The sequence below is a fragment of the Xanthomonas axonopodis pv. maculifoliigardeniae genome, from assembly GCF_041519315.1.
Lineage (GTDB): Bacteria > Pseudomonadota > Gammaproteobacteria > Xanthomonadales > Xanthomonadaceae > Xanthomonas > Xanthomonas euvesicatoria.
In genome coordinates this window covers 1317617-1432959 of record NZ_CP167998.1, presented here as the reverse complement: position 1 = coordinate 1432959, position 115343 = coordinate 1317617, and the positions used below count along the sequence as shown (strand labels likewise).

Sequence of the window (115343 nt, the reverse complement as noted above, 5' to 3'; positions counted from 1 at the left end):
CGCAATTCGGCGTACTCGATAGCTGCGGTTTTCCGAAAGACAACTACTGGTACTACCGCGCGCAGTGGACCAGTGAACCGGTACTGCATCTGTTCCCGCACTGGAACTGGGACGGCTTGCTGCAGCCCGACGACAACGGCCGCATCGCGGTCTGGTGCCACAGCAATCTCGAGGCGGTGGAACTGCTGGTCAACGGCGTCAGCCAGGGCACGCAGCAGGTGCCGGCCTACGGCCATGTCGAATGGCGTGTGCTCTATGCGCCCGGCATGATCGAAGCGCGCGGCTATCGCGGCGGCAAGCTGGTGCTGAGCGAGCGTCGCCAAACCACGGGCAAGCCGGCGGCGATTCGCTTGAGCTGCGATCGCAACACGCTACGTGCCGATGCCGAAGACGTCGCAGTGGTCAAGGTGGAAATCGTCGACGCACAAGGCCGCCTGGTACCGACTGCCGACAACCTGGTGCAGTTCGCGCTGCGCGGACCTGCACGGCTGATTGGGGTCGGCAATGGCGATCCCAGCAGCCACGAAGACGACAAGGCGCCGCGGCGCAAGGCATTCAACGGCCTGTGTGCGGCGCTGCTGCAAACCACGCGCAGCAGCGGCGACATCGTGCTGCAGGCCACCGCGCCTGGCCTGACCGCATCCACGTTGCGCCTGCCTGCCGAGCCCACCCGAGCGCGCGCGTCGGTGGCTTGAAACGCAGTCGCTGCGCACGACAACGGAACGTGCTGCGTTACCTGGGCCAGTGGTGGCCTCGGTAGCGTCGCGATGCCATACGCGAGTCGAAGGCCAGCCATCGGCATGTGTGCTGACGGGGATGGCCGAGCAGGTGATCCCAGGTAGAAGATCGCATGCGGGCGTTGGCCGCGGCCAGAACATCGTCGGCAGTGCTGACCGGTCAGCTCGCGACCGTTCGCGTGATACCGGCAACCTCAGGTCTGCGCACTTCCGGCAGCCGGGTCGCGCGGAAAATAGCGGTTGAGTTTTTCTTCCCACGCGCGGAATTGCTCCAAGGTCTGGGCATCCATCGGACGCGGGTCGTCGGCCAGCGCCTTCTTCTGCGCCACATAGGCGATGCGCTGGGACGACAGTTCATCCCACGCCTTCCTGAGCATGACCGGATCCGGATGCGAGACCAGCATCGCCTCCAGCAGCGTGGCCTGGGCCACGCGCGCGGCCAGCAGATCGCTGAGCGCCTCGGTCACGGCCTGCATCCACTCGTGTTGTTTCTGTTGCATATCCAGCCAGCTCGCTTGCGTAATGCGCCGCGCACCATAGCGCCTGATCTGGAACGGCGGCGTGCAAGGCAGGTTGAAGATTCAGATCACCGCGTGGTGCGACTGCGGCCAGCGCCCTCTCCATCGCTTCGCTTGACGTATTTCGACGCACGAAACTGTCGCCACCCAGCAATCCCCTCCCACGCGACGCACGGCCGCGCGGGAGTGCAGGCTCTCATCGCAAGCGTGAGAACGCGCCGATCCCTGCGATCGCCAGCCGCTCGGCGGGCACGGCCGTCTCCGCGAACGACAGCCGCAGATAGCGGATCTGGCGGACTTCGGGGAAATTCAGCCGCTGGGTCGAGAGCGCATAGGCGATGTTGGATAGCTCGCCCGCGCCGGCCGGCTGCCAGTGCTGGCCATCTTCGCTGGTTTCTGCGCGATAGCCCTTCGGCGGCGCCGCACCGGTCATCACTGCGCGCGAGGGCGTGAGGCTGAACCCGGCAACCTGACGCGAGCCGCCGAGGTCGATGGTTACCTGCACGGGATGGCCCGGCGTCGGTGCGGGCGTGATCCAGATCGTGCTGGCATCGTCGTCGAGCAACGTCTCCGCCCCTGGCGCGCTCGCCTCGACGATGCGCCAGCCGGCGGTGGACAGCACGTCCGGCGCTGTCGCCGTCGGCCGTGCGACCGGCACCGGCGCAACGGCGCGGAACAGGGCAAATTCGCTGATCGCCGGGCAGACCGGCGCCTCGAGCACGACCAGGCGCACCCGGCGTGCGGCGATCGGGCGCTCCAGACGCACGATCCGCTGTGCACCGATGCACTGCGCCTCGGCCAGCCGCCGCCACTGCCCATCGACCTCGGCTTCGACCGCGAAGCGGGTGACGCGCACGCCCAGCGGCAGATACTCCCGCAACCGGATCAGGTCGAAGCTGTGCGCGCTCGACAGTTCCAGCGTCAGCGTCGGCGTGGTGACCTCGTCCGGCGTGGACCAGTAGCTGTCCGGCTGGCGATCGAGTACGCGCGCCGGCTCGAACCCGGCACCGCGCGAGGCGCTGGCGCTGGCCTTGGCGCCCTTGGCCAGGTCGATGGCGAAGCTGGCGCGGATCGCGTCGCCGAAACTCTGCAGCACCGCCACGTCGTGGTCGGGGATGCGGCCGCGTCGGTCGGGCGGCAGATTCAGGTTCATGTTGGTACCGCGCGCCACCGAGGTGTCGAAATAGCGCACCAGATTCTCCGGGCTCCGCACCTTGCCGTCTTCGTCGGCGTGATAGAACCAGCCCGGACGAATCGACGTATTGGTTTCGGCCGGCCACCACAACGCCCCTCCGCGCACGCCGGAATTGCCGTTTTCCTGGGTGTACGGCGCATTGGGCATGGTCGGCCAGGACGGATCGCCGGCAATGCCATCTTCGTTGCCGCCCCACCGGATATCGGCGCCAAGCGGATCGAAGGTACATGCCATAGGCTGATGCCGATGCACCAGCTCGATCATCCGCGGCCAGTTGTAGTACGCAGGCGCATCGATCTTGCGCGATTCGCGCGCCCCACCGTAATAACCATCGCCGCCATTGGCGCCGTCGAACCAGAACTCGAACAGATCCCCGTAGCCTGTGCAGAGTTCGACGATCTGCTTGCGGAAATAGTCCAGATAGCCAGGGCGGCCATATTCGGCGTGGTTGCGATCCCAGGGAGACAAATAGATACCGAAGGCCAGGCCAGCGCGTCGACACGCCGCGGCCATCTCGCCGACGATGTCACCCTTGCCGTCTTTGTAGGGCGAATTGCGGATGCAATGCTCGGTCAGGCGTGTCGGCCACAGACAGAATCCATCGTGATGCTTGGCAGTGAAAATAAGCCCTTTCAGATTGCCGGCCTTCGCAGCAGCGACGATCTGGTCGGCTGAAAAATCGCTGGGATCGAATTTGCGCGGATCCTCGTCGCCGTAGCCCCATTCCTTGTCGGTGAAGGTGTTCATCGCAAAATGCACGAAGGCATATTGCTCCCACCGATGCCAGCGCAGCTGGCGCGGGCTGGGCACCGCACCCCACGGCGCCGGCCCGCTGGCACGCGGCGTCTGCGCGATGCGCGCTGCCGACGCGCCGAAGCTGGCGGCAGCGGCCACCACACCCGTGGCAAGAAAGGTACGACGATCGATCATTGGCGACTTCCGACTTTGCACAAGTTTCGATCTTAGCTTTTCCGACGGCGAAGAGTCCCAAAACAACAGCCGGTGTGTGCAATGCGCCGCGCACACGCAGGCATTTGCGCGACGAGCGCCGAATAACGTGCCAAGCAAGTCGAGCAAGCGCCGTTTGACGACTGATGGCCGCGCCGCACGCTGCGTTGTTGGTGCTCGCATGGCCGCATCTTGCGTACGCGAAGCAAGTTCCGCGAACAGAACGAACAGTGGCTGGCCGACGACAACCAATAAGGACCACACGACAGCGTCGGCGTGCCAACACCTGCCAAGTTTTGTCATCAACATTGACCGTAGAGGTCTGATCTTGACCGGTACTGATTTGCGGGAAGTCCACAGGTTGACCCACCCCCAATAAACCGGGCCACTGTAAAGTAGAGATTTCGCCGCGCTTGGGCTCCCGTGGATGACGAGGATCAGGCGATGAAGTTCTAGCGAAATTGGTTCATGCAAAAAATGAGGGCAGTAAGCCTGCTTATCACGGCCACCCTCAGCTTCTCAAAACGCACATCCCAAACTATTTAAAGAGGCGGCCAATCAATAATTTATGGGGACACCATGGCCTTTGACGGGAATTTAAAAATCGGCAGATCTTTACATTCAACGGACGCTCCAACACTCTTGCAACCCCGAAAATTTTCTACAAACTCCTTCGCAAGAGCCAGGTTTGCATCAGTTACACCCCTGACAATTAAATGTGTTGAGTTTACAGCTCTTGCCTTAGAATATACAGCCTCGACTATCCCGCCCTGAAAATCAATAAATTTACAAACCCCATCATCTTCAGTGCAATCCTCAAATTTTCGGTCAAGAATCTTACTCTGAATGTCAGGATTTCCCCCGGAATAAACTGAGGCACTTAAACCACCAGCCAGCTCGACCTCATATACAAAAAAATCAGAAGCCAAACTAATTTTCACTTTCTCGCCGGACGCCACACCAAAACAGGAGTTATCAGTATAGATATTGCAGTACAAATAATTAATTCTTTTACTCTCAGCTGAAGCGCCCGTAAAGCTCATAAGGACAACCAACCCCAAAGCCAATTTAGGCATGAAATTAAAATTTCCCATAATCAAACTATTTCTCCTCTATATAAATATTCTTTCTACTTGAAAGTATCTCACCCATATTCCTATCGTCAGGAGGATTGCCAAGCTCACCCATGAGGTTCTTATCATATCCAGCTTCAGGAGTGCTCACGCGGTTCCCACTCGCGTCAACAGTAGCCAAATAGTGATCGTCCGCCCTCATCAAATGTCCTGCTTCATGAGCTGCCTCCCCGTACGGCATTCCGCGAGAGGTTATATTCCACTCCCCAGTCTTACCATCCTTGACAAAGGACGCGCCTTGAGACGCTTTGTCTGACGTAGGCCCAGTAGTCAACGTTATTGTATTTTGCACTTTCCTGGGAGTGTCTTTAGTAACAGGAATAACCTGAACACTTACTTGCACGGAACTCCCTTTTACATTATACGCCCTACTCCATCGAGCTGATATATCACCCTTTACTGAGTCTATATTGGCCTGAGTAGCCCCCGGGCCAACAAAATTAATTGGAATGTCTATACTTATTGAACCATCCTTCGCAGTAGTTATAACTGAATTGCGTCCATCCGGGTCGGTGAACCGATACGGATTGTTGTTTGCATACCAGTAGCGATTGAAGTTCGCTGCAAGCACCGAGTCCGCGGCCACCGGGTCAATGCTCAGGAATCGCCCTAAGTCTTGGTCGTAATAGCGCTGCTGCATGTAGGTCGCCCGGTCGCCCCATCCATGGCATGCCCGGTGTAGCCGATGCCATCGACCGTCTTGCCGATAGGGCTGCCGTAGGGCTGATAGTCGGTGCGCTCTACTACCTGCCCCGCCGTGTCCGTCACAGCAATAGGGCTGCCCAAGGCATCGGTGTGCTGGAATTTGATGGTTCCTGAGTTACGGGTGGCAAGCAGGCTCCCCTTGAGATAGATGTATTCCATGTTGCCCTTGCCCGACGCCTCCGTGTAGAACAACTGGCCAGCCTGGGTATAGACCTGAACGGTTCGCGTCGTGGGGCGCCCAGCTATCGTGCGACGCCCGTAGGCATCGTAGGCATAGCTTTCCTTGCCGGTGACATCTCGCAGACGATTTCCATAGTCAAAGGTATAGGCTTGACCGTTCTTGTTCTTGAGGTTGCCCTGCGGGTCGTAGCTCAGCCCAACGGTGGTGGCGCCCGCATTGTTCTGGACATTGGTCAAGCGGTTCTTGGCGTCATACCAGTAATTGTTCTCTCGCACACCTGGAAGCTTGGCCGTGAGGATGTTGTCCAACACGTCATAGGTGTAGCGGTTCCAGTTATCGCCGCCGAACCGCTCCGAGCCCGCCTCCATCAGGCGATCCAGCCCGTCATACCCCATGTAGCGGTTGTAGCCCGTCCCCCGCTGCTGATCGATGATGGCGCCGACGTTTCCATTGGCGTCGTATTGATACTCGAACGAAGCGACGTTGTTGTCCCGCACTGTTCCCTACCCGAAAACTAAATCCGGAGGGAGCCTTGTCGCTTCCGTCTACCAAGCGGTAGGGTTCGCCAGCCTCCTCAGGAGACCTCTCCACCAACTTGACCTTGCCCGCGTTGTCCACCACGGGGATCCGATCCACCGACAGGCTCAGGACTTGGGCGTAGGTCAGCTTAAACTTGAGCGACCCACGCCTCTTTGGCAGGTCTGGCAGCTCCGACGTCTTGCTCATGCATCCTCCATTGCTGTCGTGTAAGTGCCGTTGGCTGCAACCAAAGTCGCAACATCAACGCACGCTTTTCTTACCATGCGAACTCGTCGCAACATGCCAAATTGGGTCTCGCTTTGAATCGTCGCAACACGGTCGCAACGAAAAAAACCGTTACTCCCCGCCACATCCCTTTTTTGACCGTCAGTTCCGTTACAGAGCAAATTCATAAGTGACTGTTTCCTCAGATATTTCCAAGCCTGGCAAGGCCCCTCAAGAACACACGCCTGCCATGAAGCAGTTCTTCGCAGCCAAATCGGATTACCCCGACCTGCTGCTGTTCTTCCGCATGGGCGATTTCTACGAGCTGTTCTACGACGACGCGCGCAAGGCCGCGCGGCTGCTCGACATCACCCTGACCCAGCGCGGTAGCTCCGGCGGTGCGCCGATTCCCATGGCCGGGGTGCCGGTGCATGCGTACGAAGGCTACCTGGCACGCTTGGTGGCACTGGGCGAGTCGGTGGCGATCTGCGAGCAGATCGGCGACCCGGCGCTGGCCAAGGGGCTGGTCGAGCGCAAGGTGGTGCGCATCGTCACGCCAGGCACGGTCACCGACGAGGCGCTGCTGGACGAGCGTCGTGACACCTTGTTGATGGCGATTTCGCGCAGCAAACACGGCTACGGCCTGGCCTGGGCCGATCTGGCCGGCGGGCGCTTCTTGGTCAACGAAGTGGACAGCGCCGATGCGCTGGAAGCGGAAATCGCGCGCCTGGAACCGGCCGAGCTGTTGGTGCCCGACGAAGACAACTGGCCGGACTTCCTGCGCGGGCGCATTGGCGTGCGGCGGCGGCCGCCGTGGTTGTTCGATGCCGACAGCGGCCGGCGTCAGCTGCTGGCGTTCTTCAAGCTGCACGATCTGTCCGGCTTCGGCATCGACGACAAACCCTGCGCCACGGCCGCCGCCGGCGCGCTGCTGGGCTATGTCGAAGAGACCCAGAAACAGCGCCTGCCACATCTGACCTCGATCGCGATGGAAGTGGCCAGCGAGGCCATCTCGATGAACGCGGCCACGCGCCGGCATCTGGAGCTGGATACGCGCGTCGACGGCGATACGCGCAACACCTTGCTCGGCGTGCTGGACAGCACCGTCACGCCGATGGGTGGGCGTCTGCTCCGGCGCTGGCTGCACCGTCCGCTGCGCCTGCGCGATGTGCTGGTGCAGCGCCACCATGCGGTCGGCACGCTGATCGATGCAGGTGCCGATGCCGATCTGCGCGAAGCCTTCCGTGCGCTCGGCGATCTGGAACGCATCCTCACCCGCGTAGCGCTGCGCTCGGCGCGGCCGCGCGATTTTTCCACCTTGCGCGATGGCTTGGCGCTGTTGCCGAAGGTGCGCACGATCCTGGCACCGTTGGATTCGCCGCGCCTGCAGACGCTGCATGCCGAACTCGGCGAGCACGATGCCACCGCGCATCTGTTGATCAGCGCAGTGGCCGAGACGCCGCCGCTCAAGCTCAGCGACGGTGGCGTGATCGCCACCGGCTACGACGCCGAGCTGGATGAGTTGCGCCGCCTGTCCACCAATGCCGATCAATTCCTGATCGACCTGGAACAACGCGAGCGCGCCAGCAGCGGCATCGCCACGCTCAAGGTCGGCTACAACCGCGTGCACGGCTACTACATCGAGATCAGCAAGGGCCAGGCCGAGAAAGCCCCGTTGCATTACAGCCGCCGGCAGACGCTGACCAACGCCGAACGCTACATCACCGAAGAACTCAAGAGTTTCGAAGACAAGGTGCTGTCCGCGCGCGAGCGTTCGCTATCGCGCGAAAAACTGCTGTACGAAGGTCTGCTCGACGCACTCGGCACCGAGCTGGAGGGTCTCAAGCGCTGCGCGGGTGCCTTGAGCGAACTGGATGTCCTGGCCGGCTTTGCCGAACGCGCGCAGGCGCTGGATTGGTCGCAGCCGGAACTCGATCATGCGCCGTGCCTGCGCATCGAACGCGGCCGTCACCCGGTCGTGGAGGCGGTACGCGAGCAACCGTTCGAGCCCAACGATCTGGACCTGCACAGCGATCGCCGCATGCTGGTAATCACCGGCCCGAACATGGGCGGTAAATCGACCTACATGCGGCAGAACGCGCTGATCGTGTTGTTGGCGCATATCGGCAGCTATGTGCCGGCCAGCCGTGCGGTGATCGGGCCGATCGACCGCATTCTCACCCGCATCGGCGCCGGCGACGACCTGGCGCGCGGGCAATCCACCTTCATGGTGGAAATGGCCGAAACCAGCTACATCCTGCATCACGCCACGCCGCAATCGTTGGTGCTGATGGACGAGATCGGCCGCGGCACCTCCACCTACGATGGCCTGGCACTGGCCGATGCCGTCGCGCGCCATCTGGCGCAGACCAACCGCTGCTACACGCTGTTTGCCACGCATTATTTCGAGCTCACTGCGCTGGCCGACGAACCGCATGCCGGTGGCGCCAGCGGCATCGCCAACGTGCATCTGGATGCGGTCGAACATGGCGAGCGTCTGGTGTTCATGCATGCAGTGAAAGATGGCCCGGCCAATCGCAGTTTCGGCCTGCAGGTGGCCGCGCTGGCCGGCTTGCCCAAGGCGGCGGTGACGCAGGCGCGGCGCCGGCTGGTGGAACTGGAACAACGCGGCGGCGAAAGCCACAGCGCGCAGATGGCACCCACCGCGCTGGATGCGCCACAACAGTTCGGGCTGTTCACCGCACCCTCCTCCGCTGCACAGGAAGCCTTGCAGGCGCTGGACCCGGATGAGCTCACTCCCAAGCAGGCGCTGGAGGCGCTGTATCGGTTGAAGGCGTTGCTTTGAGGTGCCGGGATTGGGGAGTCGGGATTTGGGATTCGTAGGAGCGGGGCTGCATGGCTGACGTTTGCTGCGCGTGCGGATGCTTTGCCATGCGGGAATTGGTGATCGGCTTGATGCTGTTTTGCGGAGGTTTGTTAGCAGAATTTGGAAGCCGTCGAGGCATGGTTGCGTGATTGCGATGTCCTGCATCGCGCCGTGCGTAACGCGCGGCGTGTGCTTGCCGCCGGATTGATCTGTCGGCGCGACGGGCGCACCCTGCCGCAACGCTTCGCCAGACAGGAAACCTTCCGATGACCATGTCCGCTTCGTTGACCGATCAACTTGCCGCGCAATTGCAGGGCCCGCAGCTGCAGCAACTCGCCGGCCGCCTGGGCATTGCGCCTGAGCAGGCGCAGTCGGCAGTGCAGGCCGCGCTGCCGTTGCTGATGGGTGCGCTGGGCCGCAATAGCCAGCAGGCCGGTGGCACCGACGCGTTGCTGGGCGCACTGCAACGCGACCATGCCGCCAGCCCGGACCTGGGCAGCTTGCTCGGCTCGTTGTTGGGCGGCTCGGCCACCGGTGCGCAGGGCAACGGTGCCGGCATCGTCGGCCATCTGTTCGGCGACAAGGCGCCGCAGGCCGCTGCCGGCCTGGGCCAGGCCACCGGGCTGGAGACCAGCAAGGCCAGTCAGCTGTTGCAGTTGCTTGCCCCGATCGTGATGGCATATCTGGCCAAGCGCTTTCTGGGCGGCGATGCCACAGCCAGCAGCCAGCTCGGGCCTGCGCTGGCACAGGAACATCAGCAGGTGCGCAGCCATCCCGACGCTGGCGGGTTACTGACCAGCGTGCTGGACCAGGACGGCGACGGGCAGCTGGGCATGGGCGACGTCATGAAGCTGGGCGGCAGCCTGTTCGGCAAACGCTGAGCCAGCAGGCCAACCGGGCGGCGTCCTCTGTTGCAGATGCGGATGACGGCCTGCAACCCCCATGCAATGGGCGTGCGGCACGCCGGTCGGGCACCGGCGTGCTATCCATAGTGGCACGCTATCGATATGGTTGAATAATTCGAATTCACCAAATGATCGATGCTCCTTATCGTGTCCGGACACCACCATGATGAGTCCGCCTGATGCGTGTCCTTGCGATCTCCGTCCGCTCCCGGTCGACCTGTTCCGGGCCTTCCAGGCAGGCGCTAGCATCGACGAACGCAGCGGCCACGTCAGACCGGTATTGCTCGTACCTGCCCGCAGTCCCGATGACCCAGCCTTAAGCCCCGTCCGCCACTTCGACTCCAACAGCACGTGTCTGCAACCTTCGGCACGCAGCTCCCCAAGTGCTCCCGCACACAGGTATTGCCATGACCACCGAAGCAAAGTGTCCGTTCAATCACGCCGTTGTCGGTACCGGAACCACCAATCGCGATTGGTGGCCCAAGCAGCTGCGCGTGGATCTGCTCAGCCAGCATTCGAGCAAATCCAACCCGCTGGGCCAGTCGTTCAACTATGCCGACGCATTCAAGCGCCTGGACCTGCAGGCGCTCAAGCAGGATCTGCATGCGTTGATGACCGATTCGCAGGACTGGTGGCCGGCCGACTTCGGCCATTACGGCCCGCTGTTCGTGCGCATGGCCTGGCATAGCGCCGGCACCTATCGCATCGGCGACGGACGTGGCGGTGGCGGACGTGGGCAGCAACGCTTCGCCCCGCTCAACAGCTGGCCGGACAACGTCAGCCTGGACAAGGCGCGTCGCCTGCTGTGGCCGATCAAGCAGAAGTACGGCCAGGCCATTTCCTGGGCCGACCTGATGATTCTCACCGGCAACGTCGCGCTGGAATCGATGGGCTTGAAGACCTTCGGTTTTGCCGGTGGCCGCGAAGACACCTGGGAGCCGGATCAGGACCTGTACTGGGGTCGCGAAACCAAGTGGCTGGGTGGCGACGACCGCTACTCGCGCGGTTCGCCGGGCGTGGACGAAGCGCACGGGGTGCTGGTGAAGGACGACGACAGCCAGGTGCCGCATACCCGCGACCTGGAAAACCCGCTGGCCGCGGTGCAGATGGGCCTGATCTACGTCAATCCGGAAGGCCCGGACGGCAACCCCGACCCGATCGCCTCCGCGCGCGACATCCGCGACACCTTCGCGCGCATGGCCATGAACGATGAAGAGACCGTGGCGCTGATCGCCGGCGGCCACACCTTCGGCAAGACCCACGGTGCCGGCCCGGCCGACAACGTGGGTGCCGAACCCGAAGCCGGCGAGCTGGAAAGCCAGGGCTTGGGCTGGCACAACCGCTATGGAAGCGGCAAGGGCGCCGACACCATCACCAGCGGCCTGGAAGTCACCTGGACCACCACGCCGGCGCAGTGGAGCAACGATTACTTCGACCATCTGTTCGGTTTCGAGTGGGAGCTGAGCAAGAGCCCGGCCGGCGCGCACCAATGGGTGGCCAAGAACGCCGACGCCATCATTCCCGACGCGCACGACGCCTCCAGGAAGCATCGCCCGACGATGCTGACCACCGATCTGGCGCTGCGCTTCGACCCGGCGTACGCAGCCATCTCGCGGCGTTTCCAGCAGCATCCCGAACAATTCGCCGATGCCTTCGCACGCGCCTGGTTCAAGCTCACCCACCGCGACATGGGCCCGCGCTCGCGCTACCTGGGCGCTGACGTGCCTGCTGAAGAGTTGGTGTGGCAGGACCCGGTGCCGGCAGTCGATCACCCACTGGTCGATGCGCAGGACGCCGCCGCGCTCAAGCAGACCATTCTGGCCTCGGGTCTGAGCGTGGCGCACCTGGTGTCCACTGCGTGGGCGTCGGCCTCCACGTTCCGCGGCTCCGACAAGCGTGGCGGCGCCAACGGTGCGCGCATCCGCCTGGCCCCGCAGAAGGATTGGCAGGCCAATCAGCCCGAGCAACTGGCCAAGGTGCTCGCAACGCTGGAACGCATCCAGGCCGACTTCAACGCTGCGCAATCGGGTGGCAAGAAGATCTCGCTGGCCGACCTGATCGTGCTGGCCGGTAACGCCGCAGTGGAACATGCAGCGCAAGCCGCCGGCCACCAGGTCACCGTGCCGTTCGCACCCGGCCGTACCGATGCGTCGCAGCAACAGACCGATGTGGAATCCTTCGCCGTGCTCGAACCGGTGGCCGATGGCTTCCGTAACTTCGCCAAGCGTCGCTACGCAGTGCCGGCCGAAGCGCTGCTGATCGACAAGGCCCAGCTGCTCACCCTCACCGCGCCGGAGCTGACCGTGCTGGTCGGCGGCCTGCGCGTGCTGGGCGCCAATGTCGGCGACTCGAAGCATGGTGTGTTCACCAGCCGTCCCGGTGTGTTGAGCAATGACTTCTTCGCCAACCTGCTCGACATGCGCACCGAGTGGAAGGCCACCTCGGAGGCGAAGGACGAGTACGAAGGCCGCGACCGCAGCACCGGCGAACTTCGCTGGACCGGCACGCGCGTGGACCTGGTGTTCGGCTCCAACTCCATCCTGCGTGCGGTGGCCGAGGTCTACGCCAGCGCCGATGCGCAGGAGAAGTTCGTGCACGACTTCGTTGCCGCCTGGACCAAGGTAATGCAGCTGGATCGTTTCGATCTGGCCTAAGCGTGCTCACTCTCACGCACCTGCCAACACGCAGGTGCGTGTGCCACCTAATGCAAACGCCCCGAATCGCCGGGGCGTTTGCATTTGCGGGTCGATTGCATGACAGCCTGCGCCGACAGCGCGCTACAACGCGTCGATATCGCCCAATGCCGTGATCAGGCGGCGCGCACGCTTGTCCGGTTTACCCTCGGGCGCACGGTAACCGGTGCGCTCGGCCGCGCGCTGCAGGCGCCATTGCGCGCGGGCCTCGCGCGAACTGTCGGTTTCGATGTAGAGCGCCTGTGCGACCGGGGCCGGGCCGCGCACATCGCTGAGCGCGGCAACGGTGATCTCGAAGATTTCGCCGCCGCGGTCGATACGCAGTCGTTCGCCGCTGCGCAGCGCACGCGACGGCTTGGGACGCTGACCGGCCACGTCGACCTTGCCGGTCTCCACTGCATTCTTGGCCAGGCTACGCGTCTTGAAAAAGCGCGCTGCCCACAGCCAGACATCCAGCCTGACCGTCATCGCCTGTTCCAGCTCTAGATTCATTCGTCTCGCGGTCTCGTGTCGTGCGTTGGCTCGCGCAGCACGCCTTGCATGCGTGCAAGCGCTGCGATCTTGCGCAAACGCCGGCTTGCTTGCCGGCGCCTTCGGCGACGATGGTGTGCGCCACACCCGATGTTTGGGCAACGACTGCGGAACTCAAGCGGGCAGAACCAGGTGCGGCCTGGTCCGCACCGCAGGGCAGCACCGCCAGCGGACCGTCGCCGCCGCTAGGTGTTCGTCGTGTCCACGGTGCGCGGCATGTCCGGGTTCGGATGCGCCGCAATCAACGCATCGTCGGCAGCGTTGGCACGCAGTGCCGCAGGTCGGGCGGCATGCCGTTGCGCGAAGGCAGTAAACGCAGGCCGCGGCTCCAGCATGCCGGTACGCGTGTAGAAACCCACCACCGCCGCCATGTACAGGTCGGCCGCGCTGAAGCACGCGCCGGCCAGGTATTCGCGGCCCGCGATGGCCTGTTCCAGGGTCTGCAGAAGGTCCGCTTCGTGGCCGTAGCCGGCGCTGCGTGCCGGTGCCAGCACGCCGCTTTCCTTCGCGGTCAGCAGCGCCTCCACTGGGCCGGCCAGGAAAAACAGCCAGCGGTAATAATCGGCGCGCGCCGGCGATCCCGGCGGCGGCGCCAGATGCCGCTCCGGCACCAGGTCGGCCAGGTAGGCACAGATCGCCGCGTTTTCGGTGACGACCGTCTCGCCATGGCGCAGCGCCGGCACCTTGCCCATCGGGTTGATCGCCAGATAGTCCGGCGCCTTCATCGTGGTGCCGTAGTCGAGGATGACCGTCTGGTACGGCAGGCCGGTCTCCTCCAGCATCCAGCGGGCGACACGGCCGCGTGACAACGGGTGGGTGTAGAGCACGATCTCGGTGGACATGGGCAGACTTTCCTGGTGGACAGCCTGCAGTCTGGTCCTGCCCTGCTGACAGGTGCTGTCAGCAGTCGGCTCCGTAGCCGGTCGCCGCGCGCCAGCGCTTGATCAGCAGATGCCGGCGCGAGGGATAGCGTTCGCCATCGTCGGCCAGGGCCAGCACCCGGTCGGCGCGGAAATGGCGGAAATCGCCGCGCAGTTCGCACCACGCGGCGATCATGCCGTAGCCGCCAAGAAAGGCCATCGCGAACGGCCAGACCCGCCGTTGCGAGGCAGCGCCTTCGGCATCGGCATAGTCCATCCGCAGCACGTGTTCGAGCCGGATGCCGCGACGCAGGATCGGCAGCCACGGTGCGGGCGGTTGCGCGGCATCGGCCGCAGGCACCAGCAGCCCGCTGGTCTCGATCGATGCGCGCAGATTGCCGGGCAGCGTGGCGGTGATGCGCGCTACCGCACGCTGCGCCGCCTGCGCCAGTTCCGGATCGGCCTGGCGCGCCACCCAGCGCGCGCCCAGGGTCAAGGCCTCCAGTTCGTCCTCGGTGAAATTCAGTGCCGGCAGCAGGAAGCCTGGACGCAACACATAGCCGACGCCGGGATCGCCGAGGATGTCGGCGCCCTGCGCGCGCAAGGTGGCGATATCGCGATACAGCGTACGCAGGCTGACGCCCAGCGCAGTGGCGAGCTGCGCACCGGCCACGGGCCGACGCCGTCCGCGCAGGGCGTCGAGCAGATGCAGCAAACGGGTCGCACGGATCACCATCGCGACAGCATAGTGGGCTTTGCGTCCTCGCTGCCTTGGGCCGCACAGCGATCCTGCATTCGGGTCTTAGACGAACGCGCGCACCAATAGGAATCCAATCGCGATGCAGCGATCGGCCGGCGCATCAGCAGGCCAACTGTCGAACACGTCCGACCTGGCTGCGCCCCAGCCGACGCGCACTCCCCCATCCTCGCCAGGCTGCACCTGCCGCGTTGCCTATGCGGGCGCAAGCCTGCGGCAACTTCGCATGCCGCCGCCAGACAAAATGCGCAGCGTGCTCCACGATCAGCGCGCCCCACGCCGCCTCGCCGCCTCGCCGCAAGTGCGCTGCATCCGGGCTCACCTAGGCAATGCTAGTGTGCGCACCTTCTGCGCGACGATACGACTGCGATGCCCAAATCCGCTGTCCTGACCGAAGGCCCGATCGGCAAGAACCTGCTGTTGTTCGCGCTGCCGATCATGGCCGGCAACATCGCCCAGTCGCTCAACGGCTCGATCAACGCGATCTGGATCGGCCGCTATCTCGGCGAAGAAGCGCTGACCGCGGCGGCCAATGCCAACAGCATCATGTTCTTCCTGATCGGCTCGGTGTTCGGCATCGGCATGGCTTCGACCATCCTGATCGGCCAGGCGATGGGCGCACGCGATATCGCCCAAGCGCGCAAAGTGATGGGCACCAGCGCAAGCTTCTTCGGCGGGCTGTCGGCCGTGATTGCCGTGCTCGGCTGGTACCTGGCGCCGCATCTGCTGACCGCCATGGGCACGCCCGCCGCCTCGCAAACGCTGGCCGAAGACTATCTGCGGGTGATCTTCCTGGCGATGCCCACGCTGTATCTGTTCGCCTTCCTGTCGGCGGCCTTGCGCGGCACCGGCGATGCGCGCACGCCGTTCCGTTTCCTGTTGCTGTCGGTGCTGCTGGATATCGTGTTCAACCCGCTGCTGTTGTTCGGCATCGGCCCGTTTCCGGCATTGGGCATTGCCGGTGCGGCCTGGGCCACGTTGATCGCGCAGGTCGTCGCACTGGCCGGGTTGCTGGTGTATCTGCGCAACAAACGCCATGTCTTGTGGCTGGGCCGGGGCGACTTGCGCCTGTTTCGCATCGACCCAGCCATCCTGCGCGCGTTGATCGTCAAAGGCGTGCCGATGGGCCTGCAGATGGTGATGATCTCGCTGTCGATGATCGCCATGTTGTCGCTGGTCAATGGCTTCGGCACCGAAACCGCTGCGGCATTCGGCGCAGGATTGCAGCTATGGAACTATGTGCAGATGCCGGCCATGGCGGTGGGCGCCGCTTGTTCGTCGATGGCCGCGCAGAATGTGGGCGCCGGCCTGTGGCCACGCGTGGATGCGGTCGCACGTACCGGCATCGCCGCCAATTTCCTGATGACGGGCCTGCTGATCGTGCTGCTGATCCTGTTCGATCGCTGGACCCTGGCCCTGTTCCTGCCCGAAGGCAGCGCCACGCTGGAGGTTGCGCGGCACCTCAACCACATCGCGATCTGGTCGTTCCTGCTGTTCGGTGTCAGCTTCGTGGTCTCGGGCGTGGTACGCGCCACCGGTGCAGTGATTCCGCCGTTGTTGATCCTGGCGTTTTCGCTGTGGGGCGTGCGCGTGCCGTTGGCCAACGCGCTGCTGCCGCATCTGGGCGCCGATGCGGTGTGGTGGAGCTTTCCGATCAGTTCGGCCTGTTCGATGCTGCTGTCGCTGGCGTATTACCGCTGGGGCGGCTGGCGCAAGGCGCGCATGCTGACCGCACCCACGCATCCGTCGGAGCTTGCGGCTGCAGCGGAAGTACCCGCGCATCCGGCCTCACCGGTCGCCGACCCGGCCCCGCTCACCGACGCACCAGGCGGGCAGCAAGTACCGCGGACACCGCAGCGTTAGTTACGTTTGCCGCAGGCGTACCGCCGGCTCCGTAGCCATCCCGGGCGCATGCGCTTGGAACCGTCATGGGATCGGGGTAGCCAGCCTCCGTATCTCGACCACCCGCGATCGAGAACACGGGGTTGCTGAAGAATTCCCGCAAGGCGCAGTGTGCATCATGCGTGGATGCCGCAACCGGACAGGCATTCCCAAAAACCATTCCCACAAACGCAAACAGCCGCCCGAAGGCGGCTGTTTGGCAGTGGCGGGACAGGCCCGCCAATGTGGCTTACTCGGCCTTGGCAGCAGCCTGGCGAGCGGCCTTGGCCTGCGCAGCGGCGGCCAGATCTTCCTTGATGCGGGCAGCCTTGCCTTCCAGACCACGCAGGTAGTACAGCTTACCGGCGCGCACCTTACCGCGACGCTTCACTTCGACCGAGTCGATGATGGCGCTGTGGGTCTGGAACACGCGCTCGACGCCGAAGCCGTGCGAGATCTTGCGCACGGTGAAGGAGGAGTTCAGGCCGGCATTCTTGGTCCCGATCACCACGCCCTCATAGGCCTGCACGCGCTCGCGGTTGCCTTCCTTCACCTTGACGTTCACCACAACGGTGTCGCCCTGGTTGAATTCCGGCAGCTTGCGCTGGATCTGGGCGGCTTCGAAGTCAGCCAGGATGGTCTTGTTGAGTTTGCTCATGGTGGGCACCGCGTGTCTGGTGATATTGGACCGGCAGTCGCCGCACGGCGATTGCTCGAGGTTCGTAAGAGGGCCAGACGCAAGGCTGGCCAGCAAGCCGCATATTGTACCCCAATCAATCTTGCAAGAGCTAGGGGTGAGCCCTTTATTTCTCGTCGTCCGGGGCGAGTTCGCGGCGAAACTCGTCCAGCAGACGGCGATCGTTCTTCTCCAGCCCCGCCTCGTCGAGCAGGTCCGGGCGGCGCAACCAAGTCCGGCCCAGCGATTGCTTCCGCCGCCAGCGCGCAATTGCCGCATGGTTGCCCGAACGCAATACATCGGGCACATCGCCCCATGCATGGGTCGCCGGATGGCTGTAATGGGGGCAATCGAGCAGGCCTTGCGGGCCTTCGAAACTGTCCTGGGCGGCAGATTCGGCATCGTTCAATACGCCGTCCTGCAACCGCGCCACCACGTCCACGACAACCGCTGCACCCAATTCACCGCCGGACAATACGTAATCGCCGATGGAGATTTCCATCTCCACAGCCTGCGCCAGAAAGCGCTCGTCCACGCCTTCATAGCGGCCGCACAACAACACCATGCGCGGCAACTGCGCCAACTCGCGTGCGAGCGCCTGCGTGAGCGGACGCCCCTGCGGGCTGAGGTAGATCACGGGCGCTGGCCGCGTATCTGCGGCCTGCACCGTCTCCAGACAGGCCCGCAACGGCTCGATCAGCATCACCATGCCGGGCCCGCCACCGAACGGACGGTCGTCCACGCGGCGATAGTTGCCCTGCGCGTGCTCGCGCGGATTCCAGCCCTGCAGTTCCAACAAGCCGCGCTCCTGCGCACGCCCGACCACGCCGAACGCCGCGCATTGCGCGATGAACTCGGGGAACAGGCTGATGACGTCGATGCGCACTGGAGAATCGGGAGTCGAATTGGGGAATGGGTAGAGTCAAGCACAGCGCCGAAGCACCGCTTTGATCAGAAATCCGGATCCCAGTCCACCACGATCAGGTTGGCGTCGAAGTCGACCGACTTGACGAAATCCGGGAACACGAACGGAATCATCCGCTCGCGATCGCCACGCACTACCACCACGTCGTTGGAGCCGGTGGAGAACAGGTGCGAGACCGTGCCCAGCTTGACGCCTTCGACGGTTTCCACCTGCAACTCTTCCAGGTCCACCCAGTAATATTCGTCGGGCTTGGGCGGCGGCAACGCACTGCGCGCGACATAGATTTCAGTCCCGTGCATGGCTTCGACCGTGTCACGGTCGGTGACGCCGGGGAACACCGCAATCAGATTCTTGCCCTGATCGCGCCCACGCACGCCGCTGACCACCGACTCCTGTCCGGATGGCGCGCGCACGATCCACGGCTGGTACCGGAAGATAGCGGTTCGTGGCTCGGTCCAGGATTCGAGCTTCAGCTCACCCTTGACACCAAAAGCGCCGACAATCCTGCCTAACAGGATGCGGCGCTCGGTCTGCTTCATCTGCGTCGACTCTGGGCCAGGTGGCAACACCCGGCCCTCAAGATCAGGCCGCAGCGGCCTGAGACTTGGCTTCGCGATACAGGTTACGCACCTTGTCGGTCAGCTGCGCGCCGTTGCCGACCCAATGGTCGACGCGTGCGACGTCCAGCACGATGCGCGGCTCTGCGCCCTGGGCAACCGGGTTGTAGTAACCCAGGCGCTCGATGTTGCGGCCGTCGCGCGCGCTGCGCACGTCGGTCACGATGATGTGGTAGAACGGACGCTTCTTGGCGCCGCCGCGGGTCAGTCGGATCTTGACCATGGTGTTGTTTTCCTGAGTTGCCCAGTCGCCAGAGTGGCGCGGTAAGCCGGCGATTATAGCGGGCTCCGGCGGCGAAGCCAAGTCACCCCTGAACCGCTCAGATCGCTTGCCAGGCTTGGGTTTGCAGGGCCTGCTCCAGAATTGCCAGCTGGGCGGCGGCGTCCGGCCACTGCACAGACCCGACCGCCGCCAACGCCTGTTGCCCACGCGCATTGCAGCTGAAGCCGCCATCGAATCCGTGGAGTTCGTCCAGCGTGACGGGGCGCGTGTCCTGCTCGATGCCAATCGCTTGCAGCCCGGCCTGCAGCAGCCGCTGCCGGGTGCCGGGCAAGGCCGGCCCCCGTGGCCACACGACCCTGCCCTGCTGCCACAGGCCCAGATTCCAGAATGCCCCCTCCACGAGCCGGCCTTGCGGATCGATCAGCAGCGCGTCGTCGAACCCGGCAAGCATTGCCTGACGGCGCAGTTGCAGCAGCGCAAAGGTGCCGACGTGCTTTAACAGCGGCTGCTCGCGCACGTAGCAGGCCGGCTGCGCGCGCACAGCAGTTGCTGGCATCTGCGCAGCGGGCGAGAGCGCGATCAACACATCCAGTGCAACGACGCGCGCTGGATCGCGCAGGTCGAAATCCTGCGAAAACACCGTGATGCGCACGCTCGCATCGGCACTGCCGGCGACCGACAATGCGGCCCGCAACTGCGCGCGAATGGCCTCAATATCGACGGCAGCACCAAACAGGGCTGCGCTGTCGTGCTGCAGCCGTTGCAGATGCAGGTCCAGCCCAAGCGCAGCGTTGTTGCGCACCTGCAGCGTGGTGAAGTGGCCGTAATTGTTCAACGCCGCGGCACTGAGCTGCTGCGCGGTGGCGGCCATGCCATTGCAGAAGATCAACGGCACAACAGCGCCTGCGCCTGTTCCCACCACTGCGTCACGACATGCGCAGCCGGCTGTGCAGGCGCCATCCAGGCGGATTGGCCGGCCCAGGCCTGCATCGCATCCAGACGGTTATCGCGCGCGGCCGCCTGGCGCATCGGCGCGGTGAGCCCGCGCTGCACCGGGTACGGCGCGGGTGGCGGTGCGTCTGCAGCGCTTGCTGCACTGACATACGCTGTGGTCAGCGCGCGCCCCAACCGGCCCGAGAATGCACGGGTTGGCTGGGTGTGCTCCGGCTCTGCCTGAGATAACGCGTCGGCCCAGGCGCTCGGCAATGCAGCTTCGGGCGTGCGTAGCAAGCCGGTGCCGATCTGTACCGCGCTTGCGCCCAAGGTCAGCGCTGCCGCGATGCCGCGCGCATCGGCGATGCCGCCGGCCGCGATGACCGGGACATCGAGACGATCGACCAGACGCGGCAACAGCGCCAACAGCCCGGTCATCTGCTGCGCTGCGCGGCCGGCCTCGAACGCACCGCGATGACCCCCGGCCTCGGCCCCTTGCGCAACCACTGCATCGGCGCCTGCTGCCTGCGCCGCAAGGGCTTCGTCCAAGGTGGTCGCGCAGGCGAACCAGGCGATCCCGGCATTCTTGAGACGTTCCACCTGATCGGGCCGAAAGACACCCATGATCGATGAGGCAACTGCTGGCCGCGCAGCGAGCAAGGCATCCAATTGCGCATCGAAATCGGCAGGTGTCGCATCGCCCGCTGTCTCCGCCACCGGTGGCCCCCACTGCGCAAGAAACGCGCGCAGCCGCGCCTCGGTGGCCGCATCGCGTGCAGGTGCCGGGTCGGGAATCCAAAGATTGATCTGCGCAGGCCCTGCGCTGGCCTCACGGAATGCCGCCATCCACGCCACGATGTCGTGCGGCTGCGATAACACCGCACCCATCGCGCCCATGCCACCGGCGTTGGCAACCGCCGCCGACAACGGCACCGGGCAGGCGCCGGCCATGGGACTGAGCAGGATCGGCAAGCGCAGCCCAAAGCGCTGCTGGAAGGCATCGACGTTGGAAAACCTGGTCATCAATCACTTCGCACACCATGAGATTGCGCATGGTAACCGCGATGGAGAAACGCTGATGCCGGCACGGGCACGGGCACCTGCCGCGCCCGTCTACCTTGAAGTGGTCTGCCACGCCAGCACAAGGGCCAGCGCAAGATGCACGCACTGCGCCTGCGAATGTCTTCGCAGCGCGGCGTACGCAGGTTGCTCAGCGGAACGGCATGCCGCCGCGGCCGCCCATGGCGCCCATCATGCCCTTCATGTTGCGCATCAGGCCCTTCATGCCGCCGCCGGCCAGCTTGCCCATCATCTTTTCCATCTGCTGGTACTGCTTCATCAGCTTGTTGACGTCGGCCGGCTGCATGCCCGAGCCGCGGGCGATGCGGGCGCGGCGCGAGCCGTTGAGCAGCGCGGGGTTGCGGCGCTCTTTCTTGGTCATCGAATTGATGATGGCGATCATGCGCGGCACTTCCTTGCCGGTGACCTGCTGCTTGACGTTGTCCGGGATCTGGCCCATGCCCGGCAGCTTGTCCATCAGCCCATGGATGCCGCCCATGTTCTGCATCTGCTCGAGCTGTTCCTTCATGTCGTTGAGGTCGAACTTCTTGCCCTTGGCGACCTTGGCGGCGAGCTTGGCGGCCTTTTCCTGATCGACGCTGTGCTCGACCTGCTCCACCAGCGACAGCACGTCGCCCATGTCCAGGATGCGGCTGGCAACGCGGTCGGGATGGAACACATCCAGGCCGTCGGTCTTTTCGCCGGTACCGACGAACTTGATCGGCTTGCCGGTGATGTAGCGCACGCTCAGTGCCGCGCCGCCGCGCGCGTCGCCGTCGGTCTTGGTCAGCACCACGCCGGTCAGCGGCAACGCCTCACCGAACGCCTTGGCGGTGTTGGCCGCGTCCTGGCCGGTCATCGCATCGACCACGAACAGGGTTTCGGTGGGGTTGACCGCGGCGTGCAGCGCCTTGATCTCGTCCATCATCGCCTGATCGATCGCCAGGCGGCCGGCGGTATCGACCAGCAACACGTCGACGAACGACTTCTTCGCATCGGAGATGGCCGCGCGCACGATGTCCACCGGCTTCTGCGAGGCGTCGGAGGCGAAGAACAGCACGCCCACCTGTTCGGCCAGGGTCTTGAGCTGCTCGATCGCGGCCGGGCGGTAGACGTCGGCCGAGACCACCATGACCTTCTTCTTGCGCTTTTCCTTCAGGTGCTTGGCGAGCTTGCCGACCGTGGTGGTCTTGCCTGCGCCCTGCAGACCGGCCATCAGCACGATCGCTGGCGCCGGCACGTTGAGATTGAGGTCGGTGGCGGCCGCGCCCATGACGGCGGTGAGTTCGTCGCGCACCACCTTGATCAGCGCCTGGCCCGGGGTCAGCGACTTGAGCACTTCCTGACCGACTGCGCGCACCTTGATGCGCTCGATCAGCGCCTGCACCACCGGCAGCGCCACGTCGGCCTCGAGCAGCGCGATGCGCACTTCGCGGGTGGCTTCGCGGATGTTCTCCTCGGTCAGGCGGCCGCGGCCGCGCAGGCGCTCCATGGTGCCGGAGAGACGTTGGGTAAGGGACTCGAACATGCGCAAGGGACCGCGGAGAGGAAACGGGTGCCGATTATAGCGGCACCGGCTGGCGGCCGGCCCCGGCCGGCCCCAGCCCCGGAAACGTGACCTTTAAGGAACTCTTCGACCGCACTGCGCGGCGGGCAATCCGCCGGGACCGGGACCGCGACGAGCAGAACGGCAGCAAGGCGGTAATAGACGCTCTACTGCGTACCCGGCGCACCCCACTTCATGCGAGGTACCGCCCGCCCCTGCCGGCCAGCAAAACCCCAGCGACCCATTGCCAGGCTTCCCCGATTCCCCAATCCCCACTCCCGATTCCCGATTCCCCAATCCCCAATCCCCAATCCCGGCCCCACCATGCGAAACTTCCACGATGACAATCGTTCTCATCGCGTTCGCCCTGTATCTGCTTGCCACGGCACTGCTCACCCGGGCGGTGTTGCGCGATGGCAACCAATCGCCTGCGCACTGGCTGGCGCCCGCATTGGCTGCAGTGGCCTTGCACGCCGGTTACCACGTGCTGGTGGCCGTGCGCACCGCCGGCGGGCCGGACATGCACTTCTTCGCGGCCTTGTCGTTGTGCGGGCTGGGTATGGCTGCGCTGACGGCGGTGTTCGGCGGCCGCGGGCGGATGGCGGCGGTGGGTGTGGTGGTGTTCCCGCTGTCGGCGATCCTGTTGGCCAGCTACCACGCCTACGGCCATGAGCCCAGTTCGGATCTGGGCTGGCGACTCGAATTGCACGCGTGGCTGGCCTTGCTGGCCTACGCCACGCTGGGCATCGCGGCGCTGCTGGCAATCATGCTGTGGCTGCAGGAACGCGCGTTGCGGCGGCGCGATTTCCATAGCTTGCTACGCGCACTGCCACCGCTGACCGAGCTGGAAACGCTGCTGTTCCGCACGATCACGGTGGGCTTTGTGCTGTTGAGCCTGACCCTGCTGACCGGCCTGTTGTTCGTGCAGGACTTCCTGGCGCAGCGGCTGTTGCAAAAGACCGTGCTGAGCATCCTGTCGTGGATCGTGTTCGGTGCGCTGCTGATCGGCCGCTGGCGCAATGGCTGGCGCGGCACCAAGGCGGTGCACTGGACGCTGACCGCGATGGCGCTGCTGGTGCTGTCGTTCTTCGGCAGCAAGTTCGTCATCGAGCTGGTGCTGGGGCCGCGTTGAGCGTGGTTGGCCTAGCCCAGCGTCTCAGATGTGAAATCGAACACGGCGAAGCGCGATCGCCTGGATTGCACATCCTGGCCGGTGCGCTGGCCGCGCGCATGGATCGAACTTCTGCGGCCTGCTACGGGCAGGCACACCAGAGCATTGGCAACCCAGGCTTGCGGCAACTGAAGGTCTTGCAACTTCAGAGTGGGCACTGCGATCAGCGGTGCCGGGGCGCGCCCGCACGACGCAGCTCAGCCAACCCCCAAGCGCTGAAATCTCTCACGCATCCAGCGCGGCGCGCACGGCGTCCCAGGGCTGGTCCGGCCCCGCCTTGGCAAAGCGATAGCTGATACTGCGGCGGTAGGTCTGACCCGGCCGCAGGATGGTCGAAGGGAAGTTGGGGTGGTTGGGAGCGTCCGGATAGTCCTGCGGCTCCAGGCATACGCCACGGCCCAGTCCGGGATGGTGGGCGTCCAGATGCTGGCCTTCGTACACCTGCACCGCCGGGGCATCGCTGCTGATGCGCAGCGCCACGCCACTGTGCGGGGAGTACAGCTCGGCAACGCAGTCCGCGTCGGCGGCCAGCACCAGACACTGGTCGTAGCCCTTGCCGAGGATGATCTGGGGATGCGCCGGCTGAATGTTGTCGGCCAGCGCAGCAGGCTGGCGGAAATCGAATGGCGTACCGGTCACCGATGCGATCTCGCCCGTGGGGATCGACTCGGCATCCACCGGCAGGTAGCGATCGGCCGGCACGCGCAGCACCTGCGCTGCGGCCCGCAGCTGCGGATCGCCGGACAGATTGAAATACGGGTGGTGGGTAAGGTTCAACGCAGTCGCGGCATCGCAGTGCGCTTGGAAGTTCAGCTGCAGGCTCAGCCCGTGAAGCTGTAGGTGCGCGCGCACATGCAGATTGCCGGGGTAGCCCTCTTCGCCATCGGGTGAGTCGTAGCCCAACAGCACCTGGTCCGGCGCCTGCTCCAGCACGCTCCACACCCGTCGCCCGAAACCGCGCAGCCCGCCGTGCAACTGGTTACGCCCCTCATTGGCGGCCAGCACGTGGGTGACGCCCTCCAGGGTGTAACGCGCACCGGCGATGCGGTTGCCGAAGCGGCCCACCAGAATGTTGAGGCTGTCGCCATCGGCAGCATAGGCGGCTAGATCCGGCAGGTTCAGCACTAGCGGCACGACACCCTGTGCGGTGGTCAACTGCAGCGTATGCAGGATGCCGCCGTAGGTGAGCACCTCCGCCTGCAGACCATCCTGGCTGCGTAGCGTGAGCGCATGGATTTCGACACCGTCTGGCAACTGCCCGAACACTCGCTGCATGGATCGTCCTGCCGATGAGGTAGCCCGCGAGCATAGCCGCATGCGATGGCCGCCGACCATGCCGCCGCGCACATCCTGGCCGGCGAGGCGATTGCAGTGGCGAAGCGACTGCCGCGCTCGCCTGCAGCGGCCGCGCTGCAGCAATACAAAGGGCGGCCACCGGCACTACGCTAGCCGCGCACTTCCCATCGCAGCAGCACCCACCCGACCATCGACCAGCACAGGAGCACCGACCCGATGCAGTGGATTTCCCCCGCGTTGCAGGCATCGCGCAGGCAGCTGTTGAACGCCGTTTTCGTCGCCGCCGCGCTTGCCAGCGTGCCGGCCAGCTTCGCTGCCGAGGTCAAGGTCAGCGGCACCTTGCGCGTGGACCAGCCCGGCGCGCAGGTGTCGCGGCACCTGTTCGGCCAATTCGCCGAGCATCTGGGCACCGGCATCTATGGTGGCGTGTGGGTGGGCGAGGAATCGCCGATCCCCAATACGCGCGGCTATCGCAACGACGTGGTCGCCGCGCTGAAAGCCATTGCCGTGCCCAACATCCGCTGGCCTGGAGGTTGCTTCGCCGACGAATACCACTGGCGCGATGGCGTCGGCACGCCGGGCAAGCGCCCGATCCGGGTCAACACGCACTGGGGCGGTGTGGAAGAGTCCAACCGTTTCGGCACGCACGAGTTCATGGACTTCACCGAATTGCTCGGCACCCAGGCCTACGTCGCCGGGAATGTGGGCGATGCTGCGCCGGAGGAGATTGCGCAGTGGACCGAATACATGACCGCGCCGACACGCTCGAGCCTGGCCAACGAGCGCCGCGCCAATGGCCGCGATGCGCCCTGGCAGGTTCCCTACTTCGGCGTGGGCAACGAGCTGTGGGGCTGCGGCGGCAATATGCGCGTGGAGTACGCAGCCGATGTGTTTCGCCGCTACCAGACTTTCGTCAAGTCGCCGGCCAACCAGAAGATTTTCAAGATCGCGCCCGGCCCAAGCGACGACGACTATCACTGGACCGAGGTGATGATGCGCGAGGCCACCAAGTTCATGGATGGGCTGAGCATGCACTACTACACCATTCCCGGTGGCTGGCCGCCGCGCGCGTCTTCGACCACGTTCGACGAAGCCGCGTGGATCCAGACGTTGTCGCGCACGCTGGTGATGGACGAGCTGATCACCAAGCACAGCGCGATCATGGACAAGTACGACCCGGCCAGGAAAGTATCCCTGATCGTGGACGAATGGGGCACCTGGTATGCGCCATTGCCAGGCACCAATCCCGGCTTCCTGCAGCAGCAAAACAGCCTGCGTGACGCGCTGGTGGCGTCGCTCAACTTCGACATCTTCAGCCAGCATGCCGAGCGTGTGCGCATGGCCAACATCGCGCAGATGGTCAATGTGCTGCAGGCGATGATCCTGACCGATGGCGACAAGATGGTGCTGACGCCGACCTATCACGTGTTTGCGCTTTACAAGCCCTACCAGGACGCCACACACCTGCCGCTGCAATTGCAGACACCTGCGTATCGTCATGGCGACACGCAGGTGCCGGCCGTGCACGGCTCGGCGGTCAAGGCGAAGGACGGCCATGTGTATCTCGCGCTGACCAACCTGGACGCGACTGCGGCAGCGGCTGTGAGCGTGCAGGTGGAAGGGCTGCCGCTGCGTGCGGTGGAGGGACAGATCCTGACCGCACCGGCGATCACCACGTACAACACCTATGCGCGGCCACAGGCCGTTGCGCCGGCTCCATTCAAGGGCGCACGTGTCCAAGGCAAGGCAGTGAACGTGGCACTGCCGGCGCATTCGATCGTGATGCTCAAGTTGCGATGAGCGATCGGATGCAATGCACAGGGCCTGCCCAGGCGCATGACGTGTCGGGCACAGCCAGCCGTGTGGCGCCGCGTTGCCGCGTGCGGGCGCGCCTTCGAACCGGGCGATCGTTGCATCTGATGTGCCTGTGGTCACGTCGCCGTGCCGGCGTGACACTCCGGGTTGAAGGCGCCATCAACAAGGCGCACTAGCAGCGCCGTCGATGCCGCACGCCCAGCCAACGTTTACGCGTTGGCGGCGGTACTCTTGAGCATGTCGATGAGCTGGCGCAGGCGGTAGGGTTTGGGCAGGAAATCGACCTGAGCCGGCAACGGCGGCAACTGCGCCTTGGCAAATCCCGAGGCCAAAATCACGCGTGCCTGCGGCAGCATTTGCGCCACCTGCTCGCTCAGTTCAATGCCCGACATGCCGTTGGGCATGCGGATATCACTGAACACCACATCGTACGGGCCGCTGTCGCGCACCATGCGCAACGCGCTGTGACCATCATCGGCGGTGTCGACACTGATGCCGGCATCGCGCAGCGCTTCGCCGATCAGTTCGCGCAGTTCTTCTTGGTCTTCCACCATCAGCAGGCGAAGGGATTCAGTCATGCTCGGCCTCCTCGACGGCCGGGAGAAACACGGTGACGGTGGTGCCGCGTCCAGGTGCGGTCTCAAGCTCGACGAAGCCACCGGACTGGGATGCGAAGCCATAGACCTGGCTCAAGCCCAGGCCGGAGCCCTTGCCGACATCTTTGGTGGTGAAAAAAGGTTCGCTGGCGCGCTGTGCAACGTGGGCGGACATCCCCGGACCATCGTCGCGTACCGCAAGGGCGACGTACGGGCGAAGGACGCCTTGGTGGCCTGAGGGTTCGGGTCGTTGCGCAGCAGAAGCAAGCAACACGATGCTGCCGCCAGCGGGCATCGCATCGCAACTATTGAAGACCAGGTTGAGCAGCGCCGCCTCCAGCTGGCCAGGGTCGACGCGCACATGCGGCAGTGCGTCGGCGAACTGCAACGCCAAGCTCACACCCGGCGGGCAAGCACGCCGTAACAGTTCCAACGAACGGGTCACGATGTCGTTGACGGGGTGGCGTTCGGGGTTCAGCTGTTGCCCGCGCGCGAAAGCAAGCAGTTGCCGCGTCAACAAGGTGCCGCGATCCACCGCAGTTTGCGCCACTTCAATCAACATGCGGGTGCGCGCATCTTCACCAGCGCGCAGCGCTATCAGGTCCAGGCTGGTCACCATCACCGTGAGCAGGTTGTTGAAATCGTGGGCCATGCCCAGCGTCAACCGGCCCAAGGCTTCGACCTTCTGCGATTGCAGCAACGCCTGCTGCGCCTGTTGCAGCAACTGCTGCGCTTCATGGCGCTCGGTCAGATCGCGGGTGACTTTTGCAAACCCGACCAGCACGCCGAATTCCAGCACCGGTTCGATCACCACGCTGGCCCAGAACCGGCTGCCGTCCTTGCGCAGGCGCCACCCTTCGGCAGCGAAGCGCCCTGCTTGCTTGGCAATTTCCAGATTGCGGCTGGGTTCGTCGCGTTGCGCATCCTCGGGCAGGTAGAATCGCGAGAAATGCGTGCCCAGGACCTCGCTTGCGCTGTAGCCCTTGATGCGTTCGCCGCCGGGGTTCCAGCTGCGAATATGCCCACCGATATCGAGCATATAGATCGCGTAATCGGACACGCTCTGTACCAACAGCTGACACTGCCGGCTGTCGTAAGAAAGCGGCCCTGCGCTGTCGACGGCCGTTTCCGCATCCATCGCGCGATGATTCTCCGGAAAAGCGCGGGACCATATTGATAGCGACGTGAAGGCTGCGTGCAAGCCAACCCGGCAGCAAAAAGCGTCAATTTCCCGGCGATTTGTGCGTGAAAGTTATCGGCTACCATGACCGCCCTTCCAGTTCGGTCCACGCACCTTATGCACACCATCTCGACCACACGCGACCGCTGGGTGTGGGTCATCGCGGGGGCCTTGATGGCTGGAACGCTGGGCATGGAACTGGTGACCCCGCTCGGTTATGCAGTGTGGCTGACCTACTTCGTGGCAGTGGGCGTGACGGTGTTTCAGAACCGCCCGCAGGTGCCACTCATCGTCGGCGTGCTGTCGTGTGTCTTGCTGGCGATCGGTTTTCAGCTCGCGCCACCAAGCACGAATTCGAGCTTTTCCTCGGTCAATCGCAGCATTGGCGGCGTGTCGTTCCTGGCAATGGCGTTGGTGGTGATGCAGGCGATCCGCGCACGCCGCCAGGCCGAATTCGCACTATGGTTGCAGCAGGCAGAAAACACGGTCGAAGCCAGTTTGCGCGGCGATCAGGCACCGCAGGAGCTGGCCGACGCCGCGGTGCGCGCACTGTGCCAGACACTGGATGCGCAGGTCGGCGCGCTGTATCGCATCGAGGGCGACCGTCTGCGACTCACCGGTGGTGCGGCGTTGCCGCCGGATCTGCCGCAGACGCTGCCCACCGCAGCCGGCCAGCTCGGCGAAGTGCTGCAACGTGGCACGGTGCGTCGCATCCGTGGCATGGACGCCGGGCATCTGCAGATTGCCTCCGGGCTGGGCCAGAGCAGCTGCCAGGAGCTGCTGCTGGCGCCGATCACCGCCGACGACCGGGTGATCGGCGTCATCGAGCTCGGGCGCGTGACCGACCCACGCACCGCCGGCTCGCGCGAAGAAGAACTGCTGGCACGCTGCGGCGAGAACATCGGCCTGGCACTGCGCACCGCGTTGCTGCGCGCGCAGCTGGTGGCCTTGCTGGAAGAAACCCAGCGACAGAGCGAGGAACTGCAGACCCAGCAGGAAGAACTGCGCGTGGCCAACGAGGAACTCGAAGAACAGAGCCGTAGCCTGCAGCAGTCGCAAAGCGACCTGGAAGTGCAGCAGGCAGAACTGGAACAGACCAACGTGCAGCTGGAAGAGCGCACGCAGGCGCTTGAGGCGCAAAAGCAGGCCTTGTTGATCGCGCAGAATCAGCTGGTGCGCAATAGCAACGAGTTGTCCACTGCATCGCGCTACAAGTCGGAATTCCTGGCCAACATGTCGCACGAGTTGCGCACGCCGCTCAACAGCGCCTTGATCCTGGCCAAGTTGCTGGCCGACAACAAGGACGGCACGCTCAGCGCCGAGCAGGTGAAATATGCGCAGGCGATCCTGTCGTCCAACAACGACCTGCTGGCGCTGATCAACGACATCCTGGACCTGTCCAAGATCGAAGCCGGACACGTGGAGCTGGCGGACGAAACGGTCGTCACCGATTCGGTGCTGCAACGCCTGCGCGAAACCTTCGAACCGCTGGCGCGACAGAAGGGCCTGGCATTGGAGATCGCGGCAGCTGCCGGCGCGCCGGCACGGTTGGTCGTCGACAACCAGCGCCTGCAGCAGATCCTGAAGAACCTGTTGGCCAACGCCATCAAGTTCACCGAACACGGCAAGGTCAGCTTGACGGTCCAGGCGCATGCGCCCGGCCGTGTGCACTTTGCGGTGACCGATACCGGCATCGGCATCGCGCGCGAACAGAGCGAAGTGATCTTCGAAGCGTTCCGTCAGGCCGACGGCAGCACGCGCCGCCGTTATGGCGGTACCGGGTTGGGTCTGTCGATTTCGCGCGACCTGGCCCAACGCATGGGCGGCAGCATCAGTGTGGACAGCGAGCCCGGGCGCGGCAGCTGCTTTACGCTGGAATTGCCGACCGATGGCGCACCTGCGGAGGTGACCGGCCCTGCCGATACAGCTACGAACGCCGCCGCGGTCGCAGGCCCGGCGTCTGCTGCCCATGTGCAACAACGCAACGGCAGCGCGATGGGTGCGCAATCCGGCGCATCTGGTGGTGCGGTGGCCCACACGGTGCCGGTGCCAATCGCATCGCCCAACGCTGCACCGATCCAACGGGCCGACGACGATCGCGACCAACGCAGCCGCCCCGGCCGGCTGATCCTGGCGGTGGAAGACGACACCCGCTTTGCGCAAGCACTGGTGGAACTGGCCCACGAACTGGATTTCGATTGCGTGGTGGCCCCCAACGCAGAAGAGGCCCTGCGCCTGGCCGCCGAGATGCGCCCGAGCGGCATCCTGCTGGACATCGGCCTGCCGGATGCGTCCGGTCTGAGCGTGCTCGAACGCCTCAAGCGCGATCCGGCCACTCGCCATGTGCCTGTCCACGTGGTGTCCGCGCTGGAACGCAGCCAGATTGCGCTGGAGCTTGGTGCGGTTGGCTACCTGATCAAGCCGGCCACGCGCGAACTGCTGGCCGGTGCGATCCGCCAGCTGGAAGAAACCAATGCACGCGCAGTGCGTCGTTTGTTGATCGTCGAAGACGACAGCGCATTGCGCGCGAACCTACAATTGCTGCTGGCGCGCGACCAGCTGGACATCGTCGCGGTCGGCAGCATTGCCGAGGCGATGGATCAGCTGGCAGGCTCCACCTTCGATTGCATGGTCACCGATCTGGCCTTGCCCGACGGCAGCGGCTACGACCTGCTCGAACGCATGGCCGGCAACGATGCGGTCGCCTTCCCTCCCGTGATCGTCTACACCGGGCGCGCCCTGACCCGCGACGAAGAACAAGGCCTGCGCCGGTATTCCAAGAGCATCATCATCAAGGGCGTGCGCTCGCCGGAACGCCTGCTCGACGAGGTGACGCTGTTCCTGCACAGCGTGGAAGCCTCATTGCCCAGCGATCAGCAGCGCCTGCTGCGCGAAGCACGCCGCCGCGACGCGGTGCTGGACGGCGCCACCGTGTTGCTGGCCGAAGACGATGTGCGCAACATCTTTGCGCTCTCCAGCGTGCTCGAACCGCTGGGCGTCACGCTGCAGATCGCACGCAATGGCCGCGAGGCGCTGGAGCACCTGGCCAAGCACGAGGTGGACCTGGTCCTGATGGACATCATGATGCCGGAGATGGATGGCATCACCGCGATGCGGCAGATCCGTGCGAACCGTCAATGGCAGGATCTGCCCATCATCGCGCTGACCGCCAAGGCCATGGCCGACGACCGCGAACGCTGCCTGGAAGCCGGCGCCAACGACTACATCGCCAAGCCCATCGACGTGGACAAGCTGGTCTCGCTGTGCCGCGTGTGGTGCTCGCGGCAATGAACGCGGTAGAGCTGTTCGACCTGGAACTGCGCGTGCTGCTGGAAGCGGTCTTCCAGCGCTATCACTACGACTTCCGCGACTATGCGGTGTCGTCGTTGCGACGGCGCATGCGCCACGCGATGGCGCGTTTCGACTGCGCGCGCGTGGCCGATCTGCAGCACCGTCTGCTGCACGAGCCGGACACCTTCGCGCAGGCGATGCAGTTCTTCACCGTGCAGGTCTCGGAGATGTTCCGCGACCCGGCATATTTCCGCGTCCTGCGCGAGCATGCGGTGCCGGTCTTGCGTACCTATCCCTCGATCAAGCTCTGGGTGGCAGGCTGCAGTACCGGTGAAGAAGTCTGGTCCCTGGCCATCCTGCTGCACGAAGAAGGCCTGTTGGAAAAGGCGGTGATCTACGCCACCGACATCAACCCCGAAGCGCTGGGCATGGCCGAAGCCGGCGCCTATGGCATCGATCGTATCGCGCAGTTCAGCCGCAATTATCTGGACGCCGGTGGCCGCACCTCGCTGTCGGACTACTACACCACCGCTTACGACGGTGCGGTGTTCGACCGGCGCCTGAAACGCAATATCGTGTTCGCCGATCACAGCCTGGCCACCGACACGGTGTTTTCCGAAGTCCACTTGGTGTCGTGCCGCAACGTGCTGATCTATTTCAACCGCAGCTTGCAGGATCGCGCGGTGGGGCTGTTCTACGACGCATTGGTGCATCGCGGATTTCTCGGATTGGGCAGCAAGGAGTCGCTGCAGTTCGGCGCGCACGCGCAGGCCTTTGAAGCCTGCGCGCGTGAGCAGCGGCTGTATCGGAAGGCCGCATGAGCCGCGCGTCTGCAGCCCAGTGTTTCGATGCGATCGTGATCGGTGCCTCCGCCGGTGGCGTGATGGCCCTGCAGGCGTTGTTGTCCGGGCTGCCGGCGGATTTGCCGATGCCGGTGTTGGTCGTGCTGCATCTGCCGCGCGACCGCCCCAGCCACATCGCCGAGCTGCTGGATGCGCGCTGCGCGTTGCCGGTGCGCGAGGCCGACGACAAGCAACCGCTGCTGCCCGGCACCGTCACCATCGCCCCGCCCGACTACCACCTGCTGGTGGAAACCCGCCACAGCCTGGCGTTGTCGATGGATGCGCCGGTGTTGTTTTCGCGCCCGGCGATCGACCTGCTGTTCGAATCGGCTGCCGATGTCTTCGGCGAACGCCTGCTGGCGATCCTGCTCACCGGTGCCAGCAGCGACGGCAGCGCCGGGGTGGCCGCGGTGCGTGCGGTGGGCGGTACCGCCTGGATCCAGCGCCCCGATGACGCTGCCGCCTCGTTGATGCCCGCCTCCGCTCTCGCCCACGCCGGCGCCGATGCGGTGCTGACCTTGCAAGCCATCTGCACCCGACTGGAAGCTTTTCACGCATGAACCTCACCGCGACCGGCCTGGCTGCAAGCAGCGACGACACCGAATCGACCAAGATCCTGATCGTGGACGATGTGCCGCAGAACCTGGTGGCCATGGAAGCGCTGCTGCAACGCGACGGCATCCGCGTGCTATGCGCCGCCTCCGGTGCGCAGGCGCTGGAACTGCTGCTCGAACACGACGTGGCATTGGCGCTGCTGGACGTGCACATGCCGGAAATGGACGGCTTTTCACTAGCGGAATTGATGCGCGGTTCGCAGCGCACCCGGCATGTGCCGATCATTTTCCTGACCGCCTCGCCAAACGATCCGATGCGCGCTTTCCAGGGTTATGAAACCGGCGCCGTGGATTTTCTGCACAAGCCGATCGAGCCGCACGTGATCCTGAGCAAGGTCAACGTGTTCATCGAGTTGTACCAGCAGCGGCGGCTGCTCAAGGCGAGAAATGCCTCGCTCGAACGCGCGCTCACGCTCAACGAAACCATGATGGCCGTGCTCACCCACGACCTGCGCACGCCGCTGTCGGTGATCCTGCTGTGCGCCGACAAACTCGGCCTGGATGTCGATGCCGACAGTTCGGCGGCGCGCACGCTGGAACACCTGGAAAACAGCGCGCACCGCATGTCGCGCATGGTCGAGCAATTGCTGGATTTTTCGCGCCTGCGCACCGATGGTTTGCCGATGCAGTTCGGCCCGTGCAACCTGGGCGAGGTGGTGCACAGCGTGGTAGGCGAAGTGGCGCAGGCCAATCCGCACACTACGATCGACCTGCGCACCGAGGGCGACCTGGATGGCGATGGGGATGGCGACCGGTTGGCGCAGGTCGTGTCCAATCTGGTCGGCAACGCCGTCCTGCATGGCGGACGCCATCCGGTGCAGGTGCATCTGGATGGACGCGAACACGACACCCTGCGCCTGTCGGTGCGCAACGCCGGCAGCATCCCCGACAGCCTGATGCCGCGTCTGTTCGAACCGTTCAAGGCCAGCTTCCATGCCAGCCAAGGACTGGGACTGGGCCTGTTCATCGCCGACCAGTTCGTCAAGGCACACGGCGGCACGCTGCAGGCGCGCAACGAGGACGGCGATGTGGTCTTCGAAGCACGACTGCGCCGCCACAACCTGGCAGCCTGACCGCCGCACGTTCCCGGCGGCTGCAGTGCCGAGGCGCGCGCAGGTGTGCGACCAGCGCATCTTGGCCGATGGATTGCCGCGGCCTCCAGCAAGAGGGGCCAACAGCGCGCTGCCGTCGATCAACGCACAACAGATCCGCTGCCGCCGTGTCAGCGAGCCCGACAGCCAGCGCCTTGGCAGTGCGCCAGGCAGCCCAGGTGACAGCCAACTCAAGCAGTGCCGTTGCACCCCATGCGCCGTATGCTCGTGCGGCCAGCACGCTGGACGCACGCTCCTGCCCCACTGCTCTCCAGTTCTTGGTCGTACCAACATCCCTTGGTCATCCTCGGGTGCACACCGTGCACCCCGTCTGCGGAGGTGGTTATGTCGTATATCGATGGTTTTGTACTTGCCGTCCCCACGGCCAACAAAGAAGCATTCATCGCGCATGCCCGCATGGGCGATGCGGTCATCATGGAATACGGTGCGCTGCGTGTAGTGGAGTGTTGGGGCGACGATGTCCAGCCGGGGCAATGGACCGATTTCTATCGCGCCGTGGATGCCACCGCCGAAGAGACCGTGGTGTTTTCCTGGATCGAATGGCCGGACAAGGCCACCCGCGATGAGGGCATGCGCAAGATGATGGAAGACCCACGCATGGACCCGTCAGTCAATCCGATGCCATTCGATGGCAAGCGCATGGTCTACGGTGGCTTCGTGCCGATCGTGGCGCTGGGCCAATCGGCGTGAGCGATGTGGCGCGTGGCGGCCCGCAGGAGCTTGGCCAGGCATGCGCAGGCTGGTGCCGCCGCTGGCATTGGGCACGGAATCGCTGGTGGTGATCGCTACACTGGCCGCATGCAGCATGCGCCGCCAGCGATGGCCGGAGACAGCGCAGGCAGCGCCGCCGACTGGAGACCAACATGACCGATGCACCACTACTGATCGCCTGCCCGAGTTGCGCTGCGATGAACCGCATTGCGCCCACGCGCCTGCACGATGCGCCCAACTGCGGCAGCTGCCATCGGCCGCTGTTCCTGGGGACGCCGGTGGCTTTGTCGGCTGCAGATTTCGACAAGCATGCGGTGCGCAGTGCACTGCCGCTGGTGGTGGATTTCTGGGCACCTTGGTGCGGGCCATGCCTGAGCATGGCGCCGCAATTTGCCGCAGCCGCTGCAGCATTGGAACCGCAGGTGCGCCTGGCCAAGGTGGATACCGACCTGCATCCGGCGCTGGGCACGCGCTTTGGCATCCGCAGCATTCCCACCTTGCTGGTCATCCAGGGTGGGCAGGAACTAGGCCGTCATTCCGGCGCAGTGAGCAGCGCGCAAATCGTCAACTGGGTGCGCTCTGTTCTGAGCAAGCGTTGAAACGACACGACGGCCAGCTGCGCATACACGCAGTTGGCCCATCCACCTGCAGGAAACATCACTGCGGCGCAGTTGCCGCAGTGACTGCATCAGCCGATCAACCAGGCGATCAACCGGTTACTGCCAGTTGACATTGACCGACACCCCAACGACACGCGGCTCGTTGTAGACCGCGGCCATGTAGTTTTCGATCACACCCTTGAGGTTCTTTTCGTTGGTGATGTTGCGCGCGAACGCTGCCACTTCCCAGGCACCGTAGCCACCGGTGTAACCCAGCTTGAGGCCACCTTCGAAATTGCCGTCGGAACGGAACTCGGTGGAGTCGTACAGCACGAAGCTGGTCTGGCCCTGCTTGTTCCAGTCGGTGGACACGAAGAACGCGCCGTCGTTGCCCACCGGGATGTCGTAGCGCGCGGCCAGGTTGAGGTTGTACTTGGGCGCGTTGGGCAGCGGGTTGCCGTCGATCTGGGCGAAGGTGTTGGCACCTACGCGGATGGTCGGGTCGTTGACGGTGCACACCACCACGCCATTGAGCGCGCAGGCCTGCGCAAACACGCGCTTATCGTGAATTTCGCTGTGCAACAGGCTCAGGCCGGCGGTGATCGACAGGTTGGAGATCGGGCGCCAGTCCAGGTCCGCTTCCATGCCGTAGGCCTTGGCCTTGTCGGCATTGAACAGCACGCCATTGCCGTCCGAGTCGTTGCCGTTGAGCTGGATATCGTCGACCGTGTAGGTGAAGCCGCTGACATTCAGGCGCAGACGGTTCTCGAACAGGCTGCTCTTGATGCCGGCTTCCCACGACAGGATGGTTTCCGAATCGGCGGTGGTGAAGTCCGAATTGAACACCGCGCTGCGGCCCTGGATGGTGGGGCCACGGAAACCGCGCGCCACGCGCGCATACACGCTCAGCTGCGGGTCGATCTCATACATCGCGCTCAGATCCCAGCTGGGCTGGGTGTCGGACATGCGCACATCGCGCCGGCCGCGGTAGGTCACCACACCGGCTGCGGTATCGGCGGTCTTGAGCAGACGGGTTTCCTTGGTGTCCTTGGTCTGGCGGATGCCGGCGGTGAGCGTCAGCGCGTCGGTCGCCTTGTAGCTGATCTGCCCGAAGCCGGCCCACGAGGTATTGGTATTGCGCAGGCGCACCCAGTTATTCGGGTTGCGCGCGGCGGTCTGCAGGAAATAGGCACGTTGATAGAAATCGGTGGTGTCGCGGCCGTCGAAATAGAACGCGCCCACCTGCCACTGCAGGGCCTCGTCGCCTTCGCTGGCCAGGCGCAATTCCTGCGTGTACTGGTCCAGGTCGCGGATCTGTCCCATCGACTGGCCAAAGCCGTTCGGCACGCCATTGACCGGGTAATTGGCGGCAGCACCGCCATCGGTGTCGCCACGGCTGTAGCCGGAAGTGGTTTCGTAGGCGGTGATGGAGGTCAGCGACACGCCACCGAAGTCGTAAATCGCCTTGAGCGAGCCGCCATCGGTTTGATACGCCTGCGGGTTGTCGTGCCCCTCATCATAGGCCACACGGTCGCGCGGCACGTCCACCTTGTCGCTGCCACGCGTGATCGCGTTGCGCAGGAACAAGGTGGAAGTGCCGTCGTAATCGCGCGTGTGCACCGAGCCCAGCAGCGAAAACGCATCGTTGGGCTTGAGCAAGACCTGCAGGCGCGCATTGCGGTCGTTGTAACCGCCCATCGCGTCCTTGCGCGGGGTGCGCGTGCCATCGGCGCTGCTGCCGGCAAAGGTGTTGTCCACCCAATCGTCGCGGTGCTGGTACAACGCGGACACGCGGAAAGACAGCACGTCGTTGATGGGGCCACCGAAGCCGCCATCCAGCGAGATGGTGTTGTAGCTGCCGTAGCTGGCGTTGACGCGACCGGTGTAGGTGTCGCTGGGCTTGACGGTGTCGAACTTGACGATGCCGGCGGTGGTGTTGCGGCCGAACAGCGTGCCTTGCGGACCGCGCAGCACTTCGACCTGGTCCACGTCATAGACCGGATTGGATTTGAGCACGACATGCTCCAGCACCACATCGTCCTGGATGATGGAGACCGGCTGCGAGGCACCCAGGTAGAAATCGATATTGCCCAGGCCACGGATATAGAAGCGCGGGAAGATGCGCCCGGTGGTGGTTTCGGCATAGAAGCCCGGCACGCGGCCGGACAGCGCCAGCAGCGTGTCATCGCCACCGGCGGTGTACTCGCGCATCGCTGCGCCCTGCACCACGCCGACCGAGACCGGCACGTCCTGCAGGTTCTGCTCGCGGTGCTCGGCGGTGACGGTGACCGTGTCCAGCGCGGTCGGGCTGGCTTCGCCCTGGGTCGCCGGCGCTTGCTGCGCAGACGCGGTTGCTGCCAGCGAGGCTAGCAACAGGCCGGCGCAGGCACGTGCCAGCGGCGTGCGCTGCAAGGCGGTGCGGCGGCGCGCAGCGACCTGTGCAATAGCGGACACCGGCGACGGAAAGACAGGCGAGTACAACGACATGCGGGTTGATCCTAGGTAGTGATGCGAGGTGATGACACAGCGTCCAAGCCGTTTGGCATGGCACGCCTGTTGGCGGCGCCGCGTGGCGCCGCGCGCACGATATGTCAGCAATGTTGCAGCGAAGTGGCAGCGCCCGGTCCACACACCCCGCCACGCGCGCGGAGGCATGCCACCGCGCGGCGTTGGCATCGCAAAACGTCATGCCACGCCGCCCTGCGTGCTGTCATGCTGGTGTCGTACTGGCGTTGCGCCAGGGCATGGCACGAGGGGATCTCTTGAAACGACTCGCATGGGTGGCCGGCCTGCTGGCCGCATTGAGCTGTCAGCTGGCGCATGCCGGCACCGCGTTGATCACGCAGATCGATTACCAGGGCGACGACGGCGGCCCCGCGCCAACCGCCGCGCAGTACCGCAACCCGGTCGTGGCCGGTTTTCATCCGGACCCATCGGCGGTGCGCGTCGGCGACGATTTTTATCTGGTGAATTCCAGTTTCGGCTATTTCCCCGGCCTGCCGGTGTTCAAGAGCAGCGACCTGGTGCATTGGAACCAGATCGGCAACGCGATCGACCGTCCAACCCAGATCAACTACGGCAACGACGAACTGACCCGCGGCCTGTTTGCCGCCAGCATCAGCTACCACACTGGCACCTTCTATATCGCCAATACCTGTTTCTACTGCGATGGCGGCAATTTCCTGATCACCGCCACCGATCCGGCCGGGCCGTGGTCGGATCCGATCTGGCTGGACGCCAAGGGCATCGACCCCTCGCTGTTTTTCGATGACGATGGCAGTGCCTGGCTGGTCAACAACGACGTGCCGGCCGGCAAGCTGCGCTACGACGGGCACCGCGCCATCTGGCTGCAGCGGCTGGATCTGGCCAGCATGAAGTTGGTCGGCACTCGTCAGGTGATCGTGGATTCGGGCTTCAAGCCGGCCACCAATCCCGAACACATCGAAGGCCCGCACCTGTTCCGCCGCGATGGCTACTACTACCTCACCGCGGCCGAAGGTGGCACCGGCGAGCAGCATGCGCAGATGATCTACCGCAGCCGCCAGATCACCGGGCCATACGAAACCTGGAGCGGCAATCCGGTACTCACCCAACGCGACCTGGACCCATTGCGCAATGCGCCGATCACCTCGGCCGGGCATGCACAATTCGTCGAACTCAAGGACGGCACATGGTGGGCGGTGTTTCTCGCAACGCGCCCTTACCGCGGCAATCACTACAACCTGGGCCGGGAAACCTTCCTGTTGCCGGTGCAATGGCGCGATGGCTGGCCGGTGGTGCTGCCGCACGGCGCCGCGGTCCCTGTAGTGGCAGCGCGCCCACCCTTGCCTGCGGGCACGCAGCCCCTGCCGACCACCGGGCCAATGCAGTGGAGCGAGCGCTTCGGGGATGCGCGCGTGCCGATGCAATGGATGACCATCCACCCACCCATCAGGCCGTGGTATCAGCCCGGCGCGCAAGGCTTGCGCGTGACGCCGGCAAACATTGCGCTGGGCGATATCGGCCGTGGTCAGCCGGCCTATCTGGGTCATCGCCTGCAGCATCATCACGCCACCTTGGTCGCCAGCGTGGATGGCAGCGCGCTGGCACCAGGCGAACAGGCCGGTCTGGCGATCGTGGCCAAGGAGAGCAACTTCCTGGCAGCAATGCTGGTGCGCGAGGACAGCGGCGCTGCGGTGGTGCTGTATCGCCGCGCCGGAGCGCAACAGCCCGGCACCGGCACCGAACTGGCACGCGCGCCACTGCCCGATGCCACGCAACCGGTGAAACTGCGCTTTGCGCTGGACGCCGCACGCGTGCGCGTGGATTACGCCGTCGGCCAGGGGCAGTGGCAAACGCTGCTCGAACAAGGCGATGCAAGTGTGCTCAGTACCGAGTCGGCCGGCGGCTTTCTCGGCGCCACGTTCGGGCCGTACGCGTATGCGCGCTAAGCCAAGTGCAGGAACGTGGCTGCACGCCCGGTGCATGCGCAGGCCGCGCCCGCCCCGCAGCGACGCATGCGTGTTTGGAGCCGCTTAACGCCCTACGCCCGCGCCAGGACGCTGCTGTCGAGCATCTGCCCCACCGTGTTGAGCAGATCGTTGAGGCTGAAAGGCTTGGGCAGCAAGGCCATGCCCTCTGCCAGAAATTCTTGCCGCGTGGCCGCGTTTTCGGCATAGCCGGTAATGAACAGGATCGGCAGACCCGGGCGTAGCGTGCGTGCCACATCGGCCATGTCGCGCCCGTTCATGCCGGGCAGGCCGACATCGGAGACCACCAGATCGATGTGCGCCTCGGTGCGCAAGTGTTCCAGCGCGCCGTTGGCATCCTCGGCTTCGATGACCTGGTAGCCGGCATCGCTGAGCACTTCACTCACCATCATGCGCACCACGTCGGTGTCGTCCACCAGCAGGATGTGCTCGTTGCGCGTGCGCGGCGCGCTGGGCGCCGGTGCCGGCAGCATTTCGTTGGCCGAGAGCCCGCGCGGCAGCAGGAGCGCCACCGTGGTGCCACGACCCACATCGCTGGTGATGCGTGCGGTACCGCCGGATTGACGCGCGAACCCGTAGGTCATCGACAGGCCGAGACCGGTGCCTTCGCCGATGGGTTTGGTGGTGAAAAACGGCTCGAACACCTGGTCGAGAATGGCCGGCTCGATCCCGCTCCCGTTGTCGATCACCTTCACCGCGACATAGTCGCCGTCGTCCAGTTCCGGATCGTTGTGCGCGGTGTAGGCCGCGCTCTGGATGCGGATGGTGCCCTGCCCTTTCAAGGCATCGCGCGCATTGATGACCAGGTTGAGCACCACGTTTTCGAGCTGGTTGGCATCGGCAATGGCCACCAGCGGCGTGGACGCAAGATCCAGCTCCAGCGCGATGTTTTCGCCGATCGAGCGTTGCAGCATGTCTTCCAGCGAACGCACACGGGTGTTGACGTCGAACGGTTGCGCGTCCAGCGATTGCTTGCGTGCGAACGCCAGCATGCGCTGGGTCAGCGCGGCGGCGCGGTGCGCCGAGCCGTTAGCGATCTCGGCCAGGCGCGGCACGCGTTCGATGCGATTGGATTCCACTGCGAGCTGGATCATGTCCAAGCCGGAAATGATGCTGGTCAGCAGGTTGTTGAAGTCGTGCGCGATGCCACCGGTGAGCTTGCCCAGCGCTTCCATCTTCTGCGCCTGCAGCAGCTGGATTTCGGTGTGCTGACGCTGCGCGATCTGATGCGCGAGCTCGCTGGTGGCGGTATCCAGTTCCTGGCGCTGCTCGCGCTCGCGCAGGCGCTGCTCGGTCACGTCTTCCACCAGCAACAGCCCCAGATCCGGCTCGCGGTAGGGCGACACGCGCCATTCGGTTTCGCAGAGCTTGCCATCGCGCAGCAGCGACAAGGTGCCGCTCCAGCGCTCGCGTTGCGCCAACGCAGTGGTCAGTGCGTGCACGGCGGCGGCCTGATCCAACCCGGCGGCATGGATCGCAGCGCCGGGTGTGGCGCTACCGATCAAGCGTTGGAATGCGGCATTGGCCTCGTGCATGTGCAGGTTGGCATCCACCACCGCAATCGGCGCGCTGATGTGTTCGAAGATTTCGCGGAAACGCGCCTCGCTGACCCGCAACGCCTCCTCGGCGCGGCGTGCGCGCAACAGCGTGCGCAAGGTGGCCAGCAACACGTTGGGGTCGACCGGATGGATCAGGTAGGCGTCGGCGCCGGCATCCAGCCCGGTGATCATGTCGCCGGTGGCGATCGAGGCCGCCGAAACATGCACCACCGGCAGCAACGCGGTGCGCGGCTCGGCACGCAGCGTCCGCACGATATCGAAGCCGCTCATGTCCGGCAGGTTGACGTCCAGCACCACCGCAGAAAACGTCTGCGCGGCAAGTTTGGCAAGACCCTCGGTCCCGGTGCCGGCTTCTTCGACCGCGAACTGATGGTGTTCGAGCACGCGCCGCACCGAATAACGCGTCACCGCGTTGTCGTCGACGACCAGAATGTGGTGCTTACTGCCCACGCGTTTCCTCCGCTGCCAGTGTCACCGGCAGCACCACGTAAAATTCAGAGCCCTGCCCGACCACGCTGTTGATCCCCACCCGGCCGCCCAGCAATTCGGCGAACCGTTTGCAGATCGACAACCCCAGGCCGGTGCCGGTCAGGCGTTTTTGCAGCGGCGAGTCCACCTGTACGAAATCTTCGAACAAGGCCTCGTGAAGCTCGGCCGGAATGCCGATGCCGGTGTCGTGCACGCCAAAGCGTACATGGCTGTCGCCTTCCAGCTGCGCAAACACGCGCACCTGCCCCTGCGGGGTGAACTTGAGCGCGTTGGAAATGAAATTGCGCAGGATCTGCGCCAGCTTCTTGTCGTCGGTGTACAGCAGCGGCAGCACCGGCGGATCCTCGAAGATCAGCGTGGTCGTGCCCACATCGGTGAGCGGACGGAACATGCCCCGCAGCGCCGCGAACAGGTCCATCAGGTCGAACCAGCCCGGCGAGATGGTGATGCGCCCGGCCTCGATCTTGGCCAGGTCCAGCAGGTCGTCCACCATCTCGGTGAGCTCGCGCGCCGAACCGCTGACAAAGCGCACCTGCTTGAGCTGCTCTGCATTGAGCGGCCCGTCCATGCCATCCTCCAGCAGCCGGGTGATGCTCAGGATCGAGCCTAGCGGGGTGCGGAACTCGTGGCTCATGTACGACAGAAAGCGGCTCTTGAGTTCGGACACCTCGCGCAGCTGTTCGGCCTGTTGGTCGAGCTCGGCATACAAGGCCAGCACGCCCTGGTTGGTTTCTTCCAGCTCTTCGCGCAAGGCCTGGTTCTGCTGGCGCAAGCTTTCCAGTTCAGCCATCGCCTCGGCTGCCGGCATCTTGGTGGTTGAATTCATTGCATGCCTCCCAAGCGCATGACGAACACGCAGCAATCGTCGCGGCCGCGCGCGTAATCGCGCGCCAGCACTGCGGCAATGATGCGTGGATGGCGCGACAGCAGGCCCGGATGATCGCGCAGGGTCCAGCGCGATTGCAGGCCGTCGCTGTGCATGACCAGTAACTTGCCGGCGGCGTGTGGAAAGTCGAACGGTTGCGCCTTGCGGAACTGCACCCCGACGATGCCCGGGTGCGAGGGCATGCCGCGCACGCCGTCGCCATCGCACAACGAGGCGACGATATTGCCCACCCCGGCAAAGCGCACCTGGCCGCTGCCGGAATCGAACTGCATGACCGCCGCCGCGCCGCCGCGCGTGCCGCTCATGCCGGCATGCAGGCGCGCGATGCGTTCGCCGGGTTCGCCACGGGCCGCTGCCGCAGCGCGCGTCCCCGCATCGGCGGCATCGGCCGCGCCCGCTCCGTGGCCAAGGCCGTCGATCATGCTCACGGTCACGCCCTGCGCATCGATCGCCAGATGCCAGCCATCGCCGCAGACCGTTTCGTTCTGGAGCGGCACACGCAGCGCGCCGTAGGGCAGGTCGGGCATGCTGTCGGCGTCGGCGTACACACGCGCCAGGACCACGGCCCCCCGGGCATCGGAATAGGCGTCCAGCAACGCGGCATGTCGCTGCACCGTGCCCAGGCCATTGCCAGGCGTGCTGCCGGTGGAATACCCGTCCGGCAGACAATCGGCCAGCACGAATCCGCGCCCCTGATCGAGCGTGCACAACTCGATGCCCAGACCATCGCGGCCGGCGACGCTGCACAGCTGCATCTGCCCGCCACCGGCATGGTTGAGCAGGTTGGTGCACAACTCGGTCGCCACCAGGGCCACGCGGCCACAGCCGTCTTCATTGAAACCGCAGGCCTGTGCAAGCGCCACCGCTTCGCGGCGCACCTGCCCGACCTGGGTGCCCTCTTCGACGCGGATCACCTGGGTGAGCGCGCCGGTCATGGTTACTTCCATTTGGTGATGGTGATGCGGGTGCCCTTGCCGGCTGCGCTATCGAGCACGAAATCGTCCACCAGCCGCCGGCTGCCGGACAGTCCCAGCCCCAGGCCACTGCCAGAGGTCCAGCCGTCGGTCAGCGCAAGCTCCAGGTCTGCAATGCCCGGGCCCTGGTCGCGGAAGGTCAGCTGCACGCCCTTGCGGATGCCGCTTTCAACCAGCGCCCAGTCCATGTCGCCGCCACCGCCGTAGATCACCGTATTGCGCGCCAGTTCGCTGGCCGCGGTGACCAGCTTGGTTTGATCGACCAACCGCAGCCCGCATTGCACCACCAGCTTGCGCACGGTCTGCCGCGCCAGCACCACATCCTGCTCGGTGCGCACCGGTTGCGAGCCGACCGTCATGGAGCCGCATCGGGTTGTTGCAGCAGGCGCATGCCGCGCTCGACATCGAGCGCGGTGCGCACCGACGGCAAGGTCAGCCCCAACTCCACCAGGGTGATCGCCACCGCCGGCTGCATGCCCACCACCACGGTTTGTGCGCCCATCAGCGTCGCCAGCCCGGAAATGGTGCTGATCATGCGCCCGATGAACGAATCGACGATATCCAGCGCGGAAATGTCGATCAACACGCCACGCGCAGAAGTGGCGCTGATCTTCTCGGACAGGTCGTCCTGCAGTTGCAACGCCAGTTGGTCGTGCATGTCCACCTGGATGGTGACCAGCAACAGATGGCCCATCCGCAGGATCGGAATACGTTCCATGTCAGTCTGCCTTGCTGACGGTCACGCCGGTGCGCTTGAGCGCCAGCGCCAAGGCATCGGCCAGGTTGGCCTTGGTCACGATCCCCTGCAGGTCCAGGCCCAGATGCACGATGGTTTGCGCAATCTGCGGGCGCACGCCGCTGATGATGGCGTCGGCCCCCATCAGCCGGATCGCGGTCACGGTCTTGAGCAGATGCTGTGCCACCAGGGTGTCCACGGTGGGCACGCCGGTGATGTCGATGATGGCGATTTCCGAGCCGGTGTCGACAATGCGTTGCAACAGCGACTCCATCACCACCTGGGTGCGCTGCGAATCCAGTGTGCCGATCATCGGCAGCGCCAGCACGCCGTCCCACAGCTTCACCACCGGGGTGGACAGCTCCAGCATCTCTTCCTGCTGACGCACGATGATGTCTTCGCGGGTCTTCTGGAAGACCTTCACGGTGTACAAGCCCAGGCGGTCGAGCAATTCCGACAACGCCCACAACTGCTGGCCCAGTTCTTCCGGGGTACTGGCGTATTCGCGCTGCACCAGCGCAAACAACACGCGCTTGAGCGAAAAGATGAAGTTGGCGGTTTCCTGCGAATCGAAACCACGCGTGGCGCGGTCGCGCGAGAGATGTTCCAGGAAGCGACGCACCTCGCTCCATTCAGCACTGTCCAGGCTGCTACCGTCGTGCTTCAACGATGCCACCAGCAAGCGCAGGAATTCGCCGGCCTGCGCTTCGAATTCCTGCCGCGACAGACGCGCATCGTTGCCCAGGCTGGACTCCAACCATGCGGCCAGCAACGCATGTTCCTGGCCACCAATCGCATCGATCGAGCGCTGCTGCAATGCCACCATGAGATCACCCACCAAAAGAAAAGAGGTTGGGCATGCGGGCTGGACTGCGCCCTGACCGACGCGGCGCCCCCACGCCGATGCGCAGCAGAATAAAGCAATTCAGATTGACCAACCAGCGAGCCAACCTGTAGCAGTCATCCGGCCCACGGGCGCAGTGTGACATTGCCGCGCGCACGCCGAACGTGCGCCGGTCCACGCCTGCGGACATGCACTGCACCAGCGCCCGTGCAAGGCAACACGCCAACCGGTCGGCGTGCCATCACCCCGGGCCCTGGCGATGGCCGATCGACGGCGCGTCACTGCGTTTTGAGCCTGCGGCGATGCTCTTCCGATCGGCATTGCCACTGCCATGGCGAGCTCCATCAGGACACTGGAGACCAAACAGGACCAAACGCCGCAGAAACGGCAGTGCGTGGCGCTGCGCCCTGCGCCTGCACGCAGGGCATGCACTTGCGTCATCGCCCTGCCGACGGTGTGGCGGCACGTCCAAAGCGGGAGGGTGTGCCGGCATGAATGCCGCCGCGTTGCACAAGAGCAATGAGCGTGCTCTTGACGCCGGATGCAGCGCCGCGCATCCAGCGTGGTGCCCGAACGCACGCCACGATCGCCAATGTCCACCCACCCCGGCGACAAACGCCGTTGGATCATGCCGATCGCTACCCTATAGCCCGTAACGCTCCACCGCATCCAGATGCGGCTGCGGATCCTGGCCGCAGGCCTCGGCAAGCCGCAGCCAGCACATCGGATGCGACCAGCGCGAGGTCGTGCATCGCAGGACGCGATGCAGTTCCTGCGGGGCGACGTTTTCCGGAAGCGCCACGGTGAACAACACGCCCGGCAGTCCGGATGTTGCATCCTCCGGGTTGAACGCGTCCGGATGGTCCGGGTCGACCACGCGGTAGTCGTCGCGACTGTGCAGCCACATCTTCCAGCCGCGCATTTCCAGGTCTGCACGCATCGCCTCGATCACCTCGTCGCCAGGATGCACGCCGTCCACCAGCCAGCTATTGGCATAGCCACCCGGTTGCAGCACATGCACCTGCGCGTAGGTCGGCACGAAACGCTCGCGTTCGGCTTCGTCTTCCGGCGGCGGATACAACAGTTCCGCGTCGAACACCACCCAGTCGCCGACATGCTGGCGCCGATGCGCAGGCGCGTTTTCGACGATGCGTGCAGTGACCGGGCCGGTGCGGCGCGCGTAGTACTCGGCCACTTCGCCGTCATCCATGCAACGAATGATCACCCAGCCCCAGGTCTCTTCGACTACGCCGCTGGTGCTGCTCAGCTCCATGCCAATGGCCTGCGCAGAGGCACGCACCGCGTCCCAATCCTGCGCCGCACTGGCCGCCGTCATGTGATCCCAATGCGCAGAACGCGGTTCTTCCAGCAGCTCGGTAAGTTGCCGATAGACCGCGGCGGCCTCGGCAAACCGGCCGGTATCGAGATACATGCGCGCCAACAAGCCGCGTGCGCCGTGCGAGCCGGGCGATAGCTCCAACAGTGCCGTGCAGGCCTGCTCCAGCGCCGGCCAGTCGCCCAGCCGCTGCGCCAGCTGCGCCTCGCACCACAATGCCGCCACCGGCGCCTGTGGGCGATACAGCTGTGCCAGCCGGCGCACACCGGCTTCATCGCCGCGGCCCAGCAACAGATTCATCAGCCGGAAGGTGGGGCTGGTTTCGCGATCGGCATGCCGCTGCACGAATGACCACAGCAACGCGATCGCTTCCTCGTCGGCCGCACAGGCACTCAAGGCAGAAGCAGTGGTGTCGACAAGCTCGGCATCGTCCGGACAGTCAGTGACGGCCTGCAGCAACCACTGCGCTTCGCGCTCGGGATTGCGCACCACATCATCGCCCTGCGCGTTCAACCATTCCAGCAACTGCGCGGCAGCGACCGGTGACTCCTCGCCCACCGATACGGCTGCGATGCGCGCAGCCCAACCGTCCAGCGCCAGCGTGGCACCACGGTCCTGTCGCAACTTGGGCAGATGCGCACGTGCAAGCGCCAGATGCCTGCGCGCGGTCCACACCGCGCCGCGTTGCAGCGCCAGTCCGATCGCAAGCTCGGCCGCTTCGATCAGGATGCGATGCGCGCCAACCTGCGCGTAATGGTCGAGCATCTGCTGCACGCGGCTGCCCAGGTCCCAGCTATTGCGCTCGGGCGCGCGCGCCACCAGCACCGCCACCGCACGCAGCCAGTGCAGGCGATAACGCGGCGCAATCTCGCGCCATGGCAGCAACGCTTCCATGGCTTCGTCATCGCGCTGCAACAGCGCCAACGCGCGTGCCTTCTGCAGGCGCCGCGGCTGGCTGCAATTGGCCCACTCGGCACCTTCGCGCGCGGCGTCGCGTTCGCGCTGTTCCACCAGCGCCAGCGCTTCCTGCGCACGCCCAAGCGCAAGCAGGATCGAGATGCGCATGTCCGGCACGCCGTCGTAGATTTCGCCGCCATGGTCCAGGATGGCCTGCGACTGCTGCTCCAGGTACTGCAGCGCCGCGTCACCGCGCCCGTCGTCGAGCAATGCATCGGCTTTTTCGCAGCTCAGGCACTGGTAACACGACCAGCTCGGGTCGATGCGGCCCAGGGTTTCGTCGCACACCGCGATACGTTCTTCCACCCAACCCGGGCCATCGATGTTGGCATAACACGCGGCCAGGTCCTGGGTCACGCAGACCGATTGCGGGCACTCCACTGCGTCGGCGCGATGCGCACGCTCGAACAGCGCCACCGCATCGCCCAGCGCACGCTCGCCTTCGCACAGGTTGCCGACCCGGTTGCGCATTTCCCAATGCCCGACGAACACCTCCAGCCACGGGTTGGCCAGCGTCTTGCCCAGCGCACGTGCCTCCGGCAACAAGGCCTCGGCGCGGTCGATCTGCAGATCGCAGATGTGGTCGGTCAGCCGCGTCAGCAACTGCGCATTTTGCGGCTGCCCGGCTTCGCCCAGATCGTCCTGCAGTTTTTCTACCCAGTTCCAGATTTCCATCGTGCCGCTCCTGCGATGCGGCGCTTCAGCGCGCCAGCAATTGGGTCACGGTCTCGGCGAAATCGCCGAAGGCCTTGTTGAGATCGGAAACACCTGATTCGGTGCTGCCCGGCTGCGGCTGCGTACGCCCCTGCGCCGCGACGATCACCTTGAGCGCACGCAGCAAGCGCGCCGCCACCGCGGCCTGCGGGTTGCCTGCGCGCTGCGCGCCCAGCAAGGCCTGCAGCGCCGGATTATCCAGATTCAGATACAGCCGCTGGGTCTGCCGCGCTTGGATGCGCGCGGTGAATTGCCGCGCCAGGCGCAACGCGGCGGTAGAGACACGCTTGTCGTTTTCGTCCTGCTCCAGGCGGCGTTTGAGCTCGGCCTCGCGGTCGGGCACTACCACCAACGGCAGTTCCTGCGGGCTGAAACGCGCCGGCACCAGCGCTTCGCCATCGCCCAGGTGCTGTTCCAGCCAAACCAGTTCATCGGCCGGCAGCGTGTCCAGCTGGAACAACTGGCGGTTGCCCTGCTCGGTGCCCAGCTCGACCAGACGCACACCCTTGACCTGCGCCCAGCGCCGCAGAAACGGCACCACCGCATACCGGTTGCCGTAGGCCACCGGCACGCCCATCGCACGGAACAGCATTTCTTCGAATCCGCTGTCGCTATCGAGGATCACGTGCACCGCACCGCGCGATGGCAATTGCTGCGCCGGCAGATCGCCTTGCGACGTCGGTACCCGCACGTGTTCCAGCAGCAATTCGAACAGGCGCTCATCGCACAGTGCCGCGCCCAGCAGAGCTTCGTTATGACGCAACAGGATGCGTCGCCATGCCTCCGGTTGCTGGCGCGCCACATCGGCCAGACCCTGCACCAAGGCTTCGGACAAGGCGTGCTGCACCGCGATATAGACCGTATCGCGCTGCAGGTCTTCGCGGCTTGCGGTAGGCGTCAACCGATTGGATTCGATCACCCCACCGATGAAGCCCGCCCACGGCGGCAGCAGTTCGCGCGCGTTGTCATCCAGCAACATGCCGCGCAGGAACACCGACAGATTGCGGTTGTCGCTGGTGCCGTAGGTCGCACCGTCCTGCACCCACAACAGGCCGACCGCATCGCTGCCCTCTTCCGCACGCACCGGCATGCAGCACAACGGCTCGAAATTGCGCTCAAAGCGCGCGGCGAACTCGCGTTGCCGGCGCCAGGCCTGCACCGGATGCAACGGTACGGCGTCCTGCACGCGCCACGGCGGCGGCTCGGGATTGATCGGCTGCGTTGCGGCGCCGATCCAGATCCGCTCGCGCAACAGCGCGCAATAGCGCGACAGAATCTCGCGCAGCCGCCCTTCCTGAGCCAACGACAGATAATCGCCGTGTAGTTCCAGCACCACCTCGGTGCCCACCTGCGCATGCGCAGGAATCGGGCTGACCGTGTACTGCTCGGCGTTGCTGGAGATGTAGCAATAGCCCAGCGTGGGAGACTGGTAGGAGGTGGTGCGCACGGTCACCCGCCGCGCCAATACGAAGGCGGACAAGAAGCCCAGCCCGAACATTCCGATCAGGCCGCTGTCCTCGTGGCCGCCCTGGCGCAGCCCACGCGTATAGCCCACGCCCACGGTGGCCAGGTAGTCGTGGATTTCCTGCTGGGTCAGTCCGGCACCGGTATCGACGATGCGCACGATGCCTTGCGCGGTATCGGCATGCACCTCGATGCGCGATTGGCCGTCCCAATCGGGTTGTTCCAGACGACGACGCAGGATGGAATCGTGCGCGTTCTGCACCAGCTCGCGCAGCGCCACCACCGGGGTGGAGTACAGGTGCTTGCCGAGGACCGACATCAGTCCATTGAGATCGACGCCTGCCCGGCGGATCTGCGAGGCGTCGGTCGCCTCGGGAGTGGGATCTTGCATGATCGGTCGTCGTTTCCTTGGCGACGACGCCCATCCTCGGACGCGTCCCCCTGGGTGCCAGTGCCAGCCGGAAAGGATAGCCGGAACCCACATTGCACGCACGTCTCAGTTTGACCCCTGGCCTCCGTTGCGTACAGCGACGCGCACTGCACCGCACGCCGGGTTGACCCACCACGGATCGGTAGCGCTACCAATCCGTGGGTTGCGGAGATTACCGCTGCAGGGTCTCCATCGGCGCCTCATTGAAGTGCTGGCGATAGCCCTTGGCCAACGCCGAACGGCTGCCGACGCCCCAGCGACTGGCCGCCTGCAACACACTGCCGCAGCCGCCTTCGGCCAGCAGTTCGTCGCGGATGCTTTGCATCCGGTAGCGGCGCAGCACCTGCGTCGGCGATAGCCCGGTAGCCGACTTGAACGCTTGCTGCAGCGCGCGCCCGGTGACCCCGATCTGTGCGGCCACTTCGTTGATCGACAGATCCGAGCGATGCGCATTGGTGATCATGTAGCTGTAGGCGCGCCGATACTTGGCCGGCAACCGGGCGGAGATATCGTCGCTGACGTGCGCCGGGGTGCCGCTTTCCAGCAAGCGCGGTGCCTGCACTTCGCTGCGCAGGCACTGCACCGCGCCCAGCGCGTAGCGGTTGTAGAGCAGCAACGCTTGTTCGGTGCGCCCCATCGCCTGGCTGATCTTGGCCTGGCAGTACTCGAACTCCAGGTTCCAGCGCGGCGCATGATGTCGGCCGGCACCGGCCAGCGCACGCTCGGCCAGATCGGCACGGCCCACCGCCAATGCCGCCAGCGCCAGTTCCACCTGCGCGTCCTGACGCGCACACGGCGGGCAGCCGGTGGCTGCGGCCGGCAATGCGTCGATCTGCGCGTCGAAGCCGAAGGTGTCGCCGCCGGCAATACGCAACAGGCTGCGTACATGCCGCATGCGCTGCGCAAGCACCGGCATGCTCTCTGCCAGATCGGCGATGCAGGCGCGCAGGTCGCTGGGCTCGAAGGCATGCGTGGCATCTTCCTGGCGCAGCGTGGCTTGCCAGAACACATGGTCGCTCATGCGGTCGGAGCGACGGATACGCAGCTGCGCAATCATGTCCAGACGCAGCGCAGTGGCAATCCGCAGCCAGTCCGACGCGCCGCTCTCCAGGTCGGCCAGCACCTCGCGGGCACGCTCCAGGGTCTGTAAGGCCAACGTGCTCTGGCCCAGATGGAAGTGGGTGAGCGATTTGCCCAACAGGCTCTCGCCGCACAGGCTGGGCGGCGTTTCGCGGTCCATTGCCAACTGCGCGAAGCAATTCAACGCCGCGCTCAGGCGCCGCTGGCTCAGCATCAACCAGGCGGTGTTCCGGCACGACAGCAGGCGCAATTGGCGCTGATGCCCGCGCATGGCCTTCAAGGCCTGCCGATACGCATCTTCGGCCTCTTCCTGATATTCCAGGATCAGCAACGCATCGCCGCTGGCACCGAACAAGCTGACCTCATCGTCGGCGCCATCCGCTGCGCCCTGTCCGTCGCGTCGCTGTTGGAGATGTTGCAGTCCCTGTGGCCAAGCACCAACCAGCATCCTGCTCGTATAGGTAGGAAGACGTTCTGCGTATGACAACGCAGAGATCGCTGCAAAGTAGGTGGAAAGGATCATGCCGGTCTCTCTCTTTGGGGGGCGGAGCAAAAGACAACAGGCGCCGAACTCGCTGGCGCAAACGATTGTATGCAGCGGATCCAATAGAATTTCCCTCTGAAAGCCATTGAAAAAATCAAAAAAGCTCACTCTGTCAAACAACCATGTGATGCGTTTTCTCCCGACGCAAAGCGCATTTGCACATCGTTGGCATTGTCGTACGCCAGACATTTCGCGCCATCCGGTTGAGTATTGATATCGCCGGTCTACGCCAATCCCCAGGCACAGTCGGACAACGTCTGCGAACGCGCCGCTTCCATGCGCATTGATGGTCATCGGCGATGTTCAACACGATGCACCGTGACTGTACGGACACGTACGCCGAAGCGTTTTTGATCGCGAGAAGCGGGCATGCCACGAAGGAAAATCGCTGCTGACCTATTCCAGCCGCGCGCGATCCCACGACCAATCGCAATAGATTGGTCTAGACCTCGGCAACCGGATGCCTCTGCCCGCGCGCGTCGGTCCATGCTTACTCGCTACTGCATGACGCGCATGGCGCAATTGCATGCGTCCCAGACATGCCCGCTATGTAAGAGCTCTGTTACGTCTAAATGAGCGCGAGTTAAAGCCGATGTCGACAAATCCGAAGACGCGTACGCAAGCGTGAAACTTTTGGTCTCTGCAATGGTACATACCATTCGTCCAGCTCCACTGGACTCTCCCCCGCCAACCGACTGGTCCGACGATGCAGCGATCTTTGAAGATGGATTTTGTCCTGGCATTGGCCGACCCGCACCGGCGCCCGTCCCATGCGTGGCTTGTACGCCGACACGCGAAGGCCGCCTGAATGAACGACCACTCCCCCTCCAATGCCGGATCGGTGTTCCTGTTGACGCAGGACGCGCGCCTGACCTCGCAGGTCAACGCCAGCCTTGCACCGCTCGCACGCAACGTCTCGACGTTTTCCGATGAACTGGAGCTCCTGCGTTCGCTGCGGCACTCGCCGTGCGAGCTGCTGATCTTCGATGCCAGCTGTGTCGCCGCCGATGACAGTTCACTGCTGGCCTGGCAGCGCTGCCATAGCGGCCAGCCCACGCCGCTGATCGTGCTTGGCCGTTTCGATTGCGCCGACAACATTCTGGCCTGGTATCGCGCAGGCGCGCAGGAGGTCCTTGCGCTGCCTTTCAATTCGCATGAGTTGCACGTGCGCGCGGCCCTGGCGATATCGCCGGTGGCGCATGCCTGCCCGGAGACGCAGCACCTGAGCGTGGGTCCCTACAAGCTGATCCGCGATGAAAATACCGTCTACCTGGAAGGCAAGCCGATCGCGTTGACCGCACGCGAGTTCTCGATTGCCTGGCTGCTCTTTTCCAGCCCCGGCGTGTGCTTCCGGCGTTGCCAGCTGGCCAAGGCGGTCTGGGGCAGCCATACCGAATTCACCGACCGCACCATGGAGCAGCACATCTACAAGTTGCGCAAGAAACTGCAGCTGAGCGGTGACAGCAGCGCGGTGCGCATCAGAACCGTCTATTCGCACGGCTACAAGCTGGAGCTCGCGTTGCACGATACCGAGGCAACGACAATGAGCAAGTCCGTTAGCCCAAGTCTTGGCCCTGCACATCACGCAGCCGCCTGCTGAGCAAGCGCACCGCTGCAGATGCGACCTGCGACCTGCGACCTGCATTGCGCAGTCTCGCCTGCGTGACAGCGAAGGGTGCTTGATGACAGGACGGGCGTCGGCACGCCATCGACGACGGAGCGGCCTGCACGCGCGCACTCGGCCCGCAAGCTGTGCCGTCATTCAAGTTCTGCAGGTACCGGCCATGCGGCTGACTGCATCGTTCACTGCACAGCGTGGGATGCACGCTGATCGGCGTTGAGCGACGTCGCTGCATCTGTGAGCAGGCGTGGCAGCGACGAATGCGGCGCTGCCTGCTGCGCCGGGACTGTCCAGCGAAACACGCTTCAAGCATGTCGCTGTGTCTCCGCCGTCCATCTCTGGGGATCGGATGCGGACGCCCACTCTGCAGAGCGCAGACTTGGCAACTCTCACGCACGCAGGCCGTGACCTTGCGCCTATGCGCCACGCGCAATGGCACGATTGGCACATTCACACACGACAACGGCGCAGGGAACTCCTGCGCCGTTGTCCGCTTTCATAACGCGCGAATTACTGCTTGGGATTTTCGCCGTACTGGTTCGGGCCGGGCGTGCCTTCGATGCACATGAAGACCAGCAACACGAAAGCACCGACGTACGGCACCAGGCTGATCAGATAAAACCAGCCGGACTTGTCCTGGTCGTGCAGGCGGCGCACCGTGACTGCAATACCGGGCACGATCAACGCCAGACAAACGATCACCATGACCGCACAGATCAGCCAAGCCAGCGCACCCGGGCCGTTCTCGTTCCCCATCACCACTGCCGCGACGGCGAACAGGCCGCCAAACACGAACAGCACCAGGAGCTGCATCAGCGCGAACATCCAGTATTCCTTGCGGCGCGAGCGACCGTTGAAGTCGGCGTAACGCTTGAGCGGCAGCAACATCCATTCCATCGTGATTCTCCTGAAAACGCAGTGAGTGGTGTCTGTGGTCCGGTGCACAGTGCAACGGGCCGCGCATGTTGCCATAGCCCCACTCTTTCTGAAAACGCTTTCTCGACAACCAACTATCAAATCCCGGCGTTTGTCCGACAAACGGCTTGCGGGCGTCAGGTCGCCCCGCGACGCATGCCATGCGCGCCTCCCGCAGCACGTCTGAAAGACACGCGATGACCTCTGCACTCAGCGTTTCTTGAGGGTGGCGGCACAGCCGCACCAGTGGTGACCAAGCCGGACGATCATCGATGGTCGCCCGGCAGCCGGCCGAGACGATGGCGGCAGGCTGGCCCCGGACATGGCAAAGACTTCCGACGCATTCGCAGGTCGCCAACCCGGCCTATCGCAACATCCGCGCGGTGCGCGGCTTCAGTCGGCCGCCGCTTCCAATGCCTGGCTCAGGCGCTCCACGGCAATGATTTCCATGCCCTTGATGCTGGTGGTCTTGGGCGCATTGGCGCGGGGCACGATGGCGCGCTTGAAGCCATGCGTCGCCGCTTCCTTCAGGCGGTCCTCGCCATTGGGCACCGGGCGGATTTCGCCGGACAGGCCCACTTCGCCGAACGCGATGGTCTTTTCGGACAGCGGCCGGTCGCGCAGCGACGACAGCACCGCCAGCAGCACCGGCAAATCGGCCGCGGTTTCCTGCACGCGGATGCCGCCCACCACATTGACGAACACGTCCTGATCGCCCACCACGATGCCTCCATGGCGATGCAGTACCGCCAGCAGCATCGCCAGCCGGTTCTGCTCCAGACCCACCGCCACCCGACGCGGGTTGGACAACGGCGAGGCATCCACCAGCGCCTGCACCTCCACCATCAGCGGGCGGGTGCCTTCGCGGGTGACCATCACGCAACTGCCCGGCTGCTGGGTGCTGCCGCCGGACAGGAAGATCGCCGACGGGTTGGAGACTTCCTTGAGGCCCTTCTCGCCCATCGCGAACACGCCCAATTCGTTGACCGCACCAAAGCGGTTCTTGAACGCGCGCAACAGGCGGAACCGGCTACCGCTCTCGCCTTCGAAATACAGCACCGCATCGACCATGTGCTCGAGCACGCGTGGCCCGGCGATGCCGCCTTCCTTGGTCACATGGCCGACCAGAAACACCGCGGTACCGGTTTCCTTGGCGTAGCGCACCAGCCGCGCTGCGCTCTCGCGCACCTGGCTCACCGAGCCTGGCGCTGCGGTCAACGATTCGGTCCACAAGGTCTGTACCGAATCGGCCACGATCAGCTTCGGTCGCGCCACGCTGGCGTGCTGCAGGATGTTTTCGATGCCGGTTTCGGCCAGGGCGTTCAGGCCTTCCAGCGGCAGGTCCAGGCGCACAGCGCGCCCGGCCACCTGGGCCAGCGATTCCTCGCCGGTCACATACAACACCGGCAACGTGGAGGCCATGCTCGCCAGCGCCTGCAGCAGCAGCGTCGACTTGCCGATGCCGGGATCGCCGCCGATGAGCACCACCGCACCTTCCACCAGCCCGCCACCCAGCACCCGATCGAACTCGCCGATACCGGTGGACACACGCGCCTGCTCGGACTGCTGCACGTCCTTGAGCGCGGTGATCTTGGGCGCCTCGGCCTTGCCGGCCCAGCCGCTACGTCGCGATGCCGCTGGCGACGCCTTGCCGCCCGGCGCGGCGCTCTCGAGCACGATTTCGCTCAGCGCGTTCCAGACACCGCATTCGGTGCACTGGCCCTGCCACTTGGTGTACTCGGCACCGCACTCGCCGCAGACATAGGCCGTTTTCGCCTTCGCCATCGCTCTTGCCCATCGTTATTGAAGCAGCAGGATAGTGGCTGACGGTCTCAGTGTGCGCGACGCAGGACTTTGCGGATTCGGGATTCGGGATTCGGGATTCGGGATTCGGGATTCGGGATTCGGGATTCGGGATTCGGGATTCGGAAAAGTCGACGATTTGCTGATGCGCAGTGCAAGCGGTGATCGGCTGCGCTCACACAACGGCGGCATGACCGGTGACGACCGGCCATGCCGCTTGGATTCCACTGATCCCACGTCGGGCAACGACGTGGGCGTGCGCCACTTAGCGCGCCTTGTACAACTCGCTCAGGCGATCCGGCTTGCCGGCGATACGCTCCAGATGCGGATACAGCAGACCGCCGTGGTAGTCGATACGGACGGTTTCGTAGCGGTCGCCGCGCTTGACTAGCAGTTCGATCGGCGCAGTGGTGCCCTTGGCCGCCTTGATCGCATCCTTGATCACATCGGCGCTGAAGGCGCGGCCGTTGACGGCCACCAGGGTATTGCCGTTGATGATGCCGGCATTGAATGCCGGGCTGTCCCACAACACTTCGTTGACTTCGCCCGAGCCCTCCAGCGACAGGCCCAGCGAATAGGTCAGGCTGACGTCGTTCTCGTTGCTCTCGTAGGTCTTGATCGCCAGGTTCGGTTCGTCGTTGTAGACCAGCTTCCAGCCATTGGCTTCGATGCCGCCATTCAACGAACCGTGCCCGTCCATGCGCTCGCGCAACAGGCTGGCCCAGTCGTAGGCGGCCACGCCGTTGAGCGTGCTGACGATGTCGTCGAAGGTATACGGATTGACGTCCCAATCGCCGTTCTTCATGCCGAAGAACGCCTTGGCGAAATCGTCGATGGAACGCTTGTTGTTGGTGAGCGCGCGCAGCTTGCTATCCACTTCCAGCCACATCATCTGGCCGCCGGAGTAGTAGTCCTCGCTCATCTGGTAGCTGCGGTACGCCTTGGGACGCCGCATCGACATGGTCGGGTCGTTGGTGGTGTCCTGCACCGTGCGCCAGGCCATGCCGGGGCGGCCGCGCTCGTAGGTTGCCGCCACGCCGGCCAGCATGTCGCGTGCCTGGTCCTGCGTCCACAGGCCGGAACGTGCGGCCACCACTTCGCCCCAGAACTGGGTCTGGCCCTCGTACAGCCACAGCAGGCTGTCGCCCATCGGCACGTTGAAGTTCGGCGTCGCCAGGTCGGCGCCACGGCGGTACTTGCCGTTCCAGGAGTGGTTGAACTCGTGCGCCAGCAGGTCGCGCATGGTCCAGCTCTTGTCCCACTCGGTGAAGTAATTCGGCGGGCCGCTGTTTTCGCTGGAACGGTGATGCTCCAGGCCGATGCCGCCCAGCTTCTTGGTCAGCGCCAGCAGGAATTCGTAATGGTCGAAGTGACGCGCGCCGTACAGCTTGTCCATCTGCTGCACCAACGCGGCGTGTGCCTTGATCTGCTCGGGCTTGGCCTCCAGCGATTTGGCTTCATCGGCGAACACGTTGAGGTAGACCGGCTGCTTGCCGGTGCTCAGCTCCACGCGCTTGTAGTACTTGCCGGCGAACATCGGCGAATCGACCAGGTCGTCGAAATCGATCGGCTTGAAGCTCACCGTGTCGCCGACGCGGCGATCGGTTTCCAGTGCCGTGGCATAGCTCCAGCCGGCCGGCAGCGTGACGCTGGCCTGCGCCTTGATGTTGCGCGCGAAATAGCCGGCCGGATACAGCGCCGTGGTGTTCCACTGCAGGTTGAGCATTTCCGGGGTCATCATCACCCGGCCCTGGTTGCCGGCCTGCGGCGAGAGGAACTTGAACTCGGCCGTCAGCTCGGTGGCGCCCTGAGGCACGTCCACCTTGAACGCATAGACATCGAATTGGTCGCGTTTCCAGGGCACCACCTTGCCATCGACCTTGATCACCAGACCGGCGAGCTTGTCGATCGGTCCGGTCGGCGAATGGTTGCCGGGAATCCACTGCGGGTACAGCAGCGTCATCGGGCCCGGCTTGGCCGGCATAGTGGCCTTGACCTTGAAGATGCGGTGCGCCAGATCGGTGGCGTCCACGTCGATCTTCAAGGTGCCGTCGAACGGCACGTCCTGCGGCGGTGCGGTTTGCGCAGCCGCCGGCAGCGACAACGCCGCCAACAACGACACGGACAACAGGGTGGGCATTTTCATCGCAACTCCGCAGGTGACCTGGACAGGCAAGCCCACGATGCTAAGCGCCTGCCTGTGCTTGACCGTATGCCATTGGTCATGCTGCGGGCGATTGACGCGTAAAAAAAAGGCCGCCAGTCACTTGGCGACCTCTTCTTCAACGTTGCGGCGATTCGGCGTGTCGCCGTCTCAATGCATCATGTTGACATTCATGTTGTGCAGCACCCACAGCGAGCCGACGATCACGATGCCGATGATCAGCAGCGAGAACAGGCCCACCTGCACGTTGGAGCGCTGCTCGGGCGTGCGGTCCATATGCAGGAAGTACACCATGTGCACCAGCATCTGCACCGCGGCCATGACCGAGATCACGACGATGGTGACACCCTTGGAGAACGCGCCGCTCATCACCATCGCAAACGGGATGACGGTGAGGATCACGGCCATCACAAAGCCGATCAGGTAGGACTTCAGGCCGCCGGCATGCGCATCGGCAGCGGTATCGGTGTGGTGGTGATTGGCCATTACAGCGCTCCCAGCAGATAGACGACGGTGAACACACCGATCCAGATGATGTCCAGGAAGTGCCAGAACAGGCTCAGGCAGGCCAGACGCGTGCTGTTGCGCGCGGTCAGGCCGTTCTTGGAAATCTGGATCACCAGCACGGCCATCCACAGCAGGCCGGAGGCCACGTGCAGGCCGTGCGTGCCCACCAGTGTGAAGAATGCCGACAGGAACGCACTGCGACCCGGGCCGGCACCCTCATGGATCAGGTGGTTGAACTCCCATACTTCCATGCACAGGAAGCCGATACCCAGCAGCGCGGTGACGGCCAGCCAGCCGTATAGGCCGCCCATCTTGCGCTTGTGCGCGGCAATCATCGCAAAGCCGAAGCTCAGGCTGCTGAACAACAGCAGGAAGGTTTCCACCAGCACGAACTTCAGATCGAACAGCTCCTTGGCGGTCGGCCCGTCCACCGTGGCGCCAGAGAGCACCGCATAGGTGGCGAACAGACCGGCAAACAGCAGACAGTCGCTCATCAGATAGACCCAGAACCCGAAGACGGTGTTGCCACCGCCGTCGTGATGCTCGTGGTCGTGATCGTGGCCGCCCGCGTGGGCGGCGTGGTCAAGCGTGGTCGAGGAAGCCATGGTCATACCACCTTCGCGGCCTGCGCCGCCTGTTGCTGTTCGAGCAGGGCGAAACGTGCGTTTTCGATGCGCTCCACTTCGTCGGCCGGCACCCAGTAATCGATGTCGTCATCGAAGGTGCGCGCGATGAAGCTGCCGATCATGCCCACCAGGCCGATGATGGCCAGCCACCAGATGTGCCAGATCAGACCGAAGCCCAGCAGCACACTGAAGGCACCGATATAGACGCCGGCGCCGGTGTTACGCGGCATGTGGATCGCTTCGTACTTGGACGGACGCACCCAGCCCTTGCCATTCTGCTTGTCGGCCCAGAACTGATCGCGGTCGTCGATGTGCGGCAGCACGGCGAAGTTGTAGAACGGCGGCGGCGAGGAGGTTGCCCATTCCAGCGTACGGCCATCCCACGGGTCGCCCGTGTAGTCCATATGCTCCCTGCGCTTCCACACGCTGTAACCGATCTGCACCAGGTTCAAGAAGATGCCCATGCCGATGATGGCAGCACCCACCGCGGCCACGTACAGCCACGGCGCCCACTCGGGGTGGTTGTAGGTGTTCATGCGACGGGTCATGCCCATGAAGCCGAGCACGTACAGCGGCATGAAGGCCACGAAGAAACCGATGATCCAGCACCAGAACGAGGCTTTGCCGATCTTCTCGTTGAGCTTGAAGCCGAACGCCTTCGGGAACCAGTAGGTCAAGCCCGCCAGGTAACCGAACACCACGCCGCCGATGATCACGTTATGGAAGTGCGCGATCAGGAACAGGCTGTTGTGCAGCACGAAGTCCACGGCAGGAATCGCCAGCATCACGCCGGTCATGCCGCCGATGGTGAAGGTGATGATGAAGCCGATCGTCCACAACACCGGCGAGGTCATGTGCACGCGACCGCGGAACATGGTGAACAGCCAGTTGAAGATCTTCACGCCGGTCGGGATCGAGATGATCATCGTCGTGATGCCGAAGAAGGCATTGACGTTGGCACCCGAGCCCATGGTGAAGAAGTGGTGCAGCCACACCACGAACGACAGCACGCCGATGCACGAGGTGGCGTACACCATCGAGGTGTAGCCGAACAGGCGCTTGCGGCTGTAGGTCGCAATCAGCTCGGAGAAGATGCCGAATGCCGGCAGGATCAGGATGTAGACCTCCGGGTGACCCCAGATCCAGATCAGGTTGACGTACATCATGGCGTTGCCGCCACCGTCGTTGGTGAAGAAGTGCGTGCCCAGGTAACGGTCGGCACCCAGCAGCGCCAGCGCCACGGTCAGGATCGGGAACGCGGCGATGATCAAGATGTTGGTGATCAGCGCAGTCCAGGTGAAGATCGGCATGCGCATCAGGGTCATGCCCGGCGCGCGCATGCGCATGATCGTCACGAAGAAGTTGATGCCGGTCAGCAACGTGCCTAAACCGGACACCTGCAGCGCCCAGATGTAGTAATCGACACCGACCCCCGGGCTGTATTCCAGCCCCGACAACGGCGGGTACGCCAGCCAACCGGTCTGCGCGAACTCACCGACACCCAGCGAGATGTTGATCAGCGCCGCGCCGGCCACGAACAGCCAGAAGCTCAGCGAGTTCAGGAACGGAAAGGCCACGTCGCGCGCGCCGATCTGCAGCGGCACGATCAGGTTCAACAGGCCGGTCATGAACGGCATGGCCATGAAGAAGATCATGATCACGCCGTGCGCGGTAAAGATCTGGTCGTAGTGATGCGGAGGCAGCACGCCTTCGCCACCGCCGCCGGCCAGCGCCTGCTGGGTGCGCATCATCGCCGCGTCGGCGAAGCCGCGCAGCAGCATGACCAGCGCCACGATGATGTACATCACGCCGATGCGCTTGTGATCCACCGAGGTGAACCACTCTTTCCAGAGATAGCCCCACAGCTTGTACTTGGTGATGGCGCCCGCGATGAGCAGGCCGAGCAGGCCGGCACCACCCAGCGCGACCATGATGATCGGCTCGTGGTACGGAACTGCCTCGATGGTGAGTTTGCCTAGCATCACTTGTCTCCAGAAGTGCACATGGCGACCGGCTCCGTAGCCGATGCCTGATGGTCGCCGTGGCCCTTACTGTGGCCCGGACCATTCATGTATTTGTCGACCAGCGAGCGGAACATGCCGTCCTGCACCGACGAGTAGTAGGTGACCGGATACTGTTCCTTGTCGTTGCGATTGGCTGCCAGCACCTGGTACTCGGCAGCGTTCAACGCGGTCGGCGATGCCTTGACCTTGGCCACCCAGGCCTCGAAGCCGGCCTGATCGACGGCGTGCGCCTTGAAGCTCATCTTCGAAAAGCCGTGGCCGCTGTAGTTGGTCGACAGGCCGAAGTATTCGCCCGGCTCGTTGGCCACCAGGTGCAGCTTGGTTTCCATGCCCGCCATGGCGTAGATCATGGTGCCCAGGTGCGGGATGAAGAACGAGTTCATCACCGTGTCGGAGGTGATCTTGAAGTTCAGCGGCGTATGCACCGGGAACGCGATCTCGTTGACGGTGGCGATGTTCTGGTCGGGGTAGATGAACATCCACTTCCAGTCCAGCGACACCGCTTCGATGTTGATCGGCTTGACGTCCGAATCCAGCGGCCGGTACGGGTCCAGCGCGTGCGACGAGCGCCAGGTCAGCACCGCCAGCACCAGGATGATCACGCACGGGATCGACCACACCACCACTTCGATGGCAGTGGAGTGCGACCAGTCCGGCTCGTAGCGCGCCTTGGTGTTGGATGCGCGATATTTCCATGCGAACGCAATCGTCATCACGATCACCGGGATGACCACGATCAGCATCAGCACCACCGAGGTGATCAGCAGTTGCTTTTCGTCGTGGCCGATCTGGCCTTTCGGATTGAGGATGGCCGAGTTGCAGCCTGCCAGCAGCAGGAAGGGCAACATCAGACCTGGACGAAGTAAACGCCCGAGCTGTTTCAGCGGAATCATCGGTCGATCCAAGTGCGAAGGAACGCCAGCCTCGTTCGTCGTATCGGTCGCGGGGTGTTCCCGACGCAGCTGTCTTCCTGGGGGAGATGAACTGCGCAGACCGAAGACACGGGTTAGCGCGCTAATTTTAGTCTTTGCTGCACCTGCACGAAACCCATTGGCAATGATCTGACGCAATAAAAGCGCGCCAATTTGTGCGACATGTTGTCGCAGCGCAGCGCGAGGCAAGAATTGCGCCGTTGCGGCCGCCGAACGGGAAGCGCCTGCGCGGCTGCAACACACGCGGGCAATGCGTGAAACGCGGCACTCGACGCCTCAAAACGCAACTGGGCCGGCACAGGCCGACCCAGTCTTGAAGCGTGGTGCCGGAAATAGGAATCGAACCTACGACCTACGCATTACGAATGCGCCGCTCTACCAACTGAGCTATTCCGGCGAGCCGCCAATTGTAGGAGCGCAGCCGCCCCCGGGTCAATCGCTGCAGGCACCGCGTCGCGCCTGCACCGTCATGCAGCAAGCAATCGCGTCAGCTGACCAGACGCAAGCGCAGCTCCTTGGGAAGCGCGAAGACCATCGATTCCGGCTCGCCTTCCAGTTCGGAGACGCCGGCCGCACCCAGTTCGCGCAAGCGCGCCAGCACGCCATCGACCAGCACCTGCGGCGCAGAGGCGCCGGCGGTCAGGCCGATATGCTGCTTGCCAACGATCCAGGCCGGGTCGATCTCGCTGGCGTTGTCGATCAGGTAGGACTCCACCCCGTCGCGCCGGGCCAGTTCGCTCAGCCGGTTGGAATTGGAGCTGTTGGGCGAACCGACCACCAGCACCAGATCACACTGGCGCGCCAGATCGCGAACTGCGTCCTGGCGGTTCTGGGTGGCGTAGCAGATGTCGTCGTGGCGCGGCCCCTGCATGGCCGGATACCGGGCCCGCAGGGCTTCGATGATGCCCATGGTGTCGTCCACCGACAGCGTGGTCTGGGTGGTGTAGGCAAGGTTATCGGGTTGGCGGACATCGAGCGTGGCGACCTGTTCGATGTCTTCCACCAGGTAGATCGTGCCCGCTCCGCGCTCGCGGCTCCACTGCCCCATCGTGCCTTCCACTTCCGGGTGCCCGGCGTGGCCGATCAGCACCACGTCGCGGCCGGCCCGGCAGTGCCGCGCCACCTCGAAATGCACCTTGGTCACCAGCGGGCAGGTGGCGTCGAACACCCTCAGTCCACGCCGCTCGGCCTCCTGACGCACCGCCTGCGAGACGCCGTGCGCGCTGAAGATCACGGTGGCATCGTCGGGCACCTCGTCGAGTTCTTCGACGAAGATCGCGCCACGCTGCTTGAGGTCGTCGACCACGAAGCGGTTGTGCACGACCTCGTGCCGCACATAGATCGGCGCGCCCAGCGTCTCGATCGCACGCTTGACGATCTCGATTGCACGGTCGACACCGGCACAAAAACCACGGGGATTGGCGAGCAGGACATCCATGGCGGGCATTCTACGGGAATGAGGGATGCGGGGTCGGACCGGGCGGCATGCGCCTGCAGGCAGGCTTCAGCGCAGATTCCCGGTTCCCGGCTCCTGTTTGCCGGGTTTGTCGAACAAGCCGAACACGGCAATTCCGATCGCGCCGCCCACGATCGCCGAGTCGGCGATATTGAACGACGGCCAGGTATGGCTGCCGATGTACCACTGGATGAAATCCACCACGTGGCCGTGCATCAGCCGGTCGATCACATTGCCGATCGCCCCGCCGATCACCAGCGCATACGGCAGCGCGCTGCGCCACTGCCCGCGCGCGGTGCGCGAGAGCCAGAACGCCAGCAGGCCGCTGATGCCCACCGCCAATGCAGTGAAGAACCATAGCTGCCAGCCGCCGGCATCGCTCAGAAAGCTGAAGGCCGCGCCGGTGTTGTAGGTGCGGTACCAGTTCCAGAAGCCGTCGATCACCGGCACCGGGGTGTACTCGGGCAGGCTGGACAGCACCCAGGCCTTGCTCCACTGGTCCAGGCCGACCACCAGCACAGAGAGCAGCAGCCAGATCAGGGCCGACGGGTTGGGGCGTTGACTCATGTCGAAAGATCGCAGTTGGTGGCGCTGCTCCGATGCCGGAGAAGACGCCTGGGTGGGAGACAGTGACGGCAGCGGCGTCAGAACCAGCGCCGCTGCTCGCCCGGACCTTCGATATTGCTGACGCAACGGCTGCACAGTTCCGGGTGACGCGGGTCGCTGCCCACGCTGGCCTGGTGGTGCCAGCAGCGCACGCACTTGGCCTTGGTGGTGGGCTGCGCACTGACGAAGATGTCGTCGGTGCTGGCTGCGGTCACGGTGACATCGCCACTGATGAACAAAAAGCGCAGTTCCTCGGCCAGCGGCTGCCAGCGCGCAGCGGTCTGCGCATCGGCGGCCACGGTGATCTCCGCTTCCAGCGCCGCACCGATCGCGCCATTGGCACGCATCGGCTCCAGCACCTTGGCCACCTGCTCGCGCAGGACCAGCAACTTGTCGAAATCCGCACCGGTCAATGCAGCATCGGCCGGCAACGGCGCAAGGCCGTCGTACCAGGTGGCGAACAGCACGTTGTCGACATGCTGGCCCGGCAGGTAGCCCCACAGTTCCTCGGCGGTGAAGCTCAACACCGGCGCGATCCAGCGCACGAACGCCTCGGCCACGTGGTACATCGCGCTCTGCGCCGAACGGCGGCCGCGTGCGTCTTCGGCCATCGTGTACAGGCGGTCCTTGGTGACGTCCAGGTACAGCGAGCCCAGGTCCACGCTGCAGAAATTCAGCAGCGCCTGCACGATCTCGGCGAAGTCGTAGCGCGCGTAGGCGGCCACGATCTTTTCCTGCAGCGCGTGGGCACGATGCACGATCCAGCGGTCCAGCAGCACCATCTGGTCCAGCGCCACCAGGTGCCGCAGCGGATCGAAACCATGCAGGTTGCCGAGCAGGAAGCGCGCGGTGTTGCGCAGCCGGCGGTAGGCATCGGCGTTGCGCTTGAGGATCTCCTGCGACAGCGACATTTCGTTGCTGTAGTCGGCAGAAGCGATCCACAGGCGCAGGATGTCCGCGCCCAGCGTCTTCATGATGTCCTGCGGTTCGATGCCGTTGCCCAGCGACTTGGACATCTTGCGGCCGTGCTCGTCCACGGTGAAGCCGTGGGTGAGGCACTGTTTGTACGGCGCGGCCTTGTCCATCGCCACGCCGCTCAGCAGCGAGGACTGGAACCAACCGCGGTGCTGGTCGGAGCCCTCCAGGTACAGGTCGGCCGGCTTGGGCAGGCCACGATCCGGAAGCACCGCTTCGTGCGTCACGCCGGAGTCGAACCACACATCCAGGATGTCGGTGATCTTCTCGTAGTCGGCCGCCTCGCTACCCAGCAGCTCGGACGCGTCCAGCGTGTACCAGACATCCACACCGCCCTGCTCCACGCGGTCGGCGACCTGGCGCAGCAACTCGGTGCTGCGCGGATGCGGTTCGCCGGTTTCGCGATGCACGAACAAGGCGATCGGCACGCCCCAGGTGCGCTGCCGCGAAATGGTCCAGTCCGGGCGCCCGTCGACCATGCCGGCGATGCGCGCCTGGCCCCAGGACGGATACCAGTGCACGTTTTCGATGGCTTTCAGCGCATCGGCACGCAGGTTGGCCTGCTCCATCGAGATGAACCACTGCGGCGTGGCGCGAAACGCGATCGGCGTCTTGTGCCGCCAGCAATGCGGATAGCTGTGCTCCATCTTGCTGGCCGCCAGCAGCACGCCGGTGCCGCGCAGTGCGTCGATGATGACGTCGTTGGCCTTCCAGATATGCAGGCCGGCCAGCGCGGTATCGCCCAGCGGCGGCGTCGACGGCAGATACACACCGCGCCCGTCCACCGGATTGATCTGCGCGGCGCCATAGCGCTCCAGCAGACCGTAGTGCCTGGAGACCTGATAGTCCTCCTGGCCGTGACCCGGTGCGGTATGCACGGCGCCGGTACCGTCCTCGGCCGACACGTGATCGCCCAGCAGCAGCGGGATCTCGCGTTCGGCATAGAACGGGTGGTTCAGCAGCATCTGCTCCAGCGCGGCGCCCTTGGCATGGCCGTGCACCACGACAGCATCCACGCCGTAGCGCGCCAGCGCCTTGGCAGCCAACGCTTCGGCGATCACCAGCCAGCGCGGCTGGCCGCGATCGGCCGGGCCTTCCACCAGCACATAGTCCAGCTCCGCGCCCAGGCTCACCGCCAGCGACGCCGGTAGCGTCCACGGCGTGGTGGTCCAGATCGGCACCGCCACACCCACGCCACTCGGTAGCGTCGCGCCGAATGCGGCAGCAACTGCACCTGGATCGCGCGCCGGATAGGCGATATCCACCGTCGGCGACACCTTGTCGGCGTATTCGATCTCGGCCTCGGCCAGCGCCGATCCGCAATCGAAGCACCAGTGCACCGGCTTGACGCCGCGGGTGAGATGGCCGTTGTCGACCACCTTGGCCAGCGCGCGAATTTCGTTGGCTTCGAAGCGGAAATCCAGCGTCTTGTACGGGTTGTCCCAATCGCCGATCACGCCCAGGCGCTTGAAATCGCGCCGCTGCAGATCGATCTGCTCGGTGGCGTACTCGCGGCATTTCTGCCGGAATTGGGCCGCGTCGAGCTTGACGCCGACCTTGCCGTATTTCTTTTCGATCGCGATCTCGATCGGCAGGCCGTGGCAATCCCAGCCCGGGATGTACGGCGCGTCGAAGCCGGCCAGATACTTCGACTTGACGATGATGTCCTTGAGGATCTTGTTGACCGCATGGCCCAGATGGATCTGGCCATTGGCATACGGCGGGCCGTCGTGCAGCACGAACAACGGGCGGCCGGCGGCATTGGCACGCAGCTGCGCGTAGAAGCCCTCGCGCTCCCAGCGCTCCAGCATCGCCGGCTCGCGCTTGGGCAGGTCGCCGCGCATCGGAAATTCCGTCGCAGGCAGATGAAGAGTGGCTTTGTAGTCTTGGGTCACAGGAATCTACCGTTGCGCTGGATTGCTTGAGAAGTCCGCATATGGATGTGCGGGCTCTTGCGAGGGACTCGCATTATCTTCGGGCTCTTGCGAGGGACTGGCCGTACTCGAGGGTTGTTGCTCAGCATGCATATGCGCCGCCAGCACCTCACGTGCCTGCTCGGCATCGCGGTGCATCTGCACGGTCAGCGCCTCCAGGCCATCGAATTTTTCTTCGTCGCGCAGCTTGGCGACGAATTCCACGGCAATGTGCCGGCCATACAGATCGCATTGGAAATCGAACAAGTGCGCTTCCAGCAGCGGCTCCACGCCCGCTACCGTGGGGCGCGTGCCGAAGCTCGACACCGACGGCCACGGCCGTTCGGCCACGCCGTGCACCCAGGTCGCATAGATCCCCGACAACGCCGGCGTGCGCGGAAAGCGCAGGTTGGCGGTGGGATAGCCCAAGGTCCGGCCAAGCTGCTTGCCGCGCACGACCCGGCCACCGATGGCGTACGGGCGACCGAGCAAGTCGCCAGCGTGGGCAAATTCGCCGGCGCCGAGCAGTTCGCGAATCCGCGTCGCCGAAATCCGCTCCCCATGCAGATGCACCGGCGCAATCTCACCCGCCACAAACCCATGCTGCTCGCCAAGCGTACGCAACAGGCCGATGTCGCCGCTGCGTCGATGGCCGAAACGGAATTCCGGGCCAATCCAGACTTCGCGCGCGTGCAGCCGGCCAACCAGCGCCAGCCGCACAAAATCTTCCGCACGCATCTTGGACAGGCGACCGTCGAAACGGATCATGCCCACGCTGTCGGCGCCGAACCCGTACAAGCCTTCGATCTTGGCGCGCGCCAGGGTCAGACGCGGCGGCGGCGCGGCGGGTGCGAAGAATTCACGCGGTAGCGGCTCAAAGCTCACCGCCACTGCCGGCACACCGAGTGCGCGGGCACGCGCCACGGCGTGTTGCACCAGCGTCCGATGCCCCAGATGCAGGCCATCGAAGGCACCGATGCAGACCACGCTTCCGCGCGGGAACAGCGTCCCGCCTTCGACGTCTCTAAACAGCCTGCTCATTCCTCGATCCAAACAGATGCCGGCCCGCCGGCCGACCCTCGTTGATACATAACCTGCAAGTATAGCCGTGCCTGTCAAGCCGTATGGGCACCTTGGCGTGCCAGCGCTTCACCGCTTGCGGTGCGCGGGGATGCGCGATCTCTGGACAGTGCGGGCGGCCGGCAGCGCACGCGTTCGGCTGTCGCCTCAGCCTTCGCGCAGATGCCGCGGCCGCAGCCCCAGCGCCAGCTGCGCGACCAGATACGTCGCCCCGCCACTGCCCACCAGCACCGCCAGCCAGCCGATGCGGCTCCATTTGTCCATCTGCGTAAACGACGGCAGCCACCACAGCAGGCTCAACAGCACTGCCGCCATCGCCGCGCACGCCAACAGCAGACGCAGCGTATAGCCCCCCCAGCCCGGGCGGCGCTGGTACACGCCGGACTTGCCCAGCCAATACCACAGCAATCCCAGATTGAGATAACTCGACAATGCACTGGCGATACCCAACGCCAGATGCAGGCCCGGCTGCTTGCCCAGCGCCTGCATCACACCCTGGGCCTTGAGTTCGGGCGGCACCATGATCTGGTACACCACCGCCAGCAATGCGAAGTTGAACACCATGTTGGCGATCAGCGCCGCCACGCCCGCACGCACCGGGGTGCGGGTGTCCTGGCGCGCGTAGAAGGCCGGCAGCAGCACCTTCAGCATGGCGTAGGCCGGCAAACCGAAGCTCAGACCGTAGACCGACATCGCCGTCATGCGGGTGTCGAACGCGGTGAACTGGCGGTACTGGAACAACGTCGCCACCAACGGTTCGGCCAGCAGCAGCAGGCCGAGCATGGCCGGCATCGCGATCAGCAAGGTGGTGCGGAAGCCCCAGTCCAGCGCGCCGGAGAACGCGCTGCGATCGGTCTTGACGTGATGGCGCGCCAGCGCCGGCAGGATCACCGTGCCCAGCGCCACGCCGAACACACCCAGCGGCAGTTCCAGGAACCGGTCAGCCAGCGACAACCACGACTGCGACCCATCGGCCAGGCGCGCGGCGATCACCGTATCCAACATCAGGTTGATCTGCGCAATCGACGAGCCGAACAAGGTCGGGATCATCAAGGTCAGCACCTTGCGCACATCCGGGTGATTCCAGCCCCAGCGCGGCAGCGTCAGCAGGTCGATACCCTTCAGCGCCGGCAACTGGAACAGCAACTGCAACGCACCGGCCACCAGGACCGCCCAGCCCAGCGCCAGGATCGGGACCTCCAACCGCGGCGCCAACCACAGCGCGCCGGCAATCATGCACAGATTGAGGATGATCGGCGTCAGCGCCGGAATGGCAAAGCGCTGGAAGCTGTTGAGCGCGCCGCCGGCCAGCGCCGTCAACGAGACGAACAGCAGGAACGGAAAGGTCAGGCGCAACAGATCGACCAACAAACCGTATTTTTCAGGATTGGTGGCCGCACCATCGGAAAACACCGCGGCCAGTTGCGGGGTGAAGATCAGCCCCAGCGCGGTGATCAGCAGCAACATCCCGCCCAAGGTGCCGGACACGCGCGCCATCAGCTCGCGCAGGTCGGCATGCGGGCGGGTCTCCTTGACCTCGGTGAACACCGGCACGAACGCAGTGGCGAACGAGCCTTCGGCGAACAGCCGGCGCAGGAAATTGGGAATGCGGAAGGCCACCCAGAACGCGTCGGTCACCGCATTGGCGCCGAAGGTGGTGGAAATCGCCTGGTCGCGGATCAGGCCCAGCACCCGCGAGATCATGGTCATACTGCTGAATGAGAGCAGGCCTCTCAACATGCCGGGCTTGCTCACTCTGCATCCCTCTTGACAACTGACTTGACGTACATATCCGGGTCCATCATACTTTCGCGCTTGCTTTTTCCACCATACCGATTTTTCAGGAACCCACCACCGTGGCCAATATCAAGTCCGCCAAGAAGCGCGCCAAGCAGACCATTGTGCGCAATGAGCGCAACACCGGTCAGCGCTCGATGCTGCGCACCGCCGTCAAGAAGGTGATCAAGGCCCTTGACGCCAACGATGCTGCAGGCGCCGAAGCTGCTTTCGCCGTTGCCCAGCCCATCCTCGACCGTTTCAGCGCCCGTGGCCTGATCCACAAGAACAAGGCTGCACGCCACAAGAGCCGCCTGACCGCGCGCATCAAGGCCATCAAGGCCGCGTAAGCGATCGGTTTGCGCATTGCCGGGAGCCTGGCTTCCGGCAATACAGAAAAACCCGGCCTTGGCCGGGTTTTTTGTGTGCCTGCGCCTGCACTCAGCCTGCATTGCGTGCATCGAGCTCGTCTTCGCGCTGGCGGTCGAAGAACGCCATCACGTCCTTCATGATCGGGAACGTGCCGTCACGCCCGAGAGCGGACACCAGGTACCACGGCGCCGTCCAGCCCAACTCGGCCACGATGCTCTCTGCGGCGGCACGCGCCTCGTCTTCGAACATCAGGTCGGCCTTGTTGAGCACCAGCCAGCGTGGCTTCTTGAGCAACTCGGGATCGTGCCGTTCCAGTTCGCGTTCGATGGTGCGCACCTGATCGGCCGGCGATACGCCGTCCACACCACCCTCGCCATACACGCCCAGCGCAGGCGAAATATCCACCAGATGCAGCAGCAGGCGGGTGCGCTGCAGATGGCGCAGGAACTGCGTGCCCAGACCGGCACCGTCGGCAGCACCTTCGATCAGGCCCGGAACGTCGGCAATGACGAAACTGCGGTACGCCTCGACACTGACCACGCCCAGATTCGGGTACAGGGTCGTGAACGGGTAGTCGGCCACCTTCGGTGTGGCCGAGGACACTGCGCGGATCAGGGTGCTCTTGCCGGCATTGGGGAAACCCAGCAGGCCAACGTCGGCCAGCAGCTTCAGTTCCAGCTTGAGCAAACGCTCCTCGCCCTCCTCACCGGTGGTGGCCTGGCGTGGCGCACGGTTGACCGAACTCTTGAAATGCATGTTGCCCAGGCCGCCCTTGCCGCCCTTGGCGACCAGCAAGCGGTCGCCGTGCCGGGTCAGGTCGCCGATCACTTCGTCGGTCTGCACATTGATCACCACGGTACCGACCGGCACCACGATGATGCGGTCTTCGCCGCCCTTGCCGTAGGCCTGACGGCCCATGCCGTTCTCGCCGCGCTGCGCCTTGAAGGTGCGCTCATGGCGGAAATCGACCAGCGTGTTGACGTTCTCGTCGGCCACGATCCAGACGCTACCGCCCGCACCGCCATCGCCGCCATCGGGCCCACCCAGCGGAATGAACTTCTCGCGGCGAAAGCCGACACAGCCGTTGCCGCCATTACCGGCGGTGACCAGGATTTCTGCTTCGTCGACTAACTTCATGGGATGACAACCGGGAATGGAGAATGGGGAATCGGGAATTGGCACAGCGAGTGGCCGCCTCCTGCCAGCAAGAATGCTTGCCAGCACAGCCGTGGAATCCGGTCGGGGGGGCAGAATCGCTTTTCCGATTTCCTACTCCCCATTCCCAATTCCCGGCCGTCAAACGAAAAACCCCGCAAAAGCGGGGCTTTCCGTCTTGCCCGTAAGGCATTACCGCCTCATGGACTGGCCTGCATGGAGCGGGCGATTACGCCTCGGCAACCACGCTGACGGTACGACGCTTCTTCGGACCTTTGGTGGAAAACTCCACCTTGCCGTCGACCAGCGCAAACAGCGTGTGGTCACGACCCAGGCCGACGCCGGCGCCCGGATGGAACTGGGTGCCGCGCTGACGCACGATGATGTTGCCGGCGTCGATGGCCTGGCCACCGAAGATCTTCACGCCCAGGTACTTCGGATTCGAATCGCGACCGTTGCGCGAGGAACCTACGCCCTTTTTATGTGCCATGACTGGTTCTCCTTACTTCTTGTCGCCACCGGCAATGCCGGTGATCTCGATTTCGGTGTAGTGCTGACGGTGTCCCTGACGCTTCATGTGGTGCTTGCGGCGGCGGAACTTGATGATGCGCACCTTGTCGGCGCGGCCGTGGGCCACGACCTTGGCGGTGACCGAGGCGCCCTTCAGCGCATCGCCCAGCTTGATGCCATCGCTATCGCCCAGCATCAGGATGGTGTCGAACTTGATCTCGTTGCCAGCTTCGACTTCGAGCTTTTCCACGCGGAGCGTTTCGCCCTGCGCGACGCGGTATTGCTTACCGCCGGTTACCAGAACTGCGTACATGACCAGGTGTTCCTCTGTAGTTATTATGGTCGCCTGACTTACCCATGGGGCAGACAGGAGCGGAATTGTACTGGCCTAGCCGGTTTCGGGTCAAGTCGCAAGCGGCCTGGCCGCGACTGGCCCGCACTGGGCTGGTAGAACGCATCATCCGGCCGCCACAACGGCCCCGGCAGACTGGCATTTGGGGCAATTGCCCTCACCTAGGTCGGCGGGTAGGCTGATCGACTGCCACTCATTCCTGCTGAGCACGCTCGCACCACTGCCGGTTCGCCGGCCCGACATCGGATCCCCCATGGCGATGGATTTCATCCGCATCCGCGGCGCGCGGACGCACAACCTCAAGAACATCGACCTCGACCTGCCCCGCGACAAGTTGATCGTGATTACCGGCCTGTCCGGCTCGGGCAAGTCGTCGCTGGCGTTCGACACCATTTACGCAGAAGGCCAGCGCCGCTACGTCGAGTCGCTGTCGGCGTATGCGCGCCAGTTCCTCAGCGTGATGGAAAAGCCGGACCTGGACCACATCGAAGGCTTGTCGCCGGCGATTTCGATCGAACAGAAATCCACCTCGCACAACCCGCGCTCCACCGTCGGCACGATCACCGAGATCTACGACTACCTGCGCCTGCTGTACGCGCGCGTGGGCCAGCCGCGTTGCCCGGACCACGGCTTCCCGCTGGAAGCGCAGACCGTCAGCCAGATGGTCGACCACATGCTCACCCAGGATCAGGAGCAGCGCTACATGTTGCTGGCCCCGGTGATCCGCGACCGCAAGGGCGAGCATGCGCAGGTGTTCGAGCAACTGCGTGCGCAGGGCTTCGTGCGCGTGCGCGTGGACGGCGAGCTCTATGAAATCGATGCGGTGCCGCCGTTGGCGTTGCGCCAGAAGCACACCATCGAGGCAGTGATCGACCGCTTCCGTCCGCGCGAGGACATCAAGCAGCGTCTTGCGGAAAGTTTCGAGACCGCGCTCAAGCTCGGCGAAGGCATGGTGGCGGTGCAGTCGCTGGACGACCCGGCGGCCGCGCCGCACCTGTTCTCGTCCAAGTACAGCTGCCCGGTGTGCGACTACTCGCTGCCGGAGCTGGAACCGCGTCTGTTTTCGTTCAACGCACCGGTGGGCGCCTGCCCCAGCTGCGATGGCTTGGGCGTGGCCGAATTCTTCGACCCCGATCGTGTGGTGGTGCATCCGGAGCTATCGCTGTCGGCCGGCGCGGTGCGCGGCTGGGACCGGCGCAATGCCTATTATTTCCAGCTGATTGCCTCGCTGGCCAAGCACTACAAGTTCGACGTGGATGCGGTGTGGAATACGCTGCCGGCCAAGGTGCGCCAGGCGGTGCTGTTCGGCAGCGGCGATGAGGTGATCAGCTTCACCTACTTCACCGATGCGGGCGGGCGCACCACGCGCAAGCACCGCTTCGAGGGCATCCTGCCGAACCTGGAGCGCCGTTACCGCGAAACCGAATCGCCAGCGGTGCGCGAAGAACTGACCAAGTACGTCAGCCAGCAGCCCTGCCCCGCCTGCAACGGCACGCGCTTGAATCGCGCTGCGCGCAACGTGTTCGTGGCCGATCGCCCGCTGCCCGAGCTGGTGGTGCTGCCGGTCAATGAGGCGTTGAATTTCTTCCGCGGCCTGTCGTTGCCGGGCTGGCGTGGCGAGATCGCGGCCAAGATCGTCAAGGAGATTGCCGAGCGGCTGGGCTTCCTGGTCGACGTGGGCCTGGATTACCTCACCCTGGAGCGCAAGGCCGACACCTTGTCCGGTGGCGAGGCGCAGCGCATCCGCCTGGCCAGCCAGATCGGTGCCGGCCTGGTCGGGGTGATGTACGTGCTGGACGAGCCCTCGATCGGCCTGCACCAGCGCGACAACGAGCGCCTGCTCGGCACGCTGACGCGGCTGCGCGACCTGGGTAACACGGTGATCGTGGTCGAGCATGACGAAGATGCGATCCGCCTGGCCGACCACGTGCTGGACATCGGCCCCGGCGCCGGCGTGCATGGCGGCGAGATCTGCGCGCAAGGCACGCTGGACGACATCCTGAAATCGCCACGCTCGTTGACCGGCCAATACCTGTCGGGCAAGCGCCGCATCGAGATTCCCAAGCAGCGCCACAAGCCCAACCCGAAGATGATGCTGCATCTGCGCGGGGCCACCGGGAACAACCTGAAGAATGTCGACCTGGACATTCCCGCCGGCCTGCTGACCTGCATCACCGGCGTGTCCGGCTCGGGCAAGTCGACGCTGATCAACGATACCTTGTTCACCCTGGCGGCCAACGAGATCAATGGCGCCTCGCACACCGTGGCGCCGCATCGCGAAGTCGAAAACCTGGACCTGTTCGACAAGGTGGTGGATATCGACCAGTCGCCGATCGGGCGCACGCCGCGTTCCAATCCGGCGACCTATACCGGCATGTTCACGCCGTTGCGCGAGCTGTTCGCGCAGGTACCGGAGGCGCGTGCACGCGGTTATTCGCCGGGGCGTTTCAGTTTCAATGTGCGTGGCGGACGCTGCGAGGCCTGCCAGGGCGACGGCATGATCAAGGTGGAAATGCACTTCCTACCCGATGTCTACGTGCCCTGCGATGTCTGCCACGGCAAGCGCTACAACCGCGAAACGTTGGAGATCCGCTACAAGGGTTTCAACATCAGCGACGTGTTGCAGATGACCGTGGAAGATGCGCTGCGCCTGTTCGAACCGGTGCCGTCGATCGCGCGCAAGCTGGAAACGCTGGTCGATGTGGGATTGAGCTACATCAAGCTGGGCCAGAGCGCGACCACGCTCTCCGGCGGTGAAGCGCAGCGCGTCAAGCTATCCAAGGAACTGTCGCGTCGCGATACCGGGCGCACCTTGTACATCCTGGACGAGCCGACCACCGGCCTGCACTTCCACGATATCGAAGCGTTGCTCGGCGTGCTGCACAAGCTGCGCGACGAAGGCAACACGGTGGTGGTGATCGAACACAATCTGGACGTGATCAAGACCGCCGACTGGATCGTGGACCTGGGCCCGGAAGGCGGACATCGCGGCGGCACCATCCTGATTTCCGGTACGCCGGAAGACGTGGCCGCGCATAAGCCGTCCTATACCGGGCAGTTCCTGGCCAAGATGCTGCCATCGGTGAAGGCGCGCGAGACGCGTCCGGCGGCGATGGCCAACAAGCCCGATGCGCGCCCGCCGCGCAAGGTCAAACCGGAGAAGGTGGCCAAGGCCGCCAAATCCGCCACCAAGAAGACTGCGAAGAAGGCAAGCTGATGAGCGAACACAAGGTACTGGCACGCATTCCGATCAGCGTGCGCTGGCGCGACATGGACAGCATGGGCCATGTCAACAACGCCAAGTACATTTCCTATCTGGAAGAAGCGCGGGTGCGCTGGATGCTGGGCGTGCAAGGCGTGGCGATGACCGACCGCATCGCGCCGGTGGTGGCCGCCACCAATGTCAACTACAAGCAGCCGTTGATCTGGCCCAACGACATCACCGTCGAGTTGTTCGTCGAACGCCTGGGCACCAGCAGCGTGACCATCGGCCACCGCATCTTCGACCAGAAGGACGACAGCAAGCTGTACTCAGATGGCAACGTGGTGGTGGTGTGGATCGATACGCAGACCGGCAAGAGCGCCGCGCTGCCGGATGCGGTGCGCGCGGCCAGCAGCTGAATTCCCACCGCCTCATTCGCTGAGGCTGCAGCGCGAAAGATCGGCGGCGGCTCCGTGTGGAACCGCCGCTTTCATTTCAATGCCGGCGCAGGCGCGCAACAGCCATCAAACACTCAAGACCCGGGCGCGCGCTTGCGTGCTTCCAAGGTGGCCTTGATTTGGCGGCCGTCCTGCAGGGTGAAGCTCACCGGCACCTGCGCGCCCTCCTGCAGCGGCGCAGTGGCGTCCATCAACATCAGGTGCAGGCCGCCCGGCGCCAACGGCACCGATTTGCCGGCCGGCAATGCCAGTTCGGGCACCGCGCGCATGCGGCTGACGCCATTGACCTGGGTGGTTTCGTGCAAGGAGACATCGGCAAACACGCTGCTGTTGGCAGCGGTGATCTTCAGCGGCTGCGCACAGCCGTTATGAAATTGCCCGAACCCGGCCGCCATGCCCATGCCACCGGGCGGCGGGATGCGGATCCAGCCATTCTTGAATTCGGGCAGGCATTGCGCCGACACGCCCGCACTTGCCACCAGCGCCAACGCCGCGAGCACCACGCCGGCACACCTAACCCGCCTGCTTCGACTGCCGTCTATCATGACCTGACCTCCAGGAGCCCCGAATGAGCATCCAGATCTTAGACCATGGCCGTCTTCGCGAAATCCGTCTGGCGCGTCCGCCGGTCAATGCGCTGGACAGCGCGTTGTGCCAGGCGTTGAGCGTCGCGGTCCAGCAGGCGGGCGAGGAAGTCGATGGCATCGTGCTGTCGGGCAGCGAGCGGATTTTTTCCGGCGGCATGGATGTGCCGCATCTGCTGGCGCACGGTACCGACCGCGCCGCGCTACTGGCCAGTTGGACCGCGTTCTTCGATGCGGCGCAGGCGCTGGCCAACAGCCGCGTGCCGGTGGTGGCGGCCATCGGCGGGCATGCGCCGGCCGGCGGCTGCGTGCTGGCGCTGTGCTGCGACTACCGGGTGATGGCACGCAGTGCCGATACCGCAAGACCCTATACGATCGGCCTCAACGAGGTGCAGGTTGGCCTTGCTGCGCCAGAGGGGATCCAACGCCTGTTGCGCCGCGTGGTGGGCGCGCACCGCGCCGAACGCCTGCTGATCTCCGGGCAACTGCTGCCGGCCGAACAGGCGGTGGCGATCGGGCTGGTGGACGAACTGGTCGATGGCGAGCTGGTCACCGCGCGTGCGGTGGCGTGGCTCCAGGAGCTGCAGCAGCTCCCCCGCCAACCGATGTTGACCACGCGCGCGATTGCGCGTGCCGACCTGCGCGCGGCATTGGCGCCGGAGTTGATCCAGCTGGAGCGTTTCATCGATGGCTGGTACGCGCCGGATGCGCAGGCCGCGCTGCATGGCCTGGTGGCGCGCCTGCAAAAGGCCTGAGCCCTGCCTCGCGGCGCCCATTGGGCGGGCCGGTATACTCGCGTTCCGTCGCATGTCCAGGCCAGCCCCTTGTCCGCCACCGCCGAACCCGTCGTCTCCGAACTGATCAGCCTGCTGTCGCTGGAGCGTCTGGAAGACAACCTGTTCCGTGGCCAGAGCCGCGACATCGGCACCAAATACGTGTTCGGCGGGCAGGTGCTGGGCCAGGCGTTATCGGCAGCGCAGGCCACGGTCGAAAACGGCCGCCAGGCGCATTCGCTGCATGCGTATTTCCTGCGTGCCGGCAATATCGACCACCCCATCGTCTACGACGTCGACCGCACCCGCGATGGCGGCAGTTTCTCGGTGCGCCGGGTTACCGCGATCCAGCATGGCAAGGTGATCTTTTTCTGCGCAGCTTCGTTTCAGGAGCGCGAAGATGGCGCCGAGCATCAGTCGGCGATGCCGGTGGTGCCGCCACCGGAAGACATCGAACCGGCCGCACCGCTGGCACCGGAAGTGTTGGCCAAGCTACCGGCCAAGGTGCAGCGTTGGCTGTCGCGCGGCGGCCCGTTCGAATTTCGCCATGTCTTTCCGCGCGACGAACTCAAGCCGCCCAAGCGTCCGCCGTTCCAGCAGATGTGGCTGCGCCTGAACGATCCCATCGGCGACGATGTGGGCCTGCATCAAGCGCTGCTTGCGTACGCGTCGGATTTTCAGTTGCTCGGTACCTCGACATTTCCGCACGGCATCAGCTATTACACGCCGAACGTGCAGATGGCCTCGCTCGATCATGCCCTGTGGTTCCATCGCCCATTCCGTACCGACGACTGGCTGCTGTACTCGCTCGACAGCCCCACCGCGCAAGGGTCACGCGGCCTGGCCCGCGGGCAGTTTTTCACCCGCGACGGCGTGCTGGTGGCAAGCACCACGCAGGAAGGCCTGATCCGGGTGGTGCCTGACGGCAGCGCGATTGCCGTGCCGGCCAAGGAGTAGACCTCACGCCGCGACGGTAAGGCACGCTGCTTGATGCCAGCACGCACCCTTGGCCGGGTCGAAGGCAGCCGAGCAACGCGCCCCGCGCACTGCAGACGCCGCAAGCTGGCATGCTTGCCTGCCATGGGCATGCGCATGCGATCACCTGACCACACCACCCGCACCTTGATGTTTCATCTTGAACTGGCGCCTCAACGGTGCCATCTGTTCCGGACCCAACGGCGTTTTCCACCATGCGCAAGATCTTCAGCAGTCAACGTATCGAAACCGCCGAAGGCGTGGCCAATCTGTTGCGCGATGCGGGAATCGAGATCCGCATCAGCAACGGTCGCTCTTATCAGAGCAAGCGCGGCGGCCAGTTCAGCTACCTGGAGCAGAGCAACGCCCAGGCGCAGCCCACCGTCTGGATCGTGCATGCCAACGACCAACCGCGCGCACGCGAGCTGTTGCGCGACGCCCGCCTGCTGGACACCACCCGTCGCGACCTGCCGAATGTGGAATACACCTTCCGCGACGGCGAAAACGGCTCCAGCTCCAGTGCGCGCAGCTGGGCCTGGCGTATCCGCCTGGTGTTGCTGCTGGTGATCGGCGCCGTGGCGATGGTGGTGGTGATGCGCCATCGCAGCGCGCCGACGCAACTGGCACCAGCAGCCCAGCCGGCATCGCAACGGACGCCGACGCCAGATGGCGCACCACCGGCAGCAGAAGACGACCAAGTGCGCGTACGGATCCAGCCGACCCGCTGAACGCAGCTGGCCAGCGCGGCCATCCGCTGGTACGACAAGCATGCTCGTCGGCGCGGTCACATCCGTTGCCGGCCTGCGTCATGCTGGCACCAGGACATGGATTGCGCCGATGAACGCCGACACGCTGAATCTGATGTTGCAACGCGACCTGCCCAGCGCCGCGGCTGGCTGCCAGCAGGCTTACGGACGCATCGTGCTTGCCTGCCAGAACACGGTGACTGCGATCGCGCTGGCGATCACCCGCGACCTCGCGGCCAGCGAAGACATTGCCCAGGAGGCCTTCCTGCGTGCCTGGCAGCGGCTGGGGCAACTGCATCAGCCGGCCAGCTTCCTGCCCTGGCTTCGTCAGATCACCCGCAACCTGGCGCGCGACTGGCTGCGCGCCAACCGCCATCGTGCGCTCGGTGGTGGGGCGGCGGAGCTTGCCATCGCGATGGCAGCCGACCCGGCGCCCTCGCCCGCCGACCAGTTGCTGCAGGTGGAAGAAGAGATCGCGGCGCTCGACATCATTTCTGCACTGCCGGAAGAAAGTCGCGAAACGCTGCTGTTGTATTACCGCGAAGGCCAGCGCTCGCAACAGGTTGCCTCGCTGCTTGGACTCAGCGATGCAGCGGTGCGCAAGCGCCTGTCGCGTGCACGTGCCAGCGTACGCAGCGAGCTGCTGCGCCGGTTTGGCGAATTCGCGCGCGGCAGCGCCCCCGGCGTGGCGTTCGCCAGCGCAGTAAGCTCGGCCAGCCTGTTGGGCGCGCCGGGCAAGGCTAGCGCGGCCGTTGTGCTGACGGGCATCGGAGGCGCGGGAAAACTGGGCGCGAGCGGGTTGAGCGGCTCGGCGCTGGGTGGGGGCGGCGCCGCGGGCGCACTCAGCCTCTGGCTCGGCATGCCGGCCCTGTTCGCTGCGTGCGCAGTGCTGGTTGCCGGGATCGGCACCTACTGGTCGTACTGGTACCTGCTGCGCTTCGCACAGAGCGCCAGCGAGGCAGCGGCGATCCGTCGGTTCGTGCACGTCACCACGCTGACCTCGGTGCTGGCGTGCGGCAGCACGCTGGTGCTGAAACACCTGCAGGCGGGCGCATGGGCATCGGTTCTGGCGCTGTGCGCAGGCATGGCGGTGCTCAACTATCAATCCCTGCGCGTCCTGCCACGTGTCATGCGCCCCATGCTCAAGCGCGATGCGCGCAGACGCGGCGTCACCCGGGCACCGCTGTTATACCGCTGCATGTTCAGTCCAGGCGCGATGCTGGTGAGCACTGCGGCTGTCATTGTGCCCGTCGTGCGGCACTACATGCAGTTGGGAATGCTCTGAGCCGACCGGATATCACCGCAGGAGACGATGACACGCCGGTGCGGGCCAAGTGAGCGCAGACGGAGCAACCCTGCGTATGGCAGCCTGGTGGCATGGGCGATGAGAACCGGTTCAGTGCGATGCGCGTGCGGCGGTGAGCCCGTAGCAAGCAACGTCGCATGATCCGAAGTGATGGGTTCGTATCCGACTGTCGCCGTCATCGGGCAGCGCCCGCGCTGCTATAAGCAGGCAGGATTCAACAAGACTACGGAGTCATGAAGTGAAGGCAAGCCTGTTCACCAGTCTGCTGATGATGGTCAGCATGAGCGCGCATGCGGACGGACTCACCAAGTCCCCCGATGGCAAGACGCTATCGGTGAGTTTCGGAGCACCCACCTTCAAGCAGGTGCTTCACTACCGCAAGCTCTACGACAAGAAGCCCTTCCCCGATGCGGAAATCTATTATTTCAGCAACGGCATGTACAAGATCATTTCCCAGGGCGAAAACCATTACGGCGTTTATGTCCTGCAGGGAACATTCGACGACCAGAGCTACACCATCCGGTTCATTTCCCTGCCCTCGGAAGACTGGGGCAACAAGACCGCGTTCCATCAGCTGACCTTCGTGCGCGGCGACAAGCAGAATGTCTTTATCCAGAACGCCATCGTCGACACCGGCGAAGCGATCGCGCAGCAGAACGGCACCTACACGCTGGAGAAGAACACCGTCTCCAATCCGGTTCCCACGTCCTGGAAGCACGACTGAGCGTTGTAGCCGCGCTCAGCGTCTGCCCCAAACGCAAGCGCCCTCCCGCCAGGCGGAAGGGCGCGGTCGATCGGCGCCTTGTTATGTACTGCAAATCGCGGGGTGAACTCACCGCTCACCCAAGCGGCACTCGCCGATACGCAGCGAGCGCCGCACTCGGCGATGCCTCAGCGGTTGGCCGCAGGTGCGCTCGCCGGTGCCGGCTTGCCATCGTCGCCGTGCCTGCCCATCCCACCCGGTCCGTGCCCGCCACGCCACTTGGACGCGGCATCGAACTCGGCCTTGCTCAACTTGCCGTCCTTGTCGGTGTCGGCCTTGGCGAACCACGCATCGCGATGCTGCTGCATGCGCAATTCACGGTCGGCACGGTCGACGAAGCCGTCCTTGTTGAGATCCATCTGGTCGAAGCGCGCAGCGAACTTGGGGTCGGCCTTGGCTTCTTCGCGGCTGATACGGCCGTCCTTGTTGGTATCGAGCTTGGCCATCCATTCGCCACGTCCGCCGCGCCCCGGGCCACGATGGTGCGGGCGCTCGTCGCGCGACAGCTTGCCGTCCTTGTTGGTGTCCAACGTATCGAACTGCGCGGCCAGCGTCGGATCGGCAGCCGCTTCGCTGCGGTCGATCACGCCATCGCCGTTCTTGTCGAGCTTGGCAGGCCGCGGCGCATCGCCGGGAGCCGGCACGGTGGCGGCGAATGCGGTGCCAGCGGACAGCGCGGCCAGCACGGCCAGGGCGAGAAAGGGTTTGCGTGACGTCATGAGACACTCCTGAAAGATAGGAACCACACGCGGCACCTGCATGGGCCGCATCGCGTGGGTGGTGCGTGCGGATCATCCGTGCGCTGCCACCAACACCCCCATCAACGAGCCATCGATGCGTGCGTTGACGCCCAGGCCGGACGTATTCATCCGGCGGACAGTCGCCGCTGATGCGACGCTCAGGCGCTATCCTTCGGCCATGGCCATCCATGCCGACACCCACGACGACCTGCGCCTGTTCCAGACCGGCGAGCATGCCTGTGGCTATTGGTCCGACCGGCAGGCGCGCGATCTGGTGCTGGATCCGCACGATCCGCGCCTGGGGGCGATCTATCCGCAAGCGCTGGCATGGGGCTTCCGTCGCTCCGGCGATCTGGTCTACCGGCCGCACTGCGAACGGTGCCGTGCCTGTGTGCCGGTACGCATCGCGGTGGATGCGTTCCACCCTGACCGCAGCCAACGCCGTTGCCTGGCGCGCAACCAGGATCTGATGGTCCGCGTGGTGGCCGCCGAGCGCACCGACGAACAACTGGCGCTCTATCGCCACTACCTCAAGCACCGGCATCCCGGCGGCGGCATGGACGAACATGGCGCCACCGAGTTCGACCAGTTCCTGATCGGCGGCTGGTCGCACGGGCGCTTTCTGGAGATCCGCGAACCGGCCATCGCCCACCTGCCCGGCCGGCTGCTGGCAGTTGCAGTGACCGATGTCACCGAGCATGCGTTGTCGGCGGTCTACACCTTCTACGCGCCGGAGGCGGCAGCACGCAGCCTGGGCACGTTCGCGATCCTGCAGCAGATCCAGTGGGCGCAACGCGAGCGACGCGCGCACCTGTATCTGGGGTACTGGATCGATGGCCACGCGAAGATGAACTACAAGCGCCGCTTCAGTGCACTGGAAGCCTACGATGGTCGCCACTGGCGCGGCTTGCCCGCTCACGCATCGGTCGACTGAACCGCCGGATTGCGACATCGGCGTGTCGCATCCCGCATGCGAGAATCTCGCAATGATCAAACCTTTCCTGCTGCTGACGCTGACCGCCTTGTGCGCGGCCTGCGCCCACCCCGCGCCCTCGCCCAAGATGCAGACCGACACCCTCGCCGCCCGGCCGGCCGCGGCACAGCTGCGCATCGCCACCTACAACACCTCGCTATATTCGGACGAGGCCGGCGGCCTGATTCGCGAGCTGCAGGGCGATAGCGCACATGCGCGCAAGATCGCTGCGGTCCTGCAGCGCGTGCGCCCGGATCTGGTGCTGCTCAACGAATTCGACTTCGACCCGGAACACCGCGCTGCCGATCTGTTCCAGCAACGCTACCTGCAGGTCGCCCAGCCGGGCGGCGGCGAGGCGTTGCGTTATCCTTACCGCTATCTGGCACCGGTCAACACCGGCGTGCCGAGCGGCCTGGATCTGGACAACAACGGCAGCACCGGCGGCGAAGGCCGCGCGCGTGGCAACGACGCGTGGGGCTACGGGCTGCATCCTGGCCAGTACGGCATGCTGGTGTTGTCGCGCTACCCGATCGATGCGCAGGCGGTGCGAAGCTTCCAGCTGCTGAAGTGGAGCGCGCTACCCGGCGCACTGCGGCCGATCGATCCGGCCAGCAAGACGTCGTACTACAGCGATGCCATCTGGGCACAGCTGCGGCTTTCGTCCAAATCGCATTGGGATGTGCCGGTGCGCACGCCGCTGGGCGTCGTGCATGCGCTGGTGTCGCACCCCACCCCGCCGGTGTTCGACGGTGCCGAGAAACGCAACGCCGCGCGCAACCACGACGAACTGCAGCTGTGGCGCGCGTATCTGGACAACGCACCCGAAAGCCAACGCTGGCTCTGCGACGACAAGGGGGGCTGCGGCGGTCTGGATAGCGATGCGCGCTTCGTCATCCTGGGCGATCTGAACAACGACCCGGTCGATGGTGCCGGCCGGCATACGGCGATCCGCGCCTTGATCGACCACCCGCGCGTCCTTCACTACCCCACCCCGCGCAGCGATGGCGGCCCGGAAAAAACCGCCGAATACGCCGCACTGGGCATCGCCCACAGCGGCGACCCGCACCAGGTCACCGGCGACTTCGGCCCGCAGGCCGGCACCATGCGCCTGGACTACGTGCTGCCGTCGCGCCAGTTCACCCTGATCGGCAGCGGCATTTTCTGGCCGGCCAGCAGCGCACCAGAAGCGGCGATTGCCGATGGCAGCGACCACCATGCGGTGTGGGTGGATGTGGCTAGCAACTAAGCAATCGTACCGAGGCTCCGAGATGTCACGCTCTGGGCCTGGTGTCGACGGCTGCTTATAACAGTAAGGCCATACGCTAGAAAGGGAAGATTCAGCGCCCCGAGTCCTAACGCCATGCCGGAAGAGCAGACGACTTTCGGAGGCAACTGAGGCAGTGATCGACAAGGCTCCGAGGGCGCCCCCATTGAATCTGGTGGTCCCGATCCGATCGACAGGCTTACACTCCCTCGCAGACAGGTATCGCGAGCAAGTTGAATGAGACTGCATTTCCACGACGCGCGCGGTTTCCTGCGTACTTTTTTTCTGCCATTGGCGCTCGCGCTTCTTGCGAGCGCGTGCAGCGCAAGCAAGCCACCGTCTTCTGAAAAAGAAGACCTTCTCCTCATTCGGCCATTTCCGGTGGATGCCACCGATGCCCATGTGCGCTTCGAATTCGAAGCAACGCCGAAGAATGTAAATCTCACTCAATCCTACATCGTTGGATTGACTTTGAACCGCAAAGGCGAGCTCGATCCAGTCACTTTCTTAAATAACGGGAAATCTCCGCCACGATATGCGGTCCATGTCGAGGCCTGCAAATGGATCGGGGATCAATGCCAAAAACTACCCACTGAAGACGCGTTTCAAGCGTACATCAAGAAAGAACCAGCTAGACGTAAATTTTTTGAATGGCGGTTCGGAAACGAGGAAAAAAAATACATTGACGTCGCCGCACACACCTCAGATACGAGCAACTGGACCGTTTGCTATTTGCCAATAGACAGCTACGGCCGATACCGCGTCGACGTCTCATCTCAATCAGGAAATCCAGCACTCAAAGACCCGTCTGCGCAAATTTCCGTTCAACGGGAATGGACTTCCTCCAAATAATCAAAAATGAATTTGAATGGGGCATCTAATGGACAGGCAGCATTACACAGTAACGGTCGTCATTGCCGCGCCCGGGACGCCCCTTTATACAAAGGGAAAGCAACAATTGGTGGATGGTGAACCAGCCACCTCTGGCCCAGGGCACATGTTTTTCGTACTCGACGATGGCAAAAGCAGGCCAGCCAGCTATGGCTTTGCCCCGATCACTCATGGGCAAATGAACGGCCCAGGAAAAATCTATGACACAGATGCAAGCGAATATCACAGGCCAGCATACTCAAGAACCATCGAAATAAGCAAAGAACAATATGAAAAACTCCATAAATTTGGGGAAGAACCAGAAAAATTTGGTTTTGACACGCAATACAGGGACGTACGCAACAATTGCGTCGATTTCACCTGGGCGGCCCTCAATCATGCCGGACTCCATCGAAACAAGAGCATTGATGTAAATGGCTTACTTATTCCAGGAGCCGGGCAACTGCTTCCGGACGTTCGCATCCCTCTGCCGCTAGAAGGGCCTGGAAAAGATGCTTACCGCCCGCTACGCAATATCCACGGTGTAGAGAGCATTGAGGCACCATTTCCTGACAGTCCATTGAACAGGGAAATCCGTAACCCGCTTCCATCGCAAAGGTCTTTGTGTCGACTCCCCGTAAACTTGATCCAGCCATAACTAGAGGTCTCCGGGCACACTAGCCATCAAGGAGACCACCAATGCGCAAGAGCAAGTTCACCGATAGCCAGATCGTCGCCACGCTGAAGCAGGTCGAGGGTGGCCGCCAAGTCAAGGATGTGTGTCGTGAGCTAGGGATTTCCGATGCGACGTACTACGTCTGGAAATCCAAGTACGGCGGCATGGAGGCCGCTGATGTGCAGCGCCTTCGCGACCTGGAGACCGAGCACAACAAGCTCAAACGCATGTACGCCGAGCTGGCGATGGAAAACCATGCATTGAAGGATGTCATCGCAAAAAAACTGTAGACCCGGCGCACAAGCGCCCGCTTCTGGCCTGGCTCATCGAGCAGCATGGCTGGAGCGAGCGCCGGGCCTGTTCGGTGGTTGGCGTGGCGCGCTCGACGATGCGCTATCAGCGTCGTCCCGATCGGGATGATGAGGTTATCGCGCTGTTGTCCGAGTTGGCCGAGCGTTTTCCTGAGCGTGGATTTGGAAAACTTTTTCAAATCATCCGCCGTCGCGGACATGTGTGGAACCACAAGAGGGTCTGGCGCGTGTATTGCCTGATGAAGCTCAATCAACGTCGTCGCAGCAGGCGCCGGGTACCGACGCGTCATCCACAGCCGCTGGCCTGCGGTGATCGCCCCAATGCTGGATGGTCGATCGACTTCATGTCCGATGCGTTATGGGACGGTCGGCGTTTTCGCACGTTCAATGTCATCGACGATTTCAGTCGGGAAGCCTTGGCGATCGAAGTGGACCTGAATCTTCCGGCCGCCCGCGTCATCCGCACGTTGGAACGCATCGCAGCTTGGCGCGGCTATCCGAACAAGCTACGTTTGGACAACGGGCCGGAATTTGTCGCGCTGGCCTTGTCCGAGTGGGCCGAGCGTAAGGGCATCGCCTTGGACTTCATTGAACCGGGGCGTCCGATGCAGAACGGTTTTATCGAACGCTTCAACGGCAGCTACAGGCGCGGCGTGCTGGACATGCATCTCTTCCGCACGCTGAGCGAGGTCCGCGAACAGACCGAACACTGGCTTGCCGACTACAACCAACAGATCCCGCACGACAGCCTGGGCGGACTAACGCCCGCTGAGTTCCGTGATCAACATCAACCGCAGACCTCTAGTTTTAGCTGGCATTGAATTGCGGGGAGTCGACATTTGCAGCAGCACATTCTCAGCGAGGAGCGGCACGCGCCATCGTTAAAGGATCCCACGCATCCCGGCTACCAACTGTTTGCACAGGCAAAGGATCACATACAGATACTGGATCGCGAGCACGGACGACAAACGGACGCGCGCAGCGCCAATCTTGCGGGCTGCCTGGCGGTGCAGTCCTGCAAGATGGGAATGGACCGCATCGACGAAGTCAGGCTGAGCGACGATGCCTCGCGCGCATTTGCAGTGCAGAACAATCCTTACTCGGCCGGATCGCACGACCAGCTGCGTGCCCATGTCGATACGGTCGCCGCACTCAATACACCGCTGGAGCAGAGCAGTCAGGAATGGACAAAGGCTGCAGCCGAACGCGGGCAGGCAGAGCAGCATCGGAACTTGCAACAAGAGCAGACGCAGGCACCAGCAGCTCGGACCATGAGCTGACCGCACGAGAGTCGCCAGATGTGCACTCCTGCGCCCGACCTGTTGGCTACTAACTGACTTGTCAGAGCCAGCAACCATAGTCTACGGTGCAGCAACCTTGTCACTGCACCAATGCGAGTCGGCAGGAAACTCAGGCCTGCAGCTGGATCGTCAACGCGGCAGCGGCGACGCGCGCCTTCTCACGCGCCGCATCGATGCTGTCCGCGCGCGCCAGGGTGACGCCGACGCGGCGATGGCCGTCCACCCGGGGTTTGCCGAACAGGCGTAGTGCGGTGTCCGGGTCGCGCAGCGCCTCGGCCACGTTGTCGAACACTGGCACGCCATTGCCGTGCGCCAGCAACGCGCACGATGCCGAGGGGCCGGCCTGACGGATCACGCCGCCGTCCTGCGCGCCCACCGGCAGGCCGAGAATGGCGCGGGCATGCAGCGCGAATTCGCTCAGGTCCTGCGACACCAGCGTGACCAGACCGGTGTCGTGCGGGCGCGGCGAGACTTCGCTGAACCACACTTCGTCGCCCTTGACGAACAACTCCACGCCAAACAGGCCCCAGCCGCCGAGCTCGTCGGTGATGGCCTTGGCGATTTCCTGCGAGCGGCGCAACGCAGCGGCCGACATCGGTTGCGGCTGCCAGCTTTCGCGGTAGTCGCCGTCCTGCTGCCAGTGCCCGATGGGCTCGCAGTACGAGGTGCCACCGGCATGCCGCACGGTGAGCAAGGTAATTTCGTAATCGAAATCGATGAAGCCTTCGACGATGCAGCGACCGGCACCGGCACGGCCACCGGTCTGCGCATACGCCCACGCCGCATCGATATCGGCTTCGCTACGCAGGGTGCTCTGGCCCTTGCCCGAGGACGACATCACCGGCTTGACCACGCATGGCACCCCCACCGCGGCGATTGCATCGCGATACTCCTCGAAGGTATCGACAAAGCGATACGGCGAGGTCGGCAGGCCCAGCGTTTCGGCTGCCAGGCGGCGGATGCCTTCGCGGTCCATGGTCAGGCGCGCGGCACGCGCCGTCGGGATGACCTTCTGGCCTTGCTCGCGTTCCAGCGCCACCAGGGTTTCGGTATGGATCGCTTCGATCTCCGGCACGATCAGATGCGGCTGCTCGCTGGCGATCAGCGCGCGCAATGCTGCGGGGTCGAGCATGTCCAGCACATGCGAGCGGTGCGCCACTTGCATCGCCGGTGCATTGGCATAGCGGTCGGCTGCGATCACTTCCACACCGAAACGCTGCAGCTCGATCGCCACTTCCTTGCCCAGTTCGCCCGAGCCCAGCAACAACACGCGGGTGGCGGAAGGCGATAACGGCGTGCCGAAAGTGGTCATGAGCGCGGTCCAGAACGAGAGGGGCCGCCATTCTAACGGTTGCCCACTGCCACGCCGACGAACGGCTGTTGTTTAACTGATATCACATTGATATCTTTTTACCATTCCACAAGGACTCGCGCTCATGAAAGAGAAGCCGATCGGTTCGTTACCCGGCATTCCCGTCGTTCTCGTCGCAGGCGCCGGCCTTGTCGGTACGTCTTGGTTTGTATTGACGATGATGGCCAACAACAGCGTCACGCTGGGCGCGTTCGTCGCCGCGGTACTGGTCGCGGCGGCGTGCATTTTCATGCTGGCCGGGCTGTACACGCTGGAGCCCAACCAGGCCGCGGTACTGAGCCTGTTCGGCAAGTACGTCGGCACCGTCAAGGACGCCGGCCTGCGCTGGAATGTGCCGTTCTACGCCAAGCGTCGCGTCAGCCAGCGCGTACGCAATTTCGAAAGCGGGCGACTCAAGGTCAACGAGCTGGATGGCAGTCCGATCGAAATCGCTGCGGTCATCGTATGGCAGGTGCTCGATGCCTCCGAAGCGGTCTACAACGTCGACGACTACGAAAGCTTCGTGCATATCCAGTCCGAAGCGGCGCTGCGTGCGATGGCGACCAGCTATCCGTACGACCAGCACGAAGACGGCCAGATCTCGCTGCGCAGCCATCCGGCCGAAATCAGCGAGCAACTCAAGCGGCATCTGGACGAGCGCCTGACCCAGGCCGGCGTGGACGTGATCGAGGCGCGCATCAGCCACCTGGCCTACGCGCCGGAAATCGCCCAGGCCATGCTGCAGCGCCAGCAGGCCAATGCGGTGATTGCCGCACGCTCGCGCATCGTTGCCGGCGCAGTGGGGATGGTCGAAATGGCGCTGTCGGAGCTGCACAAGAATGGTGTGGTGCAGCTGGACGAAGAGCGCAAGGCGCATATGGTCAGCAACCTGCTTACCGTGTTGTGTTCCGATCGCGGGACCCAACCGGTGGTCAACGCCGGCTCGCTGTATTGAGGGCAGCCGATAAAACACCTGCGCTTACTGCCGCCGGGCGCAGCCACGGTTCGGCATCGGCATGCGCCACTCGTACACTGCGCTTGTGGGCGCGCCCTCCACGCCACCTGGCGAGCGCTCGCTTCCGTTGCGTCAGCCACTCCGAGATCGATCTGATGAATATCATGGTGCCCCTGGTGGTTGCGCTTTCCGGCTTGCCCGCGCTGGCCATCGCCGCGTCCATCGGCGCCGACGATGACGACCGCGCACGCGGGCTGGGCCTGCGCTGGGCATTGATCAGCCTGGTGATCCTGGTCGGCGCCGCATGCCTGTACTGGGCCGGCGACAATCGCGCCGGCATCTATGCCGTGGTGATCGGCATGCTCATCGGCGTCAACGCGTTGATCGTGTCGATGGTGATGCACCTGCGCCGTCACGGCGGCCGCAGAGACGGCAAATGAGCGAAAAAAAAGCCTACCCGCTGCGTATCAACGCCGATGTGTTGGCCGCCGTGCAGCGCTGGGCCGACGACGAATTGCGCAGCCTCAATGCGCAGATCGAATACGTGCTGCGCGATGCGTTACGCAAGGCTGGCCGGCTACCGAAGCCGCAGGGCGAAAAAGAACAATCCGAAAATTGATCACGCGCCGTCGATCATCCAGACGCGACTACGCACCGGTGTAGCGCCGGGTCGGTGCGGGTCACAGCGCCTGGCCGGACTGGCAGCGCTCACAAGGCAACCGCTAAGCTGCGTAGATGCATCATCTTCAACGTGTACTCCTCAATACCAGCGCGATCGAGCTGTGGCCGGCCGATCTGCTGCGCGCGCGCGGCAATGCGGATGCGCGTGTGCTGGCACAGGCCGACTGGCTACTGCGGCGCAAACGCGATGGGCGCTATCTGGCTGCACATCTTCCGCAGGGTCTGATGCCGCTGATCCCGCAGCTGGCACGCGAGCATGGCCTGGACGAAGCATTGGACCGTCTGCAGACCGCAACCGGCCGCATCGGCCAGGTACGCGACGACACGCTGGCGATCGACGGATTGCAGCGCCGGCTGAGCCAGCTCGGGCTCGCCGCCGACGACTATGTGCAACGGACCGGCCTGCAGTTGATTGCCGAACCGGCCGCACTGCAGTTTGCCGGACGCGATCGCTTCGGCCGCCCGCTATGGCTCAGTGCCGGCGCTGCACGCGCATGGCGACAGATGCGTGCGGCTGCGCTGCGCGCAGACATCGTGATCGATGCGATTTCAGGCTATCGCAGCCACGACTACCAACTGGGCATCTTCGAGCGCAAGTTCGCGCGCGGACTCACCCTGGAACAGGTCCTGACGGTCAACGCAGCGCCGGGTTTCAGCGAACATCACAGCGGCGACGCACTGGATCTGGGCACACCGGGCGAGCCGCCGGCCGAAGAGTCCTTCGAAGCCACGCACGCATTCGCCTGGTTGTGCAGCAACGCACACGCATTCGGCTACCGCCTGAGTTATCCACGCGACAACCCGCATGGCATCGTCTACGAACCGTGGCATTGGCGTTGGTCGGCGGGATGAGCCGGTCGAACGTCATGCGCCACGCAGCGCGGCTGGACAGGACGGCCCGTCGCGTCTGCCCCGCGTGCGTTCGCCCTACTCCTGCGAACGCGGTGTCGGCACCTTGGTCGCCACACTGAAGTCGGCAATCTTCCACAGATAGAACGCGGCATAGGTGCGGTACGGGCCCCACCGTTCGCCGCGTGCGGCCAGTTCGCTAGGGGTGGGCATCTGCTCCTGCTTGTCCACGCGCTGCGCCCCTTTGCGCACGCCCAGGTCGTCGATGGGCAGCAGATCCGGGCGGCCCAAGCGGAACATCAGCATCATTTCCACCGTCCAGCGGCCGATGCCGCGCACCGGCACCAGCGCCTGCACGATGGCGTCCTCGTCCATGAAAGCGAGCCTGCGCAGCGAGGGAATCTCGCCTTCGCGTTCGCGCCGTGCCAGATCGCGCAACGCCAGCGCCTTGTTGCCGGAAACGCCGCAGGCACGCAGCGCTGCATCGTCGATACGATCGAGGGTGTCCGCATGCAGCCGCTGCGCACCGATCGCCACTTCCACCCGCGCCACGATGGTCGACGCCGCCTTGCCGCTGAGTTGCTGGAACAGGATGGCGCGTGCCAGCGCATCGACCGGGTCGAAGGGTTTGTGCCAGCCCGGTTGCGGGGCGATCGGGCCGATGCGCTTCATCCACGCACCCAGCGCGCGATCGCGCCGGGACACATGCGCGAACGCAGCCTCCACATCGAATCCGCGGGCATGGCGCGGCATGCTCAGCGCCTCAACGCACCAATGGCCAGCACCACCCAGCCCAGCATCAGGCCCACTCCGCCGACCGGCGCCAGGGTGGTCGGCCACTGCAGCAACGCGCCCCCGACCAGGCTGCCGGCAAACAGCAACGTGCCGAGCAACAGCAGGTGCAAGCCCACCCGGCCCAGCGCACGCGTTTCGGTGGCGCCCAGCACGGTGAGGACCGCGCCATGGCCGAATGCGTACAACGACGCCAGCTGCAGCCGCGACTGCACCACCGCATCGGCAACGCCGTGCGAGGCATAGGCCGATAGACCGACGGCAGTGGCCGCCAGCAGGCCGCCGCAGCAAGCCAGCAGCGAGGGGTGTTTCTTGCGACGATCAAGCAAAGACATGCAGGCAACTTCCATGGCAGCGCCGCAGCGCAAAAAAAAACGCGCCGCAAGACTGCGGCGCGTTTTCGTCTGGATCAGCTCATCGTGGTGAGACGATTACTTGATGGCCCAGTAGACGTCGTAGGTGCCGTCCTGGGTGAACGACTTGTCCACGCCACCCTTCCACGCTTCGTACGGACGATCGGTCACGTCCATGCCGCTGGTGGCAGCCCAGGCGCGCAGCGAGTTACGCACTGCGTCCAGACCGGCCATGTGGCCTGCGTAGGTCGCAAAGGCCGAACGGTGCGCCGGAACCCGCTGGTACTTCACCGGTGCTTCGGACGGAATATTGAGCTTCAACTCGTCGCCCGTTGCAGCCACCGGGGTTGCATCGGCGGGTGCCGCGGCAGTCGCGTCTTCCTTCTTGGCGTCGGCCTTGGCGTCGGCCTTCGGAGCACCACCAGCGCGCTTGCGCACCGGCTGCACCACGTCGAAGGCGTACTTGTCCGAAGCGAAGTCGGTGGTCACGATGCGCACCGGACCAACCGCCTCAAGGCCGTTGGAATCCATCACGCGCTTGATCCACTCCTGGTTGTCCTTGATCGACTTCTTGATCGTCTCGTTGTCACGATCGATGTTGCCCGCGGTGACGACCAACAGGTCCTCGGCCGGCACATCGACGATCTTGAGGTCGCTCAACACCGGCTTGCCGTCAAGCTCGGCGCGGTAGTCGAAGTTCGGCACGGTGGCCAGCGCAGTCGCCAGACGCGACAGACCCAGCTTCAGGTCGTCGCCCACGTGGCGGCTGACGTACAGGCCGGCATAGCGACCAAACAGGTTCCAGCCGTACTTGACGCTGTAATCCTGGGTGATCTTGACGTTCTTGTTGTTCTTGCCGGTCGGCACCAGGGTGAAATTGGTGACCTTGTCGTAGCCCTTGGTGGGATCTTCGATTGCGATCTCAACACGCTCGTTCTTGACGCTGTTGGTGATCTCCCAGCTGCCGTTGCCGATATAGCCCTCGGTGGAGCTGTATTCGACGCGTGCACCCTTGCCCTCTTCCGGGCCGGCCAGCTTCAGCTGGATCTTCGGGTCACGCAGCACAAGCGGGTTCCAATCCTTGAAACGACGGAAGCTGTTCACGGTGTCGTAAACAATCGTCATCCTGCGGTTGGTCTCAACACTCTCGGACATCTGCCGCTCCGAGGGCAACACCAAGCCCACCACGACAAACAAGCCAGCCACGATCCCCAAGGCGATCAGGAACTCGATAATACGGGTCATTCAGGAGGTCTCCGGGGCCGATCCCACGGCCGGGTTGAGTGAAGCGAAGCCACCATCCTAGCAGGCTTCGAGAAAGATGTTCAGTTGTGCGACGGGTAGCGCGGTCTTGCGGTGTCATTCACCGCGCAACGCAGCGCGTGGGGGATGCGCAATCCCAACCTGCACAAGGGTTTGGGCGGTTGCGCGCCGCTATCATGCACATCACGTGCTGCGTGCGTGTGATGTTGCAGTTGCCAGGCGGCACCGGTCCGCCCGTTTCGCAGTCCGACCGGCGCCGCAGCGTCCTGAATGCGAGTCCGGTGCCTGCTGCAGGCCGGCTTGGCGTCGAGCTCGCCGGCGCAGGGCCGAGCTCACACCAGCTGCAGTTCGAATGCTTTCAGCACCGCGCGGGTGCGGTCGCGTACGCCGAGCTTGGAGAGGATGTTGGAGACGTGATTCTTGATGGTGCCTTCGGCCACACCCAGCGAGTTGGCGATTTCCTTGTTGGAAAACCCACTCGCCATCAGCCGCAGGATCTCGGTTTCGCGGTCGGTGAGCGGATCGGGGCGGTCCAGGCTGACGAACTCGTTACGCATGTGCTCCAGACCCGACAGCAGGCGCTGGGTCACCGCCGGCTGCACCAGCGAGCCGCCTTCGGCGACGGTGCGGATGGCGCCAACCAGTTGTTCCAGCGAGACGTCCTTGAGCAGATAGCCCTTGGCGCCGGCCTTGAGCCCGGCCAGCACCAATTGGTCGTCGTCGAAGGTGGTCAGGATGATCGTCGGCGGCAGGGTGCCGTTGCGCGAGAGCATCTGCAGCGCTTCCAGCCCGGACATCACCGGCATGCGCATGTCCATCAGCACCACGTCCGGCTGGATCTGCGGAATCTGCTCCACTGCCTGCTTGCCGTCGGAGGCCTCGGCCACCACCTCGATGCCGTCGTCCAGCGCCAACAGCGAGCGGATCCCCTGGCGCACCAGGGTTTGATCGTCGACCAGGCACACACGGATCATCACAACACTCCTTGGGTCACGGCCGCAGGCATCAGTGCCGGCGCGCCTGGAACAGCGATGCGCAGGCCAAAGCCCTCACCCCGCCGGGTTTGAATTTCGAGCTTCCCACCATACTGGTTCAGCCGCTCACGCATGCCGCGCAGCCCGTTGCCGGGCGCGACCGCATCGGCGCCGTGGCCGTCGTCGCGGGCGTCGATCAGCACCGTATCGGCATCGCGGCGCACCTGGATCCACAGGTTGCGCGCGCCGGCATGGCGCACCGCATTGGTGATGATTTCCTGGGTACAGCGCAGCAGCACGTGGGCGCGCTCGGGGTCGTCCAGGGTCAGCGGCTGGGCGATGTCCAGGTGGATATCCAGCGACGGCACCTGGGTGACCAGCGGGCGCAGCGCCGCTTCCAGGTCGATCGCGCCGCTGTCGCGCAGGTGGCTGACCGCCTCGCGCACATCGGTGAGCAACAATTTGGCCAGCGTGTGCGCCTGGCGCACGTGCTCCTGGGCCTGGCCCTCGGTGATGTGGCCGGCCACTTCCAGGTTGAGGCTGAGCGCGGTGAGGTGGTGGCCGAGCAGGTCGTGCAGCTCGCGCGAGATGCGGGTGCGCTCGTTGATGCGCGCACTCTCGGCCAGCAACGCGCGGGTGGCGCGCAGTTCGGCGTTGAGCCGGCGCTGCTCTTCGCGCGCATCGGTCTGCTGGCGGGCCACCAGGCTGGTGACGAAGATGAACATCGAAAAGCCGCCGTACAACAGCGACTGCATCAGCGCCGCGAACAGGGTGAAGTCCGGGCGCAGGTAGTAGAACACCGGCAGCACCGCCAGCTGGCTCAGCACCAGCCATAGCACGCCCACGCGTAGCGGCAGCAGCCACGGGATCACCCCGGCCGCCACCATCATCAGGATGCTGCCGAGCCCGGTTCCGCTCAGATAGCTCACCGCCAGCGCGCAGATGGTGAGCAGCAACAGGATCAACCGGTCGTACCAGTGCGCGTGGCCGCCGCTGTTCAAGCCGCGGGTCAACCAGAAGTAGCTGGCGCCGAAGCCGATGAAGAATGCCGACATCATCACCGCCTCGGCCACGCTGCGGTGGTCGCCTTCTTCGGCCGGCGGCCAGTAGGTGTACACCAAGGGCATGACGATCATCGCCCAGGTGAACAGGCCGGCAAAGCGCAGGACGCGCGTGTGACTGAGGTATCCCAACATGCCCGCATCTTAGGCGTAAGCGACCGCGCTGCCCTCTTGCCGGAAGTCATGCATGCCGGCAGGTGCACGGGTGGCGGATGTCGGACCCGCGCAGCGCCTGTGCTGACGCGCCGTTGCACGCCGGCACCTGCCGCGCGCCGGCCGATCGCATGCGCTGGGTCGCCGCTTCAGGCCCCGCATGTAATAATCCGACGCAGATCCGATTTCGGGTCGACGCGTTACCCCACGGAGTCCCAATGTCGATCGTCATCCGCGACGTGCGCGAGCACGAGCTCGATTCCGTCCTGGCCCTGAACAACAATGCCGGACTGGCGATCCTGCCGCTGGATTCAACCAGGCTGCAACGTTTCTACGAGCAGGCCGAGTATTTCCGCGTCGCCGAGCGCGACGGCAACCTGGCCGGGTTTCTGGTCGGTTTCGGAAGCGGCAGTGCGCACGACAGCAGCAATTTCGCCTGGTTCCGGGACCGTCACCCGGAATTCTTCTATATCGACCGCATCGTGGTCGCCAGCCGCCGCCGCGGCGGTGGCGTCGGGCGGGCGTTCTATGCCGATGTGCAGAGCTATACCGAGCTGCGTTACCCGCAGCTGGCGTGCGAGGTGTTCCTGGACCATGGCGCAGATGCGGCCTTGCTGTTCCATGGCAGCTTCGGCTTCCGCGAGGTTGGCCAGAACACCATGCCCGATGTGGAAGTGCGCGCCAGCATGCTGATGAAAGACATGTGCAGCTATCGGTGGGTCAAGGAGACCTATGGCGGCAAGTTGCCCGACCACTTGCCGTGGGTGGGCCGGCCGCGTCATGCCGCCACCACCGCTAGCCCATCGACGGGGAGCTGAGTTGTGGCAAGTGTGAATGTGGATTTTGAACAGGCCGGCGAACTGAAGATCGGCCAGGTGGGCATCGCCAACCTGCGTGTGCGGACGCTGGATGTGCCGCGGCTGGTGCAGGAAATGCGCGAGCGCGTGAGCCGCGCGCCCAAGTTGTTTGGCCGTGCGGCGGTGATCCTGGATTTCGGCGGGCTGTCGCAGGTGCCGGACCTGGCTACGGCCAAGGCGCTGCTGGACGGCCTGCGCGATGCCGGCGTGCTGCCGGTGGCGCTGGCCTACGGCACCAGCGAGATCGACCTGCTGTCCCAGCAGTTGGGCGTGCCGCTGCTGGCCAAATTTCGCGCGCAGTACGAGCCGACCGCGGTCAGTCCGCCACCGCCACCGCCGCCGCCCGCACGTGCCGAGCCGGCACCGCCGGCCGCGCGACCGGCGCCGGGCCGGATGCAGCGCACCGCGGTGCGTTCGGGTCAGCAGCTGTACGCGGAGAACTGCGACCTGACCGTACTCAGTACGGTCGGTGCCGGGGCCGAGGTCATCGCCGACGGAAGCATCCATATCTACGGTACCCTGCGTGGCCGCGCTCTGGCCGGCGCGCAGGGCAATCCCGACGCGCGCATCTTCTGCCGCGACTTCCACGCCGAACTGGTTGCCATCGCTGGCCACTACAAGGTGCTGGACGATGTTCCCATGGACCTGCGTGGCAAGGCCGTCCAGGTCTGGCTGGAGCAGGATCAGATCAAGATCGCTGCGCTTGATTGACGCGGCCCAACCACAGAAATATTCGGAGAAATCCTTTGGCTGAAATCATCGTAGTCACCTCCGGCAAGGGCGGCGTCGGCAAGACCACCACCAGCGCAAGCCTGGCTTGCGGGCTGGCCAAACGCGGCAAGAAGGTGGCGGTCATCGACTTCGACGTCGGCTTGCGCAACCTGGACCTGATCATGGGCTGCGAGCGGCGCGTGGTGTACGACTTCGTCAATGTCGTGCACGGTGAAGCCACGCTCAAGCAGTCGCTGATCAAGGACAAGCGGTTCGAGAACCTGTACGTCCTGGCCGCCTCGCAGACCCGCGACAAGGACGCGCTGACCCAGGAAGGCGTGGAAAAGGTGCTCAAGGACCTGGCCGCCGACGGCTTCGACTACATCGTCTGCGATTCTCCGGCCGGCATCGAAAAAGGCGCGTTCCTGGCGATGTATTTCGCCGACCGCGCGGTGGTGGTGGTCAATCCGGAAGTCTCTTCGGTGCGCGACTCGGACCGCATCATCGGCCTGCTCGATTCCAAGACCCGCAAGGCCGAAGAAGGCAAGGCCGTGCCGGCGTTCCTGCTGCTGACCCGCTACAGCCCGGGCCGCGTGGAAGGCGGCGAGATGCTCAGCATCACCGACGTGGAAGAAGTGCTGGGCCTGAAGGCGATCGGCGTGATTCCCGAATCCGGCGACGTGCTCAACGCCTCCAACAAGGGCGAGCCGGTGATCCTGGATGCCGAGTCCCCGGCCGGCCAGGCGTATGACGACGCAGTCGCCCGCATCATGGGCGAGGAGCGCCCGATGCGATTCACATCCGTGGAGAAGAAAGGCTTCTTCAGCAAGCTGTTCGGAGGGTAAGCATGGGCCTGCTCGATTTTCTCAAGAGCAAGAAGAACACCGCCGAGACGGCCAAGAACCGCCTGCAGATCATCATTGCGCAGGAGCGCAACCACCGCGGCGGGCCGGATTACCTGCCGCTGATGCAGCGCGAACTGCTGGAAGTGATCAAGAAGTACGTCAACATCGATGCCGATGCGGTGCGCGTGGATCTGGTCAAGGACGGCGAACACGACGTGCTGGACATCTCGGTCGCCCTTCCGGAAGACGGCGACAAGTAAGCGCCGACAACGGCACCACGTTCGCACGGTGCCGTTGTTGCATGTGACCCGACCGCGAGCCATTGCGCGTGACCACCGCCCCCACTGCCACACCCACCGCTGCCGATGTCCTGTGCGTGGCCGATATCGGCCTGGACGCACCTGCCGCCCTGCTCGCGCGCTATGGCTTGCGCCTGCATCGCGTGGACAGTGGTGCAGCGATTCCAGGCAGTTTCTGGGGCGAACCGGAGGCCGGCATCATCGGCTGCGATGTGTACGTGCGCGACGACACCCCGGTGCATTCGCTCCTGCACGAAGCCGGACATCTGATCGTGCTGCCTGCGGAAAAACGCGCCGCCGTGCATACCGACGCCACCGATTCGGTGGAGGAAGAAGACGCCACCTGTTACCTGCAGATCCTGCTGGCCGAGCAACTGCCCGGCGTGGGCAGCGCGCGCCTGATGGCGGACATGGACAGCTGGGGCTATACGTATCGGCTGGGCTCCACCCGTGCATGGTTCGAGCACGACGCGGAGAACGCGCGCAGCTGGCTGGACGCACGCGGCCTGTTGCCTGCCTGAGCTTGCGCGGCGCGTTCAAGTGGCTGCCCAACCGCAGCGAGCAGTGGTCAGCAGCGACGGGCATCAGGGCGGTGCGGCGTTCGCAGCAGCCACGGCGAACGTGTGGCACCTGCAGTACCGAGTAGCGGACGCACCGTCTGGCCTGAGCGCAGTCGGTCGAGTGATCGGCCTCAGGATCCCGTTGCCGTGGCGCCGGAGAGATCCAGCGTGGCCACCGTGCCCTGCCCTGCATTGGAATCCAGCTGCAGATGCCAGCCCAGGTGCTCGCACAACCGTCCGATCAGCTCCAGCCCGATGCCACTCCCTTGGCGTGCGTTGCCGCGCGCCAGGCGCGTGTAGATGGCGCTGATCTCTTCGGGCGTCATGCCATGGCCGGGGTCGGCAATGCGGACCACGCCGGGCGCCGACAGCGAGATGCGAATGATGCCGCGGTCGCTGTTTTCGATGGCGTTGCGCAACAGGTTGCCGATGGCCGTCTGCACGATGGCGACCGGGGCGACCAGGCTGCACGGCGGCAACGGGTCCACGACCAGTTGCAGATCCTTGTCGGCGCACAGGTGCGTGTGGTCGGCCACGATGTCCGGCAGCAACTGATCCAGCCGCAACGCATCGCTGCTGCGCACCAGCCGGCCTGGGTCCTTGGCCAGCACCAGCAGCAAGGTGATCAACTGCTCGACCGAGGCGCTGGTCTGGGCAATGCGCTGCAGCTGGTGGCGTACCGCCGGCGGCGTGCCGGGTTGCTCCAGCGCCAGCTCCACCGCATTGCCGATCACCGCGATGGGCGTGCGCAATTCGTGGCTGGCGCTGTCGATGAAGGCCCGCTCTCGGTCGACGAACTGGCTGTTGCGTTCCAGATAATCGTTGAGCGCATCGGCAATCACGTACAGTTCGGCGCTGCCCTGTGGCCCGACCGCAATCTGCTGCGCACGCTGCCCTGGACGCAACGCGCCGATGTCGCGCGCAAGTTCCACCAAAGGGCGCACCAGCCGGGCCATCGCATACGTGCCCATCAGCAAGGTGATGCCGATCAGCGCGATCCCAGCGGCCAGCATCCAGCGGGTCAGGAACTTTTCCAGCGCTTCGAAATCGGTGATGTCCAGCACCAGGGCCAGGCGGCCGGCATGCGCGGTGTCGCGCACCATCACGGCACTCTGGCGGCCGGCGATCTCCAGACCGTCGTGCAGGCCGGGATGCAGGGTGCGCAAGACCGGCGGCGTGCGCGCGACATCGTCGACGCGGTACAGCCGCAAGGTGTCCGAGTCCTGCCAGTGATACTCCGGATTCTGCACGCTGCGCTCGAGAATGCTGTCCAGTTCGGAATTGAGCAGCGAGCGCCACACGCCGTGTTCGGCGCGTTCGTGCAGGTACTGCGCGGTGCCGAACACCGCCAGGGTCATCAGCAGCGTGTAGCCGAACAACCACACCAGCACGCGGCGACCCAACGGGCGCTGTTTAGACATCGCTGCAGTCGCCAGCGCCAGGTGCATCGGCCGCATCCAGCTGTGCCAGCCGGTAGCCGAGCCGCGGCAAGGTATGGATCAGTTTTTGCGCGAACGGGCCGTCCACGCTGCGACGCAACTCATAGATATGCGAGCGCAGCATGTCGCCGTCGGGCGGATCGTCGCCCCACAACGATTGCTCCAGGCGTTGCCGCGTCACCGCGGCCGGGCTGGCCTGCATGAGCACTTCCAGCAACTTGCGGCAGGCCGGATACAGATGCAGCACCTGGCCGGCGCGCGTCGCTTCCAGCGTGGCCAGGTCCAGGCGCAGGTCGGCCACTTGCAGCAGTTTGCCGCGGCGACGGCCGTGCGCACGCGCCAGCAAGGCTTCGATGCGCACCTCCAGCTCGGGCAGTGCGAAGGGTTTGGTCAGGTAGTCGTCGGCGCCGGCGCGGAAGCCGGCGATCTTGTCCGGCAGTTCGTCGCGTGCGGTGAGCATGATCACCGGCAATTCGGACTGGTGCTGCTCGCGCAGCCGACGCAGCACTTCCGGTCCATCCATGCGCGGCATCATCCAGTCCAGGATCAATGCGTCGTAATGCTGGGTGGTCGCCAGATGCAGGCCGGTGACGCCATCGGGCGCGGCGTCCAGGGTATGCCCGCGCGCTTCGAAATAGTCGAACAGGTTGGCAACCATATTGCGGTTGTCTTCAATGACCAGCAGCCGCATGAGCGGGGTTCCAGGACGGCCCGGCAGGCACAGTGTGCGCATCCTAACCGAGGCCGGCCAAACGCGACCGCTATCGCCGGTACGGCCTTCCAACCGGTTGCGCTTCGGCAGCCGCGCATGGCGATGCCTGCGCTGCGATGCGCGATCACGCAGGCTCGGCTCCGACAAATTTCCGACCCACTTGCCAGATAGTGTCTGCCCGCATTTACTCAGGGCGTGCGCGTGTCGCCTGCCATCGCTGCCTCCTTATCCCGCCAGCGTGCACTGCTGGCCGCGCTGCTGTTGATCGTCGTCAGCTTGCTGGCCGGGCTGGGCATGCGCCAACCCAATCCGCCGGACGAGCCGCGCTTCGTGCTGGCCGCGCGCACCATGGTCGAGACCGGCCAGTGGCTGCTGCCGCACCGTGGCAGCGAGTTGTATGCAGAAAAACCGCCGGTCTTCATGTGGCTGCAGGCGGCCACCTACGAACTGGTACCGCACTGGCCGGTGGCCTTCGTGCTGCCGTCGCTGCTGGCCGCGCTGGCCACGTTGTGGCTGACCTGGGATATCGCGCGCCGGCTCTGGACGCGGCGCGTGGCGGCCCACGCGGTGCTGGCCTTGTTCACGGTGCTGCAGTTCGGCCTGATGGCCAAGCGTGCGCAGATCGATATGGTGCTGGTGGCGCTGACCACACTGTCGTTGTGGGGACTGCTGCGGCACCTGCTGCGCGGGCCGGACTGGCGCGCCTGGACGCTGGGCCTGTTTGCTGCCGGCGTCGGCACGGTGACCAAGGGCGTCGGTTTTCTGCCGCTGCTGGTTTTGCTGCCGTGGATGGCGCTGCGGCGTACGCATTGGCGCGTATTGCCGGCGCGCGCGCTGGCAGGACGCAGCTGGGCACTGGTGCTGCCGGCGTTCGTGGCCGGTACGGCGGTGTGGCTGGGGCCGCTGGGCATCGCGCTGTGGCACAGCGACGACCCGCAGCTGCATGCCTATGCGCACGAGCTGTTGTTCAAGCAGACCGGCACGCGCTACGCGCACGCCTGGCATCACGTCAAACCGTTCTGGTACTACCTGCAGGTGATCGCCACCTTGTGGCTGCCCGGATGCCTGTTGTTGCCGTGGCTGCTGCCGGCCTGGTGGCGGCGACTGCGCCGCGGCGACCCGCGCTATGTGCTGCTGCTGGCCTGGAGCGTGCTGGTGCTGCTGTTCTTCAGCGCCAGCCCGGGCAAACGCGAGGTCTATATCTTCCCGATGCTGCCGGCACTGTGCATTGCCGCGGCGCCGTTGCTGGCGGGGTTGTTGCGCCGGCGCGGCGTGCGGGCGCTGCTGACCGGGTATGTGCTGCTGCTTGCCGTCGCCGGCCTGGCGCTGGGCGGCGGCATTGCGTTGCATCTGCACTGGGCCGAGAACACCGCAGTCAAGCGCGGCATGGAGCTTGCCTCGCTGCAGCCGGTGGGTTTCTGGTTGATCGGCCTGGGCGTGGTCGGCCTGGCGGCGAGTGCATGGTCGCGCGGTAAACGCGCGGGCACCGCGTTGGTGGTGATGACCGCCGCGCTGTGGACGGTGTTCGGCCTGGGGTTGATGCCGGCGCTGGATCCTTATAGTTCGTCCTCACGTCTGATGCAGCGCGTGGGCCAGCGCATCGGCCCGGACGCGCAGCTGGGCATGCTGGCCTGGCGCGAGCAGAACCTGCTGCAGGCCGATCGCCCGGTGACCGATTTCGGCTTCAAGGCGAGCTGGCAGGACCAATGGGCCAAGGCCGGCCCGTGGCTTGCGCAAGCGCCGCACACTCGCTGGCTGTTCGTGCTCAAGCAGGCGGTGCCGGCATGTATCGATCCGGCGCAACGCATCGATATCGGCGAGTCCAATCGCAATCAATGGCAGTTGCTGCCCGGCACGGCGTGGCATGCCGGTTGCATCGCCGCTGCGTCCGACGCCGAACAAACCGGTAGCGAAGGCGATGCAGACTGAACGCTTGGTGTCGGGTTAACGGCCGGGCAACCCCGGTCCGACCGCTTTCCGACATCCGGGTTTCGAAGATGTCGGGCATTGACACAGGCCGCCATCTCGATGACAACGCTTCCCATCCGTGCGCCGACCGTGGCGCATACCGCCAGCGGCGTGGAGACGCACTTCCTCGTGCGCCATCTGTGGCTGCCCCTGGCCTGCGTCCTGTTGGCGAGCGCGCTGCTGATGGGCGCCGGTGGCGACCAATGGATCGCCGATGCGCTGTATCGGTTGGAAGGCGGCCACTGGTTACTCAAGGACCACTGGTTCACCAGCGGCGTGATCCACCGCGTGGGTAAATGGTTGAGCACGGCAGCCGGAGTCGGCGTGCTGGTGCTGGCCATCGTTGCGTGGTGCAGGCCGCGCCTGAAGGTGTTGCGCTGGCCGCTGACCTACCTGGCCGCTTCCGTCGCGCTGTCGACCTCGCTGGTGTCGCTGCTCAAGTCGTGGACGGCGATGGATTGCCCATGGGATCTGAGCCGCTATGGCGGTACGCAAGCGATGATCGGGCTATTCGAATCGCGCCACGGCATCGCCGCGTCCGGGTGTTTTCCTGCCGGCCATGCCAGTGCCGGTTATGCGTGGGTGGCACTGTATTTTTGTGCGCTGGCGCTCCGTCCTGCATGGCGGTTTGCAGGTTTGTTCATAGGCTTGGCAGCAGGTCTCATTTTCGGTGTTGCGCAACAATTGCGCGGCGCGCATTTTCTCTCGCATGACCTGTGGTCGCTGGCGGTTTGCTGGGTGAGCGCACTGGCGCTGTACTGCGTGATGCTGCAACGGCCGCGTCGCGCGCTTGGATTGGTGTTGCTCTCGGGGGATGCAGCATGAGTACCTGGTTGCCGGAACCGCGCAGGCGTGGTGGCCTGCGCGCGCTGACGTGGAGTACGCGGCCGACGGTGTCGACCGAAGCTTTGGTGCTGCTGTCGAGCCTGTTTTTTGCGTTGGTGTGCAATCAGTTGTTCTGGCGCACGGCCATGGCCACGCATCCGGGCAGCATCGGGTTTGCGATCTCGTTGATGGCGCTGTTGGTGGCTGTGCATGCGCTGCTCCTGGGCATCCTGGTCTGGCGCTGGAATGCAAAGCCGCTGCTGACGCTCTTGCTGTTCACCACCGCGCTGGCCGCGCACTACATGGACAGCTACAACGTCTATCTGGATGCGGACATGCTGCGCAACGTGCTGCATACCGATCACAAGGAATCGCGCGAGTTGCTCACGCCGGGCCTGATCCTGCCGCTGGTGTGCTACTTCCTGATTCCGACCGCATTGCTGTGGCGCACACGTTTGCGCGCACGCAGTGCGGGCAAGGCGGTGCTGGTGCGATCGGGCTTCCTGCTGGTGGTCGCAGTGGTGGGCGCTGCTGGCGCCATGCTCTCGTCGCAGGATATTTCCGCACTGATGCGCAATCACCGCGAAGTGCGTTATTTGGCCACGCCGATCAATTACATCGTGGCATTGCGGCAAAACCTCAAATCCGAATCGCCGATCAAGCGTGCTCCCAAACAGCCGATCGAACACGACGCCATGGCCACGCCGCGCGCGCCGGGCAGCCGCCCGCGCTTGTTGCTGGTGGTGCTGGGGGAAACCGCACGCGCGCAGAACTGGGGACTCAACGGCTATGCCAGACAGACCACGCCGGAGCTGGCACAGGCAGGGGTGATCAACTTCCCCGACATGCATTCGTGCGGGACCAGCACCGAAGTCTCGGTGCCCTGCATGTTCTCGCCCTACGGGCGTCGCGACTACAACGAAGACATGATTCGTGGCCATCAGTCGTTCCTGCATGTGCTGGAACATGCCGGCATTTCGACGCTGTGGCGCGACAATCAGTCCGGCTGCAAGGGCGTGTGCGACGGGTTGGAGATCCAGAAGCTGGACGATGCCACCACACCGGGCCTGTGCGCCGATGGCCGCTGCATGGACGAGATCCTGTTGAGCGACCTGGCTGCGCAGGTGCGCGCAAAGCCTGGCGACCGCGTGGTGGTGCTGCACCAACTGGGCAGCCATGGCCCGAGCTACTTCGAACGGTACCCGGCGCAGTTCGAACGCTTCAAGCCGGTGTGCAAGACCGCGGATCTGGGCAGCTGCGGCCGCCAGGACATCGTCAACGCCTACGACAATTCGATCCTGTACACCGACCATTTCCTCAATCAGGCCATCCACGCGCTGCGTGGCCTGCCGGACTACGACACGGCGATGATCTATCTCTCCGATCACGGCGAATCGCTTGGCGAAAAAGGCCTGTACCTGCATGGCGTTCCGTATGCCATCGCGCCCAAGGAGCAGACCCATGTGCCGATGGTGATGTGGTTCTCGCCGGAGTTCGCGCGCGATCGCGGCCTGGATGAAGCCTGCCTGCGCCACCGTGCAGGGCAATATACCGATCAGGATGCGCTGTTCCCGTCCGTGCTTGGGTTGATGCAGGTCAAGACCAGCGTCTATGCGCCCGAGCGCGACCTGTTCGCCAAGTGCACCGGCACCACGCTGCGCTGATCGCCAACGCCTGCGTCTGCCCGCGCCGCACATCGCATGCGTGGCGTGCGTTGCCCCTTGCCCTGAACCCCGGCGCGCTCTAGCCTTCGCCGGACTTCACTGCAAGGACCACCCGTGAATCCTCGTTTGCTGTTGCTGGCGTTGGCTGTGGCTGCCGGCACCCTGAGCTTGTCGGCCTGCCGCCGGGATGCGGCACCACCGGACACACCTGTGGCGAGCAAGACCGCGCTGGCCGAAAGCGCCGACCAGTTCGTTGCGCGCATCAGCGCCGAATACAAGGCGGCCTATCCGGAAATCACTGCGGCGCAGTGGCTGTCGTCGACCTACATCAACGGCGATTCGCAGTTGCTGGCGGCCAAGGCCAACGAACGCTCGCTGGCGCAGCTGGACCGGTGGATCGAACAATCCAAGCAGTACGCCGGCACACCGATGTCGGCCGACAGTGCGCGTGCGCTGCAATTGCTGAAATTGATGAGTGCCCTGCCCGCACCGCGCGACCCGGCCAAGCTGGCCGAACTCACCCGCATCGCCGCCAAGATGGAAGGCGATTACGGCGCGGGCAGCTACTGCGTGGGCGAAGGCGAGCAGCGCCGCTGCCGCCAGCTCGGCGAGTTGGAGCAAGTGCTGGCCAGCAGCCGCGACTACAACGAACAACTCGACGCCTGGCAGGGCTGGCACAGCACTGCGCAGCCCATGCGCAAGGACTACCAACGCTTCGTCGAACTGGCCAACGAGGGCGCACGCGGGCTGGGTTTCGCCGACGTCGGGGTGCTATGGCGCAGCGGCTACGACATGCCGCCGGCGCAACTGGCCAGCGAAACCGACCGTCTGTGGGAACAGGTCAAACCGTTGTATGCGCAGTTGCAGTGCTATGCGCGCGGCAAACTCGATACGCAATACGGCAAGGACAAGGGCGAGGTCGCCGGCGGCCTGTTGCCGGCACACCTGATGGGCAATATGTGGCAGCAGGACTGGAGCAACCTGTGGGATCTGCTGCAGCCCTACCCTGGCGCCGGCGATCTGGACATCACCTCCGCGCTGGAAAAGCAGTACCAAGGCAACCTCAGCGCAGTGCTGGCGCGCAACACCGGCGGCGATGGTGGCGCGGCCGCACGCTTCAACGCCGAACGCGAGGCGCAGCTGCGTACCGCCAAGCAGATGACCGAACGCGCGCAGGATTTCTACACATCGCTGGGCATGCCCAAGCTGCCGGACACGTACTGGCAGCGCTCGCAGTTCATCAAGCCGCTGGATCGCGATGTGGTGTGCCACGCCAGCGCCTGGGACATGAACATGGGCGGCGAGCCGAACCAGAACATCGGCGCGGACGTGCGCACCAAGATGTGCATCAAGCCGACCGAAGAAGACTTCACCACCATCTACCACGAGCTGGGCCACATCTATTACGACCTGGCTTATAACCCGTTGCCGCCGCTGTTTCAGAACGGCGCCAACGATGGCTTCCACGAAGCGATCGGCGACACCATCGTGCTGGCGATGACGCCCAAGTACCTGCAGTCGATCGGCATGGTGGGCGAGCAACAGACCGGCCGCGAGTCGTTGATCAATTCGCAGATGCGCATGGCCCTGAGCAAGGTGGCGTTCCTGCCGTTCGGTTTGATGATCGACCGCTGGCGCTGGGGCGTGTTCGACGGCTCCATCACGCCCGAGCATTACAACCAGGCCTGGTGGGAACTGAAAGCCAAGTACCAGGGCGTGGCGCCGGTCGGCACGCGCGGCGAAGAATTCTTCGACCCTGGCGCCAAGTACCACGTGCCGGGCAACACGCCGTACACGCGCTATTTCCTGGCGCATATCCTGCAATTCCAATTCTACAAAGGCCTGTGCCAGGCTGCCGGCCATCAGGGGCCGCTGTACGAATGCAGCTTCTACGGCAACAAGGACGCCGGGCAGAAGTTCTGGTCGATGCTGCAGCGTGGTTCCAGCCAACCCTGGCAGACCACACTCAAGGAACTCACCGGCAACGACAAACTCGATGCCGGCCCGATGCTGGAATACTTCGCGCCGATGAGCGAATGGCTCAAGCAGCAGAATCAAGGGCAGATGTGCGGGTGGCAGGCAACGGCCGCCGCTCCGGCAACCACGACGACTGCGCCTGCGACGGCGCGCTGATGACGCATGTCAAAGGAAAGCGTCGACCACCGGCCAACCGTCGCTTCGGCAGATTGCTCAGGCGCAGCGCTCTCTGACAGCGAGGTGTTGCGTCGATGATCGGTCAGCGTTGCACGCGGTGGTTGCTGGTCTGTATGACGGCAGGTGGGTGCATCGCAGCGTTGGCGGTGCTGTTGTCGCTGGCGTGGCACCTGACGATTGCTTATTGCTGGCAGTGACCGGGATTGATCGGCTCGCAACACAGCGCGCAGCTGCCAGCGTTTCCCGCCTGCATGGCGCGGTGGCATCCTGCCACTGATCAAACCGTGATCGCGATGAGCATGCTCATCGCTTTGGCGACCTGCGGCAGGCTGCTGCACCATCTACTTCGGCATCGTCCACCCGCTGTTGCGCGTCCAGTGACACGCCCTGACTGACACCCAACGCTGTCTTGGACAGCAGACGTGTCAGGCAGTGCGTCTAGCAGCGCTTGTTCCAGCAGGATCAGTTGAGCTTGGTGCCGCCCTGCAACCGTTCGCTCAACCTGGTCTTGAACTGCTCGAACTCCATGCCGTCGGCACGGGCTTCGGCGTGCGCGGCGTCCTTGAGGGCGTCCGAGTAGGTCAGCCGCACGGGGGTGCCCTGGCGTTCGTGCAACTCGGCCGCGCGCATGATCAGCGCCAGCACCTGGGCGGCGCTGGTGCTTTCGCCGGCGATGCGGCCATCCATGCCCAGCACCCATTCACCGTCGCGGCGGACGATGCCGGCCAACAGGGTGCGTTGCTGGTCGCGGAGTTCGGCATGCGGTTCGATCGGGGACACCGGCGCGGGATTGGCGGCGGCCTGGTTGCGCTGGCGCTCGGCGGCGCGCTTGCGGGCATCACGGCGCAACTTGGAATCGGTGGACATGCAGGCTCCTGTGAGGTCAGAGGTGGTCGGCCGGCTCCAGAGGCACTGCCTCGGTGGCCTGGCGGTGCCGTAGACGGCGGCCGCTGCGGCGCTCCCAGCGCCAGAATAGCCAGCCCAGCAAGAAAAAGCCGGTCATGCCGATCGCCAGATGCCGCGGATGCTCACTCAGCAGCGGCGACAGCACCCCGGCCACCACCGTATTGGTCATCAACTGCGTGAAGGCCTGCAGCGAAGAGGCCAGGCCGCGCTGCTGCGGGTACATGTCCAGCACCGCCAGCGCCAGGATCGGGAAGATCAGCGCCATGCCCACGCCGGCCAGGAAGATCGGCAGCACCGCCCACGGCAGCGCGATTTGCGCCACTGCAAAGGTGTAGGCCAGATTGGCCAGCGCCGCCACCCCGCAGCAGATGAAGCCGATGCGGATCTGCCGCACCGGCTGCATGCGCCCGGCCATGCGCCCGGACAGGAACGAGCCCAGCGTCATGCCGCCGATGGTGGGAATGAACAGCCAGGCGAAATCGCCTTCGCCCAGCTTCAGGTGCTGCATGATCAACACCGGCGCCGACGCGATGTACAGGAAGATGCCGGCGAAGTTGAACGAACCGGCCGCGGCCAGACGCTGGAAGCGCGGGTTGAAGCCGATGCGCACGTAATCCTGCAACAGGCGTTTGAACTGCAGCGGCGTGCGCGCCTCCACGGGGTGGGTCTCGGGAAGCCAGGTCAGGGTTGCGATGAGCAGCACCAGGCCGAACACCACCAGGAACCAGAAGATCAACGGCCAGCCGCCGCCACTGAGCAGGATCCAGCCGCCGATGATCGGCGCGATGGCCGGCGCAATCCCGAAGATCATCGACACCTGGCTCATCAGCCGTTGTGCGTCCGGGCCATGGAACAGGTCGCGGATCACCGCCCGCCCGACGATCATGCCCACGCCGGCCGACAGGCCCTGCAGCGCGCGGAATGCCAGCAGTGTGGGCAAGTCTTGCGACAGCGCACAGCCGATCGAGCCGGCGATAAACAAGGTCAGCCCGCCCAGGATCACCCGCTTGCGGCCCCAGGCATCGGACAACGGCCCGTGCGCGATGCTCATCAGGCCATACGCCAGCAGATAGACGCTGATGGTCTGCTGGATCGCCACCTGGTCCACCGCCAGGCTGCGGCCAAGCTGCGAGAACGCCGGGAAGATGGTGTCGATCGAAAACGGGCCGAACATCGCCAGCCCGGCCAGCAGCAGCGCCATGCGACGGGTGGAGGGAACAGCAGAAGTCATGCGCAACGGTACCCGGAGGACTCCCCACGCGCAGGCACCGGCAGCGGTGGTCAGGCCAACGAGCGCAGCGGCAGGCATGGGGCAAAGAAGCCGACACTTTACGCCAACTGCCACCGCATGCGGCCAGCGATGGAGCGCATGCGCGGCACGCAGGCACATAAATCGCAGCCGCGTCCGCTTCGTCCTAGCACGGCATCGTCATCCTGCCCAGCCGAGCGGCTGCGCACCCGGCAATGACGGCGCCGGCAGTGCTCGGCGCCAGCGGCCAACGGCAGCGATCAGTCGGCTGCGGCGGAGCGCTCCTGCAGCCGCTGCCAATCGGCGATCGGCTGATCGCTCACCACCCGGCCCTGCTCCAGGGTAATGACGCGCGCGGCCATGGCCACGGTTTCGCACCGATGCGCCACGATGATCCGGGTGACCTGCATTGCCTGGATGGCGCGATTGACGCGCTGCTCGTTCATGACGTCCAGATGGCTGGTCGCTTCGTCCAGCACCAGGATGCGTGGCGACCTGTACAGCGCGCGTGCCAGCAAGACGCGTTGCCGCTGCCCGCCCGACAACCCGGTACCCGCCTCGCTCAACAACGAGGCGTAGCCTAGCGGCATCTGCTCCACCTCCTGGTGCACGCCGGCGATGCGCGCGCAACGTTCGACCTGCGCCTGATCCGGCTCCGGGTCGAAGAAACTGATGTTTTCGCTGACCGATCCAGTGAACAGCAGATCGTCCTGCATCACCGTGCCGACGATGGCGCGATAGGGCGTCAGCGCCGTCTCGCTCAGCGGGCGCCCGCCGATCTTCACTTGCCCGGCGCTGGGTTTCAGCAGCCCGAGGATCACTTTGACCAAGGTGGTCTTGCCGCACCCCGACGCGCCGGTGATGGCCACGCATTCCCCGCTGGCGATGCGCACGCTGACGTCTTCGAGCACGGCCGGGGTATCGTCGGCATAGCGGAAGCCGATGCCGCACAGTTCGATGGTGGTGTCGTTCCAGGCAGGCGCATCGATGCGCTGATCGGCCTCCTCGCGCGGCTGATGGACGATGTCGGCCACCCGCTCCAGATGGACGCGCAACAGACGGAACTCCACCAGCCGATCGATCAGCTCGGACAAGCGCATGGCGAACTGCTCGCGATAGGCCATGAAGGCCAGCAGCATGCCCAGCGAAAGCTCTGCGCGCAGGATCGCGAACGCGGCGAGCCAGATCACCAGCACCCGCTCGCATCCGAACAGCAGGAGCCTGATCGACGACTGCCAGACCTCGCCCTGCGCCAGGCGCAGTTGTGCATTGGTCTGTTCGGCCAGCAGATGGGTCCAGTCCATGCGCCGCACCTGCTGGCGACCGAACAGCCGCACGCCCTGGATGCCGCGCACGCTCTCCAGCAGGTGGGTGTGCTGGCGCGCGTCCCACAACAACTGCTCGGCGGCGGCTTCGCGCATCCGCCGCAGCCACAGCCAGCGTGTCGCCGCATACAGCGCTACCGCCAGCAGCGTGATCGCGCTGAGGCCGACGCTGTAGACCAGCATCAGGCCGAGGGTGCCGATCACCAGCACGCCATCGACCAGGGTCTGGGTGAATCCGGTCGTCAAGGTGCGTTGCACCTGCACGATCGAGGCGAATCGCGACTGGATTCCGCCGAGGTGACGCTTCTCGAAATACGCCAACGGCAGCGCGAGCAGGTGCGCAAACACCTGCCCCATCCATTGAAAACCCAGCTGTGCCGACACGCTGGCGATCAGCCATCCGCGCAGCAGGGCGATGCAGGATTGCAGGACCACCAGCAACAGGAACCCGGCGCCAAGGACATGGATCAACCCGATGTCGGCCGACGGCACCGCCTGATCGACGATCCACTGCAGTTGGAACGGCATTCCCAGGCTGAGCACCTCGAGCGCGAATGCCAACGCAAGCACCTGCCAGACCGCACGTCCAAGCCCGTGGACACGACCGATCAACGAGGACAACGCCACTGCCGGCGCCGCAGCTTGCGGACGGAAGTCGGCGGCCGGGCTGAGTTCCAGCGCGATCCCGGAGAAATGCCGGGCGAATTCGCCCGGCGTCAGGCTCCGCGGCCCGCTGGCCGGATCGTGGATCTGCAGACGACGGGTGCCCACCCGCTTGAGCACGACGAAATGATTGAGATCCCAATGCACGACGCAGGGCAGCTGCAACTCCGGCAGCGCGTCCATTTCCAGCCGCAACGCGCGCGCCTGCAGACCGAGCGCCTGCGCGATCGCGACCAGATTGGCCAGGTTGGTGCCCTGTCGCGATAGCAGGAAGCGGCGGCGCAGTTCGGCCAGGCCGATGTGGCAACCGTGATAGTGGGCGATCATGGCCATGGCCGCCAATCCGCATTCGCCGACTTGCCCCTGCAGGATCATCGGCAATCCACGCACGCCGGACGCTCGGCGCAACTGCGCCCACCAGCGGCTCATCGCAGCGTGCCGTGCAAACTGGACAGCGGCTCGAATGCCCACTGCGAGAAGCGCCGCCGTTCCAATGCCAGCGTGCCCTGCACGCGCATACCCGGTCGCAGGACCGCCGTGCGTCCTGCACGCAGCGCGGCATCCCCGGCCAGGCGCACCCGCACGCGGTACAACGGCTCGCTTACCGAGACCGAGTCGACACGCGGCGGTTCGGGCGCGACGGCGATCTCGACCACCTGCCCGGCGAACTGACCGTAGTGCTGGTAGGGCAAGGCATCGAAGCGCAGTTGCACCGGCATGCCGGGGCCGATCAGCCCGGCGGCCCTGGAGGGCGCATACAACACGACCTCGGTCGCCATCGACGTCGGCAGCAGATCGGCCAGGCGTTGCCCCTGCGCGACCGCCTGCCCGCGCTGCAGCGGTCGCAGCGCCACACGCCCGGCACGCGGCGCGCGCACTTCCCAACGCGATGCGGCCGCCTGCTCGATCGCCGCACGCCGGTCCTCCTGCAGGCCGGCACCGGCCATCGCCAATTGTTGGCGCAAGTTCGACGGTAACTGCTGCACCTCGGCCTGGGCCTGCGCAAGCGCATCGGCCAAGGCCATGCGCTCGCGCTGCAGCTCCAGGGTATGCGCGCGTTGGTCGAGCACGTCGGCCTGTTTCTCATCGACGAATTGCTGGCTGACCAGGCCGCGCGTCAACGCGGTACGGTAACGTTGCTCGATCGATTGGGTCAGTTGCTGCCGATGGCGCAGCAAGTCCAGCTCGGCGTCGATCTGCTGCAAGCGGTCGCGCAGGCCGGCCAGCGCCCGCGCAGCCGCCTGCTGCTGCACGCGCCCCTGGGCACGCAACTGCGCCATCGCCTCGACGGCCAGGCGCTGCTGTTCGGCCAGCACCACAGCAGCGCGCTGGGTCGGCCGCCCGCGATCGTCGCGATGTTCGGCCGACAACACGAACAGCAGCTGGCCCGCAGCGACGCGCTGGCCCTGCACGGCGCCGACCTGCACCACCACGCCCGACTGCGGTGTGGTGACGGAGATCAGTCCGCCCGCCGGGACGACCGTGCCATACAAGGTCTCGCTGCGCGCGAAGCCCAGGCGGAAGAATCCGACCAGCAGCAGGATCACGGTCGTCATCAGCAGGCCTACGCACCAACGTAGCGCGCCATGCTGGCGCAGCACCACCGGCCCGAGCCGACTGCGCTGCCGGTAGTCCACCGCCTCGCGTCGAAACAGGGTCGTCATCCGCTGGCGGCCGCCGACGCCCGCCCGTGCTGCCTGCCTGCTCGGTGCCGCCGCGTCGCCGTGCGCTGCCACGCCACGCGCCTGCTCATACCAGCAGGGCTCCATGCGAGGGCCCGCGTTCCCAGAAGGCCAGCTCCTGCAACCGCTCGAACAGCGCCGGCGGCAACACGCTGCGCCGGGGGACATACTGCACCCCGCGACGGACGCGATGCAGGCCCGGCATCTGCAACGCGGCATCGAAGCGTTCGGCCTCGGCCTGGACACCAGCATAGTCGTGCGCGAACGCCGGCAGTTGCAGGAAGGCGTAGACCTGCTCCATCGCCTGCGCCGGCCGCTGCGCCAGCGTTTCGTAGCGCAACAGCAGCAGTCGATCGGCATGTTCGCCGTAGAACGCCTGGCGCAGCCCGTCCAGTGCATAGCCCACCACGCCGCGCGGCGCGGTCAGCAGGTCCGCGCGCAACGAGACCGAATCTTCCGGGTCGTAACCGAACAACGCCGACAAGCGCAGCGGCTGGGTCTGCGCCAGGCGCTCGAAGCTATCGACGACCCAGCCAACATCGCGAACGCAACAGATGAGGCGGCTGTGCGGGAACAGCGTCGCCAGCCCTGTCAGGCGGCTGCACCAGGCGCGATTGGTGTCGAACACCGTGCCCAGCCCCTGGCGATCCTGGTAATAGGCGTCGAAGACCGAACGCAGCAGCCGCACCCGCTGTGCGTCGTCGATCTGCACGTTGGAGGGATGTTCCTCGCTCATGCCCATCAGCATCGCCGCGTACAGTCGCGCCACCGGCGAGGTGACATCGGCGTGCACATGCGGGTTCTGTCGCAGCAACGCGGCCAGCAAGGACGAGCCCGCCCGCGGCAGCCCGGAAATGAAATGGTAGTTCACCTCGCGCCTCCCCTGTCCGATGCTGGTCGGCGGCGGCATGCCGGCCAGACGCATCGCCAGCCAAGCCTGCATCGCGTGCCACTGCACACGCGGACGCGCTGCGCAAAGGCGCTGCGCTTTGCGAATGCCAGCGATCCGGCCGAGCGGTC

At 64.7% G+C, this 115343-nt stretch carries 100 protein-coding genes and 1 tRNA gene (1 of these 101 cut by a window edge); 42 read left to right on the top strand and 59 right to left on the bottom strand.

From position 1 onward, the window contains the following. Positions 1-695: the 3' end of a beta-galactosidase GalA gene (gene galA / locus ACDH77_RS06285; RefSeq protein WP_109290625.1), read on the top strand. Its footprint begins 1870 nt before the window's first position; only the last 695 of its 2565 coding nucleotides appear in the window; its start codon lies beyond the left edge, outside the window; it ends in the stop codon at positions 693-695. A 236-nt stretch (positions 696-931) separates the two neighbouring features. Here the strand turns inward: galA and ACDH77_RS06280 are convergent, their stop codons facing one another. The 5 genes from ACDH77_RS06280 to ACDH77_RS06260 form a co-directional block, all read right to left on the bottom strand. After that, a complete protein-coding gene (locus ACDH77_RS06280; protein WP_033478826.1) occupies positions 932-1285 on the bottom strand; it encodes a hypothetical protein in 354 nt (117 codons plus the stop codon). Between the two features lie 166 nt (positions 1286-1451). Further along, positions 1452-3380: an alpha-L-fucosidase gene (locus ACDH77_RS06275; RefSeq protein WP_109290624.1), complete on the bottom strand. Its 1929-nt coding sequence runs from the start codon at positions 3378-3380 to the stop codon at positions 1452-1454. Between the two features lie 584 nt (positions 3381-3964). Next, positions 3965-4474 (bottom strand): hypothetical protein, encoded by a 510-nt coding sequence (locus tag ACDH77_RS06270; protein ID WP_372353768.1) that lies wholly within the window; start codon positions 4472-4474, stop codon positions 3965-3967. 25 nt (positions 4475-4499) lie between these two features. After that, the gene (locus tag ACDH77_RS06265) at positions 4500-5171 is read right to left on the bottom strand and encodes an RHS repeat-associated core domain-containing protein (RefSeq protein ID WP_235658034.1); all 672 of its coding nucleotides are present in this window, start codon (positions 5169-5171) and stop codon (positions 4500-4502) included. Beyond that, entirely contained in the window at positions 5141-5914 is a 774-nt protein-coding gene (locus ACDH77_RS06260; RefSeq protein ID WP_228728932.1) for a hypothetical protein, read from the bottom strand. Before ACDH77_RS06260 ends, ACDH77_RS06265 begins: the two co-directional genes overlap by 31 nt. 497 nt (positions 5915-6411) lie before the next feature. On the opposite strand from ACDH77_RS06260, the gene mutS reads away from it, so the two are divergent. The 3 genes from mutS (at position 6412) to katG (ending at position 12547) form a co-directional block, all read left to right on the top strand. Next, positions 6412-8967, top strand: a complete 2556-nt coding sequence (gene mutS / locus ACDH77_RS06255; RefSeq protein WP_150114931.1) for a DNA mismatch repair protein MutS — start codon at positions 6412-6414, stop codon at positions 8965-8967. 287 nt (positions 8968-9254) lie between these two features. Then, the gene (locus ACDH77_RS06250) at positions 9255-9869 is read left to right on the top strand and encodes a DUF937 domain-containing protein (protein WP_011346797.1); all 615 of its coding nucleotides are present in this window, start codon (positions 9255-9257) and stop codon (positions 9867-9869) included. A 431-nt stretch (positions 9870-10300) separates the two neighbouring features. Beyond that, positions 10301-12547 carry a catalase/peroxidase HPI gene (katG, locus tag ACDH77_RS06245; RefSeq protein ID WP_031421637.1) on the top strand — a complete coding sequence of 749 codons (2247 nt, stop codon included), beginning with the start codon at positions 10301-10303 and terminating at the stop codon, positions 12545-12547. Positions 12548-12670: 123 nt separating this feature from the next. On the opposite strand, the gene ACDH77_RS06240 is transcribed toward katG, so the two are convergent. The 3 genes from ACDH77_RS06240 to ACDH77_RS06230 form a co-directional block, all read right to left on the bottom strand. Next, complete coding sequence (locus ACDH77_RS06240) at positions 12671-13078, bottom strand: RNA-binding S4 domain-containing protein (RefSeq protein WP_057680947.1); 408 nt, start codon at positions 13076-13078, stop codon at positions 12671-12673. A gap of 224 nt (positions 13079-13302) precedes the next feature. Then, the gene (locus ACDH77_RS06235; RefSeq protein ID WP_031421634.1) at positions 13303-13959 is read right to left on the bottom strand and encodes a glutathione S-transferase family protein; all 657 of its coding nucleotides are present in this window, start codon (positions 13957-13959) and stop codon (positions 13303-13305) included. Positions 13960-14017: 58 nt separating this feature from the next. Continuing rightward, positions 14018-14713, bottom strand: coding sequence for a helix-turn-helix transcriptional regulator (locus tag ACDH77_RS06230; RefSeq protein WP_031421633.1), 696 nt, complete (start codon positions 14711-14713; stop codon positions 14018-14020). Positions 14714-15103: 390 nt separating this feature from the next. Here ACDH77_RS06230 and ACDH77_RS06225 point away from each other — a divergent pair, with 390 nt between their 5' ends. Further along, the gene (locus tag ACDH77_RS06225; RefSeq protein ID WP_109290424.1) at positions 15104-16597 is read left to right on the top strand and encodes an MATE family efflux transporter; all 1494 of its coding nucleotides are present in this window, start codon (positions 15104-15106) and stop codon (positions 16595-16597) included. A gap of 268 nt (positions 16598-16865) precedes the next feature. On the opposite strand, the gene rplS is transcribed toward ACDH77_RS06225, so the two are convergent. The 7 genes from rplS to ffh form a co-directional block, all read right to left on the bottom strand. Continuing rightward, a complete protein-coding gene (gene rplS, locus ACDH77_RS06220) occupies positions 16866-17273 on the bottom strand; it encodes a 50S ribosomal protein L19 (protein ID WP_003484215.1) in 408 nt (135 codons plus the stop codon). Between the two features lie 145 nt (positions 17274-17418). Continuing rightward, entirely contained in the window at positions 17419-18177 is a 759-nt protein-coding gene (gene trmD / locus ACDH77_RS06215) for a tRNA (guanosine(37)-N1)-methyltransferase TrmD (RefSeq protein ID WP_014089658.1), read from the bottom strand. 65 nt (positions 18178-18242) lie between these two features. Then, entirely contained in the window at positions 18243-18755 is a 513-nt protein-coding gene (rimM, locus tag ACDH77_RS06210; RefSeq protein WP_008571121.1) for a ribosome maturation factor RimM, read from the bottom strand. A 43-nt stretch (positions 18756-18798) separates the two neighbouring features. After that, entirely contained in the window at positions 18799-19056 is a 258-nt protein-coding gene (gene rpsP, locus ACDH77_RS06205) for a 30S ribosomal protein S16 (RefSeq protein ID WP_003484223.1), read from the bottom strand. A gap of 97 nt (positions 19057-19153) precedes the next feature. Then, entirely contained in the window at positions 19154-19951 is a 798-nt protein-coding gene (locus tag ACDH77_RS06200) for an aminotransferase class IV family protein (RefSeq protein WP_008571120.1), read from the bottom strand. Then, positions 19942-21012, bottom strand: a complete 1071-nt coding sequence (locus ACDH77_RS06195) for a nitronate monooxygenase family protein (protein ID WP_041469502.1) — start codon at positions 21010-21012, stop codon at positions 19942-19944. The genes ACDH77_RS06200 and ACDH77_RS06195 overlap by 10 nt, the downstream gene beginning before the upstream one ends. 187 nt (positions 21013-21199) lie before the next feature. Beyond that, positions 21200-22576 (bottom strand): signal recognition particle protein, encoded by a 1377-nt coding sequence (ffh, locus tag ACDH77_RS06190; protein ID WP_008571118.1) that lies wholly within the window; start codon positions 22574-22576, stop codon positions 21200-21202. A 358-nt stretch (positions 22577-22934) separates the two neighbouring features. Here ffh and ACDH77_RS06185 point away from each other — a divergent pair, with 358 nt between their 5' ends. Further along, the gene (locus tag ACDH77_RS06185; RefSeq protein WP_057680951.1) at positions 22935-23726 is read left to right on the top strand and encodes an inner membrane protein YpjD; all 792 of its coding nucleotides are present in this window, start codon (positions 22935-22937) and stop codon (positions 23724-23726) included. A gap of 264 nt (positions 23727-23990) precedes the next feature. Here the strand turns inward: ACDH77_RS06185 and ACDH77_RS06180 are convergent, their stop codons facing one another. Next, positions 23991-25040, bottom strand: coding sequence for an aldose epimerase family protein (locus ACDH77_RS06180; RefSeq protein WP_031421627.1), 1050 nt, complete (start codon positions 25038-25040; stop codon positions 23991-23993). 237 nt (positions 25041-25277) lie between these two features. On the opposite strand from ACDH77_RS06180, the gene ACDH77_RS06175 reads away from it, so the two are divergent. Then, positions 25278-26861: an alpha-N-arabinofuranosidase gene (locus tag ACDH77_RS06175; protein WP_031421625.1), complete on the top strand. Its 1584-nt coding sequence runs from the start codon at positions 25278-25280 to the stop codon at positions 26859-26861. 224 nt (positions 26862-27085) lie between these two features. On the opposite strand, the gene ACDH77_RS06170 is transcribed toward ACDH77_RS06175, so the two are convergent. Together ACDH77_RS06170 and ACDH77_RS06165 are read right to left on the bottom strand one after the other, a co-directional pair. Then, positions 27086-27454, bottom strand: coding sequence for a response regulator (locus ACDH77_RS06170; RefSeq protein WP_372353767.1), 369 nt, complete (start codon positions 27452-27454; stop codon positions 27086-27088). After that, the gene (locus ACDH77_RS06165) at positions 27447-28610 is read right to left on the bottom strand and encodes a two-component system sensor histidine kinase NtrB (RefSeq protein WP_014089652.1); all 1164 of its coding nucleotides are present in this window, start codon (positions 28608-28610) and stop codon (positions 27447-27449) included. Before ACDH77_RS06165 ends, ACDH77_RS06170 begins: the two co-directional genes overlap by 8 nt. 159 nt (positions 28611-28769) lie before the next feature. Between ACDH77_RS06165 and ACDH77_RS06160 the strand changes: the two genes are divergently transcribed. From ACDH77_RS06160 to trxC, 6 genes are all read left to right on the top strand, one after another. Beyond that, positions 28770-31943: a response regulator gene (locus ACDH77_RS06160; protein ID WP_031421622.1), complete on the top strand. Its 3174-nt coding sequence runs from the start codon at positions 28770-28772 to the stop codon at positions 31941-31943. Next, positions 31916-32764 (top strand): CheR family methyltransferase, encoded by an 849-nt coding sequence (locus ACDH77_RS06155; protein WP_008571108.1) that lies wholly within the window; start codon positions 31916-31918, stop codon positions 32762-32764. Before ACDH77_RS06160 ends, ACDH77_RS06155 begins: the two co-directional genes overlap by 28 nt. After that, entirely contained in the window at positions 32761-33345 is a 585-nt protein-coding gene (locus ACDH77_RS06150) for a chemotaxis protein CheB (protein ID WP_011346781.1), read from the top strand. Before ACDH77_RS06155 ends, ACDH77_RS06150 begins: the two co-directional genes overlap by 4 nt. Beyond that, positions 33342-34472, top strand: coding sequence for a hybrid sensor histidine kinase/response regulator (locus ACDH77_RS06145; protein ID WP_008571106.1), 1131 nt, complete (start codon positions 33342-33344; stop codon positions 34470-34472). Before ACDH77_RS06150 ends, ACDH77_RS06145 begins: the two co-directional genes overlap by 4 nt. Before the next feature lie 363 nt (positions 34473-34835). Continuing rightward, entirely contained in the window at positions 34836-35201 is a 366-nt protein-coding gene (locus tag ACDH77_RS06140; protein ID WP_008571105.1) for a DUF1428 domain-containing protein, read from the top strand. Positions 35202-35374: 173 nt separating this feature from the next. Further along, positions 35375-35821, top strand: a complete 447-nt coding sequence (gene trxC / locus ACDH77_RS06135; protein ID WP_031421620.1) for a thioredoxin TrxC — start codon at positions 35375-35377, stop codon at positions 35819-35821. Between the two features lie 117 nt (positions 35822-35938). On the opposite strand, the gene ACDH77_RS06130 is transcribed toward trxC, so the two are convergent. Continuing rightward, positions 35939-38308 carry a TonB-dependent receptor gene (locus ACDH77_RS06130; RefSeq protein WP_014089649.1) on the bottom strand — a complete coding sequence of 790 codons (2370 nt, stop codon included), beginning with the start codon at positions 38306-38308 and terminating at the stop codon, positions 35939-35941. A gap of 257 nt (positions 38309-38565) precedes the next feature. On the opposite strand from ACDH77_RS06130, the gene ACDH77_RS06125 reads away from it, so the two are divergent. Continuing rightward, positions 38566-40251: a glycoside hydrolase family 43 protein gene (locus tag ACDH77_RS06125; protein ID WP_372353766.1), complete on the top strand. Its 1686-nt coding sequence runs from the start codon at positions 38566-38568 to the stop codon at positions 40249-40251. Between the two features lie 92 nt (positions 40252-40343). Here ACDH77_RS06125 and ACDH77_RS06120 read toward each other — a convergent pair whose 3' ends face one another. The 9 genes from ACDH77_RS06120 to ACDH77_RS06080 form a co-directional block, all read right to left on the bottom strand. Beyond that, positions 40344-42299, bottom strand: a complete 1956-nt coding sequence (locus tag ACDH77_RS06120) for a response regulator (RefSeq protein WP_372353765.1) — start codon at positions 42297-42299, stop codon at positions 40344-40346. Continuing rightward, entirely contained in the window at positions 42289-43164 is an 876-nt protein-coding gene (locus ACDH77_RS06115; RefSeq protein ID WP_218488357.1) for a sensor histidine kinase, read from the bottom strand. The genes ACDH77_RS06120 and ACDH77_RS06115 overlap by 11 nt, the downstream gene beginning before the upstream one ends. Then, positions 43161-44159, bottom strand: coding sequence for an ATP-binding protein (locus tag ACDH77_RS06110; protein WP_031421615.1), 999 nt, complete (start codon positions 44157-44159; stop codon positions 43161-43163). Before ACDH77_RS06110 ends, ACDH77_RS06115 begins: the two co-directional genes overlap by 4 nt. A gap of 2 nt (positions 44160-44161) precedes the next feature. After that, complete coding sequence (locus tag ACDH77_RS06105) at positions 44162-44557, bottom strand: ATP-binding protein (RefSeq protein WP_008571097.1); 396 nt, start codon at positions 44555-44557, stop codon at positions 44162-44164. Further along, the gene (locus ACDH77_RS06100) at positions 44554-44916 is read right to left on the bottom strand and encodes an STAS domain-containing protein (RefSeq protein ID WP_003484273.1); all 363 of its coding nucleotides are present in this window, start codon (positions 44914-44916) and stop codon (positions 44554-44556) included. Before ACDH77_RS06100 ends, ACDH77_RS06105 begins: the two co-directional genes overlap by 4 nt. Position 44917: 1 nt before the next feature. Further along, on the bottom strand, positions 44918-45760 hold the full coding sequence (locus ACDH77_RS06095; RefSeq protein WP_011346773.1) for an STAS domain-containing protein: 843 nt from the start codon (positions 45758-45760) through the stop codon (positions 44918-44920). 661 nt (positions 45761-46421) lie between these two features. Beyond that, entirely contained in the window at positions 46422-48746 is a 2325-nt protein-coding gene (locus tag ACDH77_RS06090) for a tetratricopeptide repeat protein (RefSeq protein WP_031421613.1), read from the bottom strand. A 25-nt stretch (positions 48747-48771) separates the two neighbouring features. Next, positions 48772-50640, bottom strand: a complete 1869-nt coding sequence (locus ACDH77_RS06085; protein WP_031421611.1) for an ATP-binding protein — start codon at positions 50638-50640, stop codon at positions 48772-48774. Between the two features lie 211 nt (positions 50641-50851). After that, positions 50852-52207, bottom strand: a complete 1356-nt coding sequence (locus tag ACDH77_RS06080; protein ID WP_017156588.1) for a helix-turn-helix transcriptional regulator — start codon at positions 52205-52207, stop codon at positions 50852-50854. Positions 52208-53111: 904 nt separating this feature from the next. Between ACDH77_RS06080 and ACDH77_RS06075 the strand changes: the two genes are divergently transcribed. After that, the gene (locus tag ACDH77_RS06075) at positions 53112-53903 is read left to right on the top strand and encodes a response regulator transcription factor (protein WP_008571091.1); all 792 of its coding nucleotides are present in this window, start codon (positions 53112-53114) and stop codon (positions 53901-53903) included. Positions 53904-54434: 531 nt separating this feature from the next. Here the strand turns inward: ACDH77_RS06075 and ACDH77_RS06070 are convergent. From ACDH77_RS06070 to murJ, 13 genes are all read right to left on the bottom strand, one after another. Further along, positions 54435-54821 carry a DUF805 domain-containing protein gene (locus tag ACDH77_RS06070; protein ID WP_031421609.1) on the bottom strand — a complete coding sequence of 129 codons (387 nt, stop codon included), beginning with the start codon at positions 54819-54821 and terminating at the stop codon, positions 54435-54437. A 411-nt stretch (positions 54822-55232) separates the two neighbouring features. Then, positions 55233-56624, bottom strand: a complete 1392-nt coding sequence (gene radA / locus ACDH77_RS06065; protein WP_031421607.1) for a DNA repair protein RadA — start codon at positions 56622-56624, stop codon at positions 55233-55235. 283 nt (positions 56625-56907) lie between these two features. Next, positions 56908-58788 (bottom strand): M61 family metallopeptidase, encoded by a 1881-nt coding sequence (locus ACDH77_RS06060; RefSeq protein WP_031421605.1) that lies wholly within the window; start codon positions 58786-58788, stop codon positions 56908-56910. Positions 58789-58956: 168 nt separating this feature from the next. Beyond that, positions 58957-59292: a cytochrome o ubiquinol oxidase subunit IV gene (cyoD, locus tag ACDH77_RS06055; RefSeq protein ID WP_003484294.1), complete on the bottom strand. Its 336-nt coding sequence runs from the start codon at positions 59290-59292 to the stop codon at positions 58957-58959. Then, positions 59292-59924, bottom strand: a complete 633-nt coding sequence (gene cyoC / locus ACDH77_RS06050) for a cytochrome o ubiquinol oxidase subunit III (protein WP_008577121.1) — start codon at positions 59922-59924, stop codon at positions 59292-59294. The genes cyoD and cyoC overlap by 1 nt, the downstream gene beginning before the upstream one ends. Next, positions 59921-61921 (bottom strand): cytochrome o ubiquinol oxidase subunit I, encoded by a 2001-nt coding sequence (cyoB, locus tag ACDH77_RS06045; protein WP_057680960.1) that lies wholly within the window; start codon positions 61919-61921, stop codon positions 59921-59923. Before cyoB ends, cyoC begins: the two co-directional genes overlap by 4 nt. After that, the gene (gene cyoA, locus ACDH77_RS06040) at positions 61921-62856 is read right to left on the bottom strand and encodes a ubiquinol oxidase subunit II (RefSeq protein WP_011346764.1); all 936 of its coding nucleotides are present in this window, start codon (positions 62854-62856) and stop codon (positions 61921-61923) included. Before cyoA ends, cyoB begins: the two co-directional genes overlap by 1 nt. 360 nt (positions 62857-63216) lie before the next feature. Further along, positions 63217-63292: transfer RNA gene (locus ACDH77_RS06035), tRNA-Thr, on the bottom strand. Between the two features lie 90 nt (positions 63293-63382). Beyond that, positions 63383-64333 (bottom strand): 4-hydroxy-3-methylbut-2-enyl diphosphate reductase, encoded by a 951-nt coding sequence (ispH, locus tag ACDH77_RS06030; protein ID WP_011346754.1) that lies wholly within the window; start codon positions 64331-64333, stop codon positions 63383-63385. Between the two features lie 66 nt (positions 64334-64399). Beyond that, positions 64400-64918, bottom strand: a complete 519-nt coding sequence (gene lspA, locus ACDH77_RS06025; RefSeq protein WP_057680962.1) for a signal peptidase II — start codon at positions 64916-64918, stop codon at positions 64400-64402. Positions 64919-64995: 77 nt separating this feature from the next. Beyond that, the gene (gene ileS, locus ACDH77_RS06020; RefSeq protein ID WP_218488356.1) at positions 64996-67827 is read right to left on the bottom strand and encodes an isoleucine--tRNA ligase; all 2832 of its coding nucleotides are present in this window, start codon (positions 67825-67827) and stop codon (positions 64996-64998) included. 6 nt (positions 67828-67833) lie between these two features. Then, complete coding sequence (locus ACDH77_RS06015) at positions 67834-68886, bottom strand: bifunctional riboflavin kinase/FAD synthetase (RefSeq protein ID WP_218488355.1); 1053 nt, start codon at positions 68884-68886, stop codon at positions 67834-67836. Between the two features lie 186 nt (positions 68887-69072). Next, complete coding sequence (gene murJ / locus ACDH77_RS06010) at positions 69073-70665, bottom strand: murein biosynthesis integral membrane protein MurJ (protein ID WP_372353890.1); 1593 nt, start codon at positions 70663-70665, stop codon at positions 69073-69075. A 116-nt stretch (positions 70666-70781) separates the two neighbouring features. Between murJ and rpsT the strand changes: the two genes are divergently transcribed. After that, a complete protein-coding gene (gene rpsT / locus ACDH77_RS06005; protein ID WP_003484323.1) occupies positions 70782-71051 on the top strand; it encodes a 30S ribosomal protein S20 in 270 nt (89 codons plus the stop codon). A gap of 91 nt (positions 71052-71142) precedes the next feature. Here the strand turns inward: rpsT and obgE are convergent, their stop codons facing one another. The 3 genes from obgE to rplU form a co-directional block, all read right to left on the bottom strand. Beyond that, positions 71143-72210, bottom strand: a complete 1068-nt coding sequence (gene obgE, locus ACDH77_RS06000) for a GTPase ObgE (protein WP_011346750.1) — start codon at positions 72208-72210, stop codon at positions 71143-71145. A 247-nt stretch (positions 72211-72457) separates the two neighbouring features. After that, positions 72458-72718 carry a 50S ribosomal protein L27 gene (gene rpmA / locus ACDH77_RS05995; protein WP_003484326.1) on the bottom strand — a complete coding sequence of 87 codons (261 nt, stop codon included), beginning with the start codon at positions 72716-72718 and terminating at the stop codon, positions 72458-72460. Between the two features lie 12 nt (positions 72719-72730). Beyond that, on the bottom strand, positions 72731-73051 hold the full coding sequence (gene rplU, locus ACDH77_RS05990) for a 50S ribosomal protein L21 (protein WP_003484328.1): 321 nt from the start codon (positions 73049-73051) through the stop codon (positions 72731-72733). Between the two features lie 292 nt (positions 73052-73343). On the opposite strand from rplU, the gene uvrA reads away from it, so the two are divergent. Next, positions 73344-76307 carry an excinuclease ABC subunit UvrA gene (gene uvrA / locus ACDH77_RS05985; protein ID WP_011346749.1) on the top strand — a complete coding sequence of 988 codons (2964 nt, stop codon included), beginning with the start codon at positions 73344-73346 and terminating at the stop codon, positions 76305-76307. Further along, positions 76307-76711, top strand: coding sequence for an acyl-CoA thioesterase (locus tag ACDH77_RS05980; protein ID WP_007967522.1), 405 nt, complete (start codon positions 76307-76309; stop codon positions 76709-76711). The genes uvrA and ACDH77_RS05980 overlap by 1 nt, the downstream gene beginning before the upstream one ends. Positions 76712-76824: 113 nt before the next feature. Here ACDH77_RS05980 and ACDH77_RS05975 read toward each other — a convergent pair whose 3' ends face one another. Then, positions 76825-77253: a copper chaperone PCu(A)C gene (locus ACDH77_RS05975; protein ID WP_014089634.1), complete on the bottom strand. Its 429-nt coding sequence runs from the start codon at positions 77251-77253 to the stop codon at positions 76825-76827. Positions 77254-77318: 65 nt separating this feature from the next. On the opposite strand from ACDH77_RS05975, the gene ACDH77_RS05970 reads away from it, so the two are divergent. From ACDH77_RS05970 to ACDH77_RS05950, 5 genes are all read left to right on the top strand, one after another. Beyond that, positions 77319-78089, top strand: coding sequence for an enoyl-CoA hydratase/isomerase family protein (locus ACDH77_RS05970; protein ID WP_008574729.1), 771 nt, complete (start codon positions 77319-77321; stop codon positions 78087-78089). 69 nt (positions 78090-78158) lie between these two features. Then, entirely contained in the window at positions 78159-79064 is a 906-nt protein-coding gene (gene tesB, locus ACDH77_RS05965; RefSeq protein ID WP_029818913.1) for an acyl-CoA thioesterase II, read from the top strand. 233 nt (positions 79065-79297) lie between these two features. After that, positions 79298-79810, top strand: a complete 513-nt coding sequence (locus ACDH77_RS05960; RefSeq protein ID WP_008574726.1) for a putative signal transducing protein — start codon at positions 79298-79300, stop codon at positions 79808-79810. A gap of 109 nt (positions 79811-79919) precedes the next feature. Next, positions 79920-81113, top strand: coding sequence for an RNA polymerase sigma factor (locus tag ACDH77_RS05955; RefSeq protein WP_218488353.1), 1194 nt, complete (start codon positions 79920-79922; stop codon positions 81111-81113). A 259-nt stretch (positions 81114-81372) separates the two neighbouring features. Next, positions 81373-81858 carry a hypothetical protein gene (locus ACDH77_RS05950; protein WP_008574722.1) on the top strand — a complete coding sequence of 162 codons (486 nt, stop codon included), beginning with the start codon at positions 81373-81375 and terminating at the stop codon, positions 81856-81858. Positions 81859-82025: 167 nt separating this feature from the next. Here the strand turns inward: ACDH77_RS05950 and ACDH77_RS05945 are convergent, their stop codons facing one another. Then, positions 82026-82616 (bottom strand): EF-hand domain-containing protein, encoded by a 591-nt coding sequence (locus tag ACDH77_RS05945; RefSeq protein WP_011346743.1) that lies wholly within the window; start codon positions 82614-82616, stop codon positions 82026-82028. Positions 82617-82656: 40 nt separating this feature from the next. Here ACDH77_RS05945 and ACDH77_RS05940 point away from each other — a divergent pair, with 40 nt between their 5' ends. From ACDH77_RS05940 to ACDH77_RS05915, 6 genes are all read left to right on the top strand, one after another. Beyond that, the gene (locus ACDH77_RS05940; protein WP_031421588.1) at positions 82657-83571 is read left to right on the top strand and encodes an arginyltransferase; all 915 of its coding nucleotides are present in this window, start codon (positions 82657-82659) and stop codon (positions 83569-83571) included. Continuing rightward, entirely contained in the window at positions 83525-84856 is a 1332-nt protein-coding gene (locus ACDH77_RS05935; RefSeq protein WP_031421586.1) for an endonuclease/exonuclease/phosphatase family protein, read from the top strand. The genes ACDH77_RS05940 and ACDH77_RS05935 overlap by 47 nt, the downstream gene beginning before the upstream one ends. Positions 84857-85111: 255 nt before the next feature. Further along, positions 85112-85726 carry a hypothetical protein gene (locus ACDH77_RS05930; RefSeq protein ID WP_011346740.1) on the top strand — a complete coding sequence of 205 codons (615 nt, stop codon included), beginning with the start codon at positions 85112-85114 and terminating at the stop codon, positions 85724-85726. Between the two features lie 145 nt (positions 85727-85871). After that, entirely contained in the window at positions 85872-86402 is a 531-nt protein-coding gene (locus ACDH77_RS05925) for a hypothetical protein (RefSeq protein ID WP_372371855.1), read from the top strand. Between the two features lie 41 nt (positions 86403-86443). After that, positions 86444-87552 (top strand): IS3-like element ISXca2 family transposase gene (locus ACDH77_RS05920; RefSeq protein ID WP_087944180.1). Its coding sequence is split into 2 segments (ribosomal slippage): positions 86444-86696 and positions 86696-87552, totalling 1110 coding nucleotides; the frame shifts between segments, so codons are not numbered across the junction. An 18-nt stretch (positions 87553-87570) separates the two neighbouring features. Beyond that, the gene (locus ACDH77_RS05915; protein ID WP_008574714.1) at positions 87571-88011 is read left to right on the top strand and encodes an XVIPCD domain-containing protein; all 441 of its coding nucleotides are present in this window, start codon (positions 87571-87573) and stop codon (positions 88009-88011) included. 130 nt (positions 88012-88141) lie between these two features. Here the strand turns inward: ACDH77_RS05915 and purT are convergent, their stop codons facing one another. Continuing rightward, entirely contained in the window at positions 88142-89344 is a 1203-nt protein-coding gene (gene purT, locus ACDH77_RS05910) for a formate-dependent phosphoribosylglycinamide formyltransferase (RefSeq protein ID WP_218489162.1), read from the bottom strand. A 217-nt stretch (positions 89345-89561) separates the two neighbouring features. Here purT and ACDH77_RS05905 point away from each other — a divergent pair, with 217 nt between their 5' ends. From ACDH77_RS05905 to ACDH77_RS05890, 4 genes are all read left to right on the top strand, one after another. Beyond that, the gene (locus ACDH77_RS05905) at positions 89562-90338 is read left to right on the top strand and encodes an SPFH domain-containing protein (RefSeq protein WP_370486394.1); all 777 of its coding nucleotides are present in this window, start codon (positions 89562-89564) and stop codon (positions 90336-90338) included. Positions 90339-90493: 155 nt separating this feature from the next. Next, the gene (locus ACDH77_RS05900) at positions 90494-90778 is read left to right on the top strand and encodes a hypothetical protein (RefSeq protein ID WP_008574709.1); all 285 of its coding nucleotides are present in this window, start codon (positions 90494-90496) and stop codon (positions 90776-90778) included. Next, positions 90775-90957 carry a hypothetical protein gene (locus ACDH77_RS05895; RefSeq protein ID WP_008574708.1) on the top strand — a complete coding sequence of 61 codons (183 nt, stop codon included), beginning with the start codon at positions 90775-90777 and terminating at the stop codon, positions 90955-90957. Before ACDH77_RS05900 ends, ACDH77_RS05895 begins: the two co-directional genes overlap by 4 nt. A gap of 116 nt (positions 90958-91073) precedes the next feature. Further along, complete coding sequence (locus ACDH77_RS05890; protein WP_031421579.1) at positions 91074-91871, top strand: M15 family metallopeptidase; 798 nt, start codon at positions 91074-91076, stop codon at positions 91869-91871. A gap of 75 nt (positions 91872-91946) precedes the next feature. On the opposite strand, the gene ACDH77_RS05885 is transcribed toward ACDH77_RS05890, so the two are convergent. From ACDH77_RS05885 to ACDH77_RS05865, 5 genes are all read right to left on the bottom strand, one after another. Continuing rightward, a complete protein-coding gene (locus ACDH77_RS05885; protein ID WP_031421578.1) occupies positions 91947-92621 on the bottom strand; it encodes a DNA-3-methyladenine glycosylase family protein in 675 nt (224 codons plus the stop codon). A gap of 2 nt (positions 92622-92623) precedes the next feature. Then, on the bottom strand, positions 92624-93010 hold the full coding sequence (locus tag ACDH77_RS05880) for a DUF423 domain-containing protein (RefSeq protein WP_031421575.1): 387 nt from the start codon (positions 93008-93010) through the stop codon (positions 92624-92626). Positions 93011-93091: 81 nt separating this feature from the next. Further along, complete coding sequence (locus ACDH77_RS05875) at positions 93092-94258, bottom strand: SRPBCC family protein (RefSeq protein WP_031421573.1); 1167 nt, start codon at positions 94256-94258, stop codon at positions 93092-93094. A gap of 350 nt (positions 94259-94608) precedes the next feature. Beyond that, the gene (locus tag ACDH77_RS05870) at positions 94609-95250 is read right to left on the bottom strand and encodes a response regulator (protein ID WP_008574699.1); all 642 of its coding nucleotides are present in this window, start codon (positions 95248-95250) and stop codon (positions 94609-94611) included. After that, entirely contained in the window at positions 95250-96446 is a 1197-nt protein-coding gene (locus ACDH77_RS05865; protein ID WP_008574698.1) for a sensor histidine kinase, read from the bottom strand. The genes ACDH77_RS05870 and ACDH77_RS05865 overlap by 1 nt, the downstream gene beginning before the upstream one ends. A gap of 236 nt (positions 96447-96682) precedes the next feature. On the opposite strand from ACDH77_RS05865, the gene ACDH77_RS05860 reads away from it, so the two are divergent. The 5 genes from ACDH77_RS05860 (at position 96683) to ACDH77_RS05840 (ending at position 99697) form a co-directional block, all read left to right on the top strand. Continuing rightward, positions 96683-97282: a GNAT family N-acetyltransferase gene (locus tag ACDH77_RS05860; protein WP_008574695.1), complete on the top strand. Its 600-nt coding sequence runs from the start codon at positions 96683-96685 to the stop codon at positions 97280-97282. 3 nt (positions 97283-97285) lie between these two features. Further along, positions 97286-98032, top strand: coding sequence for a septum site-determining protein MinC (minC, locus tag ACDH77_RS05855; protein ID WP_011346732.1), 747 nt, complete (start codon positions 97286-97288; stop codon positions 98030-98032). A gap of 35 nt (positions 98033-98067) precedes the next feature. Continuing rightward, positions 98068-98877 carry a septum site-determining protein MinD gene (minD, locus tag ACDH77_RS05850; RefSeq protein WP_005930297.1) on the top strand — a complete coding sequence of 270 codons (810 nt, stop codon included), beginning with the start codon at positions 98068-98070 and terminating at the stop codon, positions 98875-98877. A gap of 2 nt (positions 98878-98879) precedes the next feature. Further along, positions 98880-99137: a cell division topological specificity factor MinE gene (gene minE, locus ACDH77_RS05845; RefSeq protein WP_003484370.1), complete on the top strand. Its 258-nt coding sequence runs from the start codon at positions 98880-98882 to the stop codon at positions 99135-99137. Positions 99138-99205: 68 nt separating this feature from the next. After that, positions 99206-99697, top strand: a complete 492-nt coding sequence (locus tag ACDH77_RS05840) for a hypothetical protein (RefSeq protein WP_029818903.1) — start codon at positions 99206-99208, stop codon at positions 99695-99697. Between the two features lie 170 nt (positions 99698-99867). Here ACDH77_RS05840 and ACDH77_RS05835 read toward each other — a convergent pair whose 3' ends face one another. Continuing rightward, entirely contained in the window at positions 99868-101184 is a 1317-nt protein-coding gene (locus ACDH77_RS05835; protein WP_029818902.1) for a HAMP domain-containing sensor histidine kinase, read from the bottom strand. Then, a complete protein-coding gene (locus tag ACDH77_RS05830; protein ID WP_003484375.1) occupies positions 101150-101866 on the bottom strand; it encodes a response regulator transcription factor in 717 nt (238 codons plus the stop codon). Before ACDH77_RS05830 ends, ACDH77_RS05835 begins: the two co-directional genes overlap by 35 nt. 216 nt (positions 101867-102082) lie before the next feature. Between ACDH77_RS05830 and ACDH77_RS05825 the strand changes: the two genes are divergently transcribed. From ACDH77_RS05825 to ACDH77_RS05810, 4 genes are all read left to right on the top strand, one after another. Then, positions 102083-103816 (top strand): glycosyltransferase family 39 protein, encoded by a 1734-nt coding sequence (locus ACDH77_RS05825; RefSeq protein WP_184422267.1) that lies wholly within the window; start codon positions 102083-102085, stop codon positions 103814-103816. 99 nt (positions 103817-103915) lie between these two features. After that, positions 103916-104680, top strand: coding sequence for a phosphatase PAP2 family protein (locus tag ACDH77_RS05820; protein ID WP_029818899.1), 765 nt, complete (start codon positions 103916-103918; stop codon positions 104678-104680). Further along, positions 104677-106344 (top strand): phosphoethanolamine transferase, encoded by a 1668-nt coding sequence (locus ACDH77_RS05815; RefSeq protein ID WP_014089619.1) that lies wholly within the window; start codon positions 104677-104679, stop codon positions 106342-106344. Before ACDH77_RS05820 ends, ACDH77_RS05815 begins: the two co-directional genes overlap by 4 nt. Before the next feature lie 114 nt (positions 106345-106458). Further along, the gene (locus ACDH77_RS05810; RefSeq protein ID WP_031421562.1) at positions 106459-108477 is read left to right on the top strand and encodes a M2 family metallopeptidase; all 2019 of its coding nucleotides are present in this window, start codon (positions 106459-106461) and stop codon (positions 108475-108477) included. 483 nt (positions 108478-108960) lie between these two features. On the opposite strand, the gene ACDH77_RS05805 is transcribed toward ACDH77_RS05810, so the two are convergent. The 5 genes from ACDH77_RS05805 to raxST form a co-directional block, all read right to left on the bottom strand. Beyond that, entirely contained in the window at positions 108961-109365 is a 405-nt protein-coding gene (locus tag ACDH77_RS05805) for a hypothetical protein (RefSeq protein WP_003484384.1), read from the bottom strand. Positions 109366-109381: 16 nt separating this feature from the next. Further along, complete coding sequence (locus tag ACDH77_RS05800) at positions 109382-110635, bottom strand: multidrug effflux MFS transporter (protein ID WP_338338709.1); 1254 nt, start codon at positions 110633-110635, stop codon at positions 109382-109384. A 278-nt stretch (positions 110636-110913) separates the two neighbouring features. Then, positions 110914-113070, bottom strand: coding sequence for a peptidase domain-containing ABC transporter RaxB (gene raxB / locus ACDH77_RS05795; protein ID WP_372353763.1), 2157 nt, complete (start codon positions 113068-113070; stop codon positions 110914-110916). Further along, positions 113067-114410, bottom strand: coding sequence for an HlyD family secretion protein (locus tag ACDH77_RS05790; protein ID WP_031421554.1), 1344 nt, complete (start codon positions 114408-114410; stop codon positions 113067-113069). The genes raxB and ACDH77_RS05790 overlap by 4 nt, the downstream gene beginning before the upstream one ends. Continuing rightward, entirely contained in the window at positions 114391-115194 is an 804-nt protein-coding gene (raxST, locus tag ACDH77_RS05785) for a RiPP modification sulfotransferase RaxST (RefSeq protein WP_029818891.1), read from the bottom strand. The genes ACDH77_RS05790 and raxST overlap by 20 nt, the downstream gene beginning before the upstream one ends. Between the last annotated feature and the right edge of the window lie 149 nt (positions 115195-115343).

Excerpts from the sequence above, each read along its gene's own strand:
- ACDH77_RS05940 (WP_031421588.1), top strand. The coding sequence starts at position 82,657 with ATGGGCCGCATCGCGTGGGTGGTGCGTGCGGATCATCCGTGCGCTGCC.
- raxB (WP_372353763.1), bottom strand. The coding sequence starts at position 113,070 with ATGAGCCGCTGGTGGGCGCAGTTGCGCCGAGCGTCCGGCGTGCGTGGA.
- murJ (WP_372353890.1), bottom strand. The coding sequence starts at position 70,665 with ATGTTGAGAGGCCTGCTCTCATTCAGCAGTATGACCATGATCTCGCGG.
- rplU (WP_003484328.1), bottom strand. The coding sequence starts at position 73,051 with ATGTACGCAGTTCTGGTAACCGGCGGTAAGCAATACCGCGTCGCGCAG.
- ACDH77_RS06100 (WP_003484273.1), bottom strand. The coding sequence starts at position 44,916 with ATGGAACGTATTCCGATCCTGCGGATGGGCCATCTGTTGCTGGTCACC.
- ACDH77_RS06270 (WP_372353768.1), bottom strand. The coding sequence starts at position 4,474 with ATGCCTAAATTGGCTTTGGGGTTGGTTGTCCTTATGAGCTTTACGGGC.
- ACDH77_RS05885 (WP_031421578.1), bottom strand. The coding sequence starts at position 92,621 with ATGCCGCGCCATGCCCGCGGATTCGATGTGGAGGCTGCGTTCGCGCAT.
- ACDH77_RS06090 (WP_031421613.1), bottom strand. The coding sequence starts at position 48,746 with ATGGAAATCTGGAACTGGGTAGAAAAACTGCAGGACGATCTGGGCGAA.
- ACDH77_RS06115 (WP_218488357.1), bottom strand. The coding sequence starts at position 43,164 with ATGAATTCAACCACCAAGATGCCGGCAGCCGAGGCGATGGCTGAACTG.
- radA (WP_031421607.1), bottom strand. The coding sequence starts at position 56,624 with ATGGCGAAGGCGAAAACGGCCTATGTCTGCGGCGAGTGCGGTGCCGAG.
- lspA (WP_057680962.1), bottom strand. The coding sequence starts at position 64,918 with ATGAGTCAACGCCCCAACCCGTCGGCCCTGATCTGGCTGCTGCTCTCT.
- ACDH77_RS06105 (WP_008571097.1), bottom strand. The coding sequence starts at position 44,557 with ATGACGGTCGGCTCGCAACCGGTGCGCACCGAGCAGGATGTGGTGCTG.
- cyoA (WP_011346764.1), bottom strand. The coding sequence starts at position 62,856 with ATGATTCCGCTGAAACAGCTCGGGCGTTTACTTCGTCCAGGTCTGATG.
- cyoC (WP_008577121.1), bottom strand. The coding sequence starts at position 59,924 with ATGACCATGGCTTCCTCGACCACGCTTGACCACGCCGCCCACGCGGGC.
- ACDH77_RS06145 (WP_008571106.1), top strand. The coding sequence starts at position 33,342 with ATGAACCTCACCGCGACCGGCCTGGCTGCAAGCAGCGACGACACCGAA.
- ACDH77_RS06230 (WP_031421633.1), bottom strand. The coding sequence starts at position 14,713 with ATGGTGATCCGTGCGACCCGTTTGCTGCATCTGCTCGACGCCCTGCGC.
- ACDH77_RS05820 (WP_029818899.1), top strand. The coding sequence starts at position 103,916 with ATGACAACGCTTCCCATCCGTGCGCCGACCGTGGCGCATACCGCCAGC.
- ACDH77_RS06110 (WP_031421615.1), bottom strand. The coding sequence starts at position 44,159 with ATGACCGGCGCGCTCACCCAGGTGATCCGCGTCGAAGAGGGCACCCAG.
- rpsP (WP_003484223.1), bottom strand. The coding sequence starts at position 19,056 with ATGGTCAAGATCCGACTGACCCGCGGCGGCGCCAAGAAGCGTCCGTTC.
- ACDH77_RS05945 (WP_011346743.1), bottom strand. The coding sequence starts at position 82,616 with ATGACGTCACGCAAACCCTTTCTCGCCCTGGCCGTGCTGGCCGCGCTG.
- ACDH77_RS06235 (WP_031421634.1), bottom strand. The coding sequence starts at position 13,959 with ATGTCCACCGAGATCGTGCTCTACACCCACCCGTTGTCACGCGGCCGT.
- ACDH77_RS05870 (WP_008574699.1), bottom strand. The coding sequence starts at position 95,250 with ATGATCCGTGTGTGCCTGGTCGACGATCAAACCCTGGTGCGCCAGGGG.
- katG (WP_031421637.1), top strand. The coding sequence starts at position 10,301 with ATGACCACCGAAGCAAAGTGTCCGTTCAATCACGCCGTTGTCGGTACC.
- cyoD (WP_003484294.1), bottom strand. The coding sequence starts at position 59,292 with ATGGCCAATCACCACCACACCGATACCGCTGCCGATGCGCATGCCGGC.
- ACDH77_RS05890 (WP_031421579.1), top strand. The coding sequence starts at position 91,074 with ATGCATCATCTTCAACGTGTACTCCTCAATACCAGCGCGATCGAGCTG.
- ACDH77_RS05970 (WP_008574729.1), top strand. The coding sequence starts at position 77,319 with ATGAGCATCCAGATCTTAGACCATGGCCGTCTTCGCGAAATCCGTCTG.
- ACDH77_RS06265 (WP_235658034.1), bottom strand. The coding sequence starts at position 5,171 with ATGCAGCAGCGCTATTACGACCAAGACTTAGGGCGATTCCTGAGCATT.
- ACDH77_RS06140 (WP_008571105.1), top strand. The coding sequence starts at position 34,836 with ATGTCGTATATCGATGGTTTTGTACTTGCCGTCCCCACGGCCAACAAA.
- rpmA (WP_003484326.1), bottom strand. The coding sequence starts at position 72,718 with ATGGCACATAAAAAGGGCGTAGGTTCCTCGCGCAACGGTCGCGATTCG.
- ACDH77_RS05895 (WP_008574708.1), top strand. The coding sequence starts at position 90,775 with ATGAGCGAAAAAAAAGCCTACCCGCTGCGTATCAACGCCGATGTGTTG.
- ACDH77_RS06130 (WP_014089649.1), bottom strand. The coding sequence starts at position 38,308 with ATGTCGTTGTACTCGCCTGTCTTTCCGTCGCCGGTGTCCGCTATTGCA.
- ACDH77_RS05900 (WP_008574709.1), top strand. The coding sequence starts at position 90,494 with ATGAATATCATGGTGCCCCTGGTGGTTGCGCTTTCCGGCTTGCCCGCG.
- ACDH77_RS06085 (WP_031421611.1), bottom strand. The coding sequence starts at position 50,640 with ATGCAAGATCCCACTCCCGAGGCGACCGACGCCTCGCAGATCCGCCGG.
- ACDH77_RS06125 (WP_372353766.1), top strand. The coding sequence starts at position 38,566 with ATGGCACGAGGGGATCTCTTGAAACGACTCGCATGGGTGGCCGGCCTG.
- ACDH77_RS05960 (WP_008574726.1), top strand. The coding sequence starts at position 79,298 with ATGCGCAAGATCTTCAGCAGTCAACGTATCGAAACCGCCGAAGGCGTG.
- ACDH77_RS05905 (WP_370486394.1), top strand. The coding sequence starts at position 89,562 with ATGATGGCCAACAACAGCGTCACGCTGGGCGCGTTCGTCGCCGCGGTA.
- ACDH77_RS05805 (WP_003484384.1), bottom strand. The coding sequence starts at position 109,365 with ATGTCCACCGATTCCAAGTTGCGCCGTGATGCCCGCAAGCGCGCCGCC.
- ACDH77_RS06015 (WP_218488355.1), bottom strand. The coding sequence starts at position 68,886 with ATGAGCAGGCTGTTTAGAGACGTCGAAGGCGGGACGCTGTTCCCGCGC.
- ACDH77_RS05860 (WP_008574695.1), top strand. The coding sequence starts at position 96,683 with ATGTCGATCGTCATCCGCGACGTGCGCGAGCACGAGCTCGATTCCGTC.
- ACDH77_RS06250 (WP_011346797.1), top strand. The coding sequence starts at position 9,255 with ATGACCATGTCCGCTTCGTTGACCGATCAACTTGCCGCGCAATTGCAG.
- trxC (WP_031421620.1), top strand. The coding sequence starts at position 35,375 with ATGACCGATGCACCACTACTGATCGCCTGCCCGAGTTGCGCTGCGATG.
- ACDH77_RS05935 (WP_031421586.1), top strand. The coding sequence starts at position 83,525 with ATGGTCGCCACTGGCGCGGCTTGCCCGCTCACGCATCGGTCGACTGAA.
- ffh (WP_008571118.1), bottom strand. The coding sequence starts at position 22,576 with ATGTTCGAGTCCCTTACCCAACGTCTCTCCGGCACCATGGAGCGCCTG.
- ACDH77_RS06275 (WP_109290624.1), bottom strand. The coding sequence starts at position 3,380 with ATGATCGATCGTCGTACCTTTCTTGCCACGGGTGTGGTGGCCGCTGCC.
- ACDH77_RS05830 (WP_003484375.1), bottom strand. The coding sequence starts at position 101,866 with ATGCGGCTGCTGGTCATTGAAGACAACCGCAATATGGTTGCCAACCTG.
- ACDH77_RS06185 (WP_057680951.1), top strand. The coding sequence starts at position 22,935 with ATGACAATCGTTCTCATCGCGTTCGCCCTGTATCTGCTTGCCACGGCA.
- obgE (WP_011346750.1), bottom strand. The coding sequence starts at position 72,210 with ATGAAGTTAGTCGACGAAGCAGAAATCCTGGTCACCGCCGGTAATGGC.
- ACDH77_RS06170 (WP_372353767.1), bottom strand. The coding sequence starts at position 27,454 with ATGACTGAATCCCTTCGCCTGCTGATGGTGGAAGACCAAGAAGAACTG.
- minE (WP_003484370.1), top strand. The coding sequence starts at position 98,880 with ATGGGCCTGCTCGATTTTCTCAAGAGCAAGAAGAACACCGCCGAGACG.
- ACDH77_RS06165 (WP_014089652.1), bottom strand. The coding sequence starts at position 28,610 with ATGGATGCGGAAACGGCCGTCGACAGCGCAGGGCCGCTTTCTTACGAC.
- cyoB (WP_057680960.1), bottom strand. The coding sequence starts at position 61,921 with ATGCTAGGCAAACTCACCATCGAGGCAGTTCCGTACCACGAGCCGATC.
- ACDH77_RS05880 (WP_031421575.1), bottom strand. The coding sequence starts at position 93,010 with ATGGAAGTTGCCTGCATGTCTTTGCTTGATCGTCGCAAGAAACACCCC.
- ACDH77_RS06175 (WP_031421625.1), top strand. The coding sequence starts at position 25,278 with ATGCAGTGGATTTCCCCCGCGTTGCAGGCATCGCGCAGGCAGCTGTTG.
- ACDH77_RS05955 (WP_218488353.1), top strand. The coding sequence starts at position 79,920 with ATGAACGCCGACACGCTGAATCTGATGTTGCAACGCGACCTGCCCAGC.
- ACDH77_RS06095 (WP_011346773.1), bottom strand. The coding sequence starts at position 45,760 with ATGGTGGCATTGCAGCAGCGCTCGATCGATGCGATTGGTGGCCAGGAA.
- ACDH77_RS05980 (WP_007967522.1), top strand. The coding sequence starts at position 76,307 with ATGAGCGAACACAAGGTACTGGCACGCATTCCGATCAGCGTGCGCTGG.
- ACDH77_RS05790 (WP_031421554.1), bottom strand. The coding sequence starts at position 114,410 with ATGGAGCCCTGCTGGTATGAGCAGGCGCGTGGCGTGGCAGCGCACGGC.
- ACDH77_RS06195 (WP_041469502.1), bottom strand. The coding sequence starts at position 21,012 with ATGACCAGGTTTTCCAACGTCGATGCCTTCCAGCAGCGCTTTGGGCTG.
- ACDH77_RS05800 (WP_338338709.1), bottom strand. The coding sequence starts at position 110,635 with ATGACTTCTGCTGTTCCCTCCACCCGTCGCATGGCGCTGCTGCTGGCC.
- mutS (WP_150114931.1), top strand. The coding sequence starts at position 6,412 with ATGAAGCAGTTCTTCGCAGCCAAATCGGATTACCCCGACCTGCTGCTG.
- ACDH77_RS05930 (WP_011346740.1), top strand. The coding sequence starts at position 85,112 with ATGAGACTGCATTTCCACGACGCGCGCGGTTTCCTGCGTACTTTTTTT.
- ACDH77_RS06070 (WP_031421609.1), bottom strand. The coding sequence starts at position 54,821 with ATGGAATGGATGTTGCTGCCGCTCAAGCGTTACGCCGACTTCAACGGT.
- rplS (WP_003484215.1), bottom strand. The coding sequence starts at position 17,273 with ATGAGCAAACTCAACAAGACCATCCTGGCTGACTTCGAAGCCGCCCAG.
- ACDH77_RS06180 (WP_031421627.1), bottom strand. The coding sequence starts at position 25,040 with ATGCAGCGAGTGTTCGGGCAGTTGCCAGACGGTGTCGAAATCCATGCG.
- ACDH77_RS05865 (WP_008574698.1), bottom strand. The coding sequence starts at position 96,446 with ATGTTGGGATACCTCAGTCACACGCGCGTCCTGCGCTTTGCCGGCCTG.
- ACDH77_RS06080 (WP_017156588.1), bottom strand. The coding sequence starts at position 52,207 with ATGCTGGTTGGTGCTTGGCCACAGGGACTGCAACATCTCCAACAGCGA.
- purT (WP_218489162.1), bottom strand. The coding sequence starts at position 89,344 with ATGACCACTTTCGGCACGCCGTTATCGCCTTCCGCCACCCGCGTGTTG.
- ACDH77_RS05815 (WP_014089619.1), top strand. The coding sequence starts at position 104,677 with ATGAGTACCTGGTTGCCGGAACCGCGCAGGCGTGGTGGCCTGCGCGCG.
- ACDH77_RS06160 (WP_031421622.1), top strand. The coding sequence starts at position 28,770 with ATGCACACCATCTCGACCACACGCGACCGCTGGGTGTGGGTCATCGCG.
- ispH (WP_011346754.1), bottom strand. The coding sequence starts at position 64,333 with ATGGATGTCCTGCTCGCCAATCCCCGTGGTTTTTGTGCCGGTGTCGAC.
- ACDH77_RS05925 (WP_372371855.1), top strand. The coding sequence starts at position 85,872 with ATGTTTTTCGTACTCGACGATGGCAAAAGCAGGCCAGCCAGCTATGGC.
- ACDH77_RS06240 (WP_057680947.1), bottom strand. The coding sequence starts at position 13,078 with ATGAATCTAGAGCTGGAACAGGCGATGACGGTCAGGCTGGATGTCTGG.
- ACDH77_RS05835 (WP_029818902.1), bottom strand. The coding sequence starts at position 101,184 with ATGCACCTGGCGCTGGCGACTGCAGCGATGTCTAAACAGCGCCCGTTG.
- ACDH77_RS05875 (WP_031421573.1), bottom strand. The coding sequence starts at position 94,258 with ATGACCCGTATTATCGAGTTCCTGATCGCCTTGGGGATCGTGGCTGGC.
- ACDH77_RS06150 (WP_011346781.1), top strand. The coding sequence starts at position 32,761 with ATGAGCCGCGCGTCTGCAGCCCAGTGTTTCGATGCGATCGTGATCGGT.
- ACDH77_RS06225 (WP_109290424.1), top strand. The coding sequence starts at position 15,104 with ATGCCCAAATCCGCTGTCCTGACCGAAGGCCCGATCGGCAAGAACCTG.
- uvrA (WP_011346749.1), top strand. The coding sequence starts at position 73,344 with ATGGCGATGGATTTCATCCGCATCCGCGGCGCGCGGACGCACAACCTC.
- ACDH77_RS06060 (WP_031421605.1), bottom strand. The coding sequence starts at position 58,788 with ATGAAAATGCCCACCCTGTTGTCCGTGTCGTTGTTGGCGGCGTTGTCG.
- ACDH77_RS06075 (WP_008571091.1), top strand. The coding sequence starts at position 53,112 with ATGAACGACCACTCCCCCTCCAATGCCGGATCGGTGTTCCTGTTGACG.
- rimM (WP_008571121.1), bottom strand. The coding sequence starts at position 18,755 with ATGAAGCAGACCGAGCGCCGCATCCTGTTAGGCAGGATTGTCGGCGCT.